The 114036-nt window shown below is 70.0% G+C and carries 109 protein-coding genes and 1 riboswitch (1 of these 110 only partly in view); of the genes, 32 read left to right on the top strand and 77 right to left on the bottom strand.

Translation table 11 applies throughout. The features are described from left to right. Window positions 1-1197 carry the 3' portion of a TRAM domain-containing protein gene (locus MWU75_RS06465; RefSeq protein WP_247088974.1) on the top strand. 102 nt of this gene lie to the left of the window's left edge, so 1197 of the gene's 1299 nt are visible here — the last part of the coding sequence; its start codon lies beyond the left edge, outside the window; the stop codon is at window positions 1195-1197. A gap of 92 nt (window positions 1198-1289) precedes the next feature. Further along, window positions 1290-1847, top strand: a complete 558-nt coding sequence (locus tag MWU75_RS06460; protein WP_247088973.1) for a dihydrofolate reductase family protein — start codon at window positions 1290-1292, stop codon at window positions 1845-1847. 4 nt (window positions 1848-1851) lie between these two features. Here MWU75_RS06460 and MWU75_RS06455 read toward each other — a convergent pair whose 3' ends face one another. The 7 genes from MWU75_RS06455 to MWU75_RS06425 form a co-directional block, all read right to left on the bottom strand. Continuing rightward, entirely contained in the window at window positions 1852-2538 is a 687-nt protein-coding gene (locus MWU75_RS06455; RefSeq protein WP_247088972.1) for a DUF3159 domain-containing protein, read from the bottom strand. Continuing rightward, window positions 2531-2893 (bottom strand): OB-fold nucleic acid binding domain-containing protein, encoded by a 363-nt coding sequence (locus tag MWU75_RS06450; RefSeq protein WP_247088971.1) that lies wholly within the window; start codon window positions 2891-2893, stop codon window positions 2531-2533. Before MWU75_RS06450 ends, MWU75_RS06455 begins: the two co-directional genes overlap by 8 nt. Continuing rightward, the gene (locus MWU75_RS06445; RefSeq protein WP_247088970.1) at window positions 2893-3750 is read right to left on the bottom strand and encodes a DUF3710 domain-containing protein; all 858 of its coding nucleotides are present in this window, start codon (window positions 3748-3750) and stop codon (window positions 2893-2895) included. Before MWU75_RS06445 ends, MWU75_RS06450 begins: the two co-directional genes overlap by 1 nt. A 5-nt stretch (window positions 3751-3755) precedes the next feature. Beyond that, a complete protein-coding gene (gene dut, locus MWU75_RS06440; protein ID WP_247088969.1) occupies window positions 3756-4244 on the bottom strand; it encodes a dUTP diphosphatase in 489 nt (162 codons plus the stop codon). Window positions 4245-4286: 42 nt separating this feature from the next. Next, the gene (locus MWU75_RS06435; protein ID WP_247088968.1) at window positions 4287-4586 is read right to left on the bottom strand and encodes a DUF4193 domain-containing protein; all 300 of its coding nucleotides are present in this window, start codon (window positions 4584-4586) and stop codon (window positions 4287-4289) included. A gap of 233 nt (window positions 4587-4819) precedes the next feature. Continuing rightward, complete coding sequence (locus MWU75_RS06430; RefSeq protein ID WP_247088967.1) at window positions 4820-6100, bottom strand: ferrochelatase; 1281 nt, start codon at window positions 6098-6100, stop codon at window positions 4820-4822. Continuing rightward, window positions 6097-6771 carry a TRIC cation channel family protein gene (locus MWU75_RS06425; protein WP_247088966.1) on the bottom strand — a complete coding sequence of 225 codons (675 nt, stop codon included), beginning with the start codon at window positions 6769-6771 and terminating at the stop codon, window positions 6097-6099. Before MWU75_RS06425 ends, MWU75_RS06430 begins: the two co-directional genes overlap by 4 nt. Window positions 6772-6871: 100 nt before the next feature. Here MWU75_RS06425 and sepH point away from each other — a divergent pair, with 100 nt between their 5' ends. Next, window positions 6872-8602 carry a septation protein SepH gene (sepH, locus tag MWU75_RS06420; RefSeq protein WP_247088965.1) on the top strand — a complete coding sequence of 577 codons (1731 nt, stop codon included), beginning with the start codon at window positions 6872-6874 and terminating at the stop codon, window positions 8600-8602. A gap of 558 nt (window positions 8603-9160) precedes the next feature. Here sepH and MWU75_RS06415 read toward each other — a convergent pair. The 10 genes from MWU75_RS06415 to MWU75_RS06370 all read right to left on the bottom strand — a co-directional run bounded on the left by MWU75_RS06415 (window position 9161) and on the right by MWU75_RS06370 (window position 19534). Further along, window positions 9161-10063 (bottom strand): C40 family peptidase, encoded by a 903-nt coding sequence (locus MWU75_RS06415; RefSeq protein ID WP_247088964.1) that lies wholly within the window; start codon window positions 10061-10063, stop codon window positions 9161-9163. A 4-nt stretch (window positions 10064-10067) separates the two neighbouring features. Further along, window positions 10068-10259: riboswitch (cyclic di-AMP (ydaO/yuaA leader) on the bottom strand. A 140-nt stretch (window positions 10260-10399) separates the two neighbouring features. Further along, window positions 10400-11512, bottom strand: coding sequence for a HAMP domain-containing sensor histidine kinase (locus MWU75_RS06410; protein WP_247088963.1), 1113 nt, complete (start codon window positions 11510-11512; stop codon window positions 10400-10402). After that, entirely contained in the window at window positions 11509-12216 is a 708-nt protein-coding gene (locus MWU75_RS06405) for a response regulator transcription factor (protein WP_348647745.1), read from the bottom strand. Before MWU75_RS06405 ends, MWU75_RS06410 begins: the two co-directional genes overlap by 4 nt. Before the next feature lie 68 nt (window positions 12217-12284). Beyond that, on the bottom strand, window positions 12285-12599 hold the full coding sequence (locus MWU75_RS06400) for a metal-sensitive transcriptional regulator (protein WP_247088961.1): 315 nt from the start codon (window positions 12597-12599) through the stop codon (window positions 12285-12287). A gap of 51 nt (window positions 12600-12650) precedes the next feature. After that, window positions 12651-14750: a heavy metal translocating P-type ATPase gene (locus MWU75_RS06395; protein WP_247088960.1), complete on the bottom strand. Its 2100-nt coding sequence runs from the start codon at window positions 14748-14750 to the stop codon at window positions 12651-12653. Window positions 14751-14932: 182 nt separating this feature from the next. Beyond that, window positions 14933-15196 (bottom strand): hypothetical protein, encoded by a 264-nt coding sequence (locus MWU75_RS06390; protein WP_247088959.1) that lies wholly within the window; start codon window positions 15194-15196, stop codon window positions 14933-14935. A gap of 25 nt (window positions 15197-15221) precedes the next feature. Further along, window positions 15222-17543 (bottom strand): heavy metal translocating P-type ATPase, encoded by a 2322-nt coding sequence (locus MWU75_RS06385; protein WP_247088958.1) that lies wholly within the window; start codon window positions 17541-17543, stop codon window positions 15222-15224. Further along, window positions 17527-18387: a heavy-metal-associated domain-containing protein gene (locus MWU75_RS06380; protein WP_281496921.1), complete on the bottom strand. Its 861-nt coding sequence runs from the start codon at window positions 18385-18387 to the stop codon at window positions 17527-17529. The genes MWU75_RS06385 and MWU75_RS06380 overlap by 17 nt, the downstream gene beginning before the upstream one ends. 161 nt (window positions 18388-18548) lie before the next feature. Further along, a complete protein-coding gene (locus MWU75_RS06375) occupies window positions 18549-18761 on the bottom strand; it encodes a heavy metal-associated domain-containing protein (RefSeq protein ID WP_247088956.1) in 213 nt (70 codons plus the stop codon). A gap of 149 nt (window positions 18762-18910) precedes the next feature. Continuing rightward, on the bottom strand, window positions 18911-19534 hold the full coding sequence (locus MWU75_RS06370; protein WP_247088955.1) for a DUF305 domain-containing protein: 624 nt from the start codon (window positions 19532-19534) through the stop codon (window positions 18911-18913). Window positions 19535-19845: 311 nt separating this feature from the next. On the opposite strand from MWU75_RS06370, the gene MWU75_RS06365 reads away from it, so the two are divergent. Further along, window positions 19846-20361, top strand: a complete 516-nt coding sequence (locus tag MWU75_RS06365; protein WP_247088954.1) for a CueP family metal-binding protein — start codon at window positions 19846-19848, stop codon at window positions 20359-20361. A gap of 78 nt (window positions 20362-20439) precedes the next feature. Here MWU75_RS06365 and MWU75_RS06360 read toward each other — a convergent pair whose 3' ends face one another. Continuing rightward, window positions 20440-20949 carry a TetR/AcrR family transcriptional regulator gene (locus tag MWU75_RS06360; protein WP_247088953.1) on the bottom strand — a complete coding sequence of 170 codons (510 nt, stop codon included), beginning with the start codon at window positions 20947-20949 and terminating at the stop codon, window positions 20440-20442. Window positions 20950-21191: 242 nt separating this feature from the next. On the opposite strand from MWU75_RS06360, the gene MWU75_RS06355 reads away from it, so the two are divergent. After that, window positions 21192-22607 carry an MFS transporter gene (locus tag MWU75_RS06355; RefSeq protein ID WP_247088952.1) on the top strand — a complete coding sequence of 472 codons (1416 nt, stop codon included), beginning with the start codon at window positions 21192-21194 and terminating at the stop codon, window positions 22605-22607. 555 nt (window positions 22608-23162) lie between these two features. Here the strand turns inward: MWU75_RS06355 and MWU75_RS06350 are convergent. The 15 genes from MWU75_RS06350 to MWU75_RS06280 all read right to left on the bottom strand — a co-directional run bounded on the left by MWU75_RS06350 (window position 23163) and on the right by MWU75_RS06280 (window position 35876). Continuing rightward, a complete protein-coding gene (locus MWU75_RS06350) occupies window positions 23163-23789 on the bottom strand; it encodes a DUF305 domain-containing protein (RefSeq protein WP_247088951.1) in 627 nt (208 codons plus the stop codon). Window positions 23790-23858: 69 nt separating this feature from the next. Continuing rightward, a complete protein-coding gene (locus MWU75_RS06345; protein WP_247088950.1) occupies window positions 23859-24269 on the bottom strand; it encodes a four-helix bundle copper-binding protein in 411 nt (136 codons plus the stop codon). A 314-nt stretch (window positions 24270-24583) separates the two neighbouring features. After that, entirely contained in the window at window positions 24584-25744 is a 1161-nt protein-coding gene (locus MWU75_RS06340; RefSeq protein ID WP_247088949.1) for a hypothetical protein, read from the bottom strand. Between the two features lie 176 nt (window positions 25745-25920). Beyond that, entirely contained in the window at window positions 25921-27915 is a 1995-nt protein-coding gene (locus MWU75_RS06335) for a cation-translocating P-type ATPase (RefSeq protein ID WP_348647744.1), read from the bottom strand. Next, the gene (locus tag MWU75_RS06330) at window positions 27912-28334 is read right to left on the bottom strand and encodes a metalloregulator ArsR/SmtB family transcription factor (protein WP_247089278.1); all 423 of its coding nucleotides are present in this window, start codon (window positions 28332-28334) and stop codon (window positions 27912-27914) included. The genes MWU75_RS06335 and MWU75_RS06330 overlap by 4 nt, the downstream gene beginning before the upstream one ends. A gap of 143 nt (window positions 28335-28477) precedes the next feature. Continuing rightward, window positions 28478-29266, bottom strand: a complete 789-nt coding sequence (locus tag MWU75_RS06325) for a hypothetical protein (RefSeq protein WP_247088948.1) — start codon at window positions 29264-29266, stop codon at window positions 28478-28480. 173 nt (window positions 29267-29439) lie between these two features. Further along, entirely contained in the window at window positions 29440-29736 is a 297-nt protein-coding gene (locus MWU75_RS06320; protein ID WP_247088947.1) for a HigA family addiction module antitoxin, read from the bottom strand. A gap of 14 nt (window positions 29737-29750) precedes the next feature. Further along, on the bottom strand, window positions 29751-30032 hold the full coding sequence (locus MWU75_RS06315) for a type II toxin-antitoxin system RelE/ParE family toxin (protein WP_247088946.1): 282 nt from the start codon (window positions 30030-30032) through the stop codon (window positions 29751-29753). Window positions 30033-30097: 65 nt separating this feature from the next. Continuing rightward, the gene (locus MWU75_RS06310; protein WP_247088945.1) at window positions 30098-30466 is read right to left on the bottom strand and encodes a DUF5655 domain-containing protein; all 369 of its coding nucleotides are present in this window, start codon (window positions 30464-30466) and stop codon (window positions 30098-30100) included. A gap of 200 nt (window positions 30467-30666) precedes the next feature. Then, a complete protein-coding gene (locus MWU75_RS06305) occupies window positions 30667-31215 on the bottom strand; it encodes a hypothetical protein (protein WP_247088944.1) in 549 nt (182 codons plus the stop codon). A gap of 133 nt (window positions 31216-31348) precedes the next feature. Continuing rightward, window positions 31349-31600, bottom strand: a complete 252-nt coding sequence (locus tag MWU75_RS06300; RefSeq protein WP_281496920.1) for a type II toxin-antitoxin system PemK/MazF family toxin — start codon at window positions 31598-31600, stop codon at window positions 31349-31351. Window positions 31601-31849: 249 nt separating this feature from the next. Next, entirely contained in the window at window positions 31850-33424 is a 1575-nt protein-coding gene (locus MWU75_RS06295) for an MFS transporter (RefSeq protein WP_247088943.1), read from the bottom strand. Further along, window positions 33421-34116, bottom strand: coding sequence for a thymidine kinase (locus MWU75_RS06290; protein WP_247088942.1), 696 nt, complete (start codon window positions 34114-34116; stop codon window positions 33421-33423). The genes MWU75_RS06295 and MWU75_RS06290 overlap by 4 nt, the downstream gene beginning before the upstream one ends. 10 nt (window positions 34117-34126) lie before the next feature. After that, complete coding sequence (locus MWU75_RS06285) at window positions 34127-35284, bottom strand: alkaline phosphatase family protein (protein ID WP_247088941.1); 1158 nt, start codon at window positions 35282-35284, stop codon at window positions 34127-34129. A gap of 10 nt (window positions 35285-35294) precedes the next feature. After that, window positions 35295-35876, bottom strand: coding sequence for a DUF5998 family protein (locus tag MWU75_RS06280; protein WP_247088940.1), 582 nt, complete (start codon window positions 35874-35876; stop codon window positions 35295-35297). Window positions 35877-35979: 103 nt separating this feature from the next. On the opposite strand from MWU75_RS06280, the gene MWU75_RS06275 reads away from it, so the two are divergent. Continuing rightward, window positions 35980-36837 (top strand): hypothetical protein, encoded by an 858-nt coding sequence (locus MWU75_RS06275; RefSeq protein WP_247088939.1) that lies wholly within the window; start codon window positions 35980-35982, stop codon window positions 36835-36837. Between the two features lie 212 nt (window positions 36838-37049). Here the strand turns inward: MWU75_RS06275 and MWU75_RS06270 are convergent, their stop codons facing one another. The 3 genes from MWU75_RS06270 to MWU75_RS06260 are packed head-to-tail and all read right to left on the bottom strand — an operon-like array spanning window position 37050 to window position 41823. Further along, window positions 37050-39686 (bottom strand): GNAT family N-acetyltransferase, encoded by a 2637-nt coding sequence (locus MWU75_RS06270; protein WP_247088938.1) that lies wholly within the window; start codon window positions 39684-39686, stop codon window positions 37050-37052. Between the two features lie 50 nt (window positions 39687-39736). Then, window positions 39737-41281: a hypothetical protein gene (locus MWU75_RS19850; protein WP_281496919.1), complete on the bottom strand. Its 1545-nt coding sequence runs from the start codon at window positions 41279-41281 to the stop codon at window positions 39737-39739. Next, window positions 41278-41823, bottom strand: coding sequence for an RNA polymerase sigma factor (locus MWU75_RS06260; protein ID WP_247088937.1), 546 nt, complete (start codon window positions 41821-41823; stop codon window positions 41278-41280). Before MWU75_RS06260 ends, MWU75_RS19850 begins: the two co-directional genes overlap by 4 nt. Before the next feature lie 120 nt (window positions 41824-41943). Here MWU75_RS06260 and MWU75_RS06255 point away from each other — a divergent pair, with 120 nt between their 5' ends. Next, a complete protein-coding gene (locus tag MWU75_RS06255; RefSeq protein WP_247088936.1) occupies window positions 41944-42561 on the top strand; it encodes a nitroreductase family protein in 618 nt (205 codons plus the stop codon). A 3-nt stretch (window positions 42562-42564) separates the two neighbouring features. On the opposite strand, the gene MWU75_RS06250 is transcribed toward MWU75_RS06255, so the two are convergent. Both MWU75_RS06250 and MWU75_RS06245 read right to left on the bottom strand, forming a co-directional pair. After that, window positions 42565-44337: a cell wall-binding repeat-containing protein gene (locus tag MWU75_RS06250; RefSeq protein ID WP_247088935.1), complete on the bottom strand. Its 1773-nt coding sequence runs from the start codon at window positions 44335-44337 to the stop codon at window positions 42565-42567. A 43-nt stretch (window positions 44338-44380) separates the two neighbouring features. Next, window positions 44381-45433, bottom strand: a complete 1053-nt coding sequence (locus MWU75_RS06245; protein ID WP_247088934.1) for an ABC transporter permease — start codon at window positions 45431-45433, stop codon at window positions 44381-44383. Window positions 45434-45532: 99 nt separating this feature from the next. Between MWU75_RS06245 and MWU75_RS06240 the strand changes: the two genes are divergently transcribed. Further along, window positions 45533-46132, top strand: coding sequence for a TetR/AcrR family transcriptional regulator (locus MWU75_RS06240; protein WP_247088933.1), 600 nt, complete (start codon window positions 45533-45535; stop codon window positions 46130-46132). Between the two features lie 135 nt (window positions 46133-46267). Here MWU75_RS06240 and MWU75_RS06235 read toward each other — a convergent pair whose 3' ends face one another. Then, window positions 46268-47227, bottom strand: a complete 960-nt coding sequence (locus tag MWU75_RS06235; RefSeq protein WP_247088932.1) for a PfkB family carbohydrate kinase — start codon at window positions 47225-47227, stop codon at window positions 46268-46270. A 162-nt stretch (window positions 47228-47389) separates the two neighbouring features. Here MWU75_RS06235 and MWU75_RS06230 point away from each other — a divergent pair, with 162 nt between their 5' ends. Both MWU75_RS06230 and MWU75_RS06225 read left to right on the top strand, forming a co-directional pair. Further along, window positions 47390-49849, top strand: a complete 2460-nt coding sequence (locus tag MWU75_RS06230; protein WP_247088931.1) for a DNA topoisomerase IV subunit A — start codon at window positions 47390-47392, stop codon at window positions 49847-49849. A 177-nt stretch (window positions 49850-50026) separates the two neighbouring features. Then, entirely contained in the window at window positions 50027-50362 is a 336-nt protein-coding gene (locus MWU75_RS06225) for a glyoxalase superfamily protein (RefSeq protein ID WP_247088930.1), read from the top strand. Window positions 50363-50982: 620 nt separating this feature from the next. Here the strand turns inward: MWU75_RS06225 and MWU75_RS06220 are convergent. The 4 genes from MWU75_RS06220 to MWU75_RS06205 are packed head-to-tail and all read right to left on the bottom strand — an operon-like array spanning window position 50983 to window position 51853. Beyond that, window positions 50983-51147 carry a hypothetical protein gene (locus MWU75_RS06220; protein ID WP_247088929.1) on the bottom strand — a complete coding sequence of 55 codons (165 nt, stop codon included), beginning with the start codon at window positions 51145-51147 and terminating at the stop codon, window positions 50983-50985. Then, window positions 51144-51299: a ribbon-helix-helix domain-containing protein gene (locus tag MWU75_RS06215; protein WP_247088928.1), complete on the bottom strand. Its 156-nt coding sequence runs from the start codon at window positions 51297-51299 to the stop codon at window positions 51144-51146. Before MWU75_RS06215 ends, MWU75_RS06220 begins: the two co-directional genes overlap by 4 nt. Window positions 51300-51314: 15 nt before the next feature. Further along, the gene (locus tag MWU75_RS06210; protein WP_247088927.1) at window positions 51315-51572 is read right to left on the bottom strand and encodes a type II toxin-antitoxin system RelE/ParE family toxin; all 258 of its coding nucleotides are present in this window, start codon (window positions 51570-51572) and stop codon (window positions 51315-51317) included. Continuing rightward, on the bottom strand, window positions 51572-51853 hold the full coding sequence (locus tag MWU75_RS06205; RefSeq protein WP_247088926.1) for a type II toxin-antitoxin system Phd/YefM family antitoxin: 282 nt from the start codon (window positions 51851-51853) through the stop codon (window positions 51572-51574). Before MWU75_RS06205 ends, MWU75_RS06210 begins: the two co-directional genes overlap by 1 nt. Before the next feature lie 98 nt (window positions 51854-51951). Between MWU75_RS06205 and MWU75_RS06200 the strand changes: the two genes are divergently transcribed. After that, window positions 51952-52287, top strand: coding sequence for a nuclear transport factor 2 family protein (locus MWU75_RS06200; protein WP_247088925.1), 336 nt, complete (start codon window positions 51952-51954; stop codon window positions 52285-52287). Window positions 52288-52294: 7 nt separating this feature from the next. Here MWU75_RS06200 and MWU75_RS06195 read toward each other — a convergent pair whose 3' ends face one another. The 3 genes from MWU75_RS06195 to MWU75_RS06185 are packed head-to-tail and all read right to left on the bottom strand — an operon-like array spanning window position 52295 to window position 54987. Further along, a complete protein-coding gene (locus MWU75_RS06195; protein WP_247088924.1) occupies window positions 52295-52552 on the bottom strand; it encodes a hypothetical protein in 258 nt (85 codons plus the stop codon). A gap of 51 nt (window positions 52553-52603) precedes the next feature. Beyond that, a complete protein-coding gene (locus MWU75_RS06190; protein WP_247088923.1) occupies window positions 52604-54295 on the bottom strand; it encodes an acyl-CoA dehydrogenase family protein in 1692 nt (563 codons plus the stop codon). Beyond that, complete coding sequence (locus MWU75_RS06185) at window positions 54292-54987, bottom strand: adenylate kinase (protein WP_247088922.1); 696 nt, start codon at window positions 54985-54987, stop codon at window positions 54292-54294. The genes MWU75_RS06190 and MWU75_RS06185 overlap by 4 nt, the downstream gene beginning before the upstream one ends. 98 nt (window positions 54988-55085) lie before the next feature. On the opposite strand from MWU75_RS06185, the gene MWU75_RS06180 reads away from it, so the two are divergent. From MWU75_RS06180 to MWU75_RS06155, 6 genes are all read left to right on the top strand, one after another. Continuing rightward, window positions 55086-56063: an ABC transporter ATP-binding protein gene (locus MWU75_RS06180; RefSeq protein WP_247088921.1), complete on the top strand. Its 978-nt coding sequence runs from the start codon at window positions 55086-55088 to the stop codon at window positions 56061-56063. Between the two features lie 2 nt (window positions 56064-56065). After that, on the top strand, window positions 56066-57229 hold the full coding sequence (locus MWU75_RS06175; RefSeq protein WP_247088920.1) for an ABC transporter permease: 1164 nt from the start codon (window positions 56066-56068) through the stop codon (window positions 57227-57229). Beyond that, window positions 57226-58389: an ABC transporter permease gene (locus MWU75_RS06170; protein WP_247088919.1), complete on the top strand. Its 1164-nt coding sequence runs from the start codon at window positions 57226-57228 to the stop codon at window positions 58387-58389. Before MWU75_RS06175 ends, MWU75_RS06170 begins: the two co-directional genes overlap by 4 nt. A gap of 216 nt (window positions 58390-58605) precedes the next feature. Continuing rightward, a complete protein-coding gene (locus MWU75_RS06165; RefSeq protein ID WP_247089276.1) occupies window positions 58606-59274 on the top strand; it encodes a GTP pyrophosphokinase family protein in 669 nt (222 codons plus the stop codon). Between the two features lie 151 nt (window positions 59275-59425). Continuing rightward, on the top strand, window positions 59426-60061 hold the full coding sequence (locus MWU75_RS06160; protein ID WP_247088918.1) for a DUF6318 family protein: 636 nt from the start codon (window positions 59426-59428) through the stop codon (window positions 60059-60061). Window positions 60062-60525: 464 nt separating this feature from the next. Next, on the top strand, window positions 60526-60972 hold the full coding sequence (locus tag MWU75_RS06155) for a hypothetical protein (RefSeq protein ID WP_247088917.1): 447 nt from the start codon (window positions 60526-60528) through the stop codon (window positions 60970-60972). 97 nt (window positions 60973-61069) lie between these two features. Here the strand turns inward: MWU75_RS06155 and MWU75_RS06150 are convergent, their stop codons facing one another. Both MWU75_RS06150 and MWU75_RS06145 read right to left on the bottom strand, forming a co-directional pair. Then, window positions 61070-63277, bottom strand: a complete 2208-nt coding sequence (locus MWU75_RS06150; protein WP_247088916.1) for a DEAD/DEAH box helicase — start codon at window positions 63275-63277, stop codon at window positions 61070-61072. A gap of 257 nt (window positions 63278-63534) precedes the next feature. After that, window positions 63535-64998 carry an APC family permease gene (locus MWU75_RS06145; protein WP_247088915.1) on the bottom strand — a complete coding sequence of 488 codons (1464 nt, stop codon included), beginning with the start codon at window positions 64996-64998 and terminating at the stop codon, window positions 63535-63537. Window positions 64999-65197: 199 nt separating this feature from the next. Between MWU75_RS06145 and MWU75_RS06140 the strand changes: the two genes are divergently transcribed. Beyond that, a complete protein-coding gene (locus tag MWU75_RS06140; RefSeq protein ID WP_247088914.1) occupies window positions 65198-65806 on the top strand; it encodes a DedA family protein in 609 nt (202 codons plus the stop codon). Between the two features lie 126 nt (window positions 65807-65932). Here MWU75_RS06140 and MWU75_RS06135 read toward each other — a convergent pair whose 3' ends face one another. From MWU75_RS06135 to MWU75_RS06120, 4 genes are all read right to left on the bottom strand, one after another. Continuing rightward, window positions 65933-67231, bottom strand: a complete 1299-nt coding sequence (locus MWU75_RS06135; protein WP_247088913.1) for a vWA domain-containing protein — start codon at window positions 67229-67231, stop codon at window positions 65933-65935. 267 nt (window positions 67232-67498) lie between these two features. Beyond that, window positions 67499-68842: an NADP-specific glutamate dehydrogenase gene (gdhA, locus tag MWU75_RS06130; RefSeq protein ID WP_247088912.1), complete on the bottom strand. Its 1344-nt coding sequence runs from the start codon at window positions 68840-68842 to the stop codon at window positions 67499-67501. 143 nt (window positions 68843-68985) lie between these two features. Further along, complete coding sequence (locus MWU75_RS06125; RefSeq protein WP_247088911.1) at window positions 68986-69669, bottom strand: response regulator transcription factor; 684 nt, start codon at window positions 69667-69669, stop codon at window positions 68986-68988. Next, on the bottom strand, window positions 69666-70982 hold the full coding sequence (locus MWU75_RS06120; protein ID WP_247088910.1) for a histidine kinase: 1317 nt from the start codon (window positions 70980-70982) through the stop codon (window positions 69666-69668). The genes MWU75_RS06125 and MWU75_RS06120 overlap by 4 nt, the downstream gene beginning before the upstream one ends. Before the next feature lie 170 nt (window positions 70983-71152). Between MWU75_RS06120 and MWU75_RS20220 the strand changes: the two genes are divergently transcribed. Next, window positions 71153-72082: an Ltp family lipoprotein gene (locus tag MWU75_RS20220; RefSeq protein WP_247088909.1), complete on the top strand. Its 930-nt coding sequence runs from the start codon at window positions 71153-71155 to the stop codon at window positions 72080-72082. A gap of 27 nt (window positions 72083-72109) precedes the next feature. Here MWU75_RS20220 and MWU75_RS06110 read toward each other — a convergent pair whose 3' ends face one another. From MWU75_RS06110 to MWU75_RS06090, 5 genes are all read right to left on the bottom strand, one after another. Further along, a complete protein-coding gene (locus tag MWU75_RS06110) occupies window positions 72110-73117 on the bottom strand; it encodes a LacI family DNA-binding transcriptional regulator (protein WP_247088908.1) in 1008 nt (335 codons plus the stop codon). Window positions 73118-73178: 61 nt separating this feature from the next. Continuing rightward, entirely contained in the window at window positions 73179-74591 is a 1413-nt protein-coding gene (locus MWU75_RS06105; RefSeq protein ID WP_247088907.1) for a GH1 family beta-glucosidase, read from the bottom strand. Then, window positions 74588-75421 carry a carbohydrate ABC transporter permease gene (locus tag MWU75_RS06100; protein ID WP_247089274.1) on the bottom strand — a complete coding sequence of 278 codons (834 nt, stop codon included), beginning with the start codon at window positions 75419-75421 and terminating at the stop codon, window positions 74588-74590. Before MWU75_RS06100 ends, MWU75_RS06105 begins: the two co-directional genes overlap by 4 nt. A gap of 65 nt (window positions 75422-75486) precedes the next feature. Further along, window positions 75487-76458 (bottom strand): sugar ABC transporter permease, encoded by a 972-nt coding sequence (locus MWU75_RS06095; protein ID WP_247088906.1) that lies wholly within the window; start codon window positions 76456-76458, stop codon window positions 75487-75489. Between the two features lie 3 nt (window positions 76459-76461). After that, a complete protein-coding gene (locus tag MWU75_RS06090) occupies window positions 76462-77724 on the bottom strand; it encodes an extracellular solute-binding protein (protein ID WP_247088905.1) in 1263 nt (420 codons plus the stop codon). A gap of 227 nt (window positions 77725-77951) precedes the next feature. Between MWU75_RS06090 and MWU75_RS06085 the strand changes: the two genes are divergently transcribed. Continuing rightward, window positions 77952-79124 carry an MFS transporter gene (locus MWU75_RS06085; RefSeq protein WP_247088904.1) on the top strand — a complete coding sequence of 391 codons (1173 nt, stop codon included), beginning with the start codon at window positions 77952-77954 and terminating at the stop codon, window positions 79122-79124. On the opposite strand, the gene MWU75_RS06080 is transcribed toward MWU75_RS06085, so the two are convergent. Then, a complete protein-coding gene (locus tag MWU75_RS06080; protein ID WP_247088903.1) occupies window positions 79078-81156 on the bottom strand; it encodes a DNA topoisomerase IV subunit B in 2079 nt (692 codons plus the stop codon). The two genes, MWU75_RS06085 and MWU75_RS06080, sit on opposite strands and share 47 nt — an antisense overlap. 242 nt (window positions 81157-81398) lie before the next feature. Between MWU75_RS06080 and MWU75_RS06075 the strand changes: the two genes are divergently transcribed. Together MWU75_RS06075 and MWU75_RS06070 are read left to right on the top strand one after the other, a co-directional pair. Further along, window positions 81399-81626, top strand: a complete 228-nt coding sequence (locus MWU75_RS06075) for a hypothetical protein (RefSeq protein ID WP_247088902.1) — start codon at window positions 81399-81401, stop codon at window positions 81624-81626. Between the two features lie 124 nt (window positions 81627-81750). Next, entirely contained in the window at window positions 81751-82233 is a 483-nt protein-coding gene (locus tag MWU75_RS06070) for a DUF456 domain-containing protein (protein ID WP_247088901.1), read from the top strand. A gap of 23 nt (window positions 82234-82256) precedes the next feature. Here the strand turns inward: MWU75_RS06070 and MWU75_RS06065 are convergent, their stop codons facing one another. From MWU75_RS06065 to MWU75_RS06030, 8 genes are all read right to left on the bottom strand, one after another. Beyond that, complete coding sequence (locus MWU75_RS06065) at window positions 82257-83642, bottom strand: MFS transporter (RefSeq protein ID WP_247088900.1); 1386 nt, start codon at window positions 83640-83642, stop codon at window positions 82257-82259. A 369-nt stretch (window positions 83643-84011) separates the two neighbouring features. Continuing rightward, on the bottom strand, window positions 84012-84506 hold the full coding sequence (locus tag MWU75_RS06060; RefSeq protein WP_247088899.1) for a hypothetical protein: 495 nt from the start codon (window positions 84504-84506) through the stop codon (window positions 84012-84014). Then, window positions 84503-86095 (bottom strand): hypothetical protein, encoded by a 1593-nt coding sequence (locus MWU75_RS06055; RefSeq protein WP_247088898.1) that lies wholly within the window; start codon window positions 86093-86095, stop codon window positions 84503-84505. The genes MWU75_RS06060 and MWU75_RS06055 overlap by 4 nt, the downstream gene beginning before the upstream one ends. A 422-nt stretch (window positions 86096-86517) precedes the next feature. Further along, complete coding sequence (locus MWU75_RS06050; RefSeq protein WP_247088897.1) at window positions 86518-86952, bottom strand: DUF3040 domain-containing protein; 435 nt, start codon at window positions 86950-86952, stop codon at window positions 86518-86520. 223 nt (window positions 86953-87175) lie between these two features. Beyond that, window positions 87176-88504 (bottom strand): DNA polymerase IV, encoded by a 1329-nt coding sequence (gene dinB / locus MWU75_RS06045; RefSeq protein ID WP_247089272.1) that lies wholly within the window; start codon window positions 88502-88504, stop codon window positions 87176-87178. Next, the gene (locus MWU75_RS06040; protein ID WP_247088896.1) at window positions 88498-92511 is read right to left on the bottom strand and encodes a PHP domain-containing protein; all 4014 of its coding nucleotides are present in this window, start codon (window positions 92509-92511) and stop codon (window positions 88498-88500) included. Before MWU75_RS06040 ends, dinB begins: the two co-directional genes overlap by 7 nt. 4 nt (window positions 92512-92515) lie before the next feature. Then, entirely contained in the window at window positions 92516-92968 is a 453-nt protein-coding gene (locus MWU75_RS06035; protein ID WP_247088895.1) for an SAV_6107 family HEPN domain-containing protein, read from the bottom strand. Between the two features lie 9 nt (window positions 92969-92977). Continuing rightward, entirely contained in the window at window positions 92978-93361 is a 384-nt protein-coding gene (locus MWU75_RS06030; RefSeq protein WP_247088894.1) for a DUF6504 family protein, read from the bottom strand. A gap of 200 nt (window positions 93362-93561) precedes the next feature. Here MWU75_RS06030 and MWU75_RS06025 point away from each other — a divergent pair, with 200 nt between their 5' ends. The 4 genes from MWU75_RS06025 to MWU75_RS06010 all read left to right on the top strand — a co-directional run bounded on the left by MWU75_RS06025 (window position 93562) and on the right by MWU75_RS06010 (window position 96259). Beyond that, a complete protein-coding gene (locus tag MWU75_RS06025) occupies window positions 93562-94653 on the top strand; it encodes a polyprenyl synthetase family protein (RefSeq protein WP_247088893.1) in 1092 nt (363 codons plus the stop codon). A gap of 66 nt (window positions 94654-94719) precedes the next feature. Further along, window positions 94720-95358, top strand: a complete 639-nt coding sequence (locus tag MWU75_RS06020; RefSeq protein WP_247088892.1) for an SRPBCC domain-containing protein — start codon at window positions 94720-94722, stop codon at window positions 95356-95358. Further along, entirely contained in the window at window positions 95355-95777 is a 423-nt protein-coding gene (locus tag MWU75_RS06015; RefSeq protein ID WP_247088891.1) for a type II toxin-antitoxin system VapC family toxin, read from the top strand. Before MWU75_RS06020 ends, MWU75_RS06015 begins: the two co-directional genes overlap by 4 nt. Window positions 95778-95866: 89 nt before the next feature. Beyond that, window positions 95867-96259, top strand: coding sequence for a Rid family detoxifying hydrolase (locus MWU75_RS06010; RefSeq protein ID WP_247088890.1), 393 nt, complete (start codon window positions 95867-95869; stop codon window positions 96257-96259). A gap of 42 nt (window positions 96260-96301) precedes the next feature. On the opposite strand, the gene MWU75_RS06005 is transcribed toward MWU75_RS06010, so the two are convergent. Further along, window positions 96302-96691: an Rv2175c family DNA-binding protein gene (locus tag MWU75_RS06005; RefSeq protein WP_247088889.1), complete on the bottom strand. Its 390-nt coding sequence runs from the start codon at window positions 96689-96691 to the stop codon at window positions 96302-96304. A 118-nt stretch (window positions 96692-96809) separates the two neighbouring features. Between MWU75_RS06005 and MWU75_RS06000 the strand changes: the two genes are divergently transcribed. Next, window positions 96810-97109 carry a LysM domain-containing protein gene (locus tag MWU75_RS06000; RefSeq protein ID WP_247088888.1) on the top strand — a complete coding sequence of 100 codons (300 nt, stop codon included), beginning with the start codon at window positions 96810-96812 and terminating at the stop codon, window positions 97107-97109. A gap of 89 nt (window positions 97110-97198) precedes the next feature. Continuing rightward, window positions 97199-99130, top strand: a complete 1932-nt coding sequence (gene pknB / locus MWU75_RS05995; RefSeq protein WP_247088887.1) for a Stk1 family PASTA domain-containing Ser/Thr kinase — start codon at window positions 97199-97201, stop codon at window positions 99128-99130. Window positions 99131-99169: 39 nt separating this feature from the next. On the opposite strand, the gene MWU75_RS05990 is transcribed toward pknB, so the two are convergent. From MWU75_RS05990 to MWU75_RS05980, 3 genes are all read right to left on the bottom strand, one after another. Continuing rightward, window positions 99170-100267, bottom strand: a complete 1098-nt coding sequence (locus MWU75_RS05990) for a GntG family PLP-dependent aldolase (protein WP_247088886.1) — start codon at window positions 100265-100267, stop codon at window positions 99170-99172. Then, complete coding sequence (locus tag MWU75_RS05985) at window positions 100264-101568, bottom strand: 3-deoxy-7-phosphoheptulonate synthase class II (RefSeq protein ID WP_247089270.1); 1305 nt, start codon at window positions 101566-101568, stop codon at window positions 100264-100266. The genes MWU75_RS05990 and MWU75_RS05985 overlap by 4 nt, the downstream gene beginning before the upstream one ends. Window positions 101569-101659: 91 nt before the next feature. Next, window positions 101660-102676 carry a lysophospholipid acyltransferase family protein gene (locus MWU75_RS05980; protein WP_247088885.1) on the bottom strand — a complete coding sequence of 339 codons (1017 nt, stop codon included), beginning with the start codon at window positions 102674-102676 and terminating at the stop codon, window positions 101660-101662. Between the two features lie 103 nt (window positions 102677-102779). Between MWU75_RS05980 and MWU75_RS05975 the strand changes: the two genes are divergently transcribed. The 3 genes from MWU75_RS05975 to MWU75_RS05965 all read left to right on the top strand — a co-directional run bounded on the left by MWU75_RS05975 (window position 102780) and on the right by MWU75_RS05965 (window position 106216). Next, a complete protein-coding gene (locus MWU75_RS05975) occupies window positions 102780-103547 on the top strand; it encodes an alpha/beta fold hydrolase (RefSeq protein ID WP_247088884.1) in 768 nt (255 codons plus the stop codon). Then, window positions 103537-104388 carry a hypothetical protein gene (locus MWU75_RS05970; protein ID WP_247088883.1) on the top strand — a complete coding sequence of 284 codons (852 nt, stop codon included), beginning with the start codon at window positions 103537-103539 and terminating at the stop codon, window positions 104386-104388. Before MWU75_RS05975 ends, MWU75_RS05970 begins: the two co-directional genes overlap by 11 nt. Before the next feature lie 112 nt (window positions 104389-104500). Then, complete coding sequence (locus MWU75_RS05965; protein ID WP_247088882.1) at window positions 104501-106216, top strand: NAD-dependent malic enzyme; 1716 nt, start codon at window positions 104501-104503, stop codon at window positions 106214-106216. Window positions 106217-106498: 282 nt separating this feature from the next. Here MWU75_RS05965 and MWU75_RS05960 read toward each other — a convergent pair whose 3' ends face one another. The 5 genes from MWU75_RS05960 to MWU75_RS05940 all read right to left on the bottom strand — a co-directional run bounded on the left by MWU75_RS05960 (window position 106499) and on the right by MWU75_RS05940 (window position 110308). Then, on the bottom strand, window positions 106499-107212 hold the full coding sequence (locus MWU75_RS05960; RefSeq protein ID WP_247088881.1) for an endonuclease/exonuclease/phosphatase family protein: 714 nt from the start codon (window positions 107210-107212) through the stop codon (window positions 106499-106501). Beyond that, window positions 107212-108291, bottom strand: a complete 1080-nt coding sequence (locus MWU75_RS05955; protein ID WP_247088880.1) for an ROK family glucokinase — start codon at window positions 108289-108291, stop codon at window positions 107212-107214. Before MWU75_RS05955 ends, MWU75_RS05960 begins: the two co-directional genes overlap by 1 nt. Before the next feature lie 12 nt (window positions 108292-108303). Further along, complete coding sequence (locus tag MWU75_RS05950; protein WP_247088879.1) at window positions 108304-109275, bottom strand: ROK family glucokinase; 972 nt, start codon at window positions 109273-109275, stop codon at window positions 108304-108306. A gap of 63 nt (window positions 109276-109338) precedes the next feature. Then, a complete protein-coding gene (locus MWU75_RS05945) occupies window positions 109339-109848 on the bottom strand; it encodes a hypothetical protein (RefSeq protein WP_247088878.1) in 510 nt (169 codons plus the stop codon). Further along, complete coding sequence (locus MWU75_RS05940) at window positions 109841-110308, bottom strand: SRPBCC family protein (protein ID WP_247088877.1); 468 nt, start codon at window positions 110306-110308, stop codon at window positions 109841-109843. Before MWU75_RS05940 ends, MWU75_RS05945 begins: the two co-directional genes overlap by 8 nt. 70 nt (window positions 110309-110378) lie before the next feature. On the opposite strand from MWU75_RS05940, the gene MWU75_RS05935 reads away from it, so the two are divergent. Continuing rightward, window positions 110379-112166, top strand: coding sequence for a long-chain fatty acid--CoA ligase (locus tag MWU75_RS05935; protein WP_247088876.1), 1788 nt, complete (start codon window positions 110379-110381; stop codon window positions 112164-112166). A 92-nt stretch (window positions 112167-112258) separates the two neighbouring features. Here MWU75_RS05935 and MWU75_RS05930 read toward each other — a convergent pair whose 3' ends face one another. Together MWU75_RS05930 and MWU75_RS05925 are read right to left on the bottom strand one after the other, a co-directional pair. Then, entirely contained in the window at window positions 112259-113434 is a 1176-nt protein-coding gene (locus tag MWU75_RS05930; protein WP_247088875.1) for an RtcB family protein, read from the bottom strand. 151 nt (window positions 113435-113585) lie between these two features. Further along, the coding region (locus MWU75_RS05925) for an HNH endonuclease signature motif containing protein (RefSeq protein ID WP_247088874.1) at window positions 113586-114036 on the bottom strand (451 nt) is incomplete at its 5' end.

Below are 114036 nucleotides of genomic sequence, written 5' to 3'. Positions count from 1 at the left end.
GTCTTCGTGCGCCACACCCTGCCCGGTGAGCAGGTCCGGGCGGTGGTCACCGAGATCGGCCCGGGCGGCCGGTTCCTGCGTGCCGACGCTGTCGAGGTGCTGGTCCCGGCGCCGGGACGGGTCAGCCCGCCGTGCCCCTGGTCCGGCCCCGGCCGGTGCGGTGGCTGCGACTGGCAGCACGTCGAGCTCGACACCCAGCGGGAGCTCAAGGCGGCGGTGGTGCTGGAGCAGTTCACCCGGCTGGCCGGGCTCGACCTCGTCGCGCACCTCGGTCGCCCGGTCGTCGTGGAGCCGGTGCCGGGCGATCAGGACGGTCTGGGGTGGCGCACCCGCGTCGAGTTCGCCGTCGACGAGACCGGACGGCCCGGTCTGCGGCGTCACCGCAGCCACGACATCGTCCCCGTCGGAGACTGCGTCATCGCCGACCGCCGGGTGATCGGCACGGGGGTGCTGGACCGTTCCTTCACCGGGTCGGCCGCGGTGGACGTCGTCGCGCCGTCGGTGGGTGACACCGTCGTCGTGCCGGTGCCCACGGGCCCGGTGCCCCTGGTGCGCGAGCGGGTTCCCCTGGCCGATGGCGACCTCGAGCTCGGGGTCTCGGCCCGCGGCTTCTGGCAGGTGCATCCCGGTGCGGCCCGCACCTTTGTCACGACCGTCCTGGACTGGCTCGCCCCCCGCCCCGGCGAGAAGGCCCTCGACCTGTATGCCGGGGTGGGCCTGTTCGCCGCCGCGCTCGCCCGCCGCGTGGGTCCGGAGGGCGTGGTCACTGCGGTGGAGAACGACCCGGTGGCGACCGACAACGCCCGGGACAACCTGGCCGACCTGTCGGACAACCTGGCCGACCTGTCCGGGGTGGAGGTGGTGCGGGACCGCGTCGACCGGGCGGTCCGCCGGATCGTGCGCGCCGGTGGGGCTGTCGACCTCATCGTCCTCGACCCGCCCCGCACCGGCGCCGGCCGACAGGTGTGCCGGGACATCGCCGGACTCCGTCCGCGGGCGATCGGCTACGTGGCGTGCGACCCGGCCGCCCTGGCTCGCGACGTGGGCTACCTGGCCGAGCACGGCTACGTGCTGCGGGACCTGCGCGTGTTCGACGCCTTCCCGATGACCCACCACCTGGAGCTGGTCGCCGTGCTCGACCCGAGACCCAACGACGTGCAGCACCCGATCGGTGCGAGCGAATCGCCGTCGGTGTGAGGTCGTGGCGCTCGCACCGATGAGTTCCGCACCGATCCAGGGTCAGTCCGGGTAGGTCCGCAGACGGACCAAGCCCGTCCCGAAGGAGTCCTATGGCCAAGCTCATCTACGGCATGATCACCTCGCTCGACGGGTATGCCGCGGCGGCGGAGGGCGATCTCGGCGCCGGAGCGGAGGACCCGGAGGTGCACACCTACATCGGTGACCTGTTCCGCCCCGTGAAGACCTTCCTCTACGGCCGGCGGATGTACGAGACGATGGTCTTCTGGGAGACCGCGCACACCCTGCCGGACGCACCACCGCACATCGTCGACTACGCCCGCGACTGGCAGGCGGCGGACAAGATCGTCTACTCCACCACCCTTGAGTCGGTGACCAGCGCGAGGACCAGGATCGAGCGGGACTTCGACCCGGACGCCGTGCGCAGGCTCAAGGACGAGGCCGACGGCGACCTCACGATCGACGGGCCGACGCTCGCGTCCCAGGCGATCAGGGCCGGGCTGGTGGACGAGTACCACCTGTTCATGACCACGAGCGTTGTCGGTGGCGGCACGCGCTTCTTCCCCGACGGGGTTCGTCTGGACCTGGAGCTCGTCGCGCAGCGTGCCTTCGACAGCGGGCTGATCCACGCGTGCTACCGCACCCGCTGACCTGCTACTCGGTCGTCTCCTGCACGGGGGTCCGTCCGGTGGCCAGCATGAGGCCCATGACGACGATCGCCACCAGGTAGGCGGGCCAGCCGAGCGCGATCTTGGCGACGCCGAGCCAGGCGACCTCCCCGGCCAGGTAGAGCGGCAGCATCAGACCCACCCGCACGGCGAAGAGGACGACCAGCACCCAGGTCAACCGGGAGCAGACGCGGACCAGCGCGCTGTCCCGGTGCCAGGCGGTCGGTCGCTCCGCGAACTGCGGGTCGCCGGCGGCCACGATGAAGCCCACCGCCGGCCAGCGGGTCACGATGGAGACCACCATCGCCACGCCATACGCCGCGGAGGTGATGATGCCGGGCAGGAAGGCGTCCTCGGCCTGTCCTGAGCGCAGCGCGAAGAAGGCCGCGATCGCGGTGGCGAACAGGGAGGTGAGCACGAAGCGCACCGAGCCACCGATGTAGAGGCGGATCCCGAGCAGGATGATCGCCACCGCCGCCGCGGCATACAGCGCGGGACGGACCTCGTCGCGGATCAGCCACAGCACCACGAAGGCGACGGTGGGCAGCGCCGTCTCCAGCGAGCCGTACCACCCGCCCAGCACGTCGGAGACGCGGTGACGGATGACCTGCTCGACCGTCTGGACGGCGTCGACCTCGCGTTCGGCGGCCGCCCCGGTCTCCTGCTCAGACATGGCCGGGCAACATCTCGTAGCCGGGGTTGAAGATCGTGCGGCGGCCATCGACCAGGGTCACCCGGCCGGTCAGCGTGAGGTAGGTGCCGGGGCCGATCCCCTCGATGGCGCGGCGACCGAGCCAGACCACGTCGATGATCCCGGTGCCGTCATAGAGTTCCACGCGCAGCTCGGGTGGCTGACCCGCCGGGAGCACGGCCACGCTGTGCACGGTGCCGGTCACCGAGGCCTGGGCCCGGGGCGTCAGGTCGGCGATCCGGGTGCAGCCGGGGCGCGCGCACTCGGCCGCGACCTCCTGCGCCTCCAGCTCGGACTGGTCGAGGCCGAGGGTGTCGAGTGTCTCCCGCAGACCCATCAGGTGTCCGACCCCGTCCCGTCGGCCGATCCTCGGTCGGCGGCCCCCTCGGGGGTGACCCCGCCTGCAGCAGTCCCCCCTGCAGCAGTCCCGCCGGCAGCAGTCCCCGCGGCCCCGGCGCTGCCCGCAGCGCCCTGCGACGCGGCACCGCTGGCCACACCCTTCGCGGCGGTAGCGGCCCGGGCGGCGGCGCGGCGACGGGCCGCCTCCTCCAGGACACCCTTGGGGGCGGTGAGCGCGAGCACCTCCCGCGGCGGACGCGGGTCGGTGCCACGGTCCACCACGACCTGGCGGAGGAACTTGCGGACCACGTCCAGCTGCTTGCCCTCGGTGGCGGCCGGGCCGTTGATCACGGCACGGAGGAACCACCGGGGCCCGTCGATCCCGATGAACCGGTTGGTCGCGAACGCGACCCGCCCGGAGGCGTCCTGGCCGGGCACCCGGGCAAGCAGTTCCTTGCCCATCACGCCCTTGCTGTCGATCGTCGAGGACCCCCCGGCAGACTTGACGCCCTCGGCCAGTCCCTGGCGGATGTCGTCCCACAGGCCTTCGCTGCGCGGTGCGGCGAACGCCTGGAGCTGCAGCTTGGAGCCCTGGATCGTGCAGGTCAGCCCGATGATCTTGGAGGACTCCTTCTCAACGTCCAGCCGCATCTCCATGCCCGGGACGGCCGGGACGCGCAGCGACCCCAGGTCGATCCGCCCGTTCAGCTCGGTGCGCTCGGAGGCGTCGTAGGGACCGTCGAAGACACGCTCCCAGTCCCGGTCGACCCCCGGCTCCCCCTCCGGCTTGACCGGGCCGGTGTCCTCGACCGGCTCGTCGGTCTGGTTCTTCTTGCTGCGGCCGAAGATGCCCACGCGGCTCAGTCCTTCTCAATCGTGGTGGTCGTGGTGGTGGCGAGCCCGAACCCGCCGGAGGCCCCGTGCCCGCTGGTGCCGCGGTCGCTGCCGGGCAGCGCACTGACCTCGGTGAACGCGACCACGGAGACCGGCTGCACGATCAGCTGGGCGATCCGGTCGCCACGCCGCACCGTGAACGGTGCCGTGGCGTCGGTGTTGAGCAGGTTGATCATGATCTCGCCGCGGTAGCCGGCGTCGATCGTGCCGGGTGCGTTGACGATGGTGATGCCGTGCCGCGCGGCCAGGCCCGAGCGCGGATGCGTGAAGGCGGCGTACCCGTCGGGCAGCGCGATCGCGACACCCGTCCCCACGAGCGCACGCTGGCCCGGGGCCAGCGTGACGTCCTCGCGGGCATACAGGTCCACGCCGGCATCACCCGCGTGCGCCCTGCCGGGCACCGGCAGGGCGTCGTCGAGCCGGTGCAGCAGCACCGGGACAGATTGGGTGGTCACGTGGTCAGAGGGTACCCGCACAACATGGGTACCCCGTCAGGGTCAGGCCGCGCACTCGGTGCAGACCGGCAGTCCCCCGACCTCCTTGGCGAGCTGGCTGCGGTGGTGCACGAGGAAGCAGCGCGAGCAGGTGAACTCGTCGGCCTGGCGCGGGAGCACCCGCACCGACAACTCCTCACCCGACAGGTCTGCCCCCGGGAGCTCGAACCCCTCAGCGTGCTCGGTCTCGTCGACGTCGACGCTGGAGGAACTCTTGTCCGCCCGCCGTGCCTTCAGCTCCTCCAGAGAGTCTTCACTGATGTCGTCCTCGGACTTGCGAGGGGCGTCGTAGTCGGTGGCCATGACGATCCTCTCCTCTCTCGAGCTGGTGTCGCAGGGTCTGGCTGATCCTGCGATGTGCGAATTGTCTCGGTGTGAACGCCGGACGTGCCGGTTTTGTGCCCGAACCCGGGCACCGGTTTCCCGGGTCCGGACCAGCCGTGGCACGGCGACGCTGCCACACCGGCTGGGACACCGAAAACGCTGGTGTTCGCGGGGATTGTGCCGTATGTCGGGTGCCCGCGTCGAACCGGGGGTCAGTCCGACCCGCAGGCGGCCGGCTTGGCGACCCGCAGATTGGGGCAGCAACCGGGTGCGCAGACCGACGGCCACGGCTCGCTGACGGGCCACGCCGGTCGCTCTGGGGACTCCCCTCGCGCCTGCGCGGCGCGCTCCGTCACCAGGTCGACGAGCCCGGAGACGAACTGTGGGTCGATCCCCACGGTCGGCACCCGCAGCACCTGGATCCCGACCTCGCCCGCGGTCTCCTGGGCCTCGGTGTCCAGGTCGAAGACGACCTCCATGTGGTCGGAGACGAACCCGATCGGGGCCAGCACCACGTGGGTGACGCCCTCGGCGGCCAGCTCGCGCAGCCGGTCGTTGACGTCCGGCTCCAGCCAGGGCTGGGTGGGCGGGCCCGAGCGGGAGCAGTAGGTCAGTTCGCCGACCAGTTCCTCCCCCAGGGTCGCCCGGGCCTCGTCGGTGATCGCCCGCGTCAGCGCCAGGTGCTGGGCGCTGTAGACGTTGCCGTCGCCGTCCCCGGGGCCGGAGGTGTCGTCCATGGCGTCCGGGATCGAGTGGGTCACGAACACCAGGTGCGGCAGCACCCCGGAGGAGTCCCTCACCTGCCGGGCCGCCTCGGTCACCAGCCTCGCGTTGGTGGAGGAGAACCCGGGGTGGTTCCAGTACTGCCGGATCTTGTCGACCCGCACCGGCGAGCCCTCCTCGGTGAGCTCGTTGATCGACTCGGCGATGTCCTCGCGGTACTGCCGGCAGGAGCTGTAGGAGGAGTAGGCGCTCGTCGTGACCGCCAGGACACGCGTCATCCCCTCCTCGGCCGCGCCGCGCAGCACGTCGGTGAGGAACGGCTCGGAGTTGCGGTTGCCCCACAGCAGCGGGGTGCTGATGTCGCGGCGCGCGAACTCCTCACCCAGGGCCGCCAGCAGCGCCCGGTTCTGGTCGTTGATCGGGCTCTTGCCGCCGAAGGCGTGGTAGTGCTCGGCCACCTCCGCCAACCGCTCGTCCGGGATGCCGCGTCCCCGGGTGACCCTCCGCAGGAAGGGCATGACCTCCTCGGGCGCCTCCGGTCCGCCGAAGCTGACGAGCACGACCGCGTCATACGGCTCCGTCTCCGTGGAGCGCTCCGTGCTCACCTCCCGCTCCAGCTCGGCGAGGGACTCGTGGGAGTATGCCGACTCGCCAGGCTGCGTCTCCCCTGCGGTGGGTGCGTGGTCGGCCTCCCCCTGACCGGCGTTCGTGGGCTGTGCGGGGGTGGTGGGCTCGCCGGGGTCGGTGGGGTCGGCGATCGGGTTGCTCATCTGCTGTCTCCTGTCGTGCGCAGAGCGGTGGGGGCGTTGAGGTCCAGGGCGACGGCGGTCATCCGGATGAGGAAGACCAGCGCGACGGCGCCCCAGATGAGTGGGGTGGTGAGGAAGCCCTGCCCGTCGGCGACCACGATCAGGATCGCACCGACCAGGGCGGGCACGGCATACAGCTCTCGGCGAAGCACCTCGGGGACCTGTCCCGCGAGCACATCGCGCAGCGCTCCTCCCCCGACCGCCGTGATGACTCCGAGGGAGATGGCGGCCAGGGCGCCGGCGTTGAAGTCCAGCGCCTTCAGCGAGCCGCTGACCGCGAAGAGGGCCAGCCCGCAGGCGTCCAGCACGCGCACCGAGTAGCCGAGCACCCTGGCGCGGGACCCGGGTCGCAGGCGGAGCCGCTCGCGCAGGGTGCGGTACCACAGGAAGGTGACCAGCCCGGCGGTCAGCGTCGGGGCGAACAGGCGCCAGTCGCTAATCCCGACCGGCGGGACGTCGCCGAGGAAGACGTCGCGGATGATGCCGCCGCCGAGCCCGGCGACCCAGGCCAGCACCACGATGCCGACCAGGTCCAGGCCCTTGCGGACGCCGACCAATCCGCCGGAGAGAGCGAAGACGAAGACCCCGAGGATGTCGAGCAGCAGCTGGAGGTCGGAATCCTGGATCACCATGGTTCTGCCTAAGGTAGCCCGGTCAGCGGCGTGGCCTCATGCTGAGGTGGGGTGAGAAGTGGCACAGTCGTCCGCACAGGTCCGATGTGAGGAGAGGCAGATGGAGCAGCTGCAGTTCACTGCTGTCCATGAGGACGGTCAACACCTGGTCCTGTCGGCGCCCGACGGCACCGAGCGCCTGCTCCCGATCGACGAGCGGCTGCGGTCCGCGCTGCGCAGCCGTGGGCCGGCGGCCGACCAGCCCGCGGCCCAGCTCAGCCCGCGCGACGTGCAGGCGATGATCCGCGCGGGACAGACCGCCACCGAGGTCGCCGAGCTCACCGGGTGGCCGGTCGAGCGGGTGGCGCGCTTCGAGGCCCCGATCACCGCCGAGCGGGAGCACGTCGCCGGACTGGCTCGCGCCGCGCACGTGCGAGGGCGCGCGGCGGAGGGTGTCGTCCCGACGCTGGAGACCCGGGTGCTGGAGCGTCTCGAGGCCCGCGGTGTGGACCCCGACAACACCAGCTGGGACGCGACGCGGCCCGCGGGCGGCCCCTGGACGGTGGTCGTCAACTTCGTCGCCGGTCAGCGCCAGCGCGCGGCGGCGTGGCGGTTCGAGCCCGCGGACCGGACGGTGGAAGCCCTGGACGACGAGGCCCGCTGGCTGAGTGAGGACGAGCAGAGCCTTCCCGGCAGCGCGGCCGGCAAGCAGCTCCTGGGCAGCCACGGGGTCTCCGAGGAGGTCGACCTGGTGACGAGCATGCGGGAGCGCAGCCGCACCCGCAGCCGGCGCAAGAGGCCCACCCCGCGCGGTGAGCTGCCCACTGCCGCCGAGCCGGGGCAGACCTCCGAGGACGTGCTCCCCCTCGAGCACGTGACCGACGACGAGGCCACGACCGAGCACCAACCCCCCGCCGATCACCAACCCCCCGCCCACGACCAATCACCCGCCGACGCCCAGTCCCCCGCCGACGCCCAGTCCCCCACCAGTGACCAGTCCCCCACCGATGACCAGGACGTGCCTGGTCCGGGGGCTCCCGAGGCCGCCGCCAGGACTGCGACCACCGACGTGCCGCCTGGCGATGCCACGTCTCGGCGTGCCAGGGCGGGTCGGTCCAGGTCCGGCCGCGCCCGGTCCGGGCGGAAGTCGACCCCGTCCGGGTCCACGCGCGGATCCGCGCCGGCCGAGGGTGCCGGCGACGGCCTCCCCGACTCCACGAGCGGCGCACAGGGTGCAGCGAAGAAGTCTGCGGTCGACGACACCCCTACCAGCTATGACGTCGAGCTCGACTTCGATGAGAACTACGAGGTAGACCCGACGCCCCAGGAGGCGACACTGTCCGACCTCTTCGGCCCGGGTGACCCCTCGGCCGAGGAGGTGCCCGTCGACGACTACGACGAGGACGGTGATGAGGAGGGTGACGAGGAGCTGTCGAGTTCGGAGGAGCAGGCGAGCGAGGACGACGACAGCACCGACAGCGCTGCACCTGCGCCAGGCGAGCCCGACGCTGAGATCGGCGCCGAGAGTCTCGTGTTCGACAACGACGACGAGCAGGTCGCCCCCCGTGAGATCGACACCACCGACGCCGACAACGCCACCGACACCGACACCGACACCGACGACACCACCGTCGAGACCAGCGACGTCGACACGAGCGACGAGGACGCTGGCGAGGTGGCCGACGAGGCGGCTGACGGCGCCGAGCAGGGGGGGACCCCGGGCGAGGAGCCCGAGGACCCGCCCCAGGCAACTCAGGAGTCGTCGCAGCCCGGGGCCAAGCGACGCAAGGACGGGCGCCCGGGCGTCCCGAGCTGGGACGACATCATGTTTGGCGCGAAGGACCGCAAGTAGCCGCGACAGTCTCATCGCAAACGTAGACCTACCCGCGTCGATCGGTGCTGTCCGCGGCAGCGGCCGTTGCTGACCAGCACCTGTACAGCGTCAATGTCGACGTCGCTGCATTCCACCTCTAGTAGCCCACTATGACGCTCTCGAAACAGTCGGGGCCGTCGACAGGGGCAAGGCCACACCGCCGGGAGTGGGGTACGGGAGCCGCCTACCGAGGAGGGGCGTGACATCACTCAACCGCCGAGAGTCGGACGTTGCGAAAGTGGGGTTGTCTGGGTCCGCGAGCCTTACGCCGGGCCCCGGTGCCATCTGGGGAGCTATCGCCCCGTGATAGGCCACACTCGAGCCGGGGGCCTGCTGTCCTCGCCCTTCCTGTTGCGGTGTGACGCTGGCCGGCTGAGCCTTGCTGAGATCAAGGTCACGGTCGTGTCGCCATCGGCCGTCACCTCGGGCTCAACGACCAGGGCGCGCTGCACCCGTCCAAGGGAGTCCTGCCAGGTGGCGGTGGCGAAGACAGCCACCGCTCACTCGGACACGTCCCCGACCCCGGGTGAGCCACGGTCAGGGCCGACCGGCTCCCATCAGTCCCGAGGCGTAGTTGATGCCATTGATCTTGGAGCCGCTCCAGCTGGAGTCGCGAAGGGAGTGGATGACCTGTCCGTCCCCGAGGTAGATCGCCACGTGGAAGATGCCGGATGCGGAGCCGTTGTTGCTGTAGAACAGCAGGTCGCCACGTTGGATCTCCGAGAGGGGGACACGGTTTGTGGCGTGGTACTGGGCCTCGCTCTGGTGGGGAAGGCTGATTCCAGCAGCACGGAAGGCCGCGGTGGTGAACCCGGAGCAGTCATAGGCGCCGCCACTGCTCGAACCCCAACTGTAGGGCAGCCCCAGGTTGGCCTGCGCCCAGGCGATGGCTGCCTCGCCTCCCTGACCTGCCGCTGGCGCGACCGGCTCAGCGGGAGCCTCCGGCCTGGCCTCTGATCGGCTGGCCGATTGACCCTCAACGCGCGTGCTTCCAGCGGAGGCTCCGGCACCGTCCAGGTTCTCGCTATCTGCGCGCCCGCTGTCAGTGGTGATGGTCGCGACGGGGGTTTCCAGTTCTGGTTCGGGGGTGACGCCGGTGAAGCCGAGCTGGCCAAAGTGGCTGTGCTGTTCTACGTCTTTAGCGGCCGGTGCCGGTACGGCTTGCGCAGGAACGTCCGGGGTCGGCTCGGTGGTCCCCCGGAGCGGGCCAGCAGAGCTCGTCGTGCTCTGGTCTCCCGCAGCCGGGCGTTGCGTGCTATCCGCTGCATGGAAGGGATCAGCGTCGATGACACCGAAGGCTGTTGCTCGGGGCGCGGGCACGGAGGTCGCGGCCCCGAGGGCGGCCACGAGCAGGCCGGAGGCCGCCACGGTGGCGGTTCCGGTCAATGGGCGGGGCAGGTTGGCTGGGGCGCGGTGGCGCCCGGGCATGCGTCGCTTCACGGGGGTTACCTCTCCTGCGCCTGCGGGGTTAGCTGTCGGGCTCGGGCTGGAGTTGCCCGGGAATGGCCCAGTGCTCTTGGGCCGAACCTTCGCCCCCGAGGAACGCAACACGTTCCTCTAATTTGGGTCCCCCGCTCTTGTCATGCGGACTTCTCGTCTGACCCGCTGCGCTGACAAGATTCGGCGAACGCCCGGGACCCACCAGGGGCAGGTAGGTAACAAAACGGTAACGGCCAGGGCGGCGTGGAATGGCCGTCAGGACCGAATCACGCTTAATCTTCATGGAACCTTCATCAAGGCCGGGCAGCGCAGAGGCCACGGCGCTGCAGGTGGGGTCTACGGCAGTGGGAGCCACCAGGTAACGGTTGTTCCGCGTCCCGCGCCGGGGCTGGTGATCGAGAGGTCTCCGCCGTGGACATTGACGATGCCGCGGGCGATCGTCAGTCCCACCCCGGAGCCGCCGCGTTCACGGTCGCGGGCGGTGTCGACGCGGTAGAACCGTTCCAGGACGTGCTCGAGGGCCTCGGCAGGGATGCCGTCGCCGGTGTCCGAGAGCGTCACCACGACACGCTTCCCGTTGCGACGTGCCCCAATGGTGACTGTGCCGTCCTCGGGGGTGTGGCGTAGAGCGTTGTCCAGCAAGTTGGTCATCACCTGCCCCAACCGATCCGGGTCAGCTGACACCGTGGGCAGGTCCCGCTCGATGTCTGTCGCGACTCGAACCCCTTTGGCCAAATATGCCACCTCGTGCGCCGCGACTGCCTGCTCGAGGAGGTGGCCGAGGTGCACTGGTTCTCGCGCCAGCTTCAAATGGTCTTCTTCGATGCGCGAGACGGCGCTGATGTCTTCGGCCAACCGTGCGAGTCGCTGGGTCTGTCCGCGGAGCATCTGCACGGTCGGCGGGTCCAGGTGAGTCACGCCATGCTGGGTCCCCTCCAACCAGGCGTCCACGGTGGCGATGGGGGTGCGCATCTCGTGGGCGAGGTCTCCCAGCATCTGCTGGCGGGTGGCCTCGGTGTCGGCGAGCCTGCCTGCCATCAGGTTGAACGAGTCAGCCAACACCTTGAACTCTGGACCCAGTGCCGGTGGGCGGACCCTGGCCCCATAGTCACCACCTGCGATGGTGGAGGCCGCCTCTGCGACCCCTCGCACCAACCGCCCCACACGCCTAGTGAGGTAGTAGCTAGCAGCGAGCGCGACCACGAGTGCAGCGACCAGAGCAACCACCAGGGCGACGGTGATCGCGGAACGAAACGCTTCCTCTACGTGGATGGCCTCCTCGTCTGGGTTCTCGTGGCCGGCCAACACCATGTGCTCTCTGAACAGGGCCAAGCCCACGAGCTCGGTGACGAGGAGGATCGTCGCGAGTCCGATCAGGACGACCAGGCCCTGCGCTATCAGGAGCCTGGTCACCAGACCTGTTGTCTGCAGGCGTTCGCGAAGGCTCACCGCCGACCCTCCTCCGGTGAGGTGGCCTGTCCGACGTCCAGTCGGTAGCCCACCCCTCGCACCGTGTGGATGAACCGCGGGCTGCTGGCGGGGTCGCCCAGTTTGCGCCGCAGGTGGGCGACGTGGACGTCGACGAGTTGCTCGTCCCCGACCCAAGTCTCTCCCCAGACCCCGTCGATGATCTGGCGGCGGGTCATGGCCTCTCCCGCGCGGGCGGCCAATACCTGCAGGACGTCGAACTCGGTGCGGGTCAGCACGACACGATCGCCATCCAGGTGCATTTCGCGGGCCGAGCCGTCAATGCGCATCTGGCCCAAGACTTTCAGCTGAGTGCCGGTCGGTGGTTCCTTGGCGACCTGCCGCGGCCGCCGCAACATCACCTGCACCCGCGCGACCAGTTCGTGCGGGCTGAACGGCTTCGTCATGTAGTCATCGGCACCCGCGCGCAACCCGGCAAGCGTGTCCGGCCCCTCGGCTCGTGCGGTAAGCATCACGATGTAACAGTCCGAGAACTCACGCAGCCCGCGGCAAACGTCCAGGCCGTCCAGGCCGGGTAGTCCCAAATCGAGGATGACGACGTCGGGATCCAACCGGCGAGACCGTTCCAGGGCCGTTGGGCCATCATGAACAACCGTCACTTCGTAGCCACCCCGGAGTAGGAACCGGGCCACGACCTCGGCCAGGGGTTTCTCGTCATCAACCACGAGCACCCGCAAGCCTCGGCCGGGGCCTCGTCGGCTGGGGGGTGGCAGGTCAGTTGTCATGGTCTGTCTTAGGACTTGACTAGTCGGGCGATGGCTTGGGAGGCCTCGTTGATCTTCTGCTCCGCCTCAGTTCCACCCGCTTTCGCAGCGCCGACGACACAGTGCTTGAGGTGGTCATCGAGCAGCCCGAGCGCGACGTTCTCCAGTGCCGAGGTAAGGGCGCTGATCTGGGTGAGGATGTCAATGCAGTATGTGTCCTCATCGACCATCCGGTGAATTCCTCGCGCCTGCCCTTCGATGCGCTTGAGACGGGCCAGGTAGCGGGCCTTGTCGCTGATGTAGCCGTGCGTGGTCTCCGTGTGTGGTGTGGCCTCGGTGGTCATCTGAATGCTCCTATTGGTGAGGGTGGGGTCACGACCTGGCCGGTGGGCTGATCACTGGCTGACCTGCTGCTGGTCGAGGAAAGCCTTGGCGCTTTGCGCCGGTGTCAGGTCGAGCCGCCGCAGCAGTTGGGCGTTGAGGGCGACGACAACCGTGGAAGCGGACATGAGGATCGCGCCGATGCTCATCGGCAGCACGAACCCGATCGGTGCCAGGACGCCCGCGGCCAGCGGGACAGAGATGAGGTTGTAGCCGGCGGCCCACCACAGGTTCTGCTTCATCTTCCGATAACTCGCACGGGACAACTCAATGACTGAGAGGACCGAGCGTGGGTCCGAGGAGGCCAGGATCACCCCTGCCGAGGCGATCGCCACATCGGTGCCGGCGCCGATGGCGATGCCGACATCAGCCTGGGCCAGGGCCGGTGCGTCGTTGACACCGTCGCCGACCATCGCGACCTTGCGCCCCTCGTCCTGCAGTTCGGCGACCTTGGCGGCCTTGTCCTGCGGACGGACCCCGGCGAAGACCCGGTCGATGCCCAGTTCCTTGGCGACGGTGTCGGCCACGGCCTGGGCGTCCCCGGTAATCATCACGACCTGCGCGCCGGCGCCGTGCAGCGCGTCGACCGCTTCTCGTGACTCCGGACGGATCTCATCGGCCAGGCGCAGCGCACCTATCACCTCACCGTCAGCCAGGACGTGCAGGATGATCGCACCCTGGGCCCGCCAGTCCTCGGTGACCGGCAGCTCGCTGACACCGTGCTGCTCCAGCAGGTAGGGGCCACCCACCTCGATGACCGTGCCGTTGACGTTGGCTTTCACTCCGACGGCCGGGGAGGAAGAGAAGTCTGAGGCGGCCGAGACCGTCAACTCCCGGTCGTGGGCCGCGCCGAGGATCGCCTTGGCCAGCGGGTGCTCACTGTCGGATTCTGCTGCCGCGGCCAGCGCCAGAACCTCTTCCTCCTTGCGCCCAGTGACTGGTTCGACACTGGTGACGGTGGGCTCGCCCTTGGTCAGCGTGCCGGTCTTGTCGAAGAGCACGGCGTCGACGGTGCGCATCGACTCCAGGGCGAGGCGATCCTTGATCAGGACCCCACCCCGTGCCGCGCGCTCGGTCGCGATGGACACCACCAGCGGAATCGCCAGGCCGAGGGCATGCGGACAGGCGATCACCAGCACGGTGATGGTGCGCACGACCGCCGAGTCCGGCAGACCCATCAGCGACCAGATGGTCGCGGTGACCACCGCGGCACCCAGGGCAAACCAGAACAGCCACGCCGCGGCCCTATCGGCGATCCGCTGGGCCCGCGAGGAGGAGGCCTGGGCGTCGGCGACCAGCTTCTGGATCCCGGCCAGGGCCGTGTCCTCACCAATAGCCGTGACCTCAACCCGCAGCCCGGAGTCGGTGGCCACGGTCCCCGCGACCACCTGCTCACCGTTCCCGCGACGTACGGTCTTGGACTCACCGGTCACCATCGACTCATCCATGCTCGCCGAACCGTCGACGATCCGCCCGTCTGCGGGGACCGAACCGCCGGGGCGGACCAGCACGACGTCCCCGACCACCAGATCGCCCGGGGCCACCTTGACCAGCTCTTCCCCGGAGACCTTCTCGGCCTCATCCGGCAAGAGTGCCGCCAGTGAGTCCAACGCTGAGGTCGTCTGGGCCAGGGAACGCATCTCGATCCAGTGACCCAACAACATGATGACCACCAGCAGCGCCAGCTCCCACCAGAAGTTCAGCTCGTGATCGAGAACGCGCAGGCTGGCGCCCCACGAGGCCAGGAATGCCACCGTGATCGCTAAACCGATCAGCAGCATCATGCCCGGCTTACGGCTGCGGATCTCTTGCACCGCGCCCGTCAGGAAAGGCTGACCTCCCCAGGCATACACGACCGTGCCCAGCACAGGCGAGACCCACCAGACCCACCCGCCAGCGGGCAGGTCATACCCCAGGAGGTCCGCGAACATGTCATTGAACCCCACGACCGGCACGGCCAGGACCAGCATGATCCAGAACAACCGCCGGAACTGCCCCACGTGATCACCATGACCGGCGTGACCACCATGACCTGATTCACCATGGGCCTTATGGGCCTCATGGGCCTCATGGGCCTCATGGGAACTGTGCGCGTGGTCGGGGTGATCAACCATCTGTTTTGCGTGGTGAGAATGCTCGTCGTGTGGGTCAGTACGTGGGCCGCTGTGGTGATGAGCGGCACGGTCGGGGCCGTGGTTCTGGTCGTGGCGCATGGCCTTGCTCCTTTCGCATACCTGTCATGGAGTGAGTGCGTTGCCGCGTGCGGGTCCTGCGGTGGGGTCGTACTCGCAGGTGACTATGCGGCCGTGTAGCGGTCGGGGTCGGCGTCGAAGAGGGGACCGCAGGAGTCACAACACAGCCAGTAGCGGGTCCCCCGGTAGTCGCGGTACAGGCCGGCGTCTTCGGCCTGGGCCTTGATGACGGTGGTGCCGACCATGACGGGGCACTCGGCGACGTCCTCTGCGCCGACCTGCGCCAGGTCATCCGCGGAGGGTGCGTGCCCGGCGCAGGACCCCGCGCCGGTGTCGTGATCGTGGTCTTTGTGGTGGTGGGTGGTCATCGTGGTTCCTTTCGGTGGTTTGTTCTCACGCTGGTGTAGCGATGCGGGCGGGCTCGGCAGCGCGGATCGCCCCAGCAGGCGGGGCTGCCTTCGATGTGAAGGTCCGCAACCGCAGACTGTTGGAGACGACGAAGACACTGGAAAAGGCCATCGCCGCCCCGGCGAGCATCGGGTTGAGAAACCCGAAGGCAGCCAGGGGGATCGCGGCGGAGTTGTAGGCAAACGCCCAGAACAGGTTCGTCTTGATCGTCCGCAACGTCCGCCGGGAGAGCCGGATCGCGTCGGCGGCCGCCCGCAGGTCGCCGCGGACCAACGTGATGTCGGCGGCTTCGATGGCCACGTCGGTGCCGGTGCCCATCGCCAGTCCCAGGTTGGCCTGGGCCAGGGCCGGGGCGTCGTTGACCCCGTCGCCGACCATCGCGACGGTCTTGCCCTCGTCCTGCAACCGGGCGACGACGTCGACCTTGTCCTTGGGCAGGACCTCGGCGATCACCTGCTCGATTCCGACCTCCGCGGCGACCTGCTGTGCCACGGTCCGGTTGTCACCGGTGAGCAGCACCGGGGTGAGTCCGAGCTCCTTGAACTGCGCGATTGCTTCTGCACTGGTGGGCTTGATCTCATCGGCCACGACCAGGATCCCGCGCGCGGCCCCGTCCCAGCCGACCGCGACGGCAGTGGCGCCTTGGGCCTCGGCCTCCCGCTTGACCTCGGCCAAGTGCCCATCGAGGTGCTGGGACCACTGCTTCAGCAGCGACTCGCGGCCTACGAGGACGGCGTGGCCCTCGATAACCCCCTGCACACCCAGTCCTTCGACGTTCTCGAAAGACTCCGGGACGGGCAGGTCACCGACCTGCGTGGTGGCGCTCTTGGCGATGGCCTGGGCGATGGGGTGCTCGGAGGCATCCTCCAGCGCGCCGGCCAGGCGCAGCAGTTCGCTGCGGTCGACGCCCTCGGCGGGGACGGCGTCGAGCAGGGTCATCTTGCCGGTGGTGACGGTGCCGGTCTTGTCCAGCACGATCGTGTCGATGCGCCGGGTGGACTCCAACACCTCAGAGCCCCTGATGAGCACGCCCATCTGGGCCCCGCGGCCGGTGCCGACCAGCAGCGCTGTCGGGGTAGCGAGCCCAAGTGCGCACGGGCAGGCGATGATCAGCACCGCCACCGCAGCGGTGAAACCGGCGCTGAGCGGGAAACCCGCACCGATCCACGCCCCGAGCGTCGCAACGGCGATCGCGATCGCGATCGGCACGAAGACCCCGGACACCCGATCGGCCAGGCGTTGGATCTCGGCCTTGCCGGATTGTGCTTCCTCGACCAGGGTGGCCATCTGGGCCAGTTGGGTGTCCGAACCGACCCGGGTCGCTTCGACGACCAAGCGACCGCCAGCGTTAACCGTCGCGCCGGTCACCGTGTCACCCTCAACGACCTCGACCGGCACCGACTCACCGGTCAGCATGGAGGCGTCGATCGCACTGCGGCCGGAGACGATGATCCCGTCAGTCGCGATCTTCTCACCGGGGCGCACCACGAACTGGTCCCCGACACTCAACTCCTCGACCGCGATGCGCTGCTCCCGCCCGTCACGTAGGACCGCGACCTCTTTGGCTCCGAGCTCGAGCAGTGCCCGCAGGGCCGCGCCAGCGCGGCGCTTGGAGCGCTTCTCAAAGTACCGGCCCAGCAGCACGAAGGTGATGACGCCGGCCGCGACCTCCAGGTAGATATTGCCCAGGCCCTCGGATCGGGAGACGGTCAGCTCGAAGGGGTGGACCACGCCGGGCTGGCCGGCGGTGCCGAAGAACAGCGCGACGGCCGACCATGCCAGGGCAGCGGTCGTGCCCACCGAGATGAGCGTGTCCATCGTCGCTGCGCCATGCCGCAGGTTGACCCAGGCGGCTTTGTGGAACGGCCAGCCGGCCCATACGACGACCGGGGCAGCGAGCACGAGCGACGCGAAGCCCCAAAAGTCGAATTGCAGGGCAGGGATCATCGCCATCGCGATCACCGGGACCGCCAGGACCGCGGCGCCGATGAGGCGCTGACGCAGGCGACGCAGCTCGGCATCCTCGGCCGAGCCACCCTCCCCGATCGCCTCCTCGGAGGCGTTCTTGGGTGGGGTAGGCAGGGCAGCGGTGTACCCGGTCTTCTCCACGACGGCGATCAGCTCTTGGGGATCGAGGCCCTCGGGTACGGTGACCCGTGCCTTCTCGGTGGCGTAGTTGACGCTCGCGGTCACGCCATCGACCTTGTTGAGCTTCTTCTCGACTCGCATCGCGCACGAGGCACACGTCATGCCACCGATCTGCAGCTCGATGGCCTTCGACGTGGTGGGTTCACCCGTCGTGGTCATGGTCGCCTCCTTCCTCGTGTCCGGTCCCATCCCCCGGATCCGTCCCAATGGGCACTGCGTCGGTGGTGGGTCCTTCATCGCCGGACCCGGTGTTGTGATCGGTCATCGTGTCCAGGACGAACGGGGCGGTGTGCACTTCTCCGTCTACCTGGAAATCGAGGTAGAGCAGGTACCGGCCCGGGGTCGGGGGGCTCACCTCGAAGGCCACCTCCGGACCTGATGCCTGACCGGGCTGGGGCTCCTCGCCGTGCGGGTGCACGTGCAGGTACGCCAGGTCCCCCTCGCGCAGCGCGACCAGGTGGCCGTAGGCCCCGAGGTAGGGCTCCAGCGTGGTCACCGGCTCGCCATCGCGGGTGACCCGGACCGTCAGCGTGGAGGACGCACCGGCCGCCAGGTCTCCCTCGATCTCGACGTCGTATCCGTCAGTGCGGCCCGTCCGGGCGGGTTCTTCCGCCAACTGAGGAGTGAAGTCCCCGCCGACCTGCACCACGGTCGAAAGGGTGATGCCCTCACCGGTCGCGGTGGGCACGAACTCGGCATACACACGGTGACTGCCCGCCTGACTCCACTGCCACGGGATGGACCACAGGCCCTGGCCATCGCGTTGCGGGTGCACATGACGGAATCCAGCACCGTCGGTGCGGACCACGATCAGGTGCAACTCCTTCTCGTGGGACACGTCGAAATCGGTCACCGGTTGACCGTTCGGACCTTCGATCGTGAGGGTGAGTTCCTGCTCCTCCCCCACCTGTGACGGTGCGGTGACACCGGTCAGCCGGTACCCGCCCGCAGCCAGAGACAGTCCGGTGTCGGTGGTCGCGCTGCCTTGGTGATCGGTTCCCATGTCGTTACCTCCCGCGTGGTCCCCGGCGTGATCGCCGGTCTGCCCCGACCAGGATTGTGCGACCCCATCCGGAACGACCGCGCCCGCCGTGGCGAACGCCACGGCGAACACGGTCGCCAAGGTCAGCCCGTACAGGCCGAGTCTGGCTGGGGCACGCACGGTCAGTTCCGCGCTGCCTGGTACCCGGCCTCGTCCACCGCGGCGATCACCGCAGCGTCGTCAACAGGGCCGCCTGCGGTGATCGCAAGGGTCCCGGTTGAGGCGCTGACGTCGATCTGCTCGACGCCAGGGATCTGGGAGACCTCCTCGCGAACAGCGGACTCGCAGTGCCCGCAAGTCATCCCGGTCACGGCATAGGTCTGAGTGGTGCTCATCGTGGTGTCCTTTCTTGTGGAATCTGAACACCGTATACCCGTATGGGGTATCGCGCAACCTGCACGCCGTTCTGTTGCGGGAGAGGAGGGCCAAGTCGGCATTATGGCCGCGCCGTGCCACTCGACAGCCCCTGCGGGCCCACCGGGATCTAGAGCTCTTGGAGCATCTGCTCCATCTCAGAGATCTCGGCTTGCTGGTCTTCGATGATCTGCTCGGCGAGCTCGAGTGCCTGCGGATTCTCACCGTTCTCCAGTTCGGCCTGGGCCATCCCCACGGCGCCCAGGTGGTGTTCGATCATCAACTCCAGGAACCGCCCGTCGAACTCGGGGCCTGCGAGCGATCCCAGCTCGGTCATGGCCTCCTCCTGGCTCAAACCGTCCATCTGCATGCCACCGTGATCCATCCCACCGTGTTCCGGGGTTGTGTTCTCGCCCCACGCCTGGAGCCAGTAGGTCATCTCTTCGATCTCTGGTCCCTGGGCGGCGGAGATGTCCTCCGCCAGGGTGCGCACCTCCTCGGTGTTCGCGTTCTCTATCGCCAGGTCGGCCATCTCGATGGCCCCCTCGTGGTGGACGATCATCATCTGGGCGAACTCGGTGTCGGCCTCATTGTGTGCCTGGTCTACGGACGACTCCGGGCCGGTCGTCGTGGCCGCAGCCGGGGTGGGGGCCGGTGATGCCGCTTCGTCCTCGGCATTGTCTGCGCAGGCGGTGAGGGCAAGGGTGAGGAGGCCAGCGACTGCGACCGTGGTCACGCGGGGTGCAAACTTCACGGGGGTCCTTCTTCATCGGCGGGTTTAGGTCACTCCCGAGTCAACAGGCCGAGACAGGCACCGACCGCACCGGCGACCCAGACCTTCATCAACTCTTCATGGAACGGGGTGACTGTGCCGCCGAGCGCGTGGGTTACCGTGTTCAGAGCTGCTCCGGTCCGGGCCTGCGACTGATCCCGTGACCGATCCGGATCAACACAGTGCCGACCCGGCCGCCCCCGCGGTGTCCCAGCGAGGCGTTGCTCCGCGCTCCCAGAAAGGTGTGTCTGTTGCGCCACTTGCGCGTCCCCGCAGTTGTTGTCGTTGGCTTGATGGTCGTTGCCGGCTGCTCCTCGCAGACTCAGGTTGCCGACAACCAGATCCTCAGCTCGCACGCACTGGCGGGGATGGAAGTGACCGAGATCATCGAGCACCTGGATCAGCTGGACGTCGAGGATCGTCCGGCGGACCTGATGGCATCAGTGCGCGTCGATGAACTGCAGCTCTCGGCCGGGACCGAACAGTTGAGCCTCGACCTTCCCGAAGACCGCTTCTACCTCTCATTCGCGCCCTACGTGAACCAGACCCACGAGTGCTACTACCACAGCCTCACCACCTGCCGAGGAGAACTGAGCAACGAGGACGTCCAAGTCACCGTCACCAACGATGCAGGCGAGGTCGTGGTCGACGAGGAACTAACCACGTTCGACAACGGATTCGTGGGCCTGTGGTTACCTCGTAACCTCCAAGGAACACTGCGCGTCTCGGCCGAAGACGGCACAGGGCAGGTTCCGGTCTCGACCGGAACTGACGACCCCACGTGCCTGACCACGATCCAACTCACCTGAGGGCGGACCTGATGCGCGCGCCTAACCGCGCGCACGTCCTACTTCGTGCTTGAAGACTGCCGGGCCCCAACTTGTGGCTCAGGCATCTCCGGGCAGGGCGTAGGCCGCGAGGAGAGTTGCGCGCAGCATCGGTCCCGCATCTTCCGGCTCGAGTCGTCCGGCAGCGATCTCGTTGGCCGCACCGTGCATCAGCGCGTGCATCGTGGCCAGCAGCCAATCGACGGGCAGGTCCGCGCGAAACAGCCCTTCGTGTTGGCCGCGCTCTAACAGTCGCTGGACTCGTCCTTCGAGGTCCCTGTGAAGGTCACGAATGCGCCCCTCGGGCAGCTCCCGCTGCGCAGCGGCCAGGAGACTGCGGGACTCATCCACGAGTTTCCAGCTCGAAACGACGAGCCGCCCCAACGCCTCACGCGGATCCCCATCGAGGTCGAGCTGTTCCAGCACCCGGTTGCCACGATGCAGGACATCGGCCAGTGCTGCATCAATGAGCTCTGCCCGGCTCGAGAAGTGACCGTACAGCGTGACCCGGCCCACGCCGGCCGCCTGAGCGATCTGGGCCATCGTCGCGTCCGGGTTAATGCTCAACATCCCCCGGGTCGCCGCCAGGATCGCGGCCTGATTCCGCACGGCATCGGCCCGACGACGTCCTGTCTGCCCGGAGGTGACCGCCCCACCTTCTCCCGGGTCCCCGGCGTGCCCCCTTGCTGGGACCGCTCCACTCGTCACGCGCACACCAACCTTTACTCGAACAGGAATGTATGAGTTAGTGTACCCGTTACCTAACCCGTACACGACTGTTCAGTTTTCACTTCTCATGGGAAGGAGGGGCCATGACGACCTCCACCAGCCAAACCTCCGGACCGACCCCCGACGCACCCGGACCCAATACCCCCTACCCGCGACGCTGGCAGGCTCTCACCGTCCTGGCGATCGCCCAGTTCATGCTGATCCTCGACGTCACCGTGGTCGCGATCGCCCTACCCCAGATGGGAGCCGACCTCGACCTGGGCAGGCAGACCCTCACCTGGGTGGTCAGCGCCTACACACTCACCTTCGGCGGACTGATGCTCCTCGGCGGAAGACTCGCCGACCTGATCGGTCCACGCCGCCTCATCCTTGCGGGCATAGTGGTCTTCACCATCGCCTCCCTCGCCACCGGAGCAGCACAGGACGGCCTCACCGTCCTGGCCGGGCGCGTCGGCCAGGGCCTGGGGGCCGCGATGCTCTCCCCGGCCGCGCTGTCCGTAGTGGTTCGTCTCTTCCAGGGCGACGAACGCAACCGTGCACTGGGAATCTGGTCGGCCCTCGGCGGCGGTGGCGCCGCCGTCGGCGTCCTCGTCGGCGGACTTCTGACTGCCGGCCCCGGGTGGCCGTGGGTGTTCTGGGTCAACGTCCCGGTCGGGATCCTCGTCGTGGCCGTGCTCACCAAGGTGCTCCCCGCACTGCCACCGGTCGACACCGGTGCCCGTGGTCGCGCCGACGCACTCGGCGCCCTACTGGTCACAGCAGCTACCGGCACCGCCATCTACGCCATGATCGACGCCGGCGAGTCCGGCTGGCTTCAGCCACGCACCCTCACCCTGTTCGCGGCCGCGATCGTCGGCTACCTGCTGTTCGCGCTGCGTCAGCGCACCGCCACCTCACCGCTCATGGACCTGAAGTTGCTGTCGCGCCGACCGGTGACCGCCGGGGTGTTCGTCATCGGCATCGCAACCGCCCTCATGGTCGCCGTGTTCTTCCTCGGCTCTTTCTACCTCCAGGAGCTCGCGGACCTCGGACCGCTCATGACCGGGCTGTTGTTCCTCCCGGTGGCCCTGTTCACCATGGCCGGCGCGAACGCCGGCGGCCGGATCATCGGCCACACCGGCGGCCGCAGTCTCGGCGTCATGGGCCTCATCGTCGCCGCGGTCGGGCTCGCCGTCCCAGCCGTCTGGACCAACACCCTCGGGGTCGTGGTCGGGATCAGTCTCGGCGCCGCCGGCATCGGCACCCTGTTCGTGGTCGCGTCGGCCACCGCCCTGGGAAACGTGGCGCCACACGAGGCCGGCATCGCCTCCGGGGTGCTGTCCACCTTCCACGAGTTCGGAGCCTCCCTCGGCGCAGCAGTCGTCTCCAGCGTCGCCGCAGCCAGCCTCGCCGCACAAACCACCACCGGCTACGCCTCGGCCTTCACAGTGGCAGCCATCGCGGCTCTCATCTCAGCCCTCGTAGCCGGCTTCGCCACTCCCGGTCGGTCCCAGGACTGAAACTGGCGCGCCCACAAGTGTTCGATTGCGCAGGGGTCTCGCAGAACCGCGATTCCTATGTTCCAAACATGTGCCGATACCACCGCACGGTCACGGGCAACGGCGGTCCGGTCGAGGGCGCCGACGAGTCACCAACAAGGCAGGCTAGGTAGTGGTTGATGAGGAACTGACCACGTTCGACAATGGATTCGTGGCTGGTGGCTACCTCGTGACCTTGAGGGAACACTGCGCGTCTCCGCATCCGGAGGCACAGGGCAGGTTCCGGCCTCGACCGGAACTAACGACCCCACCTGTCTGACCACGAACCAACTCACCTGAGGGCGGACCTGAGGCGCCTCACCGCGCGCACGTCCTACTTCGTGTTTGAAGACTGCCAGCCCAACGTGCTTAGGTGCCTCTGGGAGGTGTGTAGGCCGCGAGAAGAGCTGCGCGCAGCAGCGGTCCCGCATCTTCCGGTGTCCGTCAAACAGTGAAACTACTTCCTCGAATGCGCCGCTTGTGGAGCGCCGTTCTATCTGTGGTGCGCCGAGTGCAAGTCTCGCGCCCCCACGGACGTCAACGTGGGGCGCAGTGGCGCTCGGCTGATTCCTCGTACGCGGGCACCGGCCGTTCCTGGGCTTCCTCGACCGTCGTAGCCACACCATTGCGCTCGATGTCCTCGAGCAGCCAGTCCATCTCGAAGATCTCCCGGCGTTGGGCCTCGCTGATCTCGACCGCCAACTGACAAACACGCACGTCCTGGATGCCGGCGCGTTCTGCCCGGGTGATCGCCATGGAGTGGTGGGGGATCATCGCGCTCATGAAGGCGCTGTCATCGACCGTCGCCTGGCTGCGGTCCAGGAAGGCACCGCCTCCGAGAAGAAGGAGGCTGACGGCCACGATGGTCAGGTTAGCGCCGGTGTTGCGGTACATGTTCAGCATCCAGCCGAGCATGATCAGCCCCATAGTGCCGCCCATCGTGATGGCCATAAACATGCGGCTCTGACTCCAGCGGATGTGGCTCCACTCATAGGAGCTGACGAACATGACGGCATACATCACCACCATGGCTGTCAGAATCATCGCTGCGAAGCGCAGATACATGCCCATGCCGCGACCGGAGTGGCCCTGCCCGTCCTGTTCGTCACCGCCGTTCTGGTCGCCGATGTGCTCTTCCCGGTTCTCAGCGTGTGCGCCATTCATCGCGTTCTCCTTCTGGACAAGGCGAGGCCGCCCGCCACAGTGCGGCGGGCGAACTTTCGCTTGAGTAGGTCAGCTGATGGAGGCGAGCAACTCATTGCAGGCCAGCTCGCAGGCGCGGCAGGACTCGGCGCAAAGCCGGCAGTGCTCGTGCATGTCGGCGTGCTCGGCGCATTCATCACCGCAGGCTTTGCAAGCAGTGGCGCAGGCCTCCAGAACTGCCCTGGTGAGATTGGCGTCATACCCAGTGTGCCTTGACAGGACTTTGCCAGTGATGGCGCAGATGTCAGCGCAGTCGAGATTGGCGCGGATGCACTTGGTCAGGTCGGCGACCATGTCCTCGCTCAGGCATGCGTCTGCGCAGGCGGTGCAAGCCTGGGCGCACTCGAAACAGGCCTGGATACAGGCGATCAACTTGGCCTTGTCGATGCCACCAAGGTCTTTCGGATAGGTTTCCAGCATCTGGGACACGGTGGTCTGCATGGCTGCTCCTTCCGGGGCCCGCTCGTTGGCCGACGGGGTGTCGGGCACGTCAGAAGGCGCGACCCCTGCTCACGTTACCCATAAGAACGTCGGGGTGTGCAGGCGAAAGGAGAGGATGGCGATGGTCGAAGCCGAGGACCTGCACCCGGTGGACCCACAGCGTGTGGCCCACGCCAAGGAGCGGCTCCCGCACCAGTCCCAGGTCTGATTGTTCTGTTCTGGCAGTCACGGACGGCGGACGCACTACTTTGCCGCATCCGGCGCTAACCGAGTCGTCGCAAGCGACGGTTCCCGCGGGCGGGCAGCGGGCGACCCTAGTAGTCCATGTTGGCGACCATGTCTCGGCGGAAGCCGTACGCGTCGATCAACTTCGCCAGGGTTCCCTCAGAATCGAGATAGCCGACCACCTGAGCCATGAACTCGGCGTCGAACCGCACGTGGAGTCCGGAGTCGATCCACTCCATCGCGTGGGGGATCGTCTTGGCCAGGTATGCGTCGATCTCGTCGAACAAAGCGAAGACGCCTTCGATGTCGGTCTCCGACACAGAGTGGAACGAGAACAGCGGGCTGTCGCGGACCCCGGACAGCCCGACCGGTAGCGCGCCGAGGCCGGGCGTGTGCAGGTACATGGTGGCGCCGTGCCCCTTCTCGAACCCTCCGTGCGAGTAGGGATTACGCCACCTCTCGACTACCTCGGCCAGTCGCTGCCGCAGGCGCACCGCTTCCGGGTCCGTGTGGCCGATCACACGTCGCCACTTCTCGCCCCAGCGGTCTCCGATGATCTTGGTCAGATCGTCCATAGACGGGTCGAAGTCGAGAAAGGGGAGCGCCAGAACGAGGTCGTGCTCCAGCGAACTGACGTAGGCCGAGATCGCAGCAACGAGGTCATGGGACGCGTTCAGCGCCATCACGTTCTTGCCCAGTAGGAAGGACGACCAACTACCGCCGCCCTCACTCGTCCCCCTCTCGTGCACGTCCTCGACCACGGCGGGGTTGGTCGCCCGCTCGCGGAAGTACTCGTACGCCCGGCGCAGTTGCCGGTGCTGGTTCACGACCGTCACGTTGCCGGCGTTGAGCGTCTCGCTCGCCTTGTCGGCCAGCACCGCCTCCACCGTCCGGACAGCCGACACCAGCTTCTTCCGCATCTCCGTCAGCAGGTCATCAGCCTGCTCTTCGGTGAGGTCGCCGCCGATACGCAGCCGCAGTCCGAACTTCTGGTGGGCTAGTTCGCAAGGGAACCCCTTGTAGGTGAACGTCACCCACCACGCCACCTTCTCCCCCGGCCCGTTGTGGCGTATGCCGATGAGGGCCAGGGCATGGCGGAGCAACACCGGGATCGGCGCCTCTTGCGGCGACAGGGTCACCCTGAACGACGGCAGGTCATAGTCGCGCTCGTCGTGCGGAATCGGCGGGCCGAAGTCTCGTAGCGTGGTCTTGGACAAGCGTTCGCCAGATGGTTCTTCCGAGGTTGACACGCATCGAGGATGCCAGAGGGGCGACCGGACCAGCGATCCGATTCCCGGTCCTCCCGTGCATCCCTCAAGTCACGAGGGGCCGCCGAAGTGCCGCACGCTCATGCCGCATCCGGTCGTCGCCTTCGAGATCAGGCGTGCGCGCTGATTGTGCGTGTTTGCAGTGCTCGCGGCCCTCCTTACACCGGTGCTCTCTGCGGGCGGGTGCGGTCGTGGCCACCGTCCAGGACGGGCACATGCCGTGCGCGTCCGGCCCGGACCCCGTTGGCGATGACCACGACCTCGGCCAGCTCGTGAATGAGCACTACGGCCGCCAGGCCGAGGACGCCGAGCAGAGCTAGGGGGATCAGCACCGCGATCAGGACCAGGGACAGCACGACGTTCTGCAGCATGATGGCCCGGGTGCGGCGGGCGTGGTCGAACGCGAACGGCAGCAGCCGCAGGTCATCACCCATGAGGGCGACGTCGGCGGTCTCGATCGCGACGTCGGTGCCCATTGCGCCCATCGCGACGCCGACATCGGCCGTCGCCAGCGCGGGTGCGTCGTTGACGCCGTCGCCGACCATCGCGGTGGGTGCGTTTCCGCGCAACCGGGTGACCACTGTGGACTTGTCCTCGGGGCGCAGGTCGGCGTGCACCTGGTCGATGCCGGCATGCCGGGCCAGAGCGTGGGCGGTGACCTGGTTGTCGCCGGTGAGCATGGCCACGGTGTAGCCGTAGTTGTGGAAGCGGGAGATGACCTGGGTCGCTTCCGGGCGCAGCTCGTCCCGGACGGCGATGGCACCGACGGGGTGGCCGTCGACCTCGACCACGACCGCGGTCGCGCCGGCCTGCTGCATACCGGTCACGGCCGGAGAGAGGTCACCGGGCTCGACCCAGGCGGGCTTGCCCAGCCGGACCCGGACACCGTCGACGGTGCCCACCAGCCCGGCGCCGACGACCGCTTCCACGTCCTGGGCGCCGGGCACCTGGTCGGTCGCGGCCAGGATGGCGGCGGCGAGCGGGTGCTCGCTGCGGGCCTCCAGCGCAGCGGCCCACGCCAGCACCTGGTCCCTGTCGTTCCCGGGGGCGGTGGCGACGTCGACCACGGTCGGCTGGTTGCGGGTGAGTGTGCCGGTCTTGTCCAGGGCGACGGTGCGCACCCGGCCGAGGGCCTCCAGCGCGGCGCCGCCCTTGACCAGGATGCCGCGGCGGCTGGCGGCGCCGATGGAGGCGACCGCGGTGACTGGCACCGAGATCGCCAGGGCGCACGGTGAAGCGGCCACGACCATGACCAGGGCCCGGTGCACCCAGACTGAGGGGTCACCCAGGAGGGCGCCGAGCAGCACGGTCAGGACGGCGGCGACGAGGATGCCGGGTACAAGCGGGCCGGCGATCCGGTCGGCCAGTCGCTGGGTGGCGCCGCGGCGGGACTGCTCGGCCTCCACCACGTGCACGATCCGGGCCAGGGAGTTGTCCTGGGCGGTGGAAGTGACCTCCACCTCGAGGGCGCCGGTGCCGTTGATCGACCCGGCGAAGACGCCCTGGCCGGGCCCGGTCTCCACCGGCATGGACTCCCCGGTGATCGCCGAGGTGTCCAAGCTGCTGCGGCCGGCCCGCACCCTCCCGTCGGTCGCCAGCCGCTCCCCCGGACGGACCACCATGACGTCCCCGACCACCAGCTGCCCGGGGTTGACCACAAGCTCGCGGCCGCCGCGCAGCACGGTCGCCTCCTTGGGCGCCAGGTCGAGCAGGGCCCGCAGGCCGTGCCGGGTCCGGGCCAGGGAGTACTCCTCCAGGCCCTCGCTGAGGGAGAACAGGAACGCCAGCGCCGCGGCCTCGGCCACCTGCCCCAGCAGGGTGGCCCCCACGGCGCCGATCGTCATCAGCAGGCCGACACCGAGCTTGCCGCGCGTCAGCCGCCGCAGCGCACCCGGGACGAACGTCGACCCGCCCACCAGCAGCGCCGCCGCAGCCAGCAACAGCTCGGCGACCTCCCACCCGGCGAGCCCGGCGAGCAACCCGGCCCCCAGGAGTGCACCGCAGAGCAGACCCAGCTGCACCTCGCGCACCTGCCAGAGCCGGGTGATCGGCTCCTCGACCTCACGGGCTCCGCCGGTGGGAGGCGGAGGGGTGATTTCGCACCCGCACGCGTCCACCGAGATCTCCCGCTCCGGGGTGCCCTGGCCGCTCACGCTCCGGCCTCCTGCCCGGCGTGGGTACGCAGCTGGTCCGGGGCGGGGTTGCCCTCGGTCCCGACGCCGTAGTTCGGGCACAGCGCCACCGCATACCCCGAGGTGGCCAGCAACCGTTCCGCGGCGTCCAGCACGCCCAGCAGCTCCGGCGCACTGGTCAGCGAGAACATCGAGGCCCGGCCCTCCGGCCGGGACACCACCAGGCCGCAGTCGCGCAGGCACGCCAGGTGCGCGCTCACCGTCGACTGCGCCAGCCCGAGGTGGTCGGTGAGGTCCCGGACGCGGTGCTCGCCCAAGGTCAGGTGCTGCAGGATCGACAGCCGTGACGGGTCCGACAGGCCGTGGAACAACGCCGCAGCCACCTCCAGGCCGCCACCGCCCGAAGGCACCCAGGAAGATGTCGAACCGTTCGATGTCATCGTCATACGACGATGATAAGGCCTTCCTCTGACCACGACTCGACAGGTTCCCGAGACGTACTCATTTGCCGCACTGAGCGTGGCCGCACGCTACTGCCGCGTGGCGAGCGGCTACGCTCGTCCGGTCTTGCCGCAGGTGGCCTCTAAGCGTTGTCGGACTGGCACTGGGTTTCGAGCGTCGTGGTCAGTTCTCGGATCGCTGCGACGATGACGGGGTCGGTGTCGTGGTGAGCGGTGAGCCAAGCCAGGACTGCTCGTGCACCCTCAATGTTGTCCGTGTAGCCGGGGACCATCCGGGGCAGCGGTATGCCTCCGGGTAGAGCGGCACGCTCGATACGGCGGGTCGCCTCGAAGGGGTCCGGATGGTCCAGCTCCGTCGCGGGGTCGAGCCGCACCAGCGCAAGGACCCGGTCCACGGCATAGACCTGGATGAACCGCATTGCGGCCAAGTGCTCACCCCGCAGCTCACGGTGCAGTCCGACGTACAGGTTGGTCAGGGCCTCGTTGAGGTGGAAGTCCACAGTGTCCATCGCTGTGGCGGCCGGCACGACCGCCCCGAGGGCGAGCGGATCATCACTTCCACGGGACCAGACCACACGCGCCCCGGTGACCGGTAAGGCGCCGAGCTGGTCCAGGGTAAAGATTGCGTACTCCAGGAACAGCCCATCGTCAAGGAGTGCCTTCCTCCCATTCGGGTCGTTGACGAAGCTATACGCGACCTGGCCACCGAAACCTTCGAGCCAGCTGGTCTCCTGCAGGTACCGGTCCTTGGTGTCGGTGGTGTCGGTGACGAGGAAAAAGTCGATGTCGGAGTGGTCATCAAACCGGTGTGTCTGGTCCCCGGCCGAGCCCAGGCCCAGGACCGCCTGGACATGCGGGTCGGTCGCCAGGTGCGCGGCGAGGCGGTCTAGCCGGAGCAGGTTAGGGTGCACGCCCTTCATTCTCCCAGCAGCTCGGGACATGTTGTCGTCCTTTCGATGAAGGTCGACGTTTCTGCCCGCACGGGATCCCACCCACCGAGGTCGCGACACCGCAAATGGTAAACCCAAGAGCGACGCACAGCGCACCTTTCGGGGCGCCCTCATCTGCCGCGAGGCTGAAGTTGTCAGGCCGTCCGTAGAGGATGGATCTGGTCCAGGTCTGCCCCGATGGCGTCCTTGCGGGTCTCCAGGTCGTACCGGGTCTGCAGATTGAGCCAGAACCGGTCGCTGGTCCCGAAGTAGCGGGACAGGCGCAGGGCCGTGTCAGCCGTGACGCTGCGCTTCCCGTGCACGATCTCGTTGATCCTGCGCGGGGGCACGCCGATCGAGACGGCCAGGTGGTGCTGCGTGACCTGCAAAGGTCCGAGAAACTCCTCGAGCAGCACCTCGCCAGGATGGACCGGAGCGATTGTCGCGCCCATGCCGTACACCTCCTTCAGTGGTAGTCAACGATCTCGACGTCCTGCGGGCCGGCCTCCGTCCAGACGAAGCAGACCCGCCACTGCTGGTTGATCCTGATGCTGTGCTGGCCGGCCCGGTCGCCCCTGAGCGCCTCCAGGCGGTTGCCGGGCGGCACCCTGAGGTCGTCCAGGGTCTCGGCGGCATCCAGCATGACCAGCTTGCGCAGGGCGACCCTCTCGATCCGAGGGTCGAGACCCTTGGCCCGCTGGCGAGACCAGAGGCGCTCCGTCGCAGTGTCCCGGAACGACCTGATCACCCGACGAGCATAACGCGTCGCGTTATGTCTTGCCAGCCCTTAGGAGGCATCAGCCTTTGCCGCGCTCAGCGGGCGCTCGCGTACGCCTCGACGAGCCATTCGACGATCTGATCGTCCACTTCCGTGGGGTCGTGAAGCTCGAAGTGGTGCATCCACACGTTCGCCGAGGGATGCACAACTTCCTTGAAGCGCTCGGACTTCACTTCACGCGGCAGCGCGATGGAGAGTACCGCTGGCACATCACTGTTGACGTACTGTCCCGGTCGCCAGACGTAGGCAAAGCCACGGCGGCGGCCGAAGGCGATTTGGCTTTCAGTAACCCTCACAGTCGTTTCGCCGAGTGTGGACACGGCCTCTTGGACCGCGCGGCACATCGCAAGACCTTCTGGGAACCCTTGAAACAGATCCTCCGGGGTGGCGGTGTCATCGCGCATCGTTCGAGCGTAGATGCACGAGCCGCATGCCGACCCGTCAGCTCAACACGAGCCGGGATGATCACCTGAACGGTGCTGTCCCCGGTGTCACCCAGCGCTCGTGCCCCAGAGACCGAGAACCACGACGCATCGTCGCCGAGCATCGTGTTTGCCGCTGTGGTCGCGTCCCCGACTTGCTCTGAATGAACTGTGGCGCAGGGTCAGTCCGGCGTGCGGGTGAACCAGTCGAGTGGGATCGAGCCGCGATAGAGGACGTGCGGAACGTCAACCCAGGGCAGCCAAGGATCCTCCGGCCCTAACGACTCAAGGCGTTGCACGGCGTCAACCGTGATCCGGTTGACTGCTCGGAGCGTGGCAGTGGTGAGCGGCAGGTAGTCGTCGGCATCAGGGGGGTCAGCGTGGTGCCCATCTGTGCCGGCGCGCATGAGCCGGATGATCGCACGTGAGGGGTCCAGTCTGCTCGCGGGCAGGACCCATGGCTCGGTGTCGGTGACCGATCGCCCGGATCGCCGTAGTGCGGCGAACAGCGCGGCAGGGTGGACCGGGGAGAGGAAGACGACGTCTGCCCAGATGCAATTGAGCGGGGCGATCGGGTGGGTGAGGACCTCGGGCGAGCGGACGTAGTTCGAGCTGTGCAGGTCGTGTAGATCGACGTAGCGGTCTCGCAGCTGACTCAGGGGCAGGATGCGGGCCCCACGCACAGGTGTGGCAGGTCGGTGGAACAGGACTCCTTCAACACTTCTGGGCATGAAGAAACCCTCGGCCAGCTGGCACGAGGGGCGCCCTCACTATAGCCTCCCGCCCGCGGGCACGGGGTTGCAGACCGCGTCAACCCACCGTCGGCACCCGGCCTACTGCAGAAACAATCCGCTCGGCTGCGACCTAGCGCAACTGCTCCGTCCGAGCCTCGGAGTCCACCCGCAGTCCTGTCTCCTCGGCTGGCAGTAGCACCTGGAACGGGAAGACCCGCTCCACGTTGCTGGTGAGGTGCACGACGGTGACGACGCCACGACCGAGTCGGTGGGCGATGGTGTTCGCCCGGTCATTGCTGACGAGCACCGCGGGGCGCCGTTTGTTGCCGTCGCTACCGCGCACTGGGTCCAGATCGACGAGAAGGATCTCACCGCGCAGCATCGGTGAGCCCGTCCGAGGACGCGGATGCCCACGCGTCTTCATCTCCCGCGGCGGCCCACTCATCCCAGGCGGCGGCATGGGCCGCCTCCAGTTGCGGGTCTTGCAGGCGGCAGATGGCCTGCGGGACGGCAGCGGACCTCGACTCGAGGCCTGCTTCTTCGACGTACCGGTCGAGGGCCGCGAGATCCTCCTTGCTCAGAACCGGTCACAATCATGGGGCCCAAGGTCAGCTGGGGTCGACGTCGAGCCTCAGGCTGAGGGGGCACGCTCGGCAGTCAACCGCGAGCCTTTGCGTCCCGGCAGCAGCACGACCAGTAGCCACGCCACCAGCACCACGGCGATCACCGTCATCCCGATGGTCGCGTCGGTGGGCAGCGCCACCGCGAGGCCACCGCCGATGACCCAGGAGAGCTGGATCAGGGTCTCCGAGCGAGCGAACACCGAGGTGCGCATGTGCTCGGGCACCGTCTCCTGGATCACCGCGTCCAGGGCCAGCTTGCCGACCTGCTGACACAGCCCGACGACCAGCGAGAGCATGACGACCGTGACCATGCCGAAGTTGAACGCCGTGATCACCGCGGCGACCACGTCGACGATCAGCGTGATCCGCACCAGGGCCCGCGGCGGCAACATCTTGGTCAGGGACCCGAGCAGCGTGCCGAGCGCCGATCCGGCACCCGCCGCGGCCACGACCACGCCCAGCAGCAGCGGGTAGTTGTCAACGCCACCCCACCCTTCCGGCGGCGACTCGCGCAGCAGGAACGCCAGGAAGATCGTGAGGAATCCCGAGAGCATCCGCAGGCCAACGTTGGCGCGCAGCGCGGTGACGACCGGCGCAGGGACCCAGCGGCTGGACCGCCCGGCCACCTCACCGATCGGCACCTCGGTCTCACCCTTGGCCGAGTCGACCCGGGGCGACAGCAGGATGGCCAGCACGGTGCCCACGGCGAAGATCAGGAACGCGAAACGCAGCGACCACTCCGCACCGAAGTAGGCGAGGCCGACCCCGACCGGGGCGGCGAGGGTCGCACCGAGCGTCCCGGCCAGCGACATCCGACCGTTGGCCTTGACCAGGGTCATCCCCTCCGGCAGCAGCCGTGGCGTGGCCGCCGAGCGGGTCACGTTGTAGGCCTTGGACGCCACGAGGATGCCCAGCGCCATCGGGAACTGCCACCACGCCGAGGTGTCCAACGAGCTGGCCAGCACCAGGCACAGCACCGCCCGGATCGCCATCGTGGAGCCGATCGCCCAGCGCCGGCCCTGCCGGAAACGGTCCAGGAACGGGCCGACGAACGGCGCGATGATGCTGAAGGGCAGCAGCGTGAGCAGCAGGAACAGCGCCACCTGGCCGCGCGCCTCGCCCGTCGGCACGGAGAAGAACAGCGTGCCGGCCAGGGAGATGGCCACGACGGCGTCACCGGCGTTGTGCAGCCCGTGGATCTCGATCAGCCGGGACAGGCCGCTCTCCCCCGCACCCCCGGCGTGGGTCGCCCTGCGCGTGACCCGGTATGCCGAGTGGCCGACGACGTTGGTGCCGTGCGCCACCGCCTTGGCGGACCTGCTCAGGCCGTGACCGACCGTCACGCCGGCCTGGGCCACCTTGGCCGCGGGTGAGGGCTTGGGGCGGGCCGACGCCCCGGCGATCGGGCCGTAGGTCTGACCGCCCTCCAGCGGGTGGTTCTCGCGCCAGCGCTCCTGCTCGGCGCGCGCCTCAGGGCTGTCCCAGGTCTCCCGGCGCACGGCACCCGGCGGAGGCTCCACGGGACGGGTCCGGTCGTCATCGACCGGCGAGGACCCCACCGGGTCCGGCCTGCGGTCACTCATCGTTGCGGCACCGGACAGACGTCGAGGTCGAAGGGCAGCACCTCGGGCGACAGCGCCGCGGCGCGGGCCGCGTGCGAGGTCATCCGGCGCATGTAGTGCCGACGGCAGAGCACCTCGTACTCGACGACCTGCGCCCCGGCATACTCCCCCGGCTGGTCCCCCTCGCCCACGTCGCCGACGACGACCTGGTCGCCCTCGACCACCATCACCCCGTCGACGACGCGCGCGTTGTGGGTGGCGGTCCTGCCGCACCAGCAGAGGGCCTCGACCTGCAGCACCTCGGTGCGGTCGGCCAGCTCGATGAGGCGGCGGGACCCGGGGAACAGCTCGGCGCGGAAGTCGGCGGTGATCCCGAAGGCGAAGACGTCCAGGCCCATCTCGTCCACCAGCCTGGCCAGCTGCTCGACCTGGAACGGGGTGTAGAACTGCGCCTCGTCGCAGATCAGGTAGTCGACGCGGCGACCGCTGGTGGCCTGCTCGACGACCAGGTCCCAGAAGTCCAGGTCGTCGGTGACCTCGATGGCCTCGCGGGCCAGACCCAGCCGGGAGGACAGCACCGACTCCCCCGCCCGGTCGTGCTTGGAGAAGATCAGCCCGCCGCGTCCGCGGGCGGCGTGGTTGTGGTCCATCTGGAGCGCGAGGGTCGACTTGCCGCAGTCCATCGTTCCGGTGAAGAAGACAAGCTCGGCCACGGCGTGCAGTCTACGTAACGGCGGGCAGGTGGAGCAGCGGTATCGCCATCTCCTCGCGTGTCAGCGAGCCGTGGTGTCCCTGGAGCGCCAGGAACTCGGGTCGCTGCGCACGGGAGTCCAGCACCGTGGCGTGACCACGCATGGCCACCACGAGGTCCCCGATGCGCTCGATCACCCGCTCCTCCACGGGCCCGAACCAGCCGCGCTCCACCGCCTCGTCGCGGCTGACGACCAGCGCGGTCTCCCCCAGCAGCTCGGTCCAGGCGGCGAGCACCTCCGGGGCGGCACCGGGCTCGCAGTGCGGTTGCGGCACGCGGGGGTCGCCACCGAGGTGCCGTATGCCGTGGGCCAGGTCCGGCTCCCAGGCCAGGTCGCGGCGCAGGGTCTCGGGAGCGTCGACCATGCCGTGGTCGGCGGTCACCGTCAGCGACGTCCCGGCGGGCAGTCGGGCGGCCAGGTCGGCCAGCGCGGCGTCGGTCCGCTCGACCTCCTCGCCCCACTGCCACGAGTCCGGCCCGTGGACGTGGCCGACCTTGTCGACCTCGCCCCAGTAGAGGTAGACGAACGCGCGCGGCGAGGCGTTGAGCGCCGCGACGGCAGCGTCGACCCGGTCCGGGAGCTCGGAGGCCGGCGCGAAGGAGCCGCCGCGCTGGGCCGCCCGGGTCATGCCCGACCCGTCGAAGTAGCCCGGACCGATCCGGGTGACCGCCACCCCGGCCGCCTCGAGCTGCTGGAAGAGCGTCGGGTGCGGCTGCCACGCCTCCGGCACCGGCCCCTCGTCCCAGGACAGGTGGTTGAGCAGCCGGTCGTGCTCGGGCATCAGCACCTGCCAGCCGACGATGCCGTGCGCCCCGGGGGGCAGGCCGGTCCCCAGGCTGCCCAGGCTCGTGGCGGTAGTGGCTGGGAAACCGCAGGTCAGCGCCGGTGCCGGACTGTCCAGGGAGCGCAGGAACGGCGCGTGCCCGCTGCGGCGGCGCAGCTGCTCCGCCCCGAGCCCGTCGATGAGCGCGACCACCGCCCGCCGCGCGGGCGGCAGCACGAAGAGCGGCTCCAGGCCGAGGGAGGCACCCGGGTGGGCAGGCACACCCAGGCTCTGCGCGACCGCAGGCAGGACGGTCGCCAGCGACCCGGCATACTCCACCTCGAGGAACTCGGGCGGCAGGCTCACCACCGCCGGCTCACCGGCCCAGGCGGGCCGACAGCTGTCTGGCGAAGTCGATGGCGCGGGAGAGCGCCTCTGGCCCGTCGGCCTCGGAGGTGATCCTCAGGGAGATGTCGTCGGAGGCGACCGTGCCCTCGTAGCCGTGGTCACCCTCGCAGTTGGGGTCGGCGCAGACCGCTGGCACCAGGTCGAGCCGGGAGACGGTGCCCCAGCCCAGCGTCAGGGTGAGGGCACGCCCGCTCAGGCCACCGGAGTATGCCGCGGGGTCGGGCAGGACGTGGGTCATCATCACACCGCGCACGGCCCGGAGCGGGACGGTCTCGGTCGTCGCGGTGGCGAAGTGCCCCTGCGGCTCGCCGCCCTCGTGGTCGTCGGCGTGACCGATGACCAGCCGGTGCGGGGTGAGGACCAGCACGGTGACGTGGCGCCGGACCGCCTCCTCGTCCAGCGTCGTCTCCTGGTGCACGAGGTGCGCGACGATGTCGTCGCCCGCAACTGCCGTGGCGACCACGTCCGAGACGAGGGCAGGCAGATACCCTGCATGCTCGATGTCCTCTCGCAGTCCCTGCGGGAGTGTCGTGCTGTCTGGCTGAGGCATGGGATCATCCTCCCATCTCGGCCGCGACGTGCCGGAACCGTGTCCACAGGGCACGCGGACCGGTCCCCGCTGTGCTGGTCCGCCCGCTCCGAAAGGCCCCACGATGCGTCGACTGCTCGGTGCCGCCGCGCTCTGCGCCCTGCTGCTGTCCGGGTGCGGGGACGCCTCGGAGAACCCGGCCCCGTCCGACCCGGTGACCTCGGCACCGGCCGACGTGGCGCCGACGACCGCCGTGGCGGACGCCGAACGGGTCACCTCCACCGGGGCGCCGGAGTCGACCACGGCCACGAGCACGCCCTCGGGCCCGGCCGAGACCTCGCAACCCGCGACCGCCACCGCCGCACCGGCGCCCCCGCCCGCGCCGACCTCCGAGCCGAGCTCCCCCGAGCCGGACCCCGCGCCGAGCACCGGGGAGTGCACCGGTGACCGGCTCAGCCAGGACATCCTCGGCTTCCCCGGCGGCGTCGAGGTCTACTTCTGCGACGGGGACTGGGCCTACGCCTCCTACCCTGACGCCCCTGGGGACCCCGAGTTCATCGCCCAGCGGGTGGACGGCCGCTGGTTCCACGCGGTCGCCATCGGCGACCCGGTGTGCCGCGAGGACCTGGCCGCCCGCGGGGCGCCCCCCACGATCGCCAAGCTGCTGCCCGGCTGCGACGAGCTGCCGCCCACGGACCCGCCGACCTCCGCGCCCCCCACGACGGCGCCCCCGCAGCCGGACTGCGTGATCAACACCGTCCTGTACGGCGACACCTACCCCGAGCTCATCGGCGTCAGCTGCGCGGATGCCACGGCTGAGTGGGAGCTGGCCGAGGCCAACGCGGACCCCTCCTGGACGGTCCCGTGGATAACGCCGACGGGCTGGGAGTGCTTCGTGACGCCTTACGACCCGACCTCCAAGGCCGCGGGGGCCTGCTACGGGCCGGACGGGCACGCCTACTTCACGCTCTACCTGCCCTGACCGCACGGCGCGCCCGGTGGAGCGCATCGTCGCAGCCGGCGTGCGGTGGGCCGAATCGTCACAGCCCGGCGCCCAGCGGGGTCAACGGCCGCGACAACCAGCTCCCGACAGACGTCTTCGAGCGCCCCCCGGTTCTTCGGGCCGACTGCAACCAGCCCGAGGATCACCGAGGCGCTCGAAGACGTCTCGGCGCGCTCGGTCGGCGGTGGTGCTCAGCGGGTGAGCGCCCGGCGTCCTACGTCCGCCCGCCCCCGGTCCGGGACCACCGTGGCGACCGCGCCGAGGACCGCGACGCCGCTGGCGTGGGCGACCACCGGGTTGAGCCGCAGCCGCTGCACCTCGGGCAGGTCGTCAGCAAGCACGGACACCCGGGCCACCAGGTCGTGCAGGACGACCTGGTCGACGGGGTCGGTGCCGCGGTAGCCCGCCAGGAGCGGAGCGGCCCGGACGCCGGACACCATGTCGGCGACGTCGGTGTCGGTCAGCGGCGGGAAGCGGTGCGTCACATCACCGAGCAGGTCCGAGGGGACCCCGGCGACCCCGAAGCCCACGACCGGTCCGAACAGTGGGTCCTCCGCCGACGTGATCTCCACGACGACCCCGGTCGGTGCCATCGCCTCGACCGCGATGCTCTCGACACCCCGGTCCCGCAGCGCGACCCGGAGCTCCTCGAAGGCGGCCACCACCGCGTCTGCAGTCTGCAGACCGGTGCGGATCCAGTGCATTCCAGGAGCGTGTCGCAGCCCCGGGTCCGTGGCCTTGACCACCGCGGGGAGGCCGACCTCGGTCGCGATGCGCGCCGCCTCCTGCGCGGTGTCCGCGGCGTGTGACTGCCACACCGGGATCCCGTAGGCCGCCAGCAGCTCGGCCACCTCGTCGTCCGTCAGCTCACGACCGTCGGGAGCGCCCGCCAGGACACTCTCGATCACGTCGTGGGCCCGGCGCCGGTTGATCCGGCCGGGTCGGACCCGCTCCCCGCGATCTCTGTTGCGCCAGGCGGCGTAGTCGGTCGCGGCGGCGAGCGCCCGGACGGCGTCCTCGGGCAGCGGGTAGGTCGGCAGGGATCCTCCCGGGGCGACGCCGCGCATCCCCAGGAAGGTGGCGACGCACGGCTTGTCGCTGTCGGCCACCACCTCCTCGACCGAGGCCACGACGTCGGTGTCGGGGGTGACGATCGGCGGGATGAAGCAGGCAACGAGGCTGTCCACCCCCGGGTCGGCGACAGCGGTCTCCAGGGCGGCGGTGAACTCCGGGATGGTGGCGGTGGTGGGAAGGGCGATCGGTCCGTGTCCGACGGTCAGACCCCACTCGAGGGCGGCGTTGGCGGCCAGCGTCCCGAGGGCGTCGGAGTTGGTGACGATCGCGACGGACCGTCCCACCGGGAGCGGCTGGTGGACCACCAGCTGGGCGACGTCGAAGAGCTGGTGGGTGTTCTCGACCCGGATGACTCCGCTCTGCCGGAGCATCTCGGCGAACGCCTCGGGCCGCTCCCGGGTCGCGCGGACCGTGTGCCCCGGGACCGCGTGGTGGCCAGTGCCGCTCTTGACGACGATCACCGGCTTGACGGCCGAGAGCTGGCGGGAGATACGGGTGAACTTGCGCGGGTTGCCCATCGACTCCAGGTAGAGCCCGACCGCGGCGGTGGCCTCGTCGTCGATCCAGTACTGCATGAGGTCGTTGCCGGAGATGTCCACCCGGTTGCCGGCCGAGGCGAAGGTGGACAGCCCGAGGCCGCGCCGCTCGGCCGAGGCGAGCACGGCGATCGCCAGGGCGCCGGACTGGGCGAACAACCCGAGCGAGCCCATGGTCGGCATCCGCGGGGACAGCGAGGCGTTCAGGCTGAACCCGGCGCTGGTGTTGATGAGGCCGAAGGAGTTGGGTCCGAGGACCCGCATGCCGTGGACCCGCGCGGTCTCCAGCAGCTCGCGCTGCAGCGCGGCCCCCTCATCCCCCGCCTCGGCGAAGCCGCTGCTCACCACCACGACGGCGCGGACACCTGCGAAGGCACACTCCCGCACCACCCCGGGCACCTCCGGGGCCGGCACCGCGATCACCCCGAGGTCGATCTCCTCACCGATCCCGGAGACGCTGGCGTAGGCCGGCAGCCCGGCCACCTCCTCGGCGGCGCGGTTCACGACATACAGCTGCCCGGTGAACCCGCCCTCCCGCATGTGGCGGACCAGGGCACCCCCGACCGACCCCTCGCGGCGGCTGGCCCCGACGACGACCACGGAGGAGGGGTGCAGGACCCGCCGCATACTGCGTGACTCGGCGCGGTGCTCGCGGGACAGCTCGACAGCGCGGGACTTGTCGGTCGGCTCGATCTCGAAGCTGACCGCGATGACCCCGTCGTCGAACTCGTGCTCGACCTCGAACCCGGCGTCCTGGAAGACGTTGATCATCTTGCGGTTCTGCGGCAGGACGTCCGCCGTGAACAGCTTGACGCCGGCCTCCCGGCCGATGGCGGCGAGGTGCTCGAGCAGCACGGAGCCGATCCCCATCCCCTGGTGTTTGTCGGCGACGTTGAAGGCCACCTCGGCCGCGCCCCAGTCGGTCTCCTCGAGGCGGTCGTAGCGGCCGATGCCGGCGATCTCGTCGGCGATGATCATCACCAGGGCCACGCGCCTGTCGTAGTCCACGTGCGTGAAGCGGTGCACGTCCCGGTCCGACAGCCGGCGGATCGGGGCGAAGAAGCGCAGGTAGATGGACTCCTGGGACTGCTGCGAGTGAAAGTAGTGAATCGCCTCGGCGTCCTCCGGCACGATCGGACGCACGTGGGCCACGGAGCCGTCGCTGAGCACGACGTCGGCCTCCCACGCACGGGGGTAGCCCGGCGGCACGTCGATCATGGGAACCAGCATGCCCGATCAGGGCCCGACGCGGCGCCGTCACCCCGCGCTCACGGTCGGACCGGGACCGACTCCCAGGTCGCGCCTCCGTCGGCCGAGCGCCAGAAGGCCAGGGCGGCCGAGGCCTGGTCCGCCGTGGGGAAGGCGATGACCTCGCCGAACATCGTGACCTCGAGCCGCTCCGGCCGGGCGTCCGCACCGGGCAGGAACGCCTCGCTGCTCCAGGTCTGCCCCCCGTCGGCGGTGACGGCATGGTTGCCCTCCCCGACGAGCAGCAGGTGGTCAGCGGCGATCGAGACGAGCAGCGGCGGACTCTCCCCCAGCACGAAGGTCGGGACGGTGAGATTGGTCGGCAGCCAGGCCCGACCCCCGTTGTCGCTCTCGTGCAGGGCCAGTCCGAACTCGTCGTCACACAGCGCCCACAGGTGGGCGGGATCACCGGTCGAGGCGGTGATCGCGACAGGGCCGGCACCGCAGTCGTTCAGGCCTGCTGTCGGCTCCAGCCTGCCCTCCTGCAACCGCAGCAGACTGGTCACCGGTCCACCAGCGCTCGAGGTCGTGATGACGTAGCGGGTGCTGTGGGTGTCCAGGAGCTCGGCGCTCACAACGGGCCCCAGGTCGTGGACGACGTCGTCCCGCCAGTCGGTGTCGGTCGGGTCGGTCAGCACGACGGCGCCGTCCGAGATCGGACAGTCCCCCGCGGTCGGACACGAGCCGGTGCCGTAGGTGAGTGTCGTCGCGAGCAGCTCGTCACCGCGGACCGACAGGTCCTGGACCGTCGCGTCGCCGACCCGGACCACGGTCCACGTCCGACCGCCGTCGGTCGTGCTCCACGCCGGTGCCTTGTCACCCCACACCCACCCACGGCCCTGGTCGGTGAAGGTGAGCTCGTGCACCAGACCCAGCTCACGCAGGTCCGCGTGCGGTGCCCAGGTGATGCCGCCGTCGTCGGACCTCGCGAGGGTCGCGCAGAAGCCGTTCTCCGGGCACTCCTCCATGACCAGGGCGAAGCGCACCCCGGTGTCTGTGGCGGGCTCCGGGTCTGCCGTCGAGAAGTCCGCGAAACGCGCGGAGTCAGGGATCTCACCCTCGGGCACCGGTGCGGTCACCCTCCCGTCGCCAGGCACATCGGTGCCCGTCGGGTCGTCCGGCCCGGTGGGCTCCTCGGGTCCGGACGTCGGCTCGTCCGGGCCGGGCGTGGGCTCGCTCGGGCCGGACGTGGGCTCGCCCGTGGGCAGCGTGTCGGTCGGCGGCTCGCCCGTGCTCGGGTCGGTCACGCTGGGCTGCGGCCCAGCGAGGTCGGGGTCCTCGACACCGGGAAGCAGGCTCGGGCCGACCACCACGGCCAGGGCTGCGGCGGCGGCGACCAGGCCCGCCGCCCAGGCACCCCGGCGGGTGGACCGGCTCCGGCGGCGACCGTCGCGGATCCGCTGCCAGGTGAGATCGTCGAACGGCTCGTCGCGGACCTGCGCCCGGTGGGCTGCGAAGAACTCCTCCACCGGGTCCGGTCCGTGGTCGCCGTGCGGCCCGCTGCTGTCGCTCGGCCCGTGGTCGTCGCCGTTGCCGTCGCCCAGCCAGCGCTCGTCGCCGCTCACCGCGCCTCCTCCAGCGTCGTGGCGAGCCGGGCCCGCGCGTCATACAGGTCCCGCTTCACGGCACCCTCGGAACGGCCGACCTGACGGGCCACCTCGGCCACGGACAGGTCGGCGAAGTAGAAGAGCAGCACCGGCAGTCGGAGCCGGTCGGGCAGCGCCTCGACCGCCTCGCGGACGCTGAGCAGCTGCGCCTGGTCCGGTGCGGGCCAGGCCTGGTCGGGACGGGGCTGCCCGCCCTGGATGCGTTCGTAGGCACGGGCCTCACGCCCCCTCTTGCGCCAGTGGTCACGCACGATGTTGCCCGCGGTCGCGTACAGCCACGGGCGCGGATCGTCGACGTGCTGCCAGTGCGACAGCAGCCTGGTGAACGCCTCGGTCGCCACGTCGTGCCCGAGGTCCCGGTCCCCCACCAGGTGCCCTGCCCACCCGGCCAGCCGCGGGTAGTGGGCCACGAAGACCTCGTGGACGGCTCCCTCGACGGGATCCGCGCTCCGTTGCACGTGGCCTCCGATCGCTCTGGCGGGGGTCAGGACTGCTGTCATGCCGAGTATGACGCCGCAGGCAGACAGCCGGTTGGACCCCCCACCCCTGGACGCGTTGCCGTCACCGCACCCGGCCCCGTCTGCCGCGACACCGCCGTGCCGGGTGATACCCATGGACCCATGGAGTTCTCCCACGTCGTCCGGGCTCGGCGCATGGTGCGCAACTACGACCCCGACCGGCCGGTCCCCGACGAGGTGCTGTCCCGGGTGCTGGAGAACGCGGTCCGGGCACCGAGCGCCGGTTTCTCCCAGGGGTGGGACTTCGTGGTGCTGCGCAGCGACGAGGAGCGCGCGGCGTTCTGGGAGGCGACCACCGATCCGGCGAGCCCTCCGGACAGCTGGCTCCGCGGCATACTCAATGCGCCGTGCCTGATCGTCTGTTGCTCCAACCCGGGTGCCTACCTGGACCGCTACGCCGAGCCGGACAAGGGCTGGACCGACCGGGACGCTGGGCGCTGGCCGGTGCCCTACTGGGACGTCGACACCGGCATGGCGGCCCTGCTCATGCTGCTGACGGCGGTGGACGAGGAGCTCGCGGGCCTCTTCTTCGGGGTCCCCGTCGAGCGGCTCGACACTGTGCGGGAGGCCCTGGGTATCCCCGACGACCGCAACCTGGTCGGCGTGGTCTCCCTCGGCTACCGCGCGCCGGACCGCAAGAGCCCCAGCCTCAGTCGCGGCCGACGAGAGGTCGAGCAGGTTGCCCACGCAGGGCGCTTCGGCACCCCGCTCGACCTCTGAACCTCAGTCCCGCATGTCGGACAGCGTGGTGAAGGTGTAGCCCTGCGAGCGCAGGGTGCTCACGATGACCGGCAGCGCGTCGGGGGTCGCGTAGCCGCCGAGGTGGGCCAGCACGATGGTCCCGGCCGGCGGTGCGGGCACGGTGGTCCGGTTGATGATCTGCTGGGCCGTCGTGCCCGGGTCCCAGTCGATGGTGTCCCGCGACCAGTAGATCGTCTTGGTGTAGCCCACCTCCGCGAGCCAGCCCCGGACCGTCGCGTTGTGCGCGCCGTAGGGCGGTCGCCAGTAGGGGTTGGCCGGCATCCCGGTCAGGGACTCGAGGACCCCCTCGGCTCCGGTCAGCTCGGACTGCACGAACGACTTGGTCATCGCCCGATCGCACGGTGCACCGCTCGGTGACCCGCCGCCGCCGTTGACGAGGTCGCAGTGGTGGATCGTGTGATTGCCGATCTCGAAGAGCTCGGGATGCGCGGCGATCTTGGCGATGATCGCCCGGCCCTCGCTCGAGTTGGCGCTCAGGCTCGTCGGGAAGAAGGTCGTGCACACCTGGTTGTCGATCAGGTAGTCGACGATCTCGTGCGAGCCCTGCAGCCGCCCGCCCATGTCGAGGGTGAAGGCGATCTGCTTGGTCGCGCCGGGGACGCTGCTGATGACCTCCTGCCCGCCGGCCGACGGGCGGGTGCCGGACCAGCAGACCCCGAGACGTCGCTGGACCTCCCGCGGGATCTCGTTGCTCTGGGCACCGGCACCACCCAGCACGTATGCCGTGTTCGGGCCGAGCCGGGTCAGTTCCGTCCGCAGGCCGGTCGGCAGGGTGTTGCCGGTGGTCAGCAGGATCGGTCCGCGGGTCGGCTCCGCCGCGGCACCCGCGGCGAGGGCGTCCGGCCAGGACTTGCCGGTGGCCAGCTGGATGCCCGGGCGGTCGGTGCCGAAGACCCGCTGCGACACGGCCAGTGCGGTGCGGTAACGGTCATAGCCGGAGACGCGCTCGACCGTGGTGAACTGCGCGATCTCGGTGGCGACCGCGCTGGAGATGGCACTGGTCCCGCCGAGCAGCATCACCCGGTCGGGGTCGAGCCGCAGCAGCTCGGCCCTCGTGGCTGCATTGAGTCTGGTCGGGGAGGTGAGCAGCATGGGCGCGTCCTGGACGCCGGCCGCGGTCCCGCCGGCGAGGGCGTCGGGGAAGTCGGTCCCGGTGGCCAGGTAGGCGATGGAGGCCCCGCCCGGGAAGGCGTGCTGGGAGAGGGCGGCTGCGGTGTCATACCGCGAGGGGCCGGACACCCGTGTCGCAGGGCCGGCGGTCAGGGTGTCGAGCTCGGCGCGCACCGCCGAGGAGATGGCGCTGGTGCCACCGACGACCACGATCCGCTGGGGCTTGAGCCGCAGCAGCTCGGTGCGCGTGGCGCCGGGGATGCTGGTCGGGCGGACGAAGAGCACCGGTCCGCCGAGCTGGTCGGCCGCGGGTCCGGCGGCCAGGCCGTCGGGGAAGTTGGCGCCCGTGGCGACTAGCGCCACCGGGACACCGGGGTCGAAGAACTCCCGGCTGATCGCCGCCGCGGTGGCATACCGGTCGCTGCCGGCGAGCCGCTCCACCGCGAAGTTCAGGTCCCCCGCGGCCGGGCCGAGGTCGTCCACCTGGCTGCTCGTGGCTGCTGCCACGTCGCCCGCCGCAGCATCGTCCGTGGAGGGGTCGGCCGCAGCACCCTGGACGAGGGAGCAGGCCAGCACGAGCGCCGTCGCGACCGTTCCGGTCGCCAGTGAGCGAAAGGTCTTCATGACTCTGTGACGCCGCAGGCGCCTCCCCGGTTGGGGGCGGGCGTCAGGTGGTCCGGACGTGGCGCTGCGGGACGAGCAGGAGCACCAGCCCCGCGGCCAGCCAGCACCCCAGGACGAGGAAGGCCTGGCCGGAGCCGGCGCCGTCGAACCAGGCGACCGAGCGCAGCGCCGTGGCCGTTGCGCCCGGGGGCAGCAGCTGCCCGAGTGCGCCCCAGCCGGCCGGCAGCATCTCGGGACCCGTCGCGGCGCCGGACAGCGGGCTGCCGAGCAGCACCATGACCAGGGCCGTCAGACCCACGCCCGGCATCCCGATCAGCCGGACCAGCCCGAGGACGACCGCGCCGACCGCGGCCGCACCGAGCGCGAGCACCCCGGCGTTGGCCCAGTACGAACCCTCGAGCGACCCGAGCCAGAGCTGGCTGACCCCGGCCAGCACCAGACCGGCCGTGGCGACCAGCGCGAGCATCGCGGTGAGCTGACGGCCCCGGCCGCCCTCGACCGCGAGCGCGGACGCGGCACCGGCGATGATCCCGGCGATGACCAGGGGCAGGACCGCCGTGGCAAAGCCTGCGCCCCGGGGGTCGTCGGCGGGCAGCGGTGCGAGCTCGCTGACCTGGAGCGGTCCCCCGGCCTCGGCCGGGACGTTGGCCGCCAGCTGGGTCAGTGCCTGGGCGATGGCGGGGCTGGCCGCCGACGCGGTCAGCATCTCCCCGCCGGCCGGGTCCAGCACGACGGCGCCGTAGATCTCCCGGTCCGCGATCGCCTGCTCCGCCGCGGCCCGGTCGGCCAGCGGCTGGACGTCGAAGGCATCCTCGCCGGCCGCGGCGGCGAGCCGTGGCACCAGTTGCTCGGCCGCACCCCCGGGAGCCACGACGCCGAGCGGCACCTGGTGCGGTCCGCTGTTGACGGCCGGCCAGGAGAACGCGCTGCCCACGACGAGGAGCAGCGCCGCGACTCCGAGCACGAGGCCCGCGATGCGGGTCCAGGGCGTCGCCGCCTCGCGGCCATCACCGGTGCTGTTGCCGCTGGTGGGGTCGCTCTGTCGCACGTCACCCGGCTGCGCCCCGTCGTGCTGCTGCATGGTCTGGTTGCTCATGACCCTCACTACCTTAAACGAATGTTCCTTCTGTTTAACCAGAGTGCGCCCGCAACCCCTCACTTGTCAAGAACGATCATTCGGTTTTATGGTCTGAGCATGCCGAAGGTCAGTGACGAGCACCGCCAGCAGCGGCGGGAGCAGATCCTGCTCGCCAGCATGCAGTGCGTGGCCGAGGAGGGCTTCCACAAGACGACGATGGCCGACGTCATCCGGGCCTCCGGCCTCTCGGCGGGCGCGGTCTACAGCTACTTCCGCAGCAAGGACGAGCTGATCCTGGCCATCGCCGACCGGGCGCTGGGCTACATGGACCAGGCCATCACCGAGCTACTGGAGCGCGACCCCATCCCCTCCCCCGTCGAGGTCGTCCACTACATGACCTCGATGCTGGTCGAGCGCGCCACGTCCCTGCCCGTCGACCTCACCCGCGTGGCGGTGGCGGCCTGGGCCGAGGCCGTCCGCGACGAGCAGGTCAGGGCCGCCGTCGCCTCCCGCATCGAGCTCGTCCGCGGGAAGTATGCCGAGATCGTCCGCGCCCAGCAGGCCGCCGGCCACATCGACCCGCAGGCAGACCCCACCGTGGTCGCCAAGTCGCTCTTCGGCGTCATGCCCGGCTTCGTGCTCCAACGGCTGGTCACCCAGGACGTCACCCCGGACGACTACGCCGCGGGGTATGCCGCCCTCCGCCCTAACCCCTGACACAGCTGCAAGACCGCTTCGGTCAATGCGGGAGAGGCTGCGAGACCACTCGGAAAATGCGGGAGAGGGTGCAAAGGCACTCGGAAAATGCGTGGGAGCGTGCGAGACCACTCGGAAAATGCGGTGTGAGCCACCCTATTGTTGGAGGAAGGCGTCGATCTCTGCGCGGGCGGGCGCGGTCGCGGGGCCGCGGCGGGTCACCTTGATCGCACCGGCGGCGTTGGCGCGGCGGCAGGCAGTGTGCGGATCGGTCCCGGCCGCGAGCTCGGCCACTAGCACCCCGGTGTGAGCGTCGCCGGCGCCGTTGGTGTCGACCGGCTCCTGCGGGAAGCCCGGCAGGTACTCGACGCCATTCTCAGCCGGACCCTGCTCCGCCCGACCCTCCCCCGCCTGCTCCTCCCCGGCGAGCAGGTAGCAGCCCTCCGGGCCGTCCCGCACCACCACGAGGTTGCCGGCGGGCAGCTCCTCGGCGATCCGCGGCAGCGTGTCGGTCAGCGACTCCAGACCGGTGAACTCGTGCGCCTCCTCCGCGTTGCTCGTCCAGACGCTGGTCAGCCCCAGCATCAGGCGTCGCACGGCGGGGTCGAGGCCTGCGAAGGCAGCACCAGGGTCCAGCACCACCCGTACCCCCTTCTCCAGGGAGTCGAGCCACTCCAGCAGCGGGTCGCGCGTCGGCGGCAGCAGGCTGTAGCCGGTCACGCACACCAGGTCCCCGGCCACCGGGGCCGAGGTGCCCAGGCTCTCCGGGCTGATCTGCCGCTCGGCGCCCAGCGTCGTGACGAAGGTCCGCTCGGCGGTCGGCTCGACCATTACCACGCACAGCGCGGTGTCGAGGTCCTCCACCGGCGGCGCCGACAGCGCCACCCCCTCTGCGGCAAGCGCCTCGCGGATCAGGTCCCCGTTGGGCCCTGTGCCGTGTGCGCCCGCGTGCACCGCGTGGGCTCCCGACCGGGCGGCCGCGGCGAGCACGCTCACCGAGCCGCCGGCATACCGGGTGAAGGACTGCGCCATCACGTTGCCGCCGCGCCGGGGGATGGCGCCGACCTCGACGACGAGGTCGACGAGGGCCTGTCCGGTGTGAATCACCCTGGTCATCCCGGTGAGAATAGGGCATCCCCACCAGACCCGAGCCGCAGGTGAGGCGTGGCCTGCACCGATCAGGTGCGCACACGACATACGATCGAGGACGATCCACCCGCCCGCACTGACTCCTCACCACGCACCGACCCCGACCCCGAGCTTGGAGGCCCTCGCAGTATGGCGCGCCGCACCCCACCCGGACCGGACCTGTTCGACGTCGAGCAGAAGATCATCGATATCGATGTCCGGGACGAGATGCAGGGCGCGTTCCTGGAGTATGCGTACTCGGTGATCTACTCCCGGGCGCTGCCGGATGCGCGGGACGGGTTGAAGCCGGTGCAGCGGCGGATCCTGTTCGGGATGCACGAGATGGGGTTGCGTCCGGACAAGGGGCACGTCAAGAGCTCGCGGGTGGTGGGTGACGTGATGGGTAAGTACCACCCGCACGGGGACGGCGCGATCTATGACGCGTTGGTCCGGATGGCCCAGCCGTTCACGATGCGGTTGCCGCTGGTGGACGGGCACGGCAACTTCGGGTCGCTGGACGACGGGCCGGCGGCCAGCCGCTACACCGAGGCGCGGCCGGCGCCGGCGGCGTTGCTGATGACCGCCAGCCTGGACGAGGAGACGGTCGCGTTCGTCCCGAACTACGACGACCAGCTGATGCAGCCCGAGGTGCTGCCGGCGGCCTTCCCGAACCTGCTGGTCAACGGCACGTCGGGGATCGCGGTGGGGATGGCGACCAACATGGCGCCGCACAACCTGGTCGAGGTCATCGCCGCCTGTCGGCACCTGATCGCCAACCCGGGCGCGAGCCTGGATGACCTGATGCGCTTCGTGCCGGGGCCGGACCTGCCGCTGGGCGGGCGGATCGTCGGGCTGGACGGGATCCGGGACGCCTACGAGACCGGGCGCGGGTCCTTCCGCACCCGGGCCTCGGCGCGGATCGAGAACATCACCGCCCGGCGCAAGGGCATCGTGGTGACCGAGCTGCCCTACCTGATCGGGCCGGAGAAGGTCATCGAGAAGGTCAAGACCCTGGTGCAGTCCAAGAAACTGCAGGGCATCTCCAACATCACCGACCTGACCGACCGCACCAAGGGCATGCACCTGGTGATCGAGGTCAAGAACGGTTTCAACCCCGAGGCGGTGCTGGCCCAGCTCTACAAGCTCACCCCGATGGAGGAGAGCTTCGGCATCAACAACGTCGCCCTGGTGGAGGGGCAGCCGCGCACGCTCGGGCTCAAGGAGCTGTTGAGCGTCTATGTCGACTTCCGCACCGACGTGGTGCGGCGGCGCACGGAGTACCGGCTGCGGCGCCGGCAGGAGCGGCTGCACCTGGTCGAGGGTCTGCTCATCGCGATCCTGGACATCGACGAGGTCATCCAGCTGATCCGCGGCAGCGACGACGTCGCCACCGCCCGCACCCGGTTGATGCAGGTCTTCGACCTGTCCGAGGCACAGGCCAACTACATCCTTGAGCTGCAGCTGCGGCGGCTCACCAAGTTCTCCCGCATCGAGCTGGAGTCCGAGCGCGACGAGCTGCTGCGCGAGATCGAGCGGCTCACCGCGATCCTGGAGGACAAGGCGCTGCTGCTCAAGGTCGTCTCCGACGAGCTCGCCGAGGTGGCCAAGGAGCACGGCACCCCCCGGCGCACGGTGCTGCTGGAGTCCGACGGCGTGTCCGCCACGGCGGCCGCGGCCACCCCGCTGGAGGTCGCCGACGACCCGTGCTGGGTGCTGCTGTCCTCCACCGGGCTGCTGGCGCGGACCTCGACCGACGAGCCGCTAGGCACCGGCGGGGCACGGCGCAAGCACGACGTGATCGTCTCCGCGGTGAGGACCACGGCCCGTGGCTCGGTCGGGATCGTCACCTCCGCCGGCACGGTGGTGCGCCTGTCCGCGGTGGAATTGCCGACGCTGCCCGCGACCAACGGCGCCCCCACGCTCTCCGGCGGTGCCCCGCTCGCGGCCTTCGTCGACCTGCCCGCCGGTGCGCTGCCGCTGGCGCTGTGCTCGCTGGGCGAGGACGGTCCCGGCCTGGCGCTGGGCACCAAGCACGGGGTGGTCAAGCGGGTCAACCCGGACTACCCCGGCAACAAGGACGAGTTCGAGGTCATCTCCCTCAAGGACGGCGATCAGGTCGTCGGCGCCGTCGAACTGGCCACCGGCGAGGAGGAGCTGGTCTTCGTCACCGACGACGCCCAGCTGCTGCACTTCAGCGCCTCCCTGGTCCGCCCGCAGGGACGCAGCGGCGGCGGCATCGCGGGCATCAAGCTCGGCAAGGACGCGGCCGTGCGCGGCTTCTGGGTGGTCGACCACTCCGTCGACAACGTGGTCGTGACCGTGTCCGGGTCTTCCAACGCCCTGCCCGGCACGCAGACCGGTGCGGTCAAGGTCACCCCCTTCGCGGAGTACCCCGGCAAGGGCCGCGGCACCGGCGGTGTCCGATGCCACCGCTTCCTGCGCGGCGAGGACTCACTCCTCCTGGGCTGGGCCGGCGCCGCTCCCCCGATGGCCGCCTCCGGCAACGGCGTCGCCGTCGACCTGCCCGAGGCCACCGGCAAGCGCGACGGCTCCGGCACCCCCGCTGCCGCCCCGATCGCCCAGGTGGCGAGCGGCGGACCACTCGGCTGAGGCGTGGGCGCGGCGTTCTTGGCGCTCGTGAACGCCCCACGCGCCAAAGTGGCGATCGCTGGAAAGGTCGTGACCTGCCGGATCTGCCGAGTTGCGGACGATCCGATTGCGTCAGCCACCGGGCCGGTGGACTGCGTGCAGACATGGGAAGAGCCGGGGGCTCGGTAGTCTCCGGCCATGAACGAAGAGGTCGTGCCGGTTCTATACATCGAGGACGCCGCTGGGGCTGTGGAATGGTACGGACGGCTCGGGTTCACCAAGGAATGGGAGCATCAGTTCGAGCCAGGCTTCCCTGTGTTCGTCTCCGTGGTCCGGGGAAATGTCCGCCTCTACCTGTCGGAACACAAGGGGGATGCTCGGCCAAACACCCTGATCCACCTGTATGTCGACGACATAGATGCCGTGGCTGAGGAGTTCGGAATGTCGGTCGATGAGGAAGGCCTAGCAGGGCGCGAGTGCGACCTCGTGGATCCGGACGGTAACCGCCTCCGTGTTGCCACACGTCGAATCTAGACGCAGGCTCGTGCCGCCTACCGCAAGGTCTGCGGTTAGGGCAGTATCGACGCTAAGTCCCAACTTCGGGCGTGCTCCAGCGACAAGCCCAGGACGAATCCGGGACCACGCGCCTGTGCAAACCGCTGACCTTGCTCCGGCCCCAGGTAGCGCGAAGCGATGGCCAGACGAGCTTCGGTGACGCCCTCGCGCCGCAGCGTCGCTTCTGACTCCACGCGAATCCCGCGGAAAGGTGCGTTCGCCTCGAAATCAGCAGGCAGCAGCGGGATCGCGCTGCAGGTGTCGCACCTTGACATCGTCATCCGCGATCACGACTTCGAGGTTGCCGTACACGGCGCGGAACCACACCGGGGACGAAGCTGCGGTGCATCCTTGCGGTACGTCGTCAACACCGCTGGTGACGGCAATTCGAGCAAGCTGAAGTGCGACTGCGGAGGCTCGTGGATCACGGCGTCACCGTACCGCTCCGACCGCTCATGCCGCATGGAGCGCACCCGCACGCTATTGCCAATCGTCGCGCAGCGTCCGACCTGCCGCGGCTAGTGATTTACTCGAGCAGCCGAGCGAGGTGGGGCCGGGCTTTATCGCGTGGATGACGAGACGGTTGCCGGAGTCGAAGGTCAGGATTGCCAGTTCGAGTAGCGGCCGTGCGTGTCGAAGCCGAGTGCGAACTGCCTGGCCGGCATGTCGTCGTCGGGTTCGCTGAGGAAGGCGGGGCGTTGCGCGGCGCACAGGATGTCTTCCTCGTTGATGCCGTGTTTGAGCGCGGAGGGGTTGACCCTCACGCGACGTAGGCGCGGATCGCAGCCCGGATCACATCAGAGCGAGAGGCATCCTCACGCTCTGCCTGGGCGTCGAGGGCCTCCAGGAGGGTGTCGTCCAGTCGGACCGGCACCACTCGTGCCGGGCAACTGCGGTGGTCACGTTCGTCCGACATTGCTGTATGGGAGTGTCAGCGGTAGACGTCCGCGCGGTGCTCGATCGCGATGATGGTCAGCCGATGATCAATCCGGTAGATGATCCTGTAGTCGCCACGTCGGGCACTGTGCAGCCCTTCTAGGTCGAATCGCAGGGCCTTGCCGACGCGTTGCGGAGTGCTGGCGAGCGCGCCATAGATGAACTCGATGGCCGCGGTGGCCACCTTCTCGGGCAGGCGCTGCAACGCCCGTTTCGCCGTCGGTGTCCAGGCGATCTCGTACTGCTCCGTCATCAGGGGCGCAGCGTGGCAAGGATCTCGTCCTTACTGAGGACTCCGGCCTCGCCGGCGGCGAGCTCGGCAAGGCTATCTCGAACCTGGGCAACGAGCTTAGGTCGACTCACGACCTTCAGCGTCTCCTCAAGCGACTCCAGGTCGTCGGTGCTGATGACCACCGCAGCCGCCTTGCCGTGACGAGTGATCACGACCCGATCATGTTCCCTCTCCACCTGGTCCACCACCTCCGACAGGCGATTCTTCACCTCGCGCAAGGCCATCGCAGCATCAACACCCATAGCCACAAGTGTAGCCACGTTGGAATGCAGGTCAAGATCCGCTGCTGCCGTAGGTCGCTCCTACGACTGGACCAGGGCCGTGCCTTAGGCTCATCGTCGTGACCATGGACACAGGAACGCTCTTGGCTGAGCAAGTTGCTCTGCTCGAACGCGGCGACGCTGCTGGACTCGCGAGCCGCTATCACCCCGAAGGGGTCGTCCTTCACGAAGGGGGCGCGGTCCAGGGTGGTGCCATCCTGGAGCTCTTCACCGAGGCCGTCACACCGCCACGACGAGTCATCATGGCCACCGAGGTATGCCGCACGGAGGACACGCTTCTTTACGACGTCGTTCAAGACGTCGCCGGTGACACGGTGCGGGTCGTCGGCTCGTTCGTGCTCCGCGACGGTCTTATCTGGCGGCATACCTCGCTTGCAGTACCGGTCGACGGCTGACGGCGGTCTACAGCCTCATCCAGCACCCCGCCTGCTCGTCACCTGGAGGACAACCTGCAACTGGTGCGCCCGTGGGGATTAGACCTGACACCAGGAACGTGGTCCCCGGGTCCAGCAGGTGGTCCTCCGGCACCGCCCAGGTCGCGGTCTCGCCCAGCCGTCCCTCCTGACCGGGCGCACCGTCACCGCCCGGATCCTCGCTGGCCGGGTCGTCGGGGATCACCGCGCACCCGGCCAGGACGGCGAGCGCGACGACTCCGAGCACCAGCACTCCCCCACGCGCCCCTGCCCGCACCATCACCGTGTCCCCGATCCCTCAGTGCCGGGCCAGGATCGAGGTGAGGTCGGCGCCGGCGGGGAGCACGCCATACTGCCAGCCGCGGTCCTCCCCCAGCCGGGCCGCGACGAACGCCTCGGAGGAGTATGCCGGGGCGTGCCTGATCATCAGGCTCGCCTGGAGGGCTAGGGCCAGGGCCTCGGTCAGCCGCCGCGCACCGGCCTGCAGGGCGGCCGGGTCCTGGCCGCGGGCACTCGCCAGCAGCGACCGGACCTGCCCGATGTGCGCGTCGTAGGTGCGGTTGGCACCCTCGGCGAGCGCGAGCTCGGCCAGCAGCGCCTTGACGGTCTCCGGCTCGCGGCCCATGGCGCGCAGGACGTCGAGGGCGATGACATTGCCCGACCCCTCCCAGACGGCCATCACCGGCTGCTCCCGATAGCGCATCGCGAGCGGGAAGTCCTCGGTGTAGCCGTTGCCGCCCAGGCACTCCAGCGCCTCGTAGGCGTGGTGCGGGCCGCGCTTGCAGATCCAGTACTTCGCCACGGCCGTCGCGAGCCGGGCGAAGAGTACCTCCTGCTCGGAGGCGTCGCCTTCGTGGGCCTGCGCGAGGCGCAGCGAGGTCAGGGTCGCGGCCTCGGCCTCCAGCGCCAGGTCGGCGACGACGGCCGTCATCGCGGGCTGGTCGATCAGGGTGGCCCCGAAGGCTGCGCGGTGGCGCACGTGCCACAGCGCCTCGGCGACGGCCTGGCGCATCCCGGCCGTGCTGCCCAGGACGCAGTCCAGCCGGGTGCGGGCGACCATCTCGATGATGGTGCGCACGCCGCGGCCGGGCTCGCCCACCAGGTGCCCGACGGTGCCGTCGAACTCCACCTCGCTGGAGGCGTTGGACTTGTTGCCGAGCTTGTCCTTGAGCCGCTGGATCCGGAAGACGTTGCGCGTCCCGTCCTCCAGCACGCGCGGCACCAGCAGGCAGCTCAGCCCCTCCTCGGCCCCGCCGCGGGAGGTCTGAGCGAGCACCAGGAAGGCGTCGGACATCGGCGCGGAGCAGAACCACTTGTGACCGGTCAACAGATAGTCCTCGTCCGGTCCCCCGACGTGCTCGCCGCGGGTGGTGTTGGCCCGCACGTCCGACCCGCCCTGCTTCTCGGTCATCGCCATGCCGAACAGCGCCCCCGGCTTGTCGGAAGGGGCGGCCAGACGACCGTCATACTCCGTGGTGAGCAGGCGCGGCAGCCAGCGCTGCGCGAGGTCCGGGGTGGTCCGCAGGGCAGGGACGGCGGAGTGGGTCATCGAGATGGGGCAGGCGTGACCGGGCTCGACCTGTGCAAAGAGCATGAAGGTCGCCGCACGCGCCACGTGGGCACCGGTCCGCGGCCGCGCCCAGGCGCTGGTGTGCGCACCGTTGGCCACCGCGGCGGAGATGATCCGGTGATAGGCGGGGTCGTAGTCGACCTCGTCGACCCGGTTGCCCCACCGGTCGTGCGTGCGCAGCACCGGCTCGTGGCGGTGCGCGGCCCGGGCGTCGGCCTGGAAGGTCTCGGACCCGACGAGCTCCCCCACCGCCTCCAGGTCGGCCACGGCCCACCTGGCGCCAAAGGTGCCCACACCCTCGCGGAGCACCGGCTGGCTGGTGAACTCGTTGACCGCGACCCGCGGCGGCGCCTGGTTGACCACCCCGTGCGTGGACCGGGGCTGCGGGCTCGTGGCCTGCCGGGCGGGCGTCTGAGTCATGACCCCAGTGTCTCCGAGCGGTCAAGGGTCGCCAACCACGCCTGCGTCTGCCGCGCCGACCGCAGGTGCACCACCTGCGGCGCAGCGCGCTCTGCCACCGGTCCGCCGGCAGCGGCCCGCTCCAGCACCGTCCGCGGGTCGGCGACCCACTGACGGATCCGCTCGCGCTTGCGGGCCCAGCTGCGGAAGTGCCAGACGACGATCGAGTCCCGGGACACCACCTGCCGCCAGGACTCGGTGTTGCCGTTGCACATCTCCTGCCGGGTGACCGCCCGCGAAACCGTGCGGCGCAGCAGGCGCTGCAGGCTCACCCAGCGCGGGTATTCCAGGGCGACGATCAGCTCCACGCGGGCCAGCGGCACGTCGATCCACTTGCCGTAGGCCGTGTCGAGCACCCACTCCTCCCCCGCGCAGATCTGCTCCGCGATCCGCCGCTGGTCCTCGACCGGCCGCTCGGTCCACCCCGGCAGCCAGCCGATCTCGTCGTCCACCGAGTGCCACGGCAGCCCGGTCACCTCTCCGATCCGGCGGGCCAGGGTGGTCTTGCCCGAGCCGGTCACGCCGTAGACCAGGATGCGGCTGGCGGGGGCGGGAGTCACCGGGTCATGCTGCCACAGCCCGCCGACCCGGCGGGAGTATGCCGTGTGGTCCCGCTGCGCGAGGCCGGTGGGTCCGCGGGGCTCATGTGACACATCTGCCGGTGGACGTGTGACAGATATCCCTGTGCCCGACGGTCGCCCGGTCCATACGCTGGGTGGCGTAGGGAAATCACTGACGAAGGACTGGCGACATGACGCAGACAGCAACGGAGCCCACGAGGACGGCTGATGGACAGCACGTCCTGGTCGTCGAGGGGCTGGTGCGCCGGTTCGGCGATCTCACGGCCGTGGACGGCGTGTCCTTCACCATCGCGCCCGGCGAGACCTACGGCCTGCTCGGCCCCAACGGTGCCGGCAAGACGACCACGATCTCGATGATCTGCGGCCTGCTCGAGCCCGACGACGGCAGCGTGACCGTCCTGGGTCAGCAGATGGGCCCCCGCAAGGTGGCGCCCAAACGGCACCTCGGGCTGGTGCCCCAGGACCTGGCGATCTATCCCGACCTCAGCGCCCGGGAGAACCTCAACTTCTTCGGCAAGCTGCAGGGGCTGACCGGCACCGAGCTCAAGACGCGCGTCGGCGAGGTGCTCGAGCTCACCGGCCTCAGCGACCGTGCCAAGGGACCGACCAAGGAGTTCTCCGGGGGCATGAAACGCCGGCTCAACATCGGCATCGGGCTGCTCCACAAGCCGACCCTGCTGATCCTGGACGAGCCGACCGTGGGCGTGGACCCGCAGTCGCGCAACGCCATCCTGGAGTCGGTGGAGAACCTCTCCGGCGAGGGCATGGCCGTGCTCTACACCACGCACTACATGGAGGAGGCCGAGCGTCTCTGTGACCGGATCGGCATCATCGACTCCGGCACCCTGCAGGCCGAGGGCACCCGCGACGAGCTGATCCGGCTCATCGGTGGCGTCGACAACATCGCGCTGACCGGCTCCGGTGACACCGTCGCGGTCGCGGAGGCCCTCCGCGCCCTGCCCTCGGTCGCCCAGGCCGACGCCGAGCGGGGCAGCCTCCGGCTGACCGTGCACGACGCACCGACCGCGGTCGCGCAGATCGTCACGGCCGCCACCTCCTCCGGCATGCAGCTCAGCGACGTGCAGATCAGCCGGCCCAACCTGGAGTCGGTCTTCCTGCACCTCACCGGCAAGGCGCTGCGGGACTGATCATGAGACAACTTGGGACACTGCTCACGACCGACCTGATCCAACGACTACGGGACAAGTCCGTCATCATCTTCGCCGTCATCGTGCCGCTGGCCCTGATGGGGGCCATGAACCTGGTCATGGGTGACGCCATGGACATGGACCTGGAGACCGCGACCGTCGCCGTCTCCGCACCCGAGGACGACCAGCTCGCCACCGCGCTCGTGCAGACGCTGCCGGAGATCGGGCTGGACGTCGAGGTCACCGAGACCACCGCCGACGACGTCCAGGCCCGCGCCGAGTCCGGTGACGCCAAGCTCGGCCTGGTGATCCCGGACGGCTTCAGCGCGGCCCTGATGGCCGGAGAACAGGCGGAGATCACGGCCATCCGCGGGGACGGCGCCGGCATCGAGACCAGCGTCGTGCTCTCGGTGGTCCAGGGGTTCCTGGACCGCGCCGGCGCCAGTGCCGTCGCGGCCGCGGCGGGCGCCGGCCTCGGACTGCCCCCGGCCGAGCTCGGTGAGGTGGCCGAGCAGGTCACGACCGGCGAGGCTGCGATCAGCCTCACCACCGGAGCGGCCTCCGACGAGCAGCTGGACCCCAAGGGTGCCCTGGTCGCCGGTCAGGCCGGGCTGTTCCTGATGTTCACCGTCAGCTTCGGCGTCCTCGGCCTGCTGGCCGAGCGGGAGTTCGGCACGCTGGCACGGCTGCGCTCCATGCCGATGAACCCCAACCTCGTGGTCATCTCCAAGGTGCTCAGCAGCTTCGTCCTGGGCGTCGTGGCCACCTCCATCCTGCTCGCCGTCGGCGGCACGCTGTTCGGCGTGGACTTCGGCTCCCCGCTGCCGATCGCCGTGCTCATCATCTGTGCCGTGATCGCCACCACCTCGCTGACCTTCATCGTGATCAAGCTGGCGAAGACCAGCGAGCAGGCCAGCATCATCCAGACCATCCTGGCGATGGTGCTCGGCATCGCGGGCGGGGCGTTCTTCCCGATGAGCGGAGGCGGTCTGCTGGGGTCGATCCTCGACCTCAACCCGGTGGCCGCGATGATCCGCGGCCTCGGCATCACCAGCGGGGGTGGCGGCCTGGCCGACATCGTCACGCCGGTGCTGATCATGCTCGGCTTCGCCGTGGTGGCGATGCTGGTCGCCCGGCTCGTGCCGGACCGGGGGGCGATGGCATGAGGGCCGCACTCGCGATCGCCGGCGTCGAGCTGCGCCGGTTCGTCAAGGACAAGGGCAACGTCTTCTTCACGTTCATCTTCCCGCTGCTGCTGGTCTTCGTGCTCGGCTCGCAGTTCGGCGGCTCGGGCAACGCGGGTCGGGTCACCATCACCGGGCCCTCCAGCGACCTGCGCACCGCGGTGGCGGAACAGCTGGAGAGCCAGGAGGTCTCGGTCAGCCACGCCACCCACAACGACATGCTCGAGCAGGTCGCCCGCGGCCGGACCGACGTCGGACTGGTCGTCGACGAGGAGGCCGCTACGGCATACTCCCAGGGCGGCAGCGCGGAGCTGGAGATGATCGCCAGCAGCTCGTCCACGAGCATGGCGGCCCAGCAGGAGGTGCAGGTCGCCGTGAGCAACCTGGACCTGCGTCAGCTGCAGGTCACCGCCCTGGAGCACGCCGGCGCCTCACCGGCCGAGGCCTCGCAGGCTCTGGACGAGGCCGCCGGACAGGTCACCGAGCCCACCCTCGAAGTGGTCAACGTGGACAGCCTCGCCCAGGAGTTCCAGGGGCTGGGCCAGTTCGACCTGGGAGCCTCCTCACAGCTGCTGCTGTTCACCTTCCTCACCTCGCTGGCAGGGTCCTCGACGCTGATCAACGCCCGACGGCAGGGCGTGATGGCCCGGAGCCTGGCGGCACCGGTCAGCACCCTGCAGGCCATCGCCGGCCAGTCGCTCGGCCGCTGGGTGATCGCCTTCTTCCAGGGCGGCTACATCATGCTGGCGACCTGGCTGCTGTTCGGCGTGGACTGGGGCAACATCGGGCTCTCCCTGCTGGTCCTGGCGGTCTTCGCGCTGGTCGCCGCCGGTGCGGCCATGGTGCTGGGGTCGATCCTGGACAACGAGGGTGCGGCCGTCGGGGCCGGCGTCGGCGTCGGTCTGGTGCTCGCTGCGATCGGTGGCGGCATGATGCCGCTGGAGATCTTCCCGGACACCATGCGGCGGGTCGCCCACATCACGCCCCACGCGTGGGGCTACGACGCCTTCGCCGAGATCCAGCGGCACGGCGGCACCCTGGCCGACATCCTCCCGCAGCTGGCGGTGCTGGTCGCCATGGCCGCCGTCGCCCTGCTGCTGGGCACCTGGCTGCTGCGGCGCAGCATGGCGCGCTCCCTGTAGCCTCCCGCGCAGCGGCGGCGAGAGTCCGCGGACCGGTGATCCGGCCCGCGGGCTCTTCCCTCTCACTCCCCCGTCCGCCCAGTTGTCGATCAGGGTCAACCCAGCCTCACGACATACGGTGTAGGGGTGGACACAGCAACGACGCAAGACCACCACCTCAACCGACTGGGCCCGGACAGCGACCTGGCCCATATCCGAGCCGACTTCACGCGCTTCATGATGGAGTACAAGTTCGGCATGGACGAGATCGAGACCAAGATCATGATCCTGCAGGAGGAGTTCACCCACCTGCACGACTACAACCCGATCGAGCACGTCCTCACCCGTCTGAAGACGCCCGAGTCGATCCTGGAGAAGGTGCGCCGCCGCGGGCTGGACCCCTCGTTCGAGGCGATCCGGGACAACATCACCGACATCGCCGGGGTGCGGGTCGCCTGCAGCTTCGTGCGGGACGTCTACAGCGTCTACGACATGCTCGCCTCCCAGCCGGACATCGAGGTGCTGCAGGTCAAGGACTACATCGAGAACCCCAAGCCGAACGGCTACCGCAGCCTCCACGCGCTGGTGCGGGTGCCCGTGCACCTGTCCGACCGGATCGTGCCGGTCACCGTCGAGCTCCAGTTCCGGACGGTGGCGATGGACTTCTGGGCGAGCACGGAGCACAAGATCTTCTACAAGTACCGCGAAGCCGTCCCCGAGGACCTGCTCCAGCAGCTGCGGGACGCCGCCCAGACCGCCGCTGACCTGGACGAGCGGATGGGGCGGCTGCACCTGCGGACGCACGGCGACTTCGTCGGATCCCGGCGGGAGGGTGGACCTGCGGACGAGGTGGTCCGGCAGCTGCACGAGCTGCGGGAGTCCAGGGTCAACAACCGCTTCGTATGACGTGTCCGTGGGGGGCCTGACGCGCATCCCCAAGCCGTTCCTTACGGACTTTTTACCTGTGGACAACGTTCTGCGCACCGACCGGAGGTAAGACTGGCCTGCAGACCGGCTCGTGGGGCACCTCGGGCGACCCCATCGGGAGGAACTCTCCGTGAAGAAGACGACGTTGACCCTTGTCGCTGTGGCTGCGCTGCTGGCCGGCTGCCAGGGAAACGCCGAGCCCGCCGACCCACCGACCAGCCAGGACGCGCTCACCACGACGAGCGATCCCGAGCCGACGACCCAGGCTCCGCCTCCCGACGATGTCGACGAGACCTCGTCGCCTCCGGACGATGTCGTGGAGACCACCGACGCTGGTGGTCCGCCTACGCTGCCGGACGAGGCGAAGGAGGACTCGGAGGCTGGAGCTGAGGCCTTCGCGCTGCACTACATCGAGTTGATCAACTACACCTCGCGCCATCCGGAAGTTGGTCTCCTCGAGCCGCTTGCCACAGACAACTGCGAAGCGTGCGAGAACCACGAAGCGTCAGTCGCCTACAGTGCGGAGCATAAAGAAACCATTGCCCAGAACCTCTTTGAGGTATCGGACAGCGTTTCACTACATAATCCCACGGATTCCGTAGCCAATATCAGAGTGGAAGTCGCTCAAGTAGGTCAGGACGTTGTTGATCAAGATGGCCAAGTTGTTGACCGCCTGGGAGATCACCTGGCAACTATGTCCTTCAGCCTGGTGTGGGATGGCGGCTGGAAGGTCGAGGATCTTCGAGCGGAACTCCACCAGTCATGAGTGGGCACATTGCCGCAACAGCGGGCCTTGTTCTGGCCCTGGCCAATCCATTTCCTCATGAACCAGTGGTTCCAGACGACCGACCATGTAGGGGAATCACCTGTCAACTGGATCCAGAAGACCCCGGCGCTTACGTTGGATTGACCCAACAAGAAACCTGGGCCCTTCGATCCATTTATCCTCCAGGGGCAAGTCCCGAGAGCCCGGACCGCTGGTACGAATACGTCGCCGTGATTGACTGTCGCGGGAACATTCCTGACGACCCCGACAGGGTTCACTGCCAGTTTGCGGTCGATTACTGCGAGGAGCACCAACCGGGGAGTTCTGGTCCCTATTCGGTCATCTTCCGACGCATCGCCGACGCGTCAGGGCCATTGGGGAGCTGGGAGAGCGTTGGCCCAACATGCTTCCGCTCGGACGTTCCGCCACGCTCCGGCGAGTCAGCCATCGAGCTCACCGAAGCGATGATCCTGGAGCAGTTCCACCGCACGGACTTCGCGCTGCCGACGATGTCGATCGAGCCGCCGGACGGTCGGACGCTGGTGAACCTGCCCGTCTTCTACGAGTTGGCGTGGCCAACTGAGGGCTACGAACCCGGCGAGATCGACACCACGGACATCATCGGCTTCGAGGTCCGCATCCGACCGACGTTGGACTCAGCCACTTACCACTTCGGCGATGGTGAATCCGCCGGCCCCACGACCTCGCTCGGTGGACCGCACCCGAACGGCGACATCACGCACGAATACACGAATGCCGCCACCGTTGAACCGCACATCACGGTCGTCTACGGCGGTGAGGTGAGCGTCGACGGCGGACCGTGGAGCACGATCCCGGGGACGGCCACAATCGAGGGACCGCTCAGCCCTCTGCAGGTGCTCACGTCGAGCAACCGCCTCTACGGCGACTGACTGAGACCCACGACAAAGGACCGGCCCCCGAGCGACTGCTCGGGGGCCGGTCCGATGCCAAACCGTCACTGGCGACAGTCGAGCCGCTCAGTCAGGGTCAGCGGTTGCCGCGGTAGCCACCGCCGACGCGCGCCGCGCGCTCACGGTTGAAGCCACCGTCGCGCCGCTGCGGGCGGCCGCGGTAGTTGCCCCGCCCCTGCGGCCGCTTCGGGCGCAGGAGGTTGTCGAGCACGGACTGCGGGATCGCTTCGAAGGACGGCTCCCGTCCCCCGGCGGTCTCCAGCACCTGAGCGTCGTGCGGGGTGACGCGAGTCGGCACAGCATCGACACCGGCGCTGTCCAACATGCGCTGCACACCCTTCTTCTGGTGCGGCAAGGCCAGAGTCACCACACGACCCGTCTCGCCGGCACGAGCGGTGCGACCCGACCTGTGCAGGTAGTCCTTGTGATCCGCCGGCGGGTCAGCCTGCAGCACCAGGGACACCTCGTCGACGTGGATGCCCCGCGCCGCGACGTCCGTGGCGACCAGGACCGGCAACTCGCCGGACTTGAACGCCTCGAGGACGCGGGTGCGCTGCGCCTGGTTGAGACCGCCGTGCAGGGCGGCAGCGAACACGCCACACTCACGCAGCTGCAGCGCGACGCGGTCGGCGCCCAGCTTGGTGCGCACGAAGACGATGGTGCGACCGGTGCGGTTGGCGATCGTGGCGGTGATCGGCTTCTTGTGCTGCGGGTCGATCAGGAAGACGTGGTGCTCCATGGTCGACACGCTCGCGGTGGCGCTGTCCGTCTGGTGGGTCACGGGGTCGCTCAGGTACTTCGCGGCGACCTGGTCGACGCCGTGGTCCAGCGTCGCGGAGAAGAGCAGGCGCTGTCCGTCGGCCGGGGTCAGGTCGAGGATCTCGGAGATCGCCTCGACGAAGCCCATCTCGGCCATGTGGTCGGCCTCGTCGAGGACAGTGATCTTGACCTGGGACAGGTCAGCGGCACCGCGCTCGAGCAGGTCGGCCAAGCGGCCCGGCGTCGCCACGAGCAGGTCGACGCCCTGCTCCAGGCTGCGCAGCTGCGGCGTGTAGGACATGCCGCCGGCAACCAGCTGGTGACGCAGGCGCAGGGTCTGCAGCAGCGGCCGCAGTGCGTCCACGATCTGCATGGCCAACTCACGGGTCGGGGTGAGGATCAGCGCGTGCGGCTTGTGCGGCCTGGCGCGCTCGCCCTCCGCCAGACGCTGCAGCGTCGGCAGGCCGAAGGCCAGCGTCTTGCCGGAACCGGTCTGGCCACGACCCAGCAGGTCGCGACCGGCCAGGGCATCCGGAATGGTCGCTGCCTGGATCGGGAACGGCTTGACCAGTCCGAGCTGGGTCAGGCGCTCGACCAGCTGCTCGTTCAGGCCGAGGTCCGCGAACTCGTTCGGCCCCTCGTGCACGGGCTTGGCCTGCTTCGGAGCCTCCTCGCCACGGTGCTCGCGCACCGGCTGCGGGCGGTCCTCCGAGAAGTGTCGGTTGTCCCGACGCTCGCGGCGCTCCCAGGTGTGGTTCGCGCGCGCCTCGTCCGCCGACTCACGGCGGGCCGGACGGTCGTCCTGGTCCCAGTGGCGGCGCGGGCCGCGGTCGTCGCGGTTGTTCCAGTCCCGACGCTGCGGGCGGTCATCGCGGTTCCACTCACGACGCGGACCACGGTCGTCACGGTTGTTCCAGTCCCGACCCTGCGGCCGATCGCCGTAGCGCTTGCCACCCTGACGGTGGTCGTCCCGCTGGAAGTCACGACGCGGACCACGGTCATCACGGTCGTAGGACCGCTGCGGACGGTCGTTCCTGTCGTAGGAACGCGAGGGACGGTCGTCGCGGTCCCACTCACGGCGCGGTCCACGGTCATCGCGGTTGCCCCAGTCTCGACGCTGTGGGCGGTCATCACGGTTCCACTCACGACGCGGTCCACGGTCGCCGCGGTTGTCCCAGTCGCGACCCTGCGGCCGGTCGCCGTAGCGCTTGCCACCCTGGCGGTGGTCATCCCGTTGGAAGTCACGGCGGCCACCGCGGTCGTCACGGTCGTAGGAACGCTGCTGAGGGTTGCCCCGGTCGTAGGAACGCTGCGGACGGTCGCCCCAGTGGTCGTCGCGACGCGAGCCCTCGCGGTGGGGACGGTCCTCGCGGGCGGGCTTGCCAGCATACGAGGCGCGCTCGTCCCGGCGCGAGGAGCGGTCGGACAGCTCCCTCGCCTTGCGGGCAGCCTTCTTCTGTGCCGCGGTGTGGCGCGGCTTCTTCTTGTGGGAGGGCGCGGAGGCGCGCCCGATGGCCTTGGCCATGGCGTATCGCTCAATTCTTGGTGCTCGATGAGGTTGGACGCCTCATCGCTCCCCATGAGCGTGACCGACCTACCTCCAGGTGCTCTCAGTGGCACCCGATGGGCCGCGAGGAACGGTTTGTCCTCCGGCGAGCCCGTCTCACGGTGCATCGACGCACCTGCGGGCAGACTACAAGTTTAGCGGACAACAACCCCCGAGGGCCACTTACGACAGTATGGCGCTCGTCACCACCCAGGGCCGGTCACCTCCCGCGCGGGTCAGTTGCGTGGGCCACCGTCTCCGGTGCCGAGGTCCTGCGGCTCCTTGATCCGGGTGGGCCTGGCGTAGAGGGCCCGGTTGACGAACCAGGTCAGAGCCCAGAGCGCGACACCGATAGCCAGCAGCCACCCGGCGATGGCATAGACCGACAGGTCGCGCCCGGTCCACGGTCCGACCATGTAGGCACACGCCAGTGCGCCGATGACCGGCAGCGCGGTCGGTGCGGTGAAGTGCTCATGGTCGACGGTGTCCTTGCGCAGGATCAGGCACGCGACGTTGACCACGCTGAAGACGCCGAGCAGGAGCAGCGCCGTCACGTCTCCGAGGTTTGACACGGAAGTCACCAGCAGGATGAGTCCGGCCGCCAGGGCGGTGGTGAAGATGATCGCGGTCCAGGGCGTCTGCCGCCCGTGGTGCACCAGACCCAGCGGCTTGGGCAGCACACCCTGCTGCGCCATGCCGTAGAGGAGTCGTGAGGCCATCATCATGTTGATCAGCGCCGAGTTGGCAACCGCGAACATCGCGATGAACGGGTAGATCGTGTCGATCGGCAGGTTCGGTGCGCCCCGCTCGACCACGGTCAACAACGGGGTGCCGCCCTGGGCCAGCTCCCCCACCGGCACCAGCGCCACGGCCGTGATCGAGACCAGCACGTAGATCAGGCCCGTGAGCAGCAGGCCGGAGAGCATCACCTTGGGGAAGATCCGGCTCGGTTCCTTGGTCTCCTCCGCCATGTTCACGGAGTCCTCGAAGCCCACCATCGCGAAGAAGGCCAGGCCGGTGGCGGCGGTGACGGCCATGAAGGCGTTCTTGCCGCTCGGGCTCTCGAACACCGTGATGCGGGAGAAGTCCACCTCCGCCCCGGAGAAGCCGGCGACCGCCCAGAGGCCGACGAAGATCACGAGCAGCAGACCGGAGAGCTCGATGAGGGTCAGGACGACGTTGGCCTTCACCGACTCGGCCACACCGCGGAAGTTGATCGCCATCACCAGCAGGATGAAGCAGAGCGCGCCGATGCTGATCGCTCCCGCGTTCACCACGGCCTGCCCCTCGGCGTTGGTCTCACCGAAGATGTTGAAGCCCTTGAACAGGTTCTCCGCGAACGCCCGTGAGGCCGTCGAGGCCGACGTGATGCCACTGGCCATCACCGTGAAGGTGACCAGGAAGGTAATGAAGTGGATCTCGAAGGCCCGGTGCACGAACGATGCCGCTCCGCCGGCCCGGGGGTATTTGGTGACCAGTTCAAGATAGCTGAAGGCCGTGATGATGGCGATCGAGAAGGCCACAAGGAAGGGCAGCCACACCGCGCCGCCGACCTCCCCGGCCACCTTGCCGGTGAGTGCGTAGATCCCGGTGCCGAGGATGTCCCCGACGATGAACAGCAACAGCAGCTTGGGGCCCATCACCCGCTTGAGCTCTGTCTGCTGCTCCCCGCCCGCCGTGTCCACTGTCGTGTCGCTCATGACGCCTCCTCAGTCGAGGTCCACCCCAACTGGGAGTTGGGCTACCGGCCAGAGTGACGCAGGTCACGTCCGTTGGCAAGCATTTCGGCCCGACTTTGCCCAACCCAGACCTGACAGATCCGCGACCGGCTCCCGTAGTGTTCGGGCACCGGGTCATGGCCGCAGGAAGCGTCCGACCGCGCACCCTGATGAGGAGGTCATGTCCGAGTTCTTCGACACGGTCAACAACGCCCTGATCTCGGCGACCGACGCCTGGTGGTTGCTGCCGGCGACCTTCCTGCTCATCGTGCTCGACGGCCTCTTCCCCGTCGTGCCGAGCGAGGCTCTCGTGATGGCCCTGGCGGCCCTTGACGGGCGGCCCGCCCTCCCCCTGCTGATTGCGGTTGCGGCACTCGGTGCGATCACCGGGGACAACCTGAGCTTTGCCGTGGGCCGCCTGCTCGGGCCGGGTCGTTTCGACCGGCTCCGCGTCGGGCGCGTGGCCAGGACCCTGGATGCCGGCCGTCGGCAGCTGGAGCGCCGCCCGGCCACCGTCATCCTGACCGGCCGCTTCGTGCCGGTGGGTCGGGTCGCGGTCTACCTGGCGGCCGGGGCCAGCGGCTACCCGCACCGCCGCTTCCTGCCGATCAGCATCCTCGGTGGCACGGTCTGGGCGTTCTACATGCTGGCGCTTGGACTGGTCGCGGCCGCGTGGGTCGACGGCAACCCGCTGTTCAGCGCCGCGGTCGGGGTCGGTCTGTCCCTGGTGCTCGGTGCCGTGGCCGACATCCTCATCCGGTGGCGTCGGGCACGCCGGACAGCAGCCTGACGGCGGGGGCGCTCGAGGCGTTCCCCGCCGTCAGGTGCTGTGTGTCCGAGCCCCGGTCCTGCGGTGCTCAGTCCCGCGGTGCTCAGTCCCGCGGTGCTCAGTCCTGCGGTGCTCAGTCCTGGGTGCTCAGTCCTGCGGCGGCACCTCGCACTCCGCCGAGGCCGTGTTGCCAGCGGCATCGGTGGCCACCAGCAGTGCGTCACCGTTGAGCTTGACCTTCCAGTCGACCGCGCGGTGGAACGGCACCACGCTCGGCGTCGCGCCGGGAGCCTGGGTGAGCTTGAAGGTCGTGCCCGTGGCATACGGTCCGAAGATCGCCGACGAGCCGAGGTCGTGGATGTAGATGTCCACGGCCGCATCGACGTTGTCCGTGGAGAACATCTGGTAGAAGCCGGAGTTGGTCGAGCCGGGCATGTTGCCCGACGGGTTGGGTCCCGGCTCGCAACTGACGGTGGGAGGCGTCACGTCGTTGATCCAGATCGAGATTGACTGGGTGAAGCCCGCTCCGGCGTCGGCGCCGTTGAGCGTGAACTCGGTCTCACAGGTCAGCGTCGTGCCCTGGGGGGCGTCGGCTGCCGCGGTGATGGTCTCCTCGAACACCGCATCCTCCCCGCTGGTGACGGTCTGTGAGGCGGGGTCGAGGGTGACGGTCAGACCATCGTCACAGTCCGGGGCGCCGGCCACCTGGACAGGCAGGTTGGACAGGCCCTCGACGATGGCGGCCGACACCTCATCCGCACCGACGCCACTGAGCAGGGTGCCCGATGTGGCTGTGGTGATCGCGGTCGCCTGACCGGTGGAGTCCAGGTTGTCGACACCGACGCTGATCGCCACCACCCTGGCCTCGGCGTCGGTCAGCGACGCGGTGGCGTCTGCCAGGGTGTGACCCAGGCTCGGGTCGCGTCCCGGGGCGTCGCCGAACCAGACGACGATCCGGGAGGAGTCAGGTCGGAAGGCCACGGCGTCGCCGCCGTCACCGATCTCCCACAGCGCGTTGAGCTGCTCCTCAGCCTCGTCACCACCGGAGCACAGGGTGATCCCGTTGACGGCGGCCACCGTGGCGGCCGTGTCGTCGGTCAGGTCGCTGTGCAGCAGGAACGGGTCGGGTTCGCCGACGTCGCAATAGCTCGCGACGGCCCACTGGGCCTCCGGCTGGCTGGCCGAGACGGTGCTGATGATCGAGGCCATGTTGGCCTTGACGCCGGCGATGGCCGAGGTCATGCTGCCCGTGCGGTCGACCAGCAGCACGATGTCCGGCTGCGGAGGCAGCTCAGGGGTGCTGACCGTCTTGGTGATGGTGATGGACCCGCCGGGGTCCAGCGCCTCGTCGACGGAGATGGGGTTGACGGTCGCCGAGGCGGCCGTGGCGATCATGCTGAGTGTGGCCGCTGCTGCGACAGCGGCCACACGGGTTCGCGTGTTCATGGGACGGTTCCTCCAGGGTGCGGTGCCGCCAGGCACCGCGGCATGACACGCTGCGCGGTTGTCGCGCGCGTGTGCCGGATGTGTCAGACGCACGCCGGGTTCATCGGGTGGGCGCGGTCTCTTCCCGTGTCTCCCGGGAGTCGGGAGGGACGCCGTCCCGGGACAGGCAGATGCGCGGTTGCGAGCGGTCACGGGACGGGCAACGAGTGAACGCTAGTGCGCGTCGACCCGCCCCGGCTATGGGCAAAATTACCCACACCGCGTGGGTCAGATCACGCCCTGGGCGATCATCGCGTCCGCGACCTGCACGAAGGCCGCGGCGTTGGCACCGAGCACATAGTTGCCGGGCACGTCATACTCCTCGGCGGTGGCCGCGCAGCGCTCGTGGATGCCCTTCATGATCTCCGCCAGACGCCCCTCGGTGTGCTCGAAGGACCAGGAGTCCCGCGAGGCGTTCTGCTGCATCTCCAGCGCACTCGTGGCCACGCCCCCGGCGTTGGCGGCCTTGCCCGGCGCGAACAGCACCCCGGCCTCGCGCAGCGCCTTGACCGCCTCCGGCACCACCGGCATGTTGGCGCCCTCCCCGACGGCCGTGCAGCCGTTGCGGATCAGGGCGAGCGCACCGGCCTCGTCCATCTCGTTCTGCGTCGCGCACGGCAGCGCGACCTTGCAGGGCACGTCCCAGATGGAGCCACCCGCGACGTAGGTCGCGGCCCGCGCCTCGGCATACTCCGAGATGCGGCCACGGCGGACCTCCTTGATCTCCTTGAGCAGATCGAGGTCGATGCCGTTCTCGTCGACGACGTAGCCTCCGGAGTCGGAACAGGCGACCACCGTCCCGCCGAGCTGGTGCACCTTCTCAATTGCATAGATGGCGACGTTGCCGGACCCGGAGACCACGACGCGCTGCCCGTCGAAGGAGCCGCCCTTGGTCTTGAGCATCTCCTCCACGAAGTAGGCGGTGCCGTAGCCGGTCGCCTCGCGGCGCACCTGTGAGCCGCCCCACCCCAGACCCTTGCCGGTGAGGACGGCCGACTCGTAGCGGTTGGTGATGCGCTTGTACTGGCCGAACAGGTAGCCGATCTCGCGGCCACCGACACCGATGTCACCCGCCGGGACGTCGGTGTACTCCCCGATGTGGCGGTAGAGCTCGGTCATGAAGGACTGGCAGAAACGCATGACCTCCATGTCAGAGCGGCCCTTGGGGTCGAAGTCCGACCCGCCCTTGGCGCCGCCGATGGGCAGCCCGGTGAGCGCGTTCTTGAAGATCTGCTCGAACCCCAGGAACTTGACGGTCCCGAGCAGCACGCTGGGGTGGAACCGCAGGCCGCCCTTGTAGGGGCCGAGCGCGGAGTTGAACTCGACCCGGAAGCCCCGGTGAATCTCGATCCGGCCGTTGTCGTCGACCCACGGGACGCGGAAGATGATCTGCCGCTCCGGCTCGCACAGCCGGGCGATGACCCGCGCGTCGGCGTAGTCCGGGTGCTTGCGGACCACGGCACCCAGACTGTCCAGGACCTCGAGCACGGCCTGGTGGAACTCGGTCTCGCCCGGGTTGCGCTGGAGGACCAGGTCGTAGAGCGGCACGAGGGCAGGGTCAAGTCGGTTCATGGGAGCACTCCCGTTCGCGAAGCAGCGGAGTCGCCAGAATATACGGTGAACCGCATACTCATGCACCTAGGTGGGCAGATTCACACCATGGTGCACCGGGCGACCAGCCCATGAAGCGACCCGTCGGCCGCGTTCTGGGTGGATCAACCGGTCACGGACGGCGCTTCCCGCAACCACCCCGCGCGCTCAGCGAGCACCGCGACCTCCACCCGGCTCGAGCACCCCAGCCGGGCGAGGACCGCCCCGAGATGGCTCTTGACGGTGGCCTCGCTGATGAAGAGCTCGCGCGCCACGTCGGCGTTGGACCGACCCAGGGCCACCCGGACGACGATGTCCCGCTCGCGCTCTGTGAGGTGCTCGAGGCGGGCAGCAGTCTCCCGGCGTTGGGTGACGACGGGATGGGCCGCGACGTGCTCGACGACGACGCGGACGCTGGCTGGTGAGAGCACGCCCTCCCCCGCCGCCACCTGCCGCACGGACTCGATGATCTGCTCCGGACCGGCGGTCTTGAGCAGGAACCCTGCGGCACCAGCCTCCACGGCCTGCATCACGGCGGAGTCCTCGGCGAACGTGGTGAGCACCAGCACGCGTGGCGGGTGCGGGAGGCGGAGCACCTCCCGGGTCGCGGCGATCCCGTCGACCCGCGGCATCCGCACATCCATGAGCACCACGTCGGGGTGGTGGCGCTGGACCGCGGTGACCACCTGGTCACCGTCCCCCACGCTGGCCACGACGGAGAGTCCGGCGGAGGACAGCATGAGGTCCAGGGCGGAACAGACCAGGGGGTCGTCATCGACCAGGAGCACGCGCACCGTCTGCCCGCTCACGACGCCACCTCCTGTGCGGCCGCAACCCACGGCAGGTGGATCGCCACCCGGAAGGTGTGCCCCTGGTCGAGACCGTGCCGCATGGTCCCGCGCCACAGGTCGACCCGCTCGGAGATGCCGGTCAGACCGTTGCCCGGAGGTCCGGGGATCAGCGTGGTCAACCGGTTGGCGGTCTCGATCCGGAGGCCCTCGGTCGGACCGCCCTGCACCAGGAGCCGGACCGGCGCCCCGGGCGCGTGCCGCCGGGCGTTGGTGAGCAGCTCTTGGACGATGCGGTAGACCGCGCGGGCCAGCGCGGGATCGGCGTCCTCGGCCTGCGAGAGGTAGACCGTGGACACCACCGGCATCCCGCCGTCGACGGTCTCCTCGATGACGGCCGGCAGGTCGCTCAGGGACGGCATCGCGGTGCGGTTGAAGGCCGTCGCCTCGGGCTCGCGCAGCACGTTCAGCAGCGAGCGCAGGTCGTCCATCGCCTGCTGGGCACCCTCTCGGACCAGCGACGCGCTGTGCGCCAACCGCGGGTCCTGCCCGGCGGCGACCTCGAGGCCACCCGCGTGCAGCGACAGCAGCGACAGCCGGTGCCCGATCACGTCGTGCACCTCGCGCGCGATGAGGTCGCGCTCGGCCTGACGGCCCAGCCGGTCAGTGAGCACGGTGGTGCTCTGCTGGGCGGCGTCCGCCCGGGTCTGGATGGCCACCAGGTCCAGACGGCTGCGCATGAACAGGCCGGCTCCCACCGCGCTGCCGAACAGCGCCAGTGCCACGATGAGGGGCACCCAGATCGACAGGTCAACCGGCACCGCCGCCCCCGGCTCGTGCACCGAGGTGAGGCTCTTGAGCATCGAGGACCCGGTGGTGGCCCCCGAGGCGTCACGGAACAGGGCGACCGTGGTCGCCAGAGCAACCAGGCCGCCGCAGGCCCAGACCCACCGCCCGGTCCGCACCCTGATGAGGGCGGCCAGGGCGAACAGTGCCGCCGTGGCGTCCAGCGGCAGCACGAGGGGCATTGCGGCGGTCACCAGGGTCACGGCATACGGCGCGGTGTGCCGGCGCCAGAGCGCGCCGGCGGCGAGGACGGCCCCGACCAGGGCCAGCAGGATCAGGGTGTTGTGTATGGCGCTCAGCTCTCCCGTGGTGGACGACTCGGAGTAACGGCCCAGGGCGGTGCCGAGCGCGAGCAGCGACCCGGACAGACAGACCAGGAGCATCAGCACGAACCGGGTGCCCCGGCCTAGCAGACGCAGACCGGCCGTCACCCCGGACACGTGCACCGCGGGTGCGGCGACCGGTGCGCTCGGCGACATCGTGGACATGCGGCCAACCGTAGAGAGGACCACTGACACTCCGGATCAAAGGACGGTCAGCGACACCTGACGCCGGATAGCCGATCGGCCAGGCCACTCTGACCGATCGGGCGATGTGGGCAGGCCGGGCAGGGGGTGTGCTGGGTCCATCACCGTCCGAGAAACACTGAGGAGTCATCGTGAGCACCACACCCCCGCCTCCCCCGCCGCAGGGCCAGCCCTACGGCAGGACCTGGCAGGACCCCCCTGCTGGGGACCAGTCCGTCCCACCGGGCCAGCAGGGCTGGGGTCCGGGACACCCGGCGGCGCCACCCGTGCCGCCCGTCCCGGCCCGGCCCGAGCCGAAGAAGTCCTGGTTCCGCCGGCACAAGATCATCACCGCCCTTCTCATCCTCGTGGGCATCGGTGCCGTCGGCAACGCGCTCTCCAGCGGCGAGCCGGACGCCCCTGAGACCGTCGCGGTCGCGTCCCCGGACGAGACCGCGACCGAGGCTGACGCAGAACAGGCCGAGCCGGAGCCTTCCGCCGAGCAGGTCTCCGAGGACGAGGCCACCGCTGAGGACGAGCCCGCCCCCGAGGAGGAAGCGGCGCCCGCCGAGTCCTCGGCGACGGACGACGAGGCGCCCGCCGAGGAGGAGACAGCCGCCGAGCCGGAGACAGCCGAGGCCGAGCCGGACATGACCGTCTCGCAGGAGAACGCGGTCCGCACCGCGGAGAACTACCTGGAGTTCACCGCCTTCTCCAAGTCCGGTCTCATCGACCAGCTGGAGTTCGAGGACTACTCGACAGCCGACGCGGAGTTTGCCGTCAACCACATCGACGTCGACTGGAACGAGCAGGCGCTCAAGTCCGCGGAGAACTACCTGGAGTTCACGGCCTTCTCCGAGCCGGGCCTCACAGGTCAGTTGGAGTTCGAGGGCTTCACGGCAGACGAGGCGGAGTACGGCGTGGAGAACGTCGAGGTGGACTGGATGGAGCAGGCGGCCAAGTCCGCCGAGAACTACCTGGAGTTCACCAGCTTCTCCCGGCAGGGTCTCATCGACCAGCTCCTCTTCGAAGGCTTCACGCAGGAGCAGGCGGTGCACGGTGCCGACTCCGTCGGACTCTGACGCGGGAGGAGTATGCCGTGGGTCGGGTCACGCGGACTCCCTCACCACCAGGCCGGTCGTCAGCGTCTCCGGCTCGACCTCCTCGCCGTCCATGACGCGCAGCAGCAGGTCGACCGCCCGACCGGCCATCTCCGCGATCGGGTTGACCACGGTGGTCAGCGCGGGTCGGCTCATCGTGGCCGCCTCCGAGTCGTCATAACCGACGACGGCGACGTCCTCGGGGACTCGCAGGCCGGCCACCCCGAGCTCCCCGATGGCGGCCACGGCCATCTGGTCCGAGGCCGCGAACAGCCCGTCCAGGTCGGGGGCTCGTGCCAGCAGTCGCCGGGTGGCCTCGGCCCCGCCGGCCGCGGTGAAGTCCCCGTGCTCGACGAGGTCGGTCTCCAGGCCGGCCTCCTGCAGCACCTGCTCCCACCCGCGCAGACGGTCGTGGCCGGCACTCATGTCGAGCGGGCCCGTGACCGTGCCGATCCGACGGCAGCCGCGGTCCACGAGGTGGCGGGCCGCGAGCGCGGCGCCGGCGCAGTTGTCCACGTCGACGTAGGGCACCCGGGCCTGCTCGGCATACGGCCGGCCGAGAAAGACCGACGGGAGCTGGGTCTCGGCCAGGACGCGCCACAGGGTGTCGTTCTGGTGGTGGCTGACCACGATCGCCCCGTCGGTGTGGCCGCCACGCAGGTAGCGCTCCATCCGACGGTCCCCGTCGTCGGGCCTGCCCATGACGAGGACCACCTGCATCGGCAGCTCGCCGATCGCCCGGGTGACCCCGCGCAGCGTGCCGGAGAAGAACGGGTCGGCGAAGACCCGCTCGTCGGACTCGGGCACGACCACGGCGATCGAGTCGGCAGCCCGCGTCACCAGGCGGCGGGCCGCCCGGTTTGGTCGGTAGCCCAGCTCGGCCACGGCGGCGCTCACCGCCACGCGGGCCGCCTCACGCACGCGAGGGTCGGCGTTGACGACCCGGGAGGCCGTTGCCCGCGAGACCCCGGCGCGTGCCGCGACGTCCTCCAGGGTGGGCGCGGGCCGCGTCACCATGGCAGGGCTCCTTTCCGTCGGCGGAGCCCACGGTCAACGCCGTGAGGACCCCGAGATCGTCTCAGTCGATGCGGTTCGATCCTGCCACCGTGGCGTACCAGCGGGCACTCGCCTTGGGGGTGCGCTGCTGCGTGTCGTAGTCGACCCGCACGATGCCGAAGCGCTTGTCGTAGCCGTAGGCCCACTCGAAGTTGTCCAGCAGCGACCACAGGAAGTAGCCGCGCACATCGGCTCCGGCCTCCAGCGCGTCGTGCACCGCCCCCAGGTGGGAGTGCACGTAGGCGAGCCGGTCGTCGTCCTGGACGAACCCCGTCTCATCCGGTGCGTCGTCGTAGGCGGCGCCGTTCTCGGTGACGTAGAGCGGGATGCCGGCTGGCCCCGTGTAGTCGCGGTGTAGCCGCACCAGCAGGTCGGTCAGACCTCGCGGCCGCACCTCCCAGTCCATCGCGGTGTGCTCGACCTCCTGCGGCACGAAGGTGACGTGCTCGGAGCCGACGTGCGCGCTCGGGATCCCGGTGGCCCGTGCCGCGTCTGCGGCGGCGTGTGCCTCCTCGGGCGGGGACCCGGAGACCGTGCTGCCGCTGTAGTAGTTGACTCCGAGCACGTCGATCGGGGTGCTGATCGCCTCGAGGTCGCCGTCCTGGACGAGGCCTTCCGGCCACACGTTGCGCAGGTCGTCCAGGATGTCTGGCGCGTAGGCCCCGCGGAACAGCGGGTCGAGGAAATAGCGGTTGCTCATCCCGTCGATCCGGCGGACCGCGTCCAGGTCGCCCGGGTCCTGCGGGTCGGCGGGGGTCGTGTCGGCGAAGTTGAGCGTGATCCCCAGCGACAGGTCCGCGTCCCGGGAGCGCAGGTCGCTCGTGGCCAGCCCGTGGGCGAGCAGCAGGTGGTGGGCTGCGCGCACCGCGTCGGGCCCGTCGGTGCGACCCGGTGCGTGCCGCCCCTCGGCATACCCCAGGAAGGCGCTGCACCACGGCTCGTTGAGGGTGGTCCAGTAGGAGATCCGGTCACCCAGGGTTGAGTGCACGGTCTGCGCATACTCCACGAATCGGTATGCCGTGTCGCGGCTGGGCCAGCCGCCCTCGTCCTCGAGGGCCTGGGGCAGGTCCCAGTGGTAGAGCGTCAGCCAGGGCACGATCCCGCGCCCCAGCAGCTCGTCGGTGAGCCGGGAGTAGAAGTCCAGACCCGCCTGGTTGACGGTCCGGCCGTCGGGCATCACCCGCGCCCACGACGTGGAGAAGCGGTAGGACTGCAGGTTCAGGTCGCTCATCAGGGCGACGTCCTCGACGTAGCGGTGGTAGTGGTCGCAGGCCACCGCCCCGGTGTCCCCGTTGCGGACCATCCCGGGCGTGCGGGAGTAGGTGCCCCAGATGCAGCAGCCCCGGCCGTCCTCCCGGGCGGCGCCCTCGATCTGGTAGGACGCGGTGGCCGATCCCCAGAGGAAGCCCTCGGGGAAGACCTTCGGTGTGCTCATTGCTTGACGGCTCCTTGCATGATGCCCGACACCAGCTGGCGCCCGGCAAAGACGAACAGGATCAACAACGGGATGGTGGCCAGCAGGGCACCGGCCAGGACCAGCGAGTAGTCCACGAAGTGGGCGGCCTGCAGCTGCTGCAGCGCCACCGGGAGGGTCGGGTCCTGGGGGCCCAGGACGATGAACGGCCAGAAGAAGTTGGTCCAGGTCGCCACGAAGGTGAACAGGCCGAGCATCGCGGCCGCGGGGCGTGCCGCCGGGAGCGCCACGTGCCAGAAGGTGCGGAACATGCTGCACCCGTCGATGCGGGCCGCCTCGATGAGCTCGTCAGGGATCGCCTGGGAGAGGTACTGCGTCATCCAGAAGACACCGAAGGCGGTGACCAGCGCGGGGACGATGACCGCGAGCAGCTCACCGGTCCACCCCAGCTTGGCCATCACCTGGTAGAGGGGCACCACGCCGAGCTGGGTGGGCACGGCCATCGTGGCGATCACGAAGACCAGGAGCGGGCCGCGCCCGCGGAACCGCAGCTTGGCGAACGCGTAGCCGGCCAGCGTGGCGAAGAAGACGACCGAGGCCGAGCACACCGTGGAGACGATGATCGAGTTCATCGTCGCCCGCCAGAAGGGCACCGTGTCGATGACGGTCGCGGCGTTCTGCAGGAAGTTGCCACCGGGCACCAGCGGGAACGGGTTGCGGCTCAGCACGGCCGAGTCGTGGCTGGCGATCAGGAAGGACCACCACAGCGGGAACATTCCGCCCAGCACGACGGCGGCCAGCAGCCCGTAGACGAGCTTGCCCGGCCGTTCGCTGTAGGAGCGGCCCGCCATGGCGCGTCGGCGGGCCGGCTGCTCGGTCAGCAGCGGCTCCCCCGGCACCGGGGGCACAGGGGTGGTCATCGCTTCACCTCCGAGGTGGAGATCATCCGGGTGACGAGGTAGTTGACCAGGCCGATGGCGACGATGATCAGGAAGAGCAGGACCGCGATCGCCGAGGCCCGCCCGAAGTTGGAGCGCGTCCAGCCCTGCTCGTAGAGCAGGATGGTCAGGGTCTGCCACTGGCCGTCGGCGCCACCGCGACCGTAGGCGTCGTAGAGCCGGGCCTCGTCGAAGATCTGCAGCCCGCCGATGGTGCTGGTGATGACGACGAAGATGATTGTCGGGCGGAGCATCGGCACGGTGACCGAGAAGAACTGGCGGATCTTGCCGGCGCCGTCGATCGAGGCCTGCTCGTAGAGGTCGCGCGGGATCGCCTGCATCGCGGCCAGGAAGATGAGCGCGTTGTAGCCGGTCCACCGGAAGTTGACCATCGTGGCGATCGCGACGTGGCTGGGTAGCCGCTGGGAGTGCCAGCCGATCGGATCGATGCCGACCGTGCCCAGGAGGCTGTTGATGAGGCCGAACTTGTCCGCGAACAGGTTGGAGAAGATCAGCGCCACGGCGACCGGGGCCACGACATACGGCAGGAGGACCCCCATCCGCCAGAACGTCTTGGCGCGCAGGTTCGCGTCGAGCAGCGCAGCGATCGTGATGGCGCAGATGACCTGAGGCACCGAGGACAGCACGAAGATGCTCACCGTGTTGGTCAGGGCGTTCCAGAAGTCCCGGTTCCCGAGGACGTCGGTGAAGTTCTTGGCGCCGACGAACTCACCCTGCCCCATGATCAGGTCCCAGTCGTGGACCGCGACCCAGCCGGTGTAGACGAGCGGGAAGAGCCCGGTGACGAAGAAGAGGATGAAGAAGGGGGAGATGTAGAGGTAGGGACTGACCTTCAGGTCCCACCGGCTGAGCCGGCCCCCGAAGCCGATGCGCTTCGGGGGCGGCTCAGACTGCTCCGTCGCCGGACGGAGCGGGGTCGTAGTGCTCACGGATCAGCCCAACGCCTCCACGTCGGCGACGAACTTGTCCCAGGAGGTCTGGGCGTCGTCGGTGCCGTCCACGTCGACGCGGGTGAGGGCGTCCTGGAGCGCGGAGTTGATCGAGAAGTAGTCCGGCCCCTTGAAGGGCTGGAACGTGATGGCCTTGGCCCGGTCGACGAAGATCTGACCGGTCGGCGCGTTGTTGAAGAACTCGTTGGTGGAGCTCAGCAGCGTCTCGGACTCCAGCGCCTCGACCTGGCTGGGGAAGGTCCCCTTGGCCTCGAACGCCTTGATCTGCTGCTCCGGCTCGGTGAGCCAGTTGGCCAGGGCCTTGGCCTCCTCGATGTGGTCGCCCTGGGCGGGGACGGTCAGGTAGGAGCCGCCCCAGTTGCCGCCCCCACCGGGGAAGACGTTGGCCACGTCCCAGCCCTCGACGCCCTCGGAGTTGCCCTCGATGATGCCGAGCATCCAGCCCGGGCAGAGCATCGTGGCGAAGGAGTCCGACTGGAAGCCGGCGACCCAGTCCGGGGTCCACTGCTGCAGCCCGGCGGACAGCTCGGCATCCGTGGAGGCCGCGAGCACCTGGTCGTACAGGCTGCGCACCTCCGGGCTGGTCGTGGCGATGATCTCGCCACTGGGCTCCTGGTAGGGGACCTCGACCTGGTTGATCATGCCCTGCCAGGTGGCACCGGCCGAGTCGAACCACGCTGAGTCGGACGTGGCCACGAAGTCCTTGCCCACGTCGAAGTAGTGCTGCCAGTCGCCCTCCAGGAGAGTGGCGACCTCCTCCCGCTCCGTGGGCAGGCCGGCCGCCTCGAACAGGTCGGCGCGGTAGCAGATGGCCTGCGGCCCGTTGTCGGTGCCGTAGCCGATGAGCTTGCCGTCGTCGGTGGTGGCGGCGTCGGCCTTCCAGTCCTGCCAGCGGCCGTCGACGGACGGGTCGGACAGGTCCGAGAACTTGTCGGGATACTGCATGAACTCCACGAGCCAGTCGATCTCGATGGCCTCGATGTCAGCAGCACCGGAGTCGGCGCCCAGGCTGTTGCGGAGTGCGTCGCGCGCGTTGTCGGCGGTATCTGCCTTGACGTGCTCGACGGTGATGTTGTCGTGCAGCGACTCGTACTCCTCGAGGAGCTCCTCGTAGCCGAACTCGTTGAAGGTGGCAACGGTGAGCGTGATCTGCTCCCCGCTGCCGGCCTCCTCGGAGGAGTCGCCGTTGTCGTTGCTGCTGCCCTCGTTGTCTCCCCCGCCACAGGCGGCGAGGGTGAAGGTCATCGCGGTCATTGCGACCGCCGCGGTGAGCGTGCGCCGGGTGGGTTGCACTGTGTAACTCCCTTGTCACATGGCGGCCTTCTCACCGCCGGTCAGTGGTGGCGAGTGCGTTCGTGAGAGCGCTCTCACGGATGAGACTCCACCATCTGGACGACTGTTGTCAAGGGGCACGGCACGCTCGCCAGGTCACATCTTCATCACGATGACCCGACCGCGTAGGGTCCGCAGGTGTGAGCACCAACGTCTGGCGGGTCCGTGGCATGCGACCGCTCCTGGTGATGAGCTTCCTGGGCTTCTCGGGCTATGCCGCCCTCCTGCCTGCGGCCCCGCTCTGGGCCGTGCGCGGCGGCGCGGACGAAGCGGGGTCGGGCCTGGTCAACGGGGTGTTCATGCTGGTGACGGTGCTCACCCAGCTGGTCGTCCCGACCGCCCTGCGGCGGTTCGGGTGGGGGCCGGTGATGGCTGCGGGGATGCTGCTGCTCGGTGTGCCCTCGTTGCTGCACCCGCTCAGCGACGACCTCGGGGTGACGCTGGTGCTCTCGGGCGTGCGCGGCATGGGCTTCGGGGTGCTCACGGTGACCGGGAGCGCCGTCGTGGCGGAGCTGGTGCCGGCGGCGCAGCGCGGGCGGGCTGTCGGGGTCTACGGCCTGGCGATCGCCTCGACCCAGGTGGGGCTGCTGCCGGCGGCGCCGTGGCTGGCGGAGAACGTGGGGTTCGGGCTGGTCTTCGCACTCGGTGCGCTGCCGGTCCTGGGCGCACCGGCCGCCTTCGCGCTCGCCCGGGTGCTCCACGGCCTCCCGGCGCACGAGGACAGCGCCGAGCGCACGCCCTACCGGCGGTTGATCCGTCCGATGCTGCTGCTCCTGGCCGTCACCCTCGCCGGTGGTGCACTGATCACCTTCACCGCCCAGATGAGCAGCAGCTCGGCGCTCACCGTGGTGGGACTGCTGGTGTTCTCGCTGACCGCGGCCGTGTCCCGCTGGCGCATGGGCGCACTGGCCGACCGGGCCGGCCCGGAGCGGTTCATCTGGCCGCTGGTCGTGCTCAGTGCGGTCGGCATGGTCGCGATCGCCTGGGCCGTGCGCGATCCCGCAGCCACCGTGGGCGCGGCGCTCCTGCTGGGGATGGCCGTGGTGGGCGTCTGCTACGGCGGCCTCCAGAACCTCACCATGCTGGTCACCTTCGCGGCGGTGACACGCCGGCACTACAGCCAGGCCAGCGCCGTGTGGAACATCGGCTTCGACGCCGGGACCGGGGCGGGGTCGGTGCTCGTCGGTCTCGTCGCGGCCGGCACGACCTTCAGCACGGCGATGGTCGTCGTGGCCGGGTGCTGCCTGGCGACCCTGCCGCTGGCGCTCAGGCGTCGATCCGCTCCCGGTCCAGCCCGTCAGCCGAGGCAATGATGAAGTCCTTGCGCGGCGCCACGTCCGAGCCCATCAGCAGGTCGAAGATCTGCTCGGCCTCGGCGGCGTCCGCCAGCGTCACCCGTCGCAGCGTCCGGTGCCGGGGATCCATCGTGGTCTCGGCGAGCTGGTCGGCGTCCATCTCCCCCAGCCCCTTGTAGCGCTGCATCGGCTGCTTGATGGTGCGCCCCTGCTTGTTGAGCGTGGCCACCGTCTTGCGCATCTCCTGCTCGGAGTAGGTGTAGATCATCTCCCGCGGCTTGCGGCCGGAGGCGGAGACCTCGATCCGGTGCAGCGGAGGCATCGCCGCGAAGACCCGCCCCGCCTCGACCAACGGCCGCATGTAGCGGAAGAACAGGGTCAGCAGCAGCGTGCGGATGTGGGCGCCGTCGACGTCGGCGTCGGTCATGATGATGACCTTGCCGTAGCGCGCCATCTCCAGGTCGAAGGTGCGCCCGGAGCCGGCGCCGATGACCTGGATGATCGCCCCGCACTCGGCGTTGTTGAGCATGTCCGAGATCGAGGCCTTCTGGACGTTGAGGATCTTGCCGCGGATCGGCAGGAGCGCCTGGTAGTCGGAGGTGCGGGCCAGCTTGGCGGTGCCCAGGGCGCTGTCCCCCTCGACGATGAACAGCTCGGTCTTGTCCTGGTCGGTCGACCGGCAGTCCGCCAGCTTGGCCGGCAGGGAGGACGACTCCAACGCGTTCTTGCGGCGCTGGGTCTCCTTGTGCACGCGCGCCGAGATCCGCGTCTTCATCTCGGCGACGACCTTCTCCAGCAGCTGGCTCGACTGGCCCTTGAGGTCGCGCTTGGTCGAGGTGAGGATGCCGGTCAGCTCCTTCTCCACGACGCGCGAGACGATCGAGCGGACGGCGCTGGTGCCCAGCACCTCCTTGGTCTGTCCCTCGAACTGCGGCTCGGCGAGGCGCACGGTGACCACGGCGGTTAGTCCGGCGAGGATGTCGTCCTTCTCCACCTTGTCGTTGCCGACCTTGAGACGGCGAGAGTTCGCCTCGAGCTGCTTCCTGAAGACCTTGAGCACCGACTGCTCGAAGCCGGCGACGTGCGTGCCGCCCTTGGGGGTGGCGATGATGTTGACGAAGCTGCGGGTCGTGGTCTCATAGCCGGTCCCCCACCGCACCGCGACGTCGACCTCACACTCGCGCTCGACCTCCTTGGGCGTCATGTGGCCCTTGGAGTCCAGCACCGGGACGGTCTCGGTGAAGGTGCCGGCACCCTGCAGCCGCCAGGTGTCGGTGACGGGCGGGTCGATGGCCAGGAAGTCGGCGAACTCGGTGATGCCGCCGTGGTAGGTGAACTCCTCCTCGGAGTGCTCCTCACCGCGCTCGTCACGGATCACCATCGTCAGGCCGGGCACCAGGAAGGCGGTCTGGCGGGCCCGGGAGACCAGCTCGTCGCGCGAGAACTGGGCCGACTTCAGGAAGATCTGCTCGTCGGCCCAGTAGCGGATGCGGGTGCCGCTCACGCCGCGCTTCACCCGCCCCCTGGTGCGCAGCTCGGAGGTCTTCTGGAACGCCTCGAACGGGGCGTCCGGAGTCGGCTCACCCTTGTCGGTGAACACCCCCGGCTCACCGCGGCGGAAGCTCATCAGGTGGGTCTTGCCACCCCGGTCGACCTCCACGTCGAGCCGGGCGGACAGCGCGTTGACCACGGACGCACCGACACCGTGCAACCCGCCTGAGGCGGTGTAGGAACCGCCGCCGAACTTGCCGCCGGCGTGCAGCTTGGTGAAGACGACCTCGACGCCGGTCAGGCCGGTGCGTGGCTCGACGTCGACCGGGATCCCGCGGCCGTTGTCGCGGACCTCGACCGACCCGTCGGCCATCAGGATGATCTCGATGCGGTCACCGAACTGCCCCAGCGCCTCGTCGACCGAGTTGTCGATGATCTCCCACAGGCAGTGCATCAGGCCCCGGGAGTCGGTCGACCCGACATACATCCCCGGGCGCTTGCGGACGGCCTCCAGACCCTCAAGAACCTGCAGGTGTCGGGCCGAGTAGTCCTGCGCCACGGGTGGGGTGCTCCTTGCTGCTGCGGGATGGTCTGCCGGGATGTCCTGTGCAGGTTAACCCGACGCGCCGACAGCGGCTGGCAGGCGCGGCGGGCGCCTGTGGACCCGGGAACCGCGCAGTTGTGCCGAGAGCGGAAATGCAACCCACCGCGGCGTTTGGGCGTCTGAGGAACACAAGATCGTGCTTGACTGTTGGGCACAGTGACAGATGAGGCGTTGCGACGAGAGTTAGGGAGATCGACGTGAACACCACCCTTGCACCTGACCTGACTGTGGCTGACCGCTGCGATCGCTGCGGCGCACAGGCATACATCCGCGCGACGCTCGGCGAGGGCCTTGAGCTCCTGTTCTGCGCCCACCACGGGCGCAAGCACATCGAGAAGCTCCGTGACCTGGACGTGACGATCCAGGACCAGACCCACCGCCTGCACGACGCGGTCGCCACCCCCGAGCCCATGGGCGCGGAGTGAGCTGACGGCATACTGCCCAGATGCGGGCGTGCACGCTCCGCACCTGACACACTGACGACCGGTGGCCCGTGGGCCGCCGGTCGTTTGTCATCCGCGGACGACCCGCCGAGCCGCAAGGACCCGCATGTCAGCCGTCGAGTGGATCGTCGCCCTCGTGTTCGTCGTCGGGATGCTCGGGATCGTGATCCCCGTGCTCCCCGGCCTGCTGCTTATCGTGGCCGGCGTCCTGGTCTGGTCCCTGGAGCTGCAGAGCCCTGCCGGCTGGTGGGTGCTCGGGATCACCGGGGCGCTGTATGCCGCGTGCCTGGTGCTGGAGTTCCTGATCCCGGGCCGGCGGATGAGGGCGGCCGGGGTGAAGACGTCCACCCTGATCATCGGCGTGCTGGTGGCGATCCCGTGCGCGATCGTCATCCCGGTGGTCGGCGCGTTCATCGGCTTCCCGCTGGGGATCTTCCTCGTCGAGCTGTCCCGCCGCGGAGGCCGTGCCCAGGCCTGGCGCGCAACCGTGCACGCCCTCAAGGCCGTCGGCCTCAACATCCTGATCGAGCTCATCACCGCGATCCTGATCATCGGCCTCTGGGTTGCTGCCGTGATCTTCTGGACCTGACACACCCGGCGCGTCGGCCGGTGCTACTCGGCGAGCTCCTCGCCCGCCATCTCCGGCAGGAACAGCGAGGACACCGTGGCCAGCAGGAACGCCGCCCCGAGCACGGCAAAGACCAGCCCGAGCCCACCTGCGCGGAAGAGGACCGGCACGATGAGCGGCGCGACGATCGAGGCGATCCGCCCGAACGCCGCGGCCCAGCCCGCCCCGGTCGCGCGGACCCGGGTGGGATAGACCTCTGGCGTCACGGCATACAACGCGCCCCACGCCCCGAGGTTGGCCATCGAGAGCGCACAGCCGGTGACCAGCAGCATCGCCTCCGACTCAGCCTGCCCGAACAGCACGGCCGCCACGGCGGAGCCGGCCAGGAAGGTCGCCAGCGTCGCGCGGCGGCCCCACACCTCGATGAGCAGCGCCGAGAGTGCGTAGCCGGGCAGCTGGGCCAGGGTGATGATCAGCGTGAACTGGAACGATCTGACCAGGGTGAATCCCTCGGCGTAGAGCAGCGACGGGATCCAGATGAACGCTCCGTAGTAGGCGAAGTTGACGCCGAACCAGGTGAGCCAGAGCGCGACCGACCGGCGACGCAGGACCGGGCCGAACAGGTCGCGGACCCCGCTCGCGGGAGTGGCCGGGGCCGGCGCGGTCGCCGTCACGGCACCAGCCGGCGCGGTCTCCGTCGCGGCACCAACCGGCGGGGAGTATGTCGTGCCCGCCGCCTGCTCGAACTCGCGGACCACCGCCTCGGCCTCGTCGTGCCGCCCCTTGGACTCCAGGAAGCGGACCGACTCGGGCAGGCCGCGGCGGATGACGATGGCGTAGAGTGCGGGCACCAGCCCGATCGCGAAGGCCCACCGCCAGCCGTCGTCGGAGTAAGGGACGACGAAGTAGGCGACGAGGGCGGCGAGCAGCCAGCCGACGGCCCAGAACGCCTCGAGGACGACCACGACCCGGCCGCGAATCCGGGCCGGTGCGAACTCGCTGACCAGCGTCGAGGCGACGGGGAGCTCGGCCCCGAGCCCGAGGCCGACGATGAACCGCAGCACGAGTAGGACGGCGAGACCACCGGCGAGCGCCGACGCGCCGGTCGCCAGTCCGTAGACGAGCAGGGTGAGGGCGAAGACCGAGCGGCGGCCGATCCGGTCGGCGAGCAGTCCACCGAGGGAGGCACCGAGCGCCATGCCGACAAACCCGATCGAGGCCAGCCAGCTCTGCTCGGTCTGGGACAGGTTCCACTCCGCGGCGAGAGCGGCCATGATGAACGAGATCAGGCCGACGTCCATGGCGTCCAGCGCCCACCCGATCCCCGAGCCGGTGAGCAGCCGCCCGTGCTTCCGGGTGAACGGGAGCCGGTCGAGACGTTCGCTGCGGGTCAGGTGCGCTGAGCCGTGGGACTGCGGCGGTGCGGTCATCCGATCAGTGAACCGCAGACCCGTCTCCTCCCGGCCACACTCCGTGCGTAAGTGTGGCCAGTCTCACGGCGCGCCGGCCAACCGGTCTCGGACCGATCCGGCCACCGAGCCGTGGTCGCCGGGGCGAACTGCCTGATCTGTCGACCTGCGAGGAGATGGCTCGTCGTCAGCCCCCGGCCTCTTCCTCCGGGTCGAGTGAGTGTCTCTGAACGGCGATCAGGCGGGACACTGCCTGGTTGCCGATCTGTTGCTGCAACTCGACCACAGGGTGCGCAGACTCGACCTGCCTGCGTCGGGCCTGCGCGGCCGGGCCCGGGGCCATCGCCTGTGCATGGTCATCGTGGGCTCTGTCCGTCGCGCCCATGGGTCTCACCGCGCTCTCGTCGGGGTCTCGAACGCCCCGGTCAGGGCGCCGTAGTCAGTAGGGCTCGTGGGCGGGTACAGCCAGACGGCCTGATAGCCCAGACCCGCACCGTCAAAGATGGTCAGGCCACGGTCGAAGTGACAGCGCTGTTCGCTCCCAGGCCACGGACCCTGGCCATGCGGATAGATGACATCCGGCGATCCGAGTGCCTCGATCACGGCGGGCCATGAGGGGACCGCAGACGGGTCGGACAGTTCAACAAGGGCGAGCTCGCCATCCGCCTCCCACCGGAACTGCACTGCGTGCGGCTGTTGCGGGACGGTGATCACCGCGTGGAGCAGATCACGCCCCACCAACCGACCCGGCTCAGGCGAAATCCGCCCCCCGAGCACTGGCTCGACGGCTTCTGGAGTGAGGCCTGCCGACCACTGCCAGCAGTCGAAGCGGCCCTCCATGGCCAAACGGAGTGCCTTGAGGCGCGCAGCGTGAGGGCCGGTCATGTGGGGAGCCTGCTTCCGCTGAGGACGGCGGTGTTGCCGCGGAAAAAGCCTGCCTTCATGTTTGCCTCTCCCATCAGGGCCTCAATCTGCTGAGCCTCGTTCAGTTCTGCGTAGTGACCCGGCGCCCCGCCGACGGCAGCGCTATCGAAGACTCCGTCTGCCGGACCCTGGATCTTCTTGCGGAAAGCTTCGTTCGCGGCGATCTCTCCGCGCGCGACGCTGCGCCACGCGCGGAGCGTGAAGAGGTCGGTGAAGCCTTCTTGGAAGGTCGTGAGGTGGTGACTGTCGCGGAGGCTGGAGTACCACGCCCGGTAGTTGCGGTGCTCGGTCGTGTGCAGGTACTCGTGAATCATGGTCTTGAAGAGTCCCCAGTAGATGGCGCGAGTCTCCTGAACTGTCGCCCCTTGTCGCGCGGCGACCGACACACGGCCTCGGGACGCCGCACCGGGCCACATCCGGTCGATGATCTGCAACCGTCTGGCCCGCTCGGTGGCCGGCACACCGAGGGCAGCGAGGGCACCCTGCTCACCTGCTGCCGTGGGGTTGGAGCGGCCTGAGTAGTGCTCAATGAGCCGGTCCTCGATCGCACGGGACGCCGCGGCGTTCTCAAAGGAGTGGTGGGCGGTCTGCACCGCGCCAACAGGACTTTGCCCGGCCCCTTCACGCACCATCCAACGAGTCATGTCGTAGGGGTCGCCGACGATGGTGCCTCGGTCCTGCAGGGTGCCCGCATTGAAACTGAGCCGCGGTGTCCCTGCCGACCCAAAACGGCCATAGAGTGCGTCGACCCGAGCCTTTGCTTCTTCGGCGATGCCTTCCACGTGTCCGCCGGGCGTCACGTCAAGACCCGCCCGGGCGTCCATCGGTTCAGCCCAGGCCCAGTAGCGCAGCATCTGCGCATGCAGCGCCGGAACGAGATCCTCGTAGTAGTTGGCGGCGATGAAAGACGGCGGCGGAGCTCCAGCAGCGACGGCAGCAGCCCGTGCCGACCGCGTGGCGGGAGGCGTCAGGATCTGCTTAACGTCTGCCTCTCTCGTCGCACTCGAAGCTGTCACTCCCGCAGTGTCTGGACTCGCCAGCTCAGCTGAGAGCCTGGCGAGCCAGGCCCGTGCCGGGGCGAGGATGGCGCGGACCCCGGTAGAAGTCCGCGCCAGGAGGATGGTCAGGGCAGCCTCGTGCCCTGGGATCTGCAATGCTGCCCGCAGGCGATCCTCAGGAAGTCCTCCTGCAACAACGAGGCCGTGCTCTGGTCGCGCCGAGGTGCGAAACACCGTGTCAAGATGGTTGCCCAGATCCGCAGTAGTGAGCGCGTTGGCCGCGGTGCCGGCGGCGGATACGACATCTCTCCACTCGGTCTCAATGAGCGCGTCCACTCCAGCCAGCGCGTTGGCCTTGGCACGATCCGTGGAGCTCAGCCAGAGGTTCGTGGCCTGGTTGGCACGCCACGCAGCGATGGCGGTCCCCAGGTTGTGCAATGACATGAGCCGGCCGGAGATGTCGCCCGGCGCCAGTCGGCCATAGGCAGCAACCGCGCGTGCTACTGGCTGCCAGTAGGCCGCCGACCCAGTGAAGCTGGCGACGCTCGCCACCGAAGGGGCAGTTGACCATGTGGCCGGAGTGCGTTGCAGGCGCCACTGAACCGACCCGCGAGCCATCAGGAGTCGTGCCACCGCCCGATTTCCGCTGCGCCGTTGAAGGGTGGCTACCCGTTGGATCAGAGGCGCGGCCGCAGCGGCAGCGACGACTGGACCGGCCACAGCGTCCGTCGCCATCGAAGCATCGCGGTCCCCGCCAGCGGTGTCGGCGCGCCTGCGCATGTCTCATCTCACTCCGGGCCGAGGAGACATGTCAATGTCCTTACGGGCAGCCAGTGAGGCACGACGCGCCCGTTCTATCCCCGCTCTATCGGCCGCTGAGCCAGATCATGCCGCGGTGTTGAGCGCTGCGGAGGTCGTTGAGCACAGCAGAGATCAGGGCATCACGCCCTGAGACAGGTCACCTGCTGCGACTCCTAGAACGGGCCCTCTTCACGGCGCTTGTCCCAGCGCTCCTCGAAGCGGTCCATCAGCCCGGCGCTGCGGTGGCCCTTGCCGGTTTGCTTGCCCCCGGCGGAGGCACCGCCCGACTTGGTGCGGAGGGTGACGTTGCCGTCGGCGTCGACGGTGCCCAGGGTCGCCCCCTTGGTGCGGGGCTGGGTCATCGCCCACACGCCGCCGAAGACCATCGCGGCGAAGCCGATGCCGCCGATCCAGATCTCCTGCATGGTGACCGCGAGCACGACCAGGGCCAGTCCGCCGATGGCGATGAGGAGACCCAGGGCCGCGCGGCGCCGCCTGGCGCGGGCCTCGCTCTTGCCGACCAGGGACGTGGCGAAGCGAGGATCCTCGGCGTAGAGCGCCTGCTCCATCTGCTCGAGGACTCGTTGCTCGTGCTCGGAGAGGGGCACGGTGACCTCCCAACGGTCGACTTCCGTCCCGGCACCGGGGGGTGACGGGGTCGTCGTCATCACCACATGACGGCGGCATCTGCTTCTAGGATAGGCCGGGAACCGCCGTAACGGTAGCCGGGGCCTTACCCTGAATACGCCTCAGCGGTCAAAATGGTTTCCCTCGCATCATCTGGAGTTTCCTCCGCGTCTTCTGGAGCTGAGCTTCTCACCGGTCCGGTCCTCACCGCACCCCGGTGACCTCGCTGGATGTGCGCGGCGACCACGCCGCGGCGCCCCACGGTCCACGGTGCGCGGCGGGCGAGCGCTCGGTCCGGGCCGGTCGACCCTCGTGCTCACCCCGCGCCTCGTCCCGGATGACCAGGCTCGCCGGACGCACCGCTCCGCTGCCAAACCGCTCCGCAGCCCGGTCCATGGCCCGTTCCGCGTCCCGCCACCCGTGCTCCGGCTCGTCGAGTCGTCCCTGCACCGGGGTCTGCGCCGCGTCGGTGAGTCCCTCAAGCCGCACCCCGAGCAGCCGGATCCTGGCGCGCTGGAGCCCGAGCGCGGCATACAGGGCCGTGGCGGTGCCGAAGATGTCCCGGGTGATGTCGGTGCTCTCCCGCATCGTGCGGGAGCGGGTGATCGTGGTGAAGTCGGAGAACCGGACGGTGAGCACCACGGTGCGCGCCAGCATCCCGGAGTGCCGCATCCGGGTGGCGCTGCGGTCGCTAAGCCGCAGCAGCTGGCGCCGGATGACCGCCGGGTCGTCCACGTCCTGGTGGAAGGTCTCGGAGGAGCCGACGCTGCGCTCGACCCGCGCCGGGGTGACCCGGCCCGCGTCGTGCCCCCAGGCGAGGGCGTGCAGGTGAGCGGCGCCGCCCTCCCCCATCGCCCGGCTCAGCGTGGCGAGCGGCAGGTGGGCGATGTCGGCGACCGTGCGCAGCCCGAGCCGGTGCAGCGCCGCCTCGGTGCTCTCCCCCACGCCCCACAGTGCGCTCACCGGAAGCGGGTGCAGGAACTCCACGACCCGGTGGGGCGGCACCATGAGCATGCCGTCCGGCTTGGCGGCCCGGGAGGCCATCTTGGCCACGACCTTGGTGGGCGCCCCGCCGACCGAGCAGGTGATCCGCTGCTCGTCGGCGATGGTGTCGCGGATCCACTGCCCGATCTGCGCGGGGCTGCCGAGCCGGCGCCGGGCGGTGGAGACGTCGAGGAACGCCTCCTCCATGGAGATCGGCTCGACGTGGTGGGTGACCTCGGCGAAGACGGCCATCACCGCCGACGAGATCGCGCTGTAGCGGTCGTAGTCGGGGCGCACGATCTCTGCCTGCGGGCACAGCCGTCGCGCCCGGGCCATCGGGATCCCGGACCGTATGCCGTAGGCCCTCGCCTCGTAGGTGGCGGACAGCACCACGCTGCGCATCCCGCCGCCGATGACGACCGGTTTGCCCACCAGCTCGGGCCGGTCGGTCAGGGACGCCGCGGCGTAGAAGGCGTCCATGTCGACGTGCAGGATCGTGCACCCGTGGTCATCGACCAGATCGCCGCCCATCATCCCGGCGGTCACCATCCTGGGCTCCCCGGGCTGGAGTGCCACAGCTTGCTGCCCGGGCCGGCCGGCTTGGTGTCGGCGTAGGGCGACTGCTTGAACCCGGAGGCGTGCAGCAGCACCCGGCGGCCCTGCTGCTGGTCGGCCCGGTGCGCCTGCTCCTCCGCGGCCTCCGCCCCGGACACGGCGTCGTGCTCGATGGACTCCATCAGCTCACGGACCGCCTCGACCCCGCCGATGTCGAAGGCCCGGCCGAGCGCGGTCATCTCCCAGGCCCCGGTCGCGCGCACCGAGATCCCCCGCGGGCCGGTCCGACGGGTGATCCCACGCACCACCAGCAGGAAGGAGTGGAAGACGGTCTCGGCGAACGGGCCCTGGACGTCCTCGAAGAAGGTCGCATCGCTGGGTCCGGTGCCGTCCTCCAGGGTGAGAAAGACGACTCGGCGGCCGGAGCGGATCGGGGGCGTCTGCGTGGCGACCTTCGCCCCGGCGATCAGCACCTCGCTGCGGTTGCGCTGCCCGAGCAGCTGGTTGGCCGGGACCGCCCCGAGCGCCTGCAGCATCGGCTGGTAGGTGGTGGTCACGTGGGAGCTGACGTCCATGCCCAGCACCTCCAGCTCGGCCAGCATCTGCTCCTGCGGGGTCATCTCGGGCAGCCCGCTGCCGCTGCGCAGCACCGGCTCGTCACCGAGGTCGAGGGTCAGCTGGGTCGGGTCGGCCTGCCTCGGGTGCCAGGTGCGGTGCCCCTTGGCCTGGGCACCGGCCCGGGCCGCGACCTCACCGGCCGCGGGGAGCGTGGGAGCCACCTTCCGGGCCCGGGCACGCGACCGGGAGACGGTGGGCGCGCTCCACCGGTCCAGCTCCGCCACGTGCAGCAGCAGGTCCCGCCGGGTCGGCCCCCGTCGCAGGGTGCTGGACCGGGCCGTCCCCACGCCGTGCAGCTCGTCGAACCCACCGGCCAGCACCAGCCGCTCCACGACCGGACGGCTGGCCCGGGCGCGCTGCCACAGGTCACCGAGGGAGTGGTAGGGCTGCCCGGCGACGATCCTGGCGACCTCGTCGTCACTGATGCCCTTGACCTCGGCCAGCGACAGCCGGATGCCGTAGCCGCCGGCCCGCTCCTCGATCCGGGCCATCGCGGAGTCCACCGCGTCACCCAGCTCCGTGCGCCCTGCCCGCGCAGAGGGCACCCCTCCATCCCCGGCGGACCCCTCGGCTCGCCCCCAGCTGGCCCCGGCCGGGCCCTCGGCGCCCTCCCAGGCAGGTCCCGTCACCCGCTCGACCCGGTAGGTGTCCCCCGACGCGTTGACGTCCAGCCCGAGGACGTGCACGCCCATGGCCCGGGCCTCCTCGAGGATCAGGCGCTTGGGATACATCCCCGGGTCGTGGGTCAGCACGCCGGCCAGGAACGCTGCGGTGTGGTGGGTCTTGAGCCACGCCGAGTGGAAGGTCGGCACGGCGAAGGCCGCCGCGTGCGCCTTGCAGAACCCGAACGAGGCGAAGGCCGCCAGCACGTCCCAGATCGCGTCGACGTGCTCGGGCGAGTAGCCCCGTGCCGCCGCCGCGGGACGCCACCAGGACTCGACCTCGGCCTGCCCCTGCGGGGTGCCCAGCGCCCGGCGCACCTCGTCGGCCTGCGCCAGCGTCACCCCGGTGGTCTCGGCGACCAGCTGCAGCACCTGCTCGTGGAAGACGACGACCCCGCCGGTGTCCTCCAGGTAGGGCACCAGCGAGGGGTGGAGGTATTCCGGCTCGGCCCACCCCTGACGGGCGTTGAGGAACGGACGGACCATGTCGGACTTGACCGGGCCGGGCCGGAACAGCGAGATGTCGATGATGATGTCGCCGAAGGTCTCCGGCCCGAACTTGCCGATCAGCTCGCGCTGACCCGGCGACTCGATCTGGAAGCAGCCCAGGGTGCGGGCCGACCTGATCAGCGAGAACGTCTCGGTGTCGTCGTAGGGGACCTGCACCTGGTCGTCCAGGTCGACCCGCACCCCGTCGACCCGCTCCACCTCGGCCACCGCGTGGGCCATCGCCGACTGCATCCGGATGCCGAGCACGTCGAGCTTGAGCAGCCCCAGGTCCTCGACGTCGTCCTTATCGAACTGGCTCATCGGGAAGCCCAGCCAGCTCGCCTCCACCGGGGTGCGGTCCAGCAGCCCGGTGTTGGACAGGATCACCCCGCACGGGTGCAGCGCGATGTGCCGGGGCAGCCCGTCCAGGCTCTCGACCATCTCGAACATGGTCTGCATCCGCGGTGCGTCGAAGCCGTGCCGCCGCAGCTCGGGCAGGTCACGGATCGCGGCGCGGGCGTCCTTGGCCCGGATGTGCGGGAACGCCTTGGCGATCACGTCGATCTCCCCCGGCGGCAGGCCCATGGTGGCGGCGACGTCGCGGATCGCGTGCCGCACCCGGTAGGTCTCCATCATCGACACGCAGGTCACCCGCTCGGAGCCGAAACGCTCCAGGATCCGCTCGTAGATCTCGGTGCGCCGCGCCGACTCCACATCGATGTCGATGTCCGGCAGCTCGGCGCGCAGCGGGGAGCAGAACCGCTCCATCAGCAGGTCGTGCCGGATCGGGTCGACACCGCTGATGCCGAGCAGGTAGTTGACCAGGCTGCCCGCACCGGACCCGCGCGCGGCGACCCGCACCCCCATCTCGCGGATCAGGTCGCACACCGTGGAGACGGTCAGGAAGTAGGTCGGGTAGCCCAGTCCCGCGATGACCCGCAGCTCATCATCGAGCCGGTCGTGCACCCTGCGGAGGTATGCCGTGGGCTGGCCCGCGTAGCGCTCGCTCACCGCCGCGCGGACTCGCTCGGTGAGCACCTGCTGGGCCTGGCCGGTGCCGCTGACCCCGACCACCTCGGGCTCGGGCAGGTGGACCTCGCCGATGCCCAGGTCGCTGCGCCGGCCCTGCACGCACTCCCGGGCCAGCGCCGCGGTGGCGGCGAGCAGGTCGGCGGCCCGCACCGACGGGCCGACCGCCTCGGCGACCCGCTCGGCGATCGCCCGCATCGGCCCGGTGCCGGCCAGGTGCCCGGCGGTGCTGACCCGGTCCAGGTGGCGCTCGTCCAGACCAACCATGCGGCGGGCCGCGTCCAGGATGTCGACGACCCGCGCCTGCTCGGGCTCGGCGTGCCGCACCGCCGCGGTCAGCACCGCGGGGAGCCCGGCCTCCAGCGCCAGGGACCACATCCGGGCGGCGTGCTGCAGGCTGGCCGGGGTGTCCTCCGGCCCACCGTGGCAGACCACCTCGATGACCAGGGCTCCGGCCGGGAGGGACCGCTGCCAGCCGCGGAGCAGGTCGCGGGCCAGACCGATCCGGCGGCGCAGCACGGCCCGGCCCACGTCGGAGTCCGGACCGAGGAGCACCACGACCGGTGACACCCGCTCGCCCGCGTCACCGACCGGTGCGGCGGCCCGGGCCAGCAGCCCCCGGTGGGTCCGGGGGCTGCCGCGCTCACCGGCCAGGTGGGTCTGCGTGATCAGCCGGCACAGGCGGGACCAGCCCGCGCCGGGCTCCAGCCCGGCGGCCTGCCCCCGGGCCAGCACGGTCACCCGGGGGTGCTGGTCGTCGACCAGGGCACCGCCCTTGACCGGTTGCGCCCGGGTGGCACGAAGCCGGCCTCCCGGCCTGGCGGTGACGTCCCCGGCGTCGAGCGCGTCCGCGCCGGTCCACCGGATCCCCGCGGCCTGGATGCGACCGTCCAGCGGCCGGTCCGGGAACCGCAGCGTCCCGCCCCCGGCCGGGTCGCCCCCGGCCGACCCGGCATACGACCCGGCATACGGCCCGGCCTCAGGCTCGACCACGGCCAGGTCGACCCCGAGCACCGGGTCGATCTCGGCCCGGGCGCACGCCTGCACGAAGCGGACCGCGCCGTAGGCCCCGTCCCGGTCGGTCAGCGCGAGCGTCGACTGCCCCAGCGCGACGGCCCGCTCCACCAGGGCCTCCGGGGTCGAGGCGCCGTAGCGCATCGAGAAGCTCGAGGCGACGTGCAGGTGCGCGAACTCCGACGTCACCGGGTCACCAGGGAGACGTCGGGGCCAGCTCGCCGGGCAGCGGCTCGGCGAACGGCAGGTGCAGCGCGCCGCGGACCAGCTCCAGGAAGGTCTCGCACTGCCGCACCAGGTCGTCGGCCTCCCGCGGGCTGACCGTGCGGGACCCACGCTCCAGCGCGAGCCGGCGGCGCCCGCTGGCGGCGAAGAAGGTGGCCCACTCCCCCAGCTCGGGGGCCAGTCGGGGCAGCACCTCCCACACGCTGCGGGGACGGGACCGGCCGGCCACGACGGTGCGTGCCGCGACCAGCGCCGCCGCGGCACGCAGCGCCGCCAGGTGCGCCTCGGTGTAACGCTGCGACGCGGTCTGGCTCCGGCAGGCCTGGACCAGACCCGCGCGGGACCGGTCGAGCAGGTCCAGCACGGTGCCTGCCGACGGTGCCGGCGGCACCTCCGCGGTCCTGATGCTCGTGGTGGTCATCGCTCCTCCTCAGTCGGCGACGCGCACCAGGCGCCACCGGTCGTCCTTGGTCAGGTCATAGACCCCGGTTTGCATCAGGCGCCCGGCGCTGGCCTCCACCCGCCAGACCTCCCGCTCGAGATCGGGGAAACGGTCGGGTCTCCCGTCGCCCGAGCCAGCACCATCCGGGCCAGCACCATTCGAGCCAGCGCCCGAGTCCCCCGAGGGCTCCCGCCACCAGGACAGGCGCTGCGTCCAGTGGTCGAGCACCGCGCACACGACGTGCAACCGCCCTCGCCAGATGAACGCGGTGGGTGCGGAGGCGGCGTCCACCCCGGCAGGGAGCACCGGCAACCGGCCGAGCTGCAGTCCACCGACGCGCACCTCGACCGGGTCCGCATAGCGACGACTCATCACGCCTCTCCTCCTCCTCACACACGGGCACTGTCGGACCGGGCTGGTTGACTGCTCCGCACTCGCCCGTGAAGGCACCGTGCGAGACAACCTCCCAGTCATCCTCGAACCTCTGTTCGATACGTACAAATGTACGACACCTCACCGACAGTCCTCAACCCCTGAGCATTTCCTGTGGACAGACGCCGTAGGCTCGTCTCGTGCCCGCACCTCACCCCATCGATGGCCCGCGCCTGCGCGAGCGCGTGCAGCATGCACTCGATGCCGACCTCGCCCACCAGCGCACGGTCCTGGCCGAGCTCGGCGGCCAGGTCGCCGGCCTCGTGGACGAGATCGCCGCGCTGCTCACCGGGGGCAAGCGGCTGCGGGCGGCGTTCCTCTACTGGGGCTACCGGGCCCTCGGCGGCACCGACTCCCCCGAGCTGATCCGCGCCGCGACCTCGATGGAGCTGTTCCAGGCCGCCGCCCTCCTGCACGACGACGTGATGGACGACTCGGACCTGCGCCGGGGTCGCCCCACCGCCCACCGCACCTTCGCCGCGAACCACCACGACCACGAGTGGGCCGGGGAGTCGGACCGCTTCGGGCACGCGGCCGCGATCCTGGCCGGCAACCTGTGCCTGACCTGGTGCGACAGCGCCTTCTCCACCTCGGGCCTGCCCGCGGAGGAGATCGCCGCCGCCCGGGTCGAGTTCGACGCGATGCGGACCCAGCTGATGGGCGGGCAGTACCTCGACGTGCTGGACGCCGCCCAGGGCTGGGAGGGCCTCAGCTACGCCGAGCGGCTGGAGCGCTGCCGCACCGTGATCCGCTACAAGAGCGGCAGGTACAGCGTCGAGCAGCCTCTCCTCATCGGCGCCCGCGCCGCGGGGGCCGGACCTGACACGCTCACCGGCCTGTCGGCATACGGGCTGGCCCTCGGCGAGGCCTTCCAGATCCGCGACGACGTCCTGGGGGTCTACGGCGACCCGCAGGCCACCGGCAAGCCCGCCGGCGACGACCTGCGTGAGGGCAAGCGCACGGTCCTGATCGCGCACGCGCTCGGCTTGGGCGACGAGCAGGACGCCGCCACGCTGCTGGGGCTGCTCGGGCGACCCGACCTCGGTGACGAGCAGGTGGCAGTATGCCGTGAGCTCCTCGAGCGGGTCGGTGCGGTCCGCGCGACCGAGGAGATGATCACCGACGGCGCCGACGCGGCGCTAGGGGCCCTGGAGCAGACGCCCGGGCTGACTGACGAGGGCCGCGAGGCGCTGGCCCAGCTGGTCGCCATCAGCACCGCGCGGACCACCTGATCCGGGCAGGCGCACCGAACCACGCTGAACAGGCGCACCGAACCACGCTGAAGGGGACCCCTGGCCATGTCGCTCGTCGCAGGCACCGTCGACGCCGGAGCCGTCAGTCTCACCTGGAGGCTCGACTCCCCCGCCGCGGAGGTCTGGCGCCACCTCACCAGCGTCGAGCACCTGCCGGAGTGGCTCGGCCGGCCCCGCTCGGGCGGGTTCACCAGCGGTGACAAGCTCGTCGTGGACCACGGCGACGGCTACCTGTGCACCAGCCACATCGGCACCGTGGAGCCCGGCCGCGCACTCGACCTGACGTGGCAGTTCCCCGACGAGCCGCTGACGCACCTGACCCTGACCGTAGAGACCGCGGCGGCCGAGAGCGACGAGTCCGCGGGACGGTCCCACCTGCACCTACATCACGCAGGACTCGGCGACCTCACCGCCTCCTACCTCCCCGGATGGATCACCCACCTGACCTACCTTGAGGGCTCGCTGGAGACCGCCCCACTCCCGCTCAGCGCCTTCTGGAGTCTCTACCAGACCATCGAGCGACTGACACTCGCACACTCCCCGGACCTTCCACGACAGCAGGCCGTCGACCGCCCCCGGCAGAACTTCCTGTTGTCGCTCCACGAAACCATGACCGAGGCCGGCGGCGTCGACCTGCGGGTGGCGCCGCGCACCGATCAGCCACGGCCGGTGGATCTGTCGTGATCATTGCTGACACGAACGTCGTGTCGGAGTTCATGAAGGTCTCCCCAGATCCAGCGGTGCTCGCCTGGGCCCACGGCATCGACCCGAAGGACCTCACCATCTGTGTGGTCACGGTCGAGGAGATCGAACGCGGGCTGGGGCAACTACCCGACGGTCGCCGCCGCCGCGACCTGGAGCTGCGGTGGAGCCGACTGATGGACTCCTTCAACGAGACCATCGCGGTCTACGACCCGCTCGCAGCACGGGAGACCGCCACGCTCCTGGTCGCCGCGCAGACCGCTGGACGGCCCATGTCGCTGGCCGACGCACAGATCGCCGGCATCTGCCTCGCCGGCGGTCACCACCTCGCCACCCGCAACGCCTCCGACTTCGCTGCTGCCACGCACCTGACTCACATCGACCCCTTCCGGGCTGTCTAGCGGAGCGATCCTCAGCGCGACAAACGGCCCCCGGGCTCCGCCCATCCCTGATCAGTAGGCTCGGCTGTATCCCGACGAAAGGTGGCCACGTGGGACACACCCCGATCTCCGCACCTGATGCTCCCCAGCCGATCGGTCCGTATGCCGTGGCGGCCCTCGACGAGGAGTCAGGACTCCTCTTCTGCTCCGGTCAGACCCCGATCGACCCGTCCACCGGGCGGCTGGTCACCGGTGGCATGACCGATCAGGCCAGGCAGGTCTTCGACAACCTAGGCCACGTGCTCGGGGCTGCCGGGGCCACCATGGCCGACGTCGTGAAGGTCAACGTCTACCTCACCTCGATGGCCGACTTCACCGCCCTCAACGAGGTCTACGCCGCGGTCTTCGAGGCGCCCTACCCGGCCCGGACCACCGTCGCCGTGGCCGAGCTGCCGCTCGGTGCCCGTGTCGAGATCGAGCTCGTGGCTCGCCCCAGGGGCTAGCGGCCGCGCCAGCTGCCTGACTTGACCCGCGGGCCCAAACTGCTAGAAGGCCATCTCCTGGGCGCGGCGCCGCACCTCGGTCTTGTTGCCCTCCCGAAGCGAGGCGATGGCGCTGCCGCCCTGCAGAGACTCGTCGGCCTCGTGCAGCCAGTCGATGATCTCCTCGTCCTTGTAGCCCCCGTCGGCCAGCACCGTGATGGTGCCCCGCAGCGCGGGCAGCGGACCCTCCTCGGTGAGGAAGCCGGCCGGCACGTAGACCGCCCTGTTCGGGCCCCGCCGGGCGCCGATAATCTCCCGCTCCTGGAGCCAGGTCTTGACCTGCGCCAGCGAGACGCCGGTGAGCTCCATGATGTCGGGCACGGCGAGCCAGCCGGTCAGTTCGTCGGTCGGGTCCGGGTCGGGGCCCGGAGTTACATCGCTGTCGTTTACCACATACTCCAGTCTGCCACAAGCAGCGACACACCTTCACTCTGGCGCGGGTCCACATTCTCCGGTACCTTCACAGTGGTCACACCGAACACGCGAGCACCACCGGTCCCAGGAGCACACCATGAGCACTGTGGCAGAGCGGCCCCCGTCCCTGCACATCCAGGCCTCCGGCATGACGCTCGCTGCCCGTCTCCTGCCCACCACCCGGCCACGGTTCGCCCAGGTCGCGGCGCCCCGGTCGGGTGGGCGTGAGCACGGCGCCCCGGTCGCCGCCCGCACCGTCACGGTCCGCGCCGGGGACACCCTCTCCGGCATCGCTGCCGCGCACGGGGTCCCGGTGACCGCCCTGCTCAGCCTCAACCCCGGCGTCCGGGCACGGGGCCTGCAGGTCGGGCAGCACGTCATACTGCCCACGATCTGACGCAGGGCACGGCCCGCGCCTCCCCCGAGGCGACCCCCGCAGCACGGCGCCTGCACGGTTTTCACGCCCAGTCTCCGTATCCTGGCAGGGTGAGCACCGCGACCTCTGCCGTGATCGACCGTGTCCTGGACGGTCGATACCGCGTGGAGTCCCTCCTCGCCCAGGGCGGGATGGCAGCGGTCTACTCCGCCACCGACCTGCGGCTGGACCGACGGGTCGCGCTGAAGATCATGCACGCCAACCTGGCCCGGGACGAGGCCTTCGTCACCCGCTTCCGGCAGGAGGCGCGGACGGCCGCACGGCTGTCGCATCCCCACGTGGTCTCGGTCTTCGACCAGGGCGAGGACGGCGACCTGGTCTTCCTGGCGATGGAGCTGGTCGAGGGGCGCACCCTGCGCGAGGTGATCACCGAGCACGGGGCGCACAGCGTGCGTGAGGCCGTGGCCTACATCGACCCGGTGCTGCAGGCGCTGGCCGCGGCGCACGAGGCCGGGCTCGCGCACCGCGACGTCAAGCCGGAGAACGTCCTGATCCGCGAGGACGGCACCGTCAAGGTGGCCGACTTCGGGCTGGCCCGGGCGGTCAGCGCGGCCACCTCCAGCCACAGCAGCGAGCTGGTGTGGGGCACCGCCGCCTACCTCGCGCCCGAGCAGGTCGAGCGCGGTCGCACCGACGAGCGCAGCGACGTCTACTCCGCGGGGCTGCTGTTCTACGAGCTGCTCACCGGTGTAAAGGCCTACCCGGGCGACAACGCGATGCAGGTCGCCCACGCCCACGTGCACGGCCAGGTGCCCCGCGCCGCCAGCACCGTGGCAACAGTCCCGGCCGAGATCGACGCGTTCATCCAGTGGGCCTCGGCCAACGACCCGGAGCGCCGCCCGACCGACGGCGCCGCCGCCCTCACCCAGCTGCGCCACTCCGTGCGCCAGCTCTCCGACGGAGAGCTGGACGCTCTGCCGGGGCGCCGGGTCGCCGACGACCCCGACCTGACGCAGGCGTTCGACCACACCCGTCCGCTCCGCGCCACCGATACCGTGGCCGTGCCGCGCACGGATCCGGGCCACTACGCCCGCACCCGCGGCAACCGGCCGGCCAGGCCCCCGCGCGCTCCCCGCCGTCCGCGGAGGCGGGTGAAGGCACTCGGGTGGGTGCTCGGCATACTGCTGGTCCTCATCGCGGCCACGGGGGCGGGCGCTGCCTGGTACTTCACCGAGGGGCCAGGGATCCACTCCCCCGTGCCCACCCTGGTCGGGCTCACCGAGGCCGACGCTCGCACGGCCCTGGACGCCCAGGACCTGGACACGGTGGTCGAACTGGCCTACTCGGAGACGATCGCCTCCGGCGTGGTCATCGAGGCCTCCCACGAGCCGGGGGTCTCGCTGCGGCACGGCACCGACGTCACCCTCACCGTCTCCCAGGGGCCGGAGCGGTATGCCGTGCCGCCAGTCATCGGGCGCACGCTCGAGCAGGCGACACCCATGATCGAGGACGCCAACCTCACCCTCACCGAGCCGGTCATGGTCTATGACGAGACGATCCCCGAGGGACAGGTCATCTCGGTCGAGCCCGAGGAGGGCACCGAGCTCAAGCCGGACGCCGAGGTCACGCTGACCGTCAGCCAGGGCCGGGAGCCGATCGAGGTCCTGGACGTCACCGGGCAGCCACAGGACGACGCCGAGGAGGCCCTCAGCGAGGCGGGCTTCTCGGTCAGCATCGCCCCCGACCGGGTGTTCAGCGACTCCGTGGAGGAGGGGCACGTCGTGTCCCAGTCGCCGGAGTCCGGCACCGGATTCCGCGGTGACCAGGTGACCCTGACGATCTCGAAGGGGCCTGAGCTCATCGAGGTGCCGCGGGTCATCGGGAAGCAGTGGAGCGAGGCTGAGGAGCAGCTCAAGGAGGCGGGCTTCGAGGTCGGTCGAGAGGACCTGGCCGGCGGCTACTTCTCGACGGTGCGCTTCCAGAGCGTCGACCCCGGCGAGATGGTGCCCAAGGGCACCGAGATCATCCTCACTGTCCTCTGACCGTGGCCGGGTCAGGTGCCCGGTGCCGTGGACGAGCGGTCAGGCGCGCTGGGGCTCCCCCGCCGACAGCAGCTCGGTGAGGACGCCGGCGGCGTGGTCGGTCTGGGCGTCGTCGACGTCCAGGTGCCACACGAATCGGACGCTGCCTGGCCCGGTCGCGTAGCCCAGCACGCCGCGCTCCCCCGCCGCCGCGATGAAGTCGGCACCGGTCCAGCCGGCCGCCGCCACCTGCAGGACCAGGATGTTGGTGTGCACCGCGGCCGGGTCCACGACCCCCGGCCGGGACGCGGCGACCGCCTCGGCGACCCGCCGGCAGCGGGCGTGGTCGTCGGCCAGGCGCTCCAGCTGATGGGCCAGGGCGTAGCGCCCACCCTCGGCCAGGATGCCGACCTGCCGCATCCCGCCGCCGAACCGCTTGCGCCAGACCCGGGCCTGCTCCATGTGCTCGGCCGAGCCGACGAGCAGCGACCCGACCGGGGCACCCAGCCCCTTGCTCAGGCAGACGGACACGGTGTCGGCGCACGCGGCATACTCCGCCAGCGGGATCCCGGTGGCGACGTGCGCGTTCCAGAGCCGGGCACCGTCCAGGTGCACCGCCATCCCGCGCTCGTGGGCGCGCCGGTGCAGCTCCTGCATCGTCTCCAGCGGCTGGACGGTGCCGCCGCCGAAGTTGTGGGTGTTCTCGACCACGACGCAGGTGGTGCCCACCTGGTAGGCGCCGCCGTCGGTGACCGCGAGCGCCATGGCGGCGTCGACGTCGAGCAGCCCGTTGGTGGCGTGCCAGCTGCGGGCGGAGATGCCGCTGAGCACGGCTGCCGCTCCCAGCTCGGCCCGCAGCACGTGCGCCAGGTCGTCGGCGATGAGCTCGGCGCCGGGCGCCACGTGGAGTCGGACGCCGAGCTGGTTGGCCATCGAGCCGGTCGGCGTGAACAGCGCGTCCTCGTGCCCCAGGAGCTCGGCCACCTCTCGCTGCAGGGCCAGGACTGTTGGGTCCTCGGCATAGACGTCGTCGCCGACCGGGGCGTGGGCCATCGCGTGGCGCATCGCCTCGCTGGGACGGGTCAGCGTGTCCGAGCGCAGGTCCGCGGTAGTGGTGCCGGGCGCGACGGTGGCCGTGCCAGAGGTGGCGGCGCTCACCGGCCCGCCTCGAGCATCGCGGCGACCTGGAAGGCCATGTCCAGGCTCTGCTGGTGGTTCAGCCGCGGGTCGCAGACCGTCTCGTAGCGCAGCCCGAGGTCCTGGACGTCCAGGGACCCGGAGCCACCGACGCACTCGGTGACATCGTTGCCGGTCAGCTCCACGTGGATGCCGCCCGGCCAGGTGCCGGCCGCCCGGTGGGCCTCGAAGAACCCGGCGACCTCGTCGATGACGTCGTCGAAGCGCCGGGTCTTGTGCCCACTGGGCGAGGCGAAGGTGTTGCCGTGCATCGGGTCGCACACCCAGGCGACCCGGTGCGCCTCCTCGCCGACGCTCTCCAGCAGCGGGGGCAGCAGGTCCCGGATCTTGTCCGCACCCATCCGGGTGATGAAGGTGAGCCGTCCCGGCACGCGCTCCGGGTCGAGCTTGTCCAGCAGCCCGAGGACGTCGTCGCGGGTCGCGGTGGGGCCGAGCTTGACCCCGACCGGGTTGTGCACCCGGGACAGGAAGTCGACGTGGGCACCGTCCAGGTCACGGGTGCGCTCCCCGACCCAGATGAAGTGCCCGGAGGTGTTGTAGGGCAGGCCGGTGCGCGAGTCGCGCCGGACCATGGCCCGCTCGTAGTCCAGGACCAGCGACTCGTGGCTGGAGTAGAACTCAACCCGGCGCAGCTCCTCGGCGTCGGCGACACCGGAGGCCTCCAGGAACCGGACGGCCCGGTCGATCTGGGTCGCCATCTTCTCATAGCGCTTCTGCGCCGGCCCGGAGACGAAGCCCTTGTTCCAGGTGTGGACGCTGCGCAGGTCGGCGTAGCCACCGGAGGTGAAGGCCCGCACGAGGTTCAGCGTGGAGGAGCTGGCGTGGTAGACGCTGACCATCCGCGAGGGGTCGTGGGCGCGTGCCTCGGCGGTGAACTCGAAGCCGTTGACCATGTCGCCGCGGTAGGCCGGGAGGGTCACCCCGTCCCGGGTCTCGGTGTCCGAGGACCGCGGCTTGGCGAACTGACCCGCCAGACGGCCGACCTTGACCACCGGCATGCCCGCGCCGTAGGTGAGCACGACCGCCATCTGCAGGATCGTCTTGATCCGCTCCCGGATGTTGGGGCCGGTGACGCCGTCCAGCGTCTCGGCGCAGTCGCCGCCCTGGAGCAGGAAGGCCTCGCCGCGCGCCACGGCACCGAGCTTGTCGCGGAGCAGGTCGCACTCGCCGGCGAAGACCAGGGGCGGAAAACCCTTCAGGGTCGCGACGGCACGCTCCAGCGCCTCCCGGTCGGCCCACGTGGGCTGCTGCCGCGCGGGCAGGTCCGGCCAGTCGAAGTGGTGCCCGATCGGGGGCGGTCCGGTCACGTCCGTGGTCACCGTGACATCGTAGGAGCCCTCGCGGCCGGAGGCGTCACCGGTGCTGGTCAGCGGTCTCCTCGGCGTCAGCCTCGGCGACGTTCGCGTCCGCGTCCTCGCCCGGGTCCGTCGCCGCACCGGCCGCGTCGTCCGCGACCTTGTCCGCCTCCGTCGCCTCACCGGCCACGTCGTCAGGGTCCTCGTCAGCCCCGGTGGGCTCCGCCTTGGTCTGCCGGGCCTTGATCTGCTCCCCCACCTGCTCGATCTGGGTCCGCGCGGTCTCGACCCGCTCCTCGACCTGCTGGCGCACCTGCTCGGCGGTCACCTTGGTCTGGTCGACCGCCTTGTCCACGGCGACCCTGGCCCCCTCCACGGCCGCCTTGGCGCGTGCTGCGATCCGCTCCTTGACCGACGCGGCGTACACATCGACATACTCCTGGCCGGAGAGCTGCATCAGCTCGTACATGATCTCGTCGGTGATGGAGCGCAGGACCGTACGGTCGTCCTCCATGCCCTCGTAGCGGGAGAAGTCCAGCGGCCTCCCGAAGCGAACGCCGACCTGGCCGCGCTCGATGTTCGGGATCACCTGACCGGTGGGCTGGGCCTTCTCGGTGTTGATCATCGCCACCGGGATGACCGGGACCTTGGCCTCCAGCGCCATCCGTGCCACCCCGGTCTTGCCCTTGTAGAGCTTGCCGTCGGGGCTGCGGGTGCCCTCGGGGTAGATCCCGAACAGCTCCCCGCGCCGCAGGACCTTCAGGCCGGAGTTGAGCGCCGCCATACTGGCCTCGCCGCCGGAGCGGTCGATCGGGATCTGCCCCATGCCCTTGAAGAAGGTCTTGGTGAGCCAGCCCTTGATCCCGGTGCCGGTGAAGTACTCCATCTTGGCGGGGAAGGTCATCCGACGGTCCACCACCAGGGGCAGGAAGATCGAGTCGGAGAAACTGAGGTGGTTGCTGGCGAAGATCGCCGCGCCCTCCTCCGGGACGTGCTCACTGCCCTCCACCCAGGGCTTGAAGAGCGCGCGGATGATGGGTCCGACCAGCACGTTCTTCAACAACCAGTACAGCACCAGGACCTCCTCATCCCGTCCCGGACATGCTAGGGCAGCACAGGGGTCGCCGCCCGGGGACTCGGCTCACCGCTGAGGCAGTCTGTCATGACAAGATCGTCTTATGCAGATCATCGCAGGAGCAGAGCCCTTTGAGTCCCCCGGTGTCGGCGAACGCGCGCAGACTGCCGTGCTGCTGATGCACGGCATCACGTCCACCCCGCAGATGGTTCGCCCGGTCGCCGAGCAACTCACCGCTGATGGCTACGCCGTGTCGGCGCCACGGCTCCCCGGGCACGGCACGCGCTGGCAGGACATGGCTCGCACCCGGTATGCCGATTGGCTGGGTGCTGTGGTCGCCAGCCTCGAGGCGTTGCGTGCCGACCACGAGACGGTGGTCGCCTTCGGGGTCAGCATGGGTGGTGCCCTGGTCACCGACGTCGCGGCCCGTCGTCCCGATCTGATTGACGGTCTGGTGCTCGTCAACCCGGCGTTCGCAGCGGCCGACTGGCGTCTGAAGGTGATCCCGAAGGTCAAGCACCTGGTTCCGGTAGCTCAGGGGATCGCCGACGACATCCGGCGCCCGGGGCCGCCCCGTGAGCTCGCCTACCGATGGATTCCCCTGCGGGCCTTTGACTCGTTCATCGAGCAGTGGCCACGGTTGGTCCGCCAGCTGCCCGACGTCCACCAGCCGGTGCTCCTGTTCCGGTCCCGCCATGACAGGGTCGTGCCGCCCGTGTCGGCGGAGACCTTCCTCGGTGCTGTCGGCAGCACCGACGTCACCGTCCACTGGCTCGAGGAGTCCGGCCACGTCGCCCCGTTGGACCACGACGCGGAGGAACTGATTGCGCTCACGCGAGACTTCGTGGGCAGGATGGAGCATGGCCACTGAGGGATCGGGGCACGAGGACCGCCCCGACGACGCGGACGACGTCGACGCCCGCTTCGAGGAGATCGTCGCCGGCCTGCGAGCCGAGCAGGCGGCCTCGCAGCAGCGTCGACGCGAGGCGATCCGCCGCGCCCAGTCCCGACGGCGTGACGAGGGCCCAAGCTCCAACCGTCCGCTCGAGGGCTTTGACACCCCGAACCCGTGGCCGCCGCGCCGAAGGACGCCTCAGAGCACCGACCCCAGGGGCACCAGTCCGCCGGGGACCAACCCCCCGGTCACCGGCTCCCTGGGCGCCCCGGGCGCGGGCGCGCCACCTCCGGGCACCAACCCCCCGGTCACCGGCCCCCGGGGCCCGCAGCACACCGCGCACCCCGGTCCCCCGTCGTCCGCGACGCCGGATCGCTCGGCACAGCCGCCATCCGCCGCGCCGCATCCCCCGGGGCAGTCGCCGTCCGCCACGCCGTCGCACCGGGCGAGTGGCTCCGGGGGTCGCCACCGCCAGCAGTTCGGCAGTGCGCAGGACTCCGACTATCCGGACGCGCCGGGCAACTATCCCGAGACGCCCTCGGACGCCTGGCGCGGGTGGGCCGGCCCTGACGAGGAGGAGCACTTCATTCCGCCGACACCGTCGCTGCCGGCCGGTGACCTTCACCTGTGGGCGATCGTGGCCGGCCTCCTGGGTGGGCCGCTGATCCTGATCCTCAGCAACGTCTTCACCCTGCTCCGTGCCCCGTGGTGGACCCCGGTCGGCATCCTGGTCTCGGTGGCCGGGGTGGTGCTCCTGGTCCTGCGGCTGCCCAAGAACCGTGACGACACCGACTTCACCGGCGGCGCCCAGGTCTGAGGCCACCGGTGCCCGGTGCGAGCCCACCGGTGCCCGGTGCGAGCCACCCCATGCTGTGTTCTGGCTCGTCGACCCCTCGCGGCCCCGTGCCGCCAGCAATACAGTGGCGCACATGGGCCGTGAATATGACCAGGACACGACCATCGGCAACGCGCCGCTGCGCATCCGCACCCGTGGGCGGGCGGTGCTCTCCAACCCGATGACCAACCGGGGCACGGCCTTCACCGCGGAGCAGCGTGAGTCGCTGGAGATCGACGGCCTCATGCCCACCGGATTCACCACGCTGGAGAACCAGACCCGACGCGTCTTCGAGCAGTACCGTTCCAACAAGTCGATGCTCGGCAAGTTCCTCACCCTGAACGCGTTGCGGGACCGCAACGAGGTCCTCTTCTACCACCTGCTCTCCAACCACCTGGAGGAGATGCTGCCGATCATCTACACGCCGACGATCGGTGAGGCCATCGAGCGGTTCAGCAGCACCTACAACCGTCCCCGTGGGGTCTTCCTGTCCATCGACCACCCCGAGAAGGTCGAGAAGGCGCTGAGCAACTACGGTCTGAACGCCGAGGATGTCGACCTCATCTGTGTCACCGACTCCGAGGGCATCCTCGGCATCGGCGACCAGGGCATCGGCGGCATCCAGATCGCGATCGGCAAGCTGTCGGTCTACACGGCCGCCGCCGGCATCCACCCGCGCCGGGTCATCCCGGTCGTCCTGGACGTCGGCACGGACAACCTCGGGCTGCTCTCTAACGACCTCTATCTCGGCGAGCGGCACAGCCGGGTCCGTGGGCAGCGCTACGACGACTTCATCGACATCTTCGTGCGGGCCGTCAACAAGCTCTTCCCCCAGGCGCTCATTCACTGGGAGGACGTGGGCACCTCCAACGCCTTCCGCATCCTCGAGCGCTACAAGGACGAGGTGTGCACGTTCAACGACGACATCCAGGGCACCGCCGCCGTCGTGCTGGCGGCCCTGCTCGCGGCCGTCGACGTGACGGGCGTCGATCTCGACGACCACCGGATCGTCGTCTTCGGGGCAGGCAGCGCCGGCATGGGGATCGCCAGCCTCGTGCGGGACCAGATGCTGCGGACCGGCCGCTCGGAGACGGAGGAGGAGGCCTACGCCCGCTTCTGGCCGATCGGGATCCAGGGGCTCTATCTCGAGGACGACCACCGGTTGCACGACTTTCAGAAGCCGTGGGCACGCAAGCGGCTCGACGTCGCGGACTGGGACCTCCCCGACCCGAACAACATCGGGCTGATGGACGTCATCCGCAACGCGAGGCCGACGATCCTCATCGGCACCTCGACCAAGGCCGGTGCCTTCAACCGCGAGGTGGTCGAGGAGATGGCACGCCTGAACACCCGGCCGATCATCTTCCCGTTGTCGAACCCGACCAGCCACGCCGAGGCGACGCCGAGCGACGTCCTCGAGTGGTCGGACGGTCGGGCGCTCGTGGCCACGGGCAGCCCGTTCGACCCCGTCGACCATGACGGCGTCCGGCACGTCATCGCCCAGTCCAACAACGCGCTGATCTTCCCCGGGCTGGGTCTCGGGGTGGCCGCGTGCCGGGCACGGCGGGTGACCGAGGGGATGATTGCCTCTGCCGCCGAGGCCCTGGCCGGGATGGTCAACCGGTGGCGCCCCGGAGCCTCGCTGCTCCCGGGCATGAGCGACCTCCGGCTCGTCTCGGCCACCGTCGCCATCGCGGTCGCGAAGCAGGCGACAGAGGAAGGCGTCGCCCAGGTCCCCCTCACCGACCCGGTCGGCCAGGTCTTCGAGCGCATGTGGCAGCCGAGCTATCCCAACATCGAGGTCATCTAGTCCGACGCCCGAGGCCCGACGCCCGACGCCCGGGCGGGGGGTCTCCAGCCCCGGTGAGACGCCGCGGTCCCTGGAGACGTGACATCGGAGCAGCCCACGCACCAACCCAAGGCTGGCGCACCGGACACACCAACCAGGGGGTGGTGCACCGGACACACCAACCCAGGGGCTGGTGCACCAGACACACCGATGTCACGTCTCCACAGGGAGATGCACCCGCCCGACCCCGGCGGCGCTCGGTGGGACGGACTTCCACCGCACCGCGCTCGGTGGGGCTGAGTCTCACCGCGCGGCGTGCTCGGTCGGATGGGAGACCTCAAGGTCGAACCAGACCGGCAGGTGGTCGGTCGCTGCGGTCAGCAGCTCCCGCTCCAGCACGACCTCCTGGTGCGGCAGCACCGTGAGCTCCGCGCTGGCGAAGATGGCGTCGATCCAGTGCTTCGGCCCTGCCGCGGGGAAGGTCGGGCGCTCCGGTGTCACCTGGGGCAGCCGCTCGCCCAGCACGTGCCACGCCCGGCCCTGGGAGCTCTCGTTGAGGTCACCACCCAGCACGAAGGGTCCGTCGGCCGAGGCCGGTTCGACGCTCAGCTCATGCAGGATCCGCGTCGCGTGTGCCAGCCGCTCGTCGGCCAACAACGACAGGTGCACCGAGACCATCGTGATCTCCCGCCCGCCGGGCACCGTGACACGAGCGGTGGTGTAACTGCGGGGGTTGGCCCGCAGCGGCACGGGAAGCTTGCGGTCGACGGACCTGCTGGCGACGACCCGGGGGCTGGTCATCATGCCCGTGCCGGAGAGACGCCGGGTCCGGCCGGACCACCTCAGGCCACAGCGTCCGGCGAAGCGGGCGATCCGACCCCTCGAGAACGGATGCCGCGGCACCTCCTGCAGCAGCAGCACGTCAGGGTCGAGGCGGCGCACGACCTCCGCCGCGGCCGTCGCGTCGTCCTTCAGGCCCCGCAGGTTGTAACTGGCCACCCGGATCCGAGCGCTCATCACTGGCCCGTCCGTGCGCCGTCGGCCAGGCCGTCACCCTCACCGTCAGCCGGGCCGGCGGACACACTGTCGGGCCCGGAGCCGGTCCGGAGCAGGTCGGCGGCCCCGACCATCCCGGCGGCGGGCCCCAGCTCGGCAGCCACGATGGGCGCGAGGGGCCGGTGGCCGCGCCCGGTGAGCCGCCGGGCAAACATGTCACGGGCCGGCTCCAGCAACAGGTCGCCCGCCTCGCTGACGCCGCCGCCCACGACGATGCGCCCCGGGTCCAGCGCGGCCACGAGATTGGCCAGCCCGACGCCGAGCCAGCGGCCCACGTCGCCTATCAGCTCCAGCGCGGCGACATCGCCGTGGCGGGCCGCCTGCGTCACGTGATGGCCCTCGACCTTCGCCGGGTCCCCGCCGCAGTACCCGGCCAGCCCCGCGGCATACGGGCTGTCCTGCTCAAGCATCTCGCGGGCCTCGCGCTGCATGGCTCGGCCGGAGGAGTACTGCTCCCAGCACCCCCGGTTGCCGCACTCGCACCGCTCGCCGTCCGGCACGACCTGCATGTGCCCGAACTCCCCGGCCAGCCCGTGGCGGCCCCGTTCCACCCGGCCGTCCAGCACGAGGGCGCCGCCGATCCCGGTCCCCAGGGTGACCAGCAGGAGGCGCGGCTCTCCCCGGCCCGCCCCGAAGCGGTACTCGGCCCAGGCCGCCGCGTTGGCGTCGTTGTCCAGGACGACGGGCAGCCCGAGCCGCTGCGCGAGCCGGTCGCGGATCGGCTCGTCGCGCCACGCCAGGTGTGGGGCGAAGACGACGGTGCGCCGGTCCGCTGAGACGAAACCAGCGGCCCCGAGCCCTACGCCGAGCACCAGCCGCCCAGGGTGGTCGCGCGCCGCGGCCGCTCGGGTCTCGCTGACGGCGTCGACGATCACCTCCTCGACGACCGACGCCTCGGTGGTGCGTCCCGGTGTGTCGCGACGCACCTGGGTCAGCACCGCGCCGGAGACGTCGACCAGCCCCGCGACGACCTTGGTGCCACCGACGTCCACGCCGATCGCGAGCGTGTCACCGCCCGCGGGGTCGTGGGTCAGTGCCATGGGAGTATGCCGTCAGGCCACGCCGGCGCGACGCGCCGCCAGGTCTGCCGCGCCGATCATCCCGGCATCGTTGCCCAGGAGCGCACCGACGATGTCGGCCTGGCGGCGGTGCCCGCGTCCCGTCAGCTGCCGGGCGAACGCCGCCCGGGTCGGCTCCAGGAGCAGGTCACCGGCCTCGCTGACGCCGCCGCCGACGACGATGAGCTCCGGATCCAGGACCGCGACCAGACTGGCGATGCCCTCCCCGAGCCACTGGCCGAGATCGGCGAAGAGCTCGGTCGCGGCCGCGTCGCCCGCCCGCGCCGCCTCGGTCACCAGCTCACCGGTCAGCCGGTCAGGATCCCCGCCACACAGGTCGCGCAGCATCCCGGCGTGCGGGCTCCCGCCCCTGACCAGCTCGCGGGCCTCACGCACCAGAGCGGTGCCTGAGGCGTAGGCCTCCAGGCAGCCCCGGTTGCCGCAGCCGCACCGGTGGCCGTCCGGCATGACGCGCAGGTGACCGATCTCCGCGGCGATCCCTTCTGAGCCGCGCAGCAGCTCCCCGTCGGTGACGATCCCCCCTCCGACGCCGGTCCCCAGGGTGAGCATGAGCATGTCCTCGGCCTCGCGGGCACCGCCGTAGCGGAACTCACCCCAGGCGGCGGCGTTGGCGTCGTTCTCCAGGAAGATGGGGCGGCCGACGGAGGCCTCCAGCCGGGCCTTCAGCGGGGCGTCCCGCCAGGCCAGGTTGGGGGCGAAGAGCACGGTGGAGCCGCTGGCGTCGATGAACCCTGCGCAGGCCACCCCCACCGCCCCGACCGTCTCCCCGTCGCGATCGCAGCGGTCGGCCAGCTCCCTGACCAGGTCGGAGATGGCCCCAGCGATCGCGTCCATGTCGCTGGCCGGTGTCGCCCGCTCGCTCCGGTGGGCGAGGGCGCCGTCGACGGAGACCGCAGCCCCCTTGATGCCGGTGCCCCCGACGTCGACGCCGAGGTTCACGGTCACGTGGTCCGCCTCCGCTCCTCGGCCGCCTCCTCGTCGTCCTCCTCATCGATCCAGATCACTGCCTCAAGCATCCTCGTCCTCCTCGGGTCCTTCGTCGGTCGTGCCCTCGTGGTCCGTCATGCGCTCGTCGCCTGCCGCGCGCTCCTGGTCAGCGGAGCGCTCCTCGTCAGCCGTGGCCCCTTGTGCCTCCGCGGCGGCGTCGCGGCGGGACTGGGCGAACAGGGACAGGCTCTCCGCTGCTGCCCCCAGCAGGTGGGCGATCGAGTCCAGCGTGTCCGCGCCGACCGGCCCGCCCAGCGCGGCCTTGGCCCGGCACCAGGGGCAGCCCCGGCACAGGTGCTCCTCCGCGGACCCGGCAGCCTGCCCCTCCTGAGCCTGCCCGTCTTCGTCCTGGCCCCGCCCGTCCTGAGCCCGCCCGTCCTGTGCCCACGCCTCCTGAGCGTGCGCGCCCTGAGCCGGCCCGTCGGCATACTCCTGCTCGGTGTCCGGGACCGCGGAGAGCCAGCGTGCAGCGGCCTCGACCAGGTGCCGGGCCTCGCGCTCGACCGACCCGGGACCGGCCGGCTCAGCCACGACTCAGCACCCGGTCGGACAGGGAGGACAGCGCGGTGTCCACGATCATCTTCTCGGCCTTGCGCTTCATGGCCCCGAGCATCGGGATCTTGACGTCCACCTGCAGCTGGTAGACGACCTCCGTGCCGATCCCGTCCGGCGCGCCCTCCATGTCCACCGCGGTCAGGGCGTAGGAGCCCGTCATCGCCTTGAGCGTCCCGGCCCGCACCAGGTCCCAGGAGACCTGGCCCTCACCGGTCTCGGTGATCTGCCAGTCGTAGGCCAGCACGTAGGTGTCGCGCACGACCCCGGCCTCCAGGCTGAACTCGACCTCGTCCGCCCAACCACCCTCGTTCTCGGAGAGGATCTGCACCGACTTGAAGTCCGCCCACGCCGGGTAGTTGTCGAAGTCCGAGATGACCTCGATGACCTCGCTCGGCGGCGCGGGGATCAGGATGCTGGACTCGGTGCGGTCGGCCATGCAGGGCAGGTTATACCTCCGGCGATACAGTGGGCTCTCCACCGTCGATCCAATCGCCTGAGGAGACCCAGTGCAGGAGTATGAGGTCCCACCGTTGATCCCCTCCCGCGAGGAGGGCAACCTCTCCGACATCCCGCACGACTGGGCCGATCGTGAGCCGCACCGCCCGCTCCTGGCCCGGCAGGTGGAGGCAGTATGGCGTGATGTCACCGCCGCAGAGTTCAACCGGGAGGTGCGGGACCTGGCCAAGGGGTTCATGGCCGCCGGCATCGGCGTCGGTGACGCCGTCGCGGTGATGAGCCGCACCCGCTATGAGTGGACGCTGGCCGACTTCGCGCTGTGGACCGCCGGCGCGGTCCCGGTCCCTATCTACGAGACCTCCTCCGCGCAGCAGGCCTCCTGGATCCTGCAGGACTCCGGCGCCGTCGCGGTGGTGGTCGAGTCGGCCGACCACCGGCAACTGGTCACCGGGATCCGGGAGGAGCTCCCGGCCCTGCGCGACGTCTGGCAGATCGACGGGGGCGGTCTTGACGAGCTGGCCACCGCGGGCAAGGACGTCTCGGAGGAGGACCTGGACGCCCGCCGCGGGCAGCTCAACCGCTCCTCGCTCGCGACGATCATCTACACCTCCGGCACGACCGGCCGCCCCAAGGGCGCCCAGCTGACCCACGACAACTTCATGGGGCTGGGCGAGAACGCGATCGAGCGCCTCGAGCAGGTCGTCCGGTCGCCGGGCGCTCGCACCCTGCTGTTCCTGCCCCTCGCCCACGTCTTCGCCCGGTTCATCCAGGTCGTGGTGGTGCAGGCCGGAGCGCAGCTGGGACACACCCCCGACGTCAAGAACCTCCTGCCCGACCTCGCGGCCTTCCAGCCGACCTTCATCCTGGCGGTGCCCCGCGTCTTCGAGAAGGTCTACAACGGTGCCGCGCAGAAGGCCATCGATGGCGGCAGGGGAGCCATCTTCCTCCGCGCCGCGGACGTCGCCGGCCGCTACAGCCGTGCCCTCGACGACGGCGGGCCCGGTCTGTTCCTCAAGGCCCAGCACAAGCTCTTCGACGCCCTGGTCTACAAGAAGCTGCGCGAGGCGATGGGCGGCCGGGTGCAGTATGCCGTCAGCGGCGGGGCCGCCCTCGGCGAGCGCCTCGGTCACTTCTACCGCGGCATCGGGCTGACCATCCTGGAGGGCTACGGCCTCACCGAGACCACCGCCCCGGTGTCGGTCAACACTCCCGAGCTGATCAAGATCGGCACCGTCGGACGGCCGCTGCCCGGTGTGGGCGTCCGGATCGACAACGGCGAGGTGGTCGTGCGGGGCGTCAACGTCTTCCGCGACTACCACAACAACGCCGAGGCGACCGCGGCCGCGATCGACGACGAGGGCTGGTTCCACACCGGTGACCTCGGCGAGCTGGACGACGAGGGCTTCATCAGGATCACGGGCCGTGCCAAGGAGATCCTGGTGACCGCCGGCGGCAAGAACGTCTCCCCCGGCCCGCTGGAGGACCAGCTGCGCGCCACCCCGCTCATCTCGCAGGCGCTGGTCGTCGGCGAGGGCCGGCCGTTCGTGGCCGCGCTGATCACCCTCGACCCCGAGGTGATGCCCGGGTGGCTGGAGCGGCACAACCTGGCCGACGTGCCCTTCGAGGAGCTGCGCACCAACGAGGAGCTGCTGGCGGCGATCCAGAAGGCGGTCGACACCGCGAACGAATCGGTCAGCAAGGCCGAGTCGATCCGCAAGTTCGACCTGCTGGAGGAGGACTTCACCGAGGAGAACGGCTACCTGACGCCGTCGATGAAGCTCAAGCGCAACCTGGTCACCAAGGACCTCGCCGAGCAGATCGAAGCCCTCTACGCCTGACACAGGACGGGGGGACATACGGCCCAGCGACACATAGCGGGGCGACCACCGCGGGGCTACCACGGCGGGCGCGACACACTCCGGGGCACGGCTCAGGTGCCCTTGACGTTCACCACCTGCCGCAGGGTGTGCCGCACGCGCACCAGTTCCGCCGCCTCCGCCATCACCTGGTCGATGTCCTTGTAGGCACCGGGGATCTCGTCCAGGAACGCGGCGGAGTGCTCGTACTCGATGCCCTCCATCGCCTCAGCCAGCTGCTCGAGCGTGAACGTTCTGCGCGCCTTCGTCCGCGAGAACACCCGACCAGCACCGTGGGGCGCGGAGTGCAGGGCGACCGGGTTGCCGAGTCCCTCCACGACATACGACGCGGTGCCCATCGACCCCGGGATGAGACCGGCCTCGCCCTCACGCGCGGAGATGGCGCCCTTGCGGGACAGCCAGACCTCGCGCCCAAAGTGCCGCTCCGGCTCGGTGTAGTTGTGGTGGCAGTTGATCTCCTCGAGCCGCTCAACCTCGACACCGACCCAGTCCTGCAGGCAGGCCACCATCCGGTCCATCATCTCCTCGCGGTTGAGCAGCGCGTAGGTCTGCGCCCACCGCATCTCCCGGACGTAGGCGTCGAACTCGGCCGTGCCCTCCACCAGGTAGGCAAGGTCGCGGTCGCCTTCGGGCAGGCTGATGAAGTGCCGCCGGCAGTAGTCCTGCGCCACCTGCGTGTGGTGGGTCGCCATCCGGTTGCCGACGCCACGACTGCCCGAGTGCAGGAACAGCCAGACGGCACCCGTCTCGTCCAGCGTCACCTCCAGGAAGTGGTTGCCCGAGCCGAGCGAGCCGAGCTGGTTGCGCCAGGCCTTGGAGTATGTCGTGGGGTCCAGCTCGATCTCCTCGGCCAGCCGGGTCAGGTGGTCGAGTCGGGCGATTGTGTGCTCGCGCCTGATCTGCTGGTTGGCGCCGCCCGCGGACAGCGGAACCGCCCCCGCGATGGCCTTGCGGACGCTCGCGCGGTCCTCCGGCAGCTCGCCGGAGCGGAGCTGGGTCCGGACGGCGACCATGCCGCAGCCGATGTCGACCCCGACCGCGGCCGGCATGATCGCGCCGTCGGTGGGGATGACCGACCCCACGGTCGCGCCCTTGCCCAGGTGGGCGTCCGGCATCAGCGCGAGGTGGGGGTGGATGAACGGCATGCGCGCCGTCCGTTCCGCCTGCTCGCGGGTGACCGGGTCGATGATCGAGGCCCAGCTCAGCAGCCGCGGGGAGATCTGCTCCATGATCCTGTCGTCTCTCCTGGGGGACGCTCTCCGTATGAAGAGCGTCCGTCGAGGCTAGTCCGAGAATGGGACTCGCTCTGGCGCACCCAACCGACGTCCCTGGACATGCCTGTGGGCCCGGCCGGGTGGGTCGGGCTGTGGGGCGGGGTGGTCAGACGTGCCAGGTGACGACCGACCCGCTCACGGTGGCCATCAGGTCCTTGTCGTGCACCAACGTGTGATGCCGGGGACACAACAGCACCAGGAGAGCGATGTCCGTCCCGCCCCCACGACACCACCAGATGAGGTGATGCACATCGCACCACGTCGGATCCACATCGCAGCCAGGATAGGTGCACGAACCGTCCCGGACCACGAGCGTCTTGAACTGTCCCGGGGTCGCCAACCGGACCGTCCGACCCAGGTCCAACGGCTGCCCGTACTCACCCAGGACGATCGGGGTCACATCCCCCAGACAGGCGAACTTGCCGGCCTGCCCGGCATCCAGGACCTGACCGGTGTTCAGCACCGCCGCACCGCACGGTTTCCCGGTCTGCGGGTCGGCCTTGACGGTGACCATCACCGAGGCCCGACCACTGGAGGGCGGGGCGCCAGGGTTGGAC

Origin of the sequence: Ornithinimicrobium sp. F0845, from assembly GCF_023015765.1 — a bacterium.
Taxonomy (GTDB): Bacteria; Actinomycetota; Actinomycetes; order Actinomycetales; family Dermatophilaceae; genus Ornithinicoccus.
The sequence above is the reverse complement of the archived record's forward strand: the minus strand, read 5'-3'. Positions and strand labels throughout refer to the sequence as shown.

Bases quoted from the DNA above. Each gene is read 5' to 3' on its own strand.
- MWU75_RS06380 (WP_281496921.1), bottom strand. From the start codon at position 18,387: ATGGGAACCGATCACCAAGGCAGCGCGACCACCGACACCGGACTGTCT.
- MWU75_RS05940 (WP_247088877.1), bottom strand. From the start codon at position 110,308: ATGGCCGACCGCACCGAGTCCAGCATCCTGATCCCCGCGCCGCCGAGC.
- MWU75_RS06400 (WP_247088961.1), bottom strand. From the start codon at position 12,599: ATGACCACCGAGGCCACACCACACACGGAGACCACGCACGGCTACATC.
- MWU75_RS06435 (WP_247088968.1), bottom strand. From the start codon at position 4,586: ATGGCCACCGACTACGACGCCCCTCGCAAGTCCGAGGACGACATCAGT.
- MWU75_RS06270 (WP_247088938.1), bottom strand. From the start codon at position 39,686: ATGATCGACGTGCCGCCGGGCTACCCCCGTGCGTGGGAGGCCGACGTC.
- MWU75_RS05970 (WP_247088883.1), top strand. From the start codon at position 103,537: ATGGCCACTGAGGGATCGGGGCACGAGGACCGCCCCGACGACGCGGAC.
- MWU75_RS06145 (WP_247088915.1), bottom strand. From the start codon at position 64,998: ATGAGCGACACGACAGTGGACACGGCGGGCGGGGAGCAGCAGACAGAG.
- MWU75_RS06135 (WP_247088913.1), bottom strand. From the start codon at position 67,231: ATGAACACGCGAACCCGTGTGGCCGCTGTCGCAGCAGCGGCCACACTC.
- MWU75_RS06205 (WP_247088926.1), bottom strand. From the start codon at position 51,853: ATGGGTGTTGATGCTGCGATGGCCTTGCGCGAGGTGAAGAATCGCCTG.
- MWU75_RS06100 (WP_247089274.1), bottom strand. From the start codon at position 75,421: ATGGCGGGCCGCTCCTACAGCGAACGGCCGGGCAAGCTCGTCTACGGG.
- MWU75_RS06350 (WP_247088951.1), bottom strand. From the start codon at position 23,789: ATGAATGGCGCACACGCTGAGAACCGGGAAGAGCACATCGGCGACCAG.
- MWU75_RS06150 (WP_247088916.1), bottom strand. From the start codon at position 63,277: ATGGCCAAGGCCATCGGGCGCGCCTCCGCGCCCTCCCACAAGAAGAAG.
- MWU75_RS06300 (WP_281496920.1), bottom strand. From the start codon at position 31,600: ATGCTGCGCGGTGAGATCCTTCTCGTCGATCTGGACCCAGTGCGCGGT.
- MWU75_RS06365 (WP_247088954.1), top strand. From the start codon at position 19,846: ATGGTCGTTGCCGGCTGCTCCTCGCAGACTCAGGTTGCCGACAACCAG.
- MWU75_RS06355 (WP_247088952.1), top strand. From the start codon at position 21,192: ATGACGACCTCCACCAGCCAAACCTCCGGACCGACCCCCGACGCACCC.
- MWU75_RS06425 (WP_247088966.1), bottom strand. From the start codon at position 6,771: ATGGTGATCCAGGATTCCGACCTCCAGCTGCTGCTCGACATCCTCGGG.
- MWU75_RS06175 (WP_247088920.1), top strand. From the start codon at position 56,066: ATGAGACAACTTGGGACACTGCTCACGACCGACCTGATCCAACGACTA.
- MWU75_RS06210 (WP_247088927.1), bottom strand. From the start codon at position 51,572: ATGACGGAGCAGTACGAGATCGCCTGGACACCGACGGCGAAACGGGCG.
- MWU75_RS06250 (WP_247088935.1), bottom strand. From the start codon at position 44,337: ATGAAGACCTTTCGCTCACTGGCGACCGGAACGGTCGCGACGGCGCTC.
- MWU75_RS06330 (WP_247089278.1), bottom strand. From the start codon at position 28,334: ATGACATCGAACGGTTCGACATCTTCCTGGGTGCCTTCGGGCGGTGGC.
- MWU75_RS06295 (WP_247088943.1), bottom strand. From the start codon at position 33,424: ATGAGTGACCGCAGGCCGGACCCGGTGGGGTCCTCGCCGGTCGATGAC.
- MWU75_RS06180 (WP_247088921.1), top strand. From the start codon at position 55,086: ATGACGCAGACAGCAACGGAGCCCACGAGGACGGCTGATGGACAGCAC.
- MWU75_RS06235 (WP_247088932.1), bottom strand. From the start codon at position 47,227: ATGACCAGGGTGATTCACACCGGACAGGCCCTCGTCGACCTCGTCGTC.
- MWU75_RS06395 (WP_247088960.1), bottom strand. From the start codon at position 14,750: ATGGTTGATCACCCCGACCACGCGCACAGTTCCCATGAGGCCCATGAG.
- MWU75_RS06455 (WP_247088972.1), bottom strand. From the start codon at position 2,538: ATGTCTGAGCAGGAGACCGGGGCGGCCGCCGAACGCGAGGTCGACGCC.
- MWU75_RS06120 (WP_247088910.1), bottom strand. From the start codon at position 70,982: ATGTCCACGATGTCGCCGAGCGCACCGGTCGCCGCACCCGCGGTGCAC.
- MWU75_RS06230 (WP_247088931.1), top strand. From the start codon at position 47,390: ATGGCGCGCCGCACCCCACCCGGACCGGACCTGTTCGACGTCGAGCAG.
- sepH (WP_247088965.1), top strand. From the start codon at position 6,872: ATGGAGCAGCTGCAGTTCACTGCTGTCCATGAGGACGGTCAACACCTG.
- MWU75_RS06305 (WP_247088944.1), bottom strand. From the start codon at position 31,215: ATGCCCAGAAGTGTTGAAGGAGTCCTGTTCCACCGACCTGCCACACCT.
- MWU75_RS06320 (WP_247088947.1), bottom strand. From the start codon at position 29,736: ATGGGCGCGACAATCGCTCCGGTCCATCCTGGCGAGGTGCTGCTCGAG.
- dinB (WP_247089272.1), bottom strand. From the start codon at position 88,504: ATGGTGACCGCCGGGATGATGGGCGGCGATCTGGTCGATGACCACGGG.
- MWU75_RS06030 (WP_247088894.1), bottom strand. From the start codon at position 93,361: ATGAGTCGTCGCTATGCGGACCCGGTCGAGGTGCGCGTCGGTGGACTG.
- MWU75_RS06190 (WP_247088923.1), bottom strand. From the start codon at position 54,295: ATGACTCAGACGCCCGCCCGGCAGGCCACGAGCCCGCAGCCCCGGTCC.
- MWU75_RS06275 (WP_247088939.1), top strand. From the start codon at position 35,980: ATGCGTCGACTGCTCGGTGCCGCCGCGCTCTGCGCCCTGCTGCTGTCC.
- MWU75_RS06090 (WP_247088905.1), bottom strand. From the start codon at position 77,724: ATGACCTTCACCCTCGCCGCCTGTGGCGGGGGAGACAACGAGGGCAGC.
- MWU75_RS06345 (WP_247088950.1), bottom strand. From the start codon at position 24,269: ATGCAGACCACCGTGTCCCAGATGCTGGAAACCTATCCGAAAGACCTT.
- MWU75_RS06215 (WP_247088928.1), bottom strand. From the start codon at position 51,299: ATGTCGGACGAACGTGACCACCGCAGTTGCCCGGCACGAGTGGTGCCG.
- MWU75_RS06070 (WP_247088901.1), top strand. From the start codon at position 81,751: ATGTCAGCCGTCGAGTGGATCGTCGCCCTCGTGTTCGTCGTCGGGATG.
- MWU75_RS06460 (WP_247088973.1), top strand. From the start codon at position 1,290: ATGGCCAAGCTCATCTACGGCATGATCACCTCGCTCGACGGGTATGCC.
- MWU75_RS06000 (WP_247088888.1), top strand. From the start codon at position 96,810: ATGAGCACTGTGGCAGAGCGGCCCCCGTCCCTGCACATCCAGGCCTCC.
- MWU75_RS05930 (WP_247088875.1), bottom strand. From the start codon at position 113,434: ATGGAGCAGATCTCCCCGCGGCTGCTGAGCTGGGCCTCGATCATCGAC.
- MWU75_RS06385 (WP_247088958.1), bottom strand. From the start codon at position 17,543: ATGACCACGACGGGTGAACCCACCACGTCGAAGGCCATCGAGCTGCAG.
- MWU75_RS06065 (WP_247088900.1), bottom strand. From the start codon at position 83,642: ATGACCGCACCGCCGCAGTCCCACGGCTCAGCGCACCTGACCCGCAGC.
- MWU75_RS06245 (WP_247088934.1), bottom strand. From the start codon at position 45,433: ATGAGCAACCAGACCATGCAGCAGCACGACGGGGCGCAGCCGGGTGAC.
- MWU75_RS06170 (WP_247088919.1), top strand. From the start codon at position 57,226: ATGAGGGCCGCACTCGCGATCGCCGGCGTCGAGCTGCGCCGGTTCGTC.
- MWU75_RS06110 (WP_247088908.1), bottom strand. From the start codon at position 73,117: ATGGTGACGCGGCCCGCGCCCACCCTGGAGGACGTCGCGGCACGCGCC.
- MWU75_RS06105 (WP_247088907.1), bottom strand. From the start codon at position 74,591: ATGAGCACACCGAAGGTCTTCCCCGAGGGCTTCCTCTGGGGATCGGCC.
- MWU75_RS06450 (WP_247088971.1), bottom strand. From the start codon at position 2,893: ATGGGTCTGCGGGAGACACTCGACACCCTCGGCCTCGACCAGTCCGAG.
- MWU75_RS06310 (WP_247088945.1), bottom strand. From the start codon at position 30,466: ATGCGCGATGACACCGCCACCCCGGAGGATCTGTTTCAAGGGTTCCCA.
- MWU75_RS06225 (WP_247088930.1), top strand. From the start codon at position 50,027: ATGAACGAAGAGGTCGTGCCGGTTCTATACATCGAGGACGCCGCTGGG.
- MWU75_RS06035 (WP_247088895.1), bottom strand. From the start codon at position 92,968: ATGACCACCACGAGCATCAGGACCGCGGAGGTGCCGCCGGCACCGTCG.
- MWU75_RS06360 (WP_247088953.1), bottom strand. From the start codon at position 20,949: ATGTTGAGCATTAACCCGGACGCGACGATGGCCCAGATCGCTCAGGCG.
- gdhA (WP_247088912.1), bottom strand. From the start codon at position 68,842: ATGAACCGACTTGACCCTGCCCTCGTGCCGCTCTACGACCTGGTCCTC.
- MWU75_RS06280 (WP_247088940.1), bottom strand. From the start codon at position 35,876: ATGCCTCAGCCAGACAGCACGACACTCCCGCAGGGACTGCGAGAGGAC.
- MWU75_RS06255 (WP_247088936.1), top strand. From the start codon at position 41,944: ATGGAGTTCTCCCACGTCGTCCGGGCTCGGCGCATGGTGCGCAACTAC.
- MWU75_RS05975 (WP_247088884.1), top strand. From the start codon at position 102,780: ATGCAGATCATCGCAGGAGCAGAGCCCTTTGAGTCCCCCGGTGTCGGC.
- MWU75_RS06165 (WP_247089276.1), top strand. From the start codon at position 58,606: ATGATGGAGTACAAGTTCGGCATGGACGAGATCGAGACCAAGATCATG.
- MWU75_RS05960 (WP_247088881.1), bottom strand. From the start codon at position 107,212: ATGAGCGCTCGGATCCGGGTGGCCAGTTACAACCTGCGGGGCCTGAAG.
- MWU75_RS06375 (WP_247088956.1), bottom strand. From the start codon at position 18,761: ATGAGCACCACTCAGACCTATGCCGTGACCGGGATGACTTGCGGGCAC.
- MWU75_RS06260 (WP_247088937.1), bottom strand. From the start codon at position 41,823: ATGACAGCAGTCCTGACCCCCGCCAGAGCGATCGGAGGCCACGTGCAA.
- MWU75_RS06430 (WP_247088967.1), bottom strand. From the start codon at position 6,100: ATGAGCAACCCGATCGCCGACCCCACCGACCCCGGCGAGCCCACCACC.
- MWU75_RS06060 (WP_247088899.1), bottom strand. From the start codon at position 84,506: ATGACCGGCCCTCACGCTGCGCGCCTCAAGGCACTCCGTTTGGCCATG.
- MWU75_RS06240 (WP_247088933.1), top strand. From the start codon at position 45,533: ATGCCGAAGGTCAGTGACGAGCACCGCCAGCAGCGGCGGGAGCAGATC.
- MWU75_RS06140 (WP_247088914.1), top strand. From the start codon at position 65,198: ATGTCCGAGTTCTTCGACACGGTCAACAACGCCCTGATCTCGGCGACC.
- MWU75_RS06155 (WP_247088917.1), top strand. From the start codon at position 60,526: ATGATCCTGGAGCAGTTCCACCGCACGGACTTCGCGCTGCCGACGATG.
- MWU75_RS06020 (WP_247088892.1), top strand. From the start codon at position 94,720: ATGTCGCTCGTCGCAGGCACCGTCGACGCCGGAGCCGTCAGTCTCACC.
- MWU75_RS05955 (WP_247088880.1), bottom strand. From the start codon at position 108,291: ATGGCACTGACCCACGACCCCGCGGGCGGTGACACGCTCGCGATCGGC.
- MWU75_RS06390 (WP_247088959.1), bottom strand. From the start codon at position 15,196: ATGACCACCCACCACCACAAAGACCACGATCACGACACCGGCGCGGGG.
- MWU75_RS05965 (WP_247088882.1), top strand. From the start codon at position 104,501: ATGGGCCGTGAATATGACCAGGACACGACCATCGGCAACGCGCCGCTG.